95 protein-coding genes, 1 pseudogene and 1 riboswitch (2 of these 97 cut by a window edge) are annotated in these 115,343 nt (G+C 71.1%); of the genes and pseudogenes, 69 read left to right on the top strand and 27 right to left on the bottom strand.

The window, feature by feature from the left end:
- Both ACFVFH_RS15810 and hflX read left to right on the top strand, forming a co-directional pair.
- Positions 1-67, top strand: partial view of a M1 family metallopeptidase gene (locus ACFVFH_RS15810; protein WP_383768155.1) — the 3' portion only. It extends 1,388 nt beyond the left edge of the window; 67 of the gene's 1,455 nt are visible here — the last part of the coding sequence; its start codon lies beyond the left edge, outside the window; it ends in the stop codon at positions 65-67.
- Positions 68-210: 143 nt separating this feature from the next.
- A complete protein-coding gene (gene hflX, locus ACFVFH_RS15815) occupies positions 211-1,731 on the top strand; it encodes a GTPase HflX (protein WP_383768158.1) in 1,521 nt (506 codons plus the stop codon).
- 93 nt (positions 1,732-1,824) lie between these two features.
- Here the strand turns inward: hflX and ACFVFH_RS15820 are convergent, their stop codons facing one another.
- Together ACFVFH_RS15820 and ACFVFH_RS15825 are read right to left on the bottom strand one after the other, a co-directional pair.
- A complete protein-coding gene (locus ACFVFH_RS15820) occupies positions 1,825-2,991 on the bottom strand; it encodes a trypsin-like serine peptidase (protein ID WP_383768161.1) in 1,167 nt (388 codons plus the stop codon).
- A gap of 215 nt (positions 2,992-3,206) precedes the next feature.
- Positions 3,207-4,427, bottom strand: coding sequence for a trypsin-like serine peptidase (locus ACFVFH_RS15825; protein ID WP_383768163.1), 1,221 nt, complete (start codon positions 4,425-4,427; stop codon positions 3,207-3,209).
- Between the two features lie 328 nt (positions 4,428-4,755).
- Here ACFVFH_RS15825 and ACFVFH_RS15830 point away from each other — a divergent pair, with 328 nt between their 5' ends.
- From ACFVFH_RS15830 to ACFVFH_RS15850, 5 genes are read left to right on the top strand one after another with little or no spacing between them, the layout of a single operon-like run.
- Complete coding sequence (locus tag ACFVFH_RS15830) at positions 4,756-6,132, top strand: diaminobutyrate--2-oxoglutarate transaminase family protein (protein ID WP_383768166.1); 1,377 nt, start codon at positions 4,756-4,758, stop codon at positions 6,130-6,132.
- 29 nt (positions 6,133-6,161) lie between these two features.
- Positions 6,162-8,048, top strand: coding sequence for an IucA/IucC family protein (locus ACFVFH_RS15835; protein WP_383768169.1), 1,887 nt, complete (start codon positions 6,162-6,164; stop codon positions 8,046-8,048).
- Positions 8,049-8,091: 43 nt separating this feature from the next.
- Positions 8,092-8,847 (top strand): GNAT family N-acetyltransferase, encoded by a 756-nt coding sequence (locus ACFVFH_RS15840; RefSeq protein WP_383768172.1) that lies wholly within the window; start codon positions 8,092-8,094, stop codon positions 8,845-8,847.
- 60 nt (positions 8,848-8,907) lie between these two features.
- The gene (locus tag ACFVFH_RS15845) at positions 8,908-10,776 is read left to right on the top strand and encodes an IucA/IucC family protein (RefSeq protein WP_383768175.1); all 1,869 of its coding nucleotides are present in this window, start codon (positions 8,908-8,910) and stop codon (positions 10,774-10,776) included.
- A 38-nt stretch (positions 10,777-10,814) separates the two neighbouring features.
- On the top strand, positions 10,815-12,785 hold the full coding sequence (locus ACFVFH_RS15850) for an ATP-dependent DNA helicase (protein ID WP_383768176.1): 1,971 nt from the start codon (positions 10,815-10,817) through the stop codon (positions 12,783-12,785).
- 151 nt (positions 12,786-12,936) lie between these two features.
- Here ACFVFH_RS15850 and lexA read toward each other — a convergent pair whose 3' ends face one another.
- Positions 12,937-13,731, bottom strand: coding sequence for a transcriptional repressor LexA (gene lexA / locus ACFVFH_RS15855; RefSeq protein ID WP_383768179.1), 795 nt, complete (start codon positions 13,729-13,731; stop codon positions 12,937-12,939).
- 522 nt (positions 13,732-14,253) lie between these two features.
- Between lexA and nrdR the strand changes: the two genes are divergently transcribed.
- From nrdR to ACFVFH_RS15880, 5 genes are all read left to right on the top strand, one after another.
- Positions 14,254-14,766, top strand: coding sequence for a transcriptional regulator NrdR (gene nrdR / locus ACFVFH_RS15860; RefSeq protein WP_383768181.1), 513 nt, complete (start codon positions 14,254-14,256; stop codon positions 14,764-14,766).
- A gap of 160 nt (positions 14,767-14,926) precedes the next feature.
- A complete protein-coding gene (locus tag ACFVFH_RS15865; protein ID WP_383768183.1) occupies positions 14,927-17,821 on the top strand; it encodes a vitamin B12-dependent ribonucleotide reductase in 2,895 nt (964 codons plus the stop codon).
- Positions 17,822-17,940: 119 nt separating this feature from the next.
- Positions 17,941-18,384, top strand: a complete 444-nt coding sequence (locus ACFVFH_RS15870) for a helix-turn-helix transcriptional regulator (RefSeq protein ID WP_383768186.1) — start codon at positions 17,941-17,943, stop codon at positions 18,382-18,384.
- A gap of 10 nt (positions 18,385-18,394) precedes the next feature.
- The gene (locus tag ACFVFH_RS15875) at positions 18,395-18,805 is read left to right on the top strand and encodes a VOC family protein (RefSeq protein ID WP_383768190.1); all 411 of its coding nucleotides are present in this window, start codon (positions 18,395-18,397) and stop codon (positions 18,803-18,805) included.
- Positions 18,806-18,983: 178 nt separating this feature from the next.
- A complete protein-coding gene (locus ACFVFH_RS15880) occupies positions 18,984-21,374 on the top strand; it encodes an ATP-binding cassette domain-containing protein (RefSeq protein ID WP_383768193.1) in 2,391 nt (796 codons plus the stop codon).
- A gap of 258 nt (positions 21,375-21,632) precedes the next feature.
- Here the strand turns inward: ACFVFH_RS15880 and ACFVFH_RS15885 are convergent, their stop codons facing one another.
- Positions 21,633-22,169 carry a TerD family protein gene (locus tag ACFVFH_RS15885; RefSeq protein ID WP_383768196.1) on the bottom strand — a complete coding sequence of 179 codons (537 nt, stop codon included), beginning with the start codon at positions 22,167-22,169 and terminating at the stop codon, positions 21,633-21,635.
- A 159-nt stretch (positions 22,170-22,328) separates the two neighbouring features.
- On the bottom strand, positions 22,329-23,285 hold the full coding sequence (locus tag ACFVFH_RS15890) for a DUF1152 domain-containing protein (RefSeq protein ID WP_383768199.1): 957 nt from the start codon (positions 23,283-23,285) through the stop codon (positions 22,329-22,331).
- A 90-nt stretch (positions 23,286-23,375) separates the two neighbouring features.
- Between ACFVFH_RS15890 and ACFVFH_RS15895 the strand changes: the two genes are divergently transcribed.
- The gene (locus ACFVFH_RS15895) at positions 23,376-23,981 is read left to right on the top strand and encodes a YdbC family protein (RefSeq protein WP_383768202.1); all 606 of its coding nucleotides are present in this window, start codon (positions 23,376-23,378) and stop codon (positions 23,979-23,981) included.
- 59 nt (positions 23,982-24,040) lie between these two features.
- Here the strand turns inward: ACFVFH_RS15895 and ACFVFH_RS15900 are convergent, their stop codons facing one another.
- Positions 24,041-24,700, bottom strand: coding sequence for a TetR/AcrR family transcriptional regulator C-terminal ligand-binding domain-containing protein (locus tag ACFVFH_RS15900; RefSeq protein WP_383768205.1), 660 nt, complete (start codon positions 24,698-24,700; stop codon positions 24,041-24,043).
- Between the two features lie 83 nt (positions 24,701-24,783).
- Between ACFVFH_RS15900 and ACFVFH_RS15905 the strand changes: the two genes are divergently transcribed.
- From ACFVFH_RS15905 to ACFVFH_RS15930, 6 genes are all read left to right on the top strand, one after another.
- A complete protein-coding gene (locus tag ACFVFH_RS15905; RefSeq protein WP_383768208.1) occupies positions 24,784-26,394 on the top strand; it encodes an ABC-F family ATP-binding cassette domain-containing protein in 1,611 nt (536 codons plus the stop codon).
- A 17-nt stretch (positions 26,395-26,411) separates the two neighbouring features.
- A complete protein-coding gene (locus tag ACFVFH_RS15910) occupies positions 26,412-27,071 on the top strand; it encodes a histidine phosphatase family protein (RefSeq protein ID WP_383768211.1) in 660 nt (219 codons plus the stop codon).
- 12 nt (positions 27,072-27,083) lie between these two features.
- Complete coding sequence (locus ACFVFH_RS15915; protein WP_383768214.1) at positions 27,084-27,995, top strand: ADP-ribosylglycohydrolase family protein; 912 nt, start codon at positions 27,084-27,086, stop codon at positions 27,993-27,995.
- Positions 27,996-28,228: 233 nt separating this feature from the next.
- The gene (locus ACFVFH_RS15920; RefSeq protein ID WP_383768217.1) at positions 28,229-29,944 is read left to right on the top strand and encodes a DUF4153 domain-containing protein; all 1,716 of its coding nucleotides are present in this window, start codon (positions 28,229-28,231) and stop codon (positions 29,942-29,944) included.
- Positions 29,945-30,054: 110 nt separating this feature from the next.
- Positions 30,055-30,765, top strand: a complete 711-nt coding sequence (locus tag ACFVFH_RS15925; protein WP_383768220.1) for a ribonuclease HII — start codon at positions 30,055-30,057, stop codon at positions 30,763-30,765.
- A 59-nt stretch (positions 30,766-30,824) separates the two neighbouring features.
- A complete protein-coding gene (locus tag ACFVFH_RS15930) occupies positions 30,825-31,439 on the top strand; it encodes a hypothetical protein (protein ID WP_383768223.1) in 615 nt (204 codons plus the stop codon).
- Positions 31,440-31,500: 61 nt separating this feature from the next.
- Here ACFVFH_RS15930 and ACFVFH_RS15935 read toward each other — a convergent pair whose 3' ends face one another.
- Complete coding sequence (locus tag ACFVFH_RS15935) at positions 31,501-32,130, bottom strand: hypothetical protein (protein WP_383768226.1); 630 nt, start codon at positions 32,128-32,130, stop codon at positions 31,501-31,503.
- 380 nt (positions 32,131-32,510) lie between these two features.
- Between ACFVFH_RS15935 and ACFVFH_RS15940 the strand changes: the two genes are divergently transcribed.
- The 7 genes from ACFVFH_RS15940 to ACFVFH_RS15970 all read left to right on the top strand — a co-directional run bounded on the left by ACFVFH_RS15940 (position 32,511) and on the right by ACFVFH_RS15970 (position 43,211).
- Positions 32,511-34,670 (top strand): RecQ family ATP-dependent DNA helicase, encoded by a 2,160-nt coding sequence (locus tag ACFVFH_RS15940; RefSeq protein ID WP_383768229.1) that lies wholly within the window; start codon positions 32,511-32,513, stop codon positions 34,668-34,670.
- A 307-nt stretch (positions 34,671-34,977) separates the two neighbouring features.
- Positions 34,978-36,276 carry a DUF4192 domain-containing protein gene (locus ACFVFH_RS15945; protein ID WP_383768231.1) on the top strand — a complete coding sequence of 433 codons (1,299 nt, stop codon included), beginning with the start codon at positions 34,978-34,980 and terminating at the stop codon, positions 36,274-36,276.
- Between the two features lie 308 nt (positions 36,277-36,584).
- Entirely contained in the window at positions 36,585-37,349 is a 765-nt protein-coding gene (locus ACFVFH_RS15950) for an NUDIX domain-containing protein (RefSeq protein ID WP_383768233.1), read from the top strand.
- 112 nt (positions 37,350-37,461) lie between these two features.
- Positions 37,462-39,363, top strand: coding sequence for an ATP-binding cassette domain-containing protein (locus ACFVFH_RS15955; RefSeq protein WP_383768235.1), 1,902 nt, complete (start codon positions 37,462-37,464; stop codon positions 39,361-39,363).
- 124 nt (positions 39,364-39,487) lie between these two features.
- A complete protein-coding gene (locus tag ACFVFH_RS15960; RefSeq protein ID WP_383768238.1) occupies positions 39,488-40,375 on the top strand; it encodes a FadR/GntR family transcriptional regulator in 888 nt (295 codons plus the stop codon).
- Positions 40,376-40,698: 323 nt separating this feature from the next.
- A complete protein-coding gene (locus ACFVFH_RS15965; RefSeq protein WP_329919233.1) occupies positions 40,699-42,246 on the top strand; it encodes an RNA polymerase sigma factor in 1,548 nt (515 codons plus the stop codon).
- Between the two features lie 134 nt (positions 42,247-42,380).
- Positions 42,381-43,211, top strand: a complete 831-nt coding sequence (locus tag ACFVFH_RS15970; protein ID WP_383768240.1) for a S1 family peptidase — start codon at positions 42,381-42,383, stop codon at positions 43,209-43,211.
- 100 nt (positions 43,212-43,311) lie between these two features.
- On the opposite strand, the gene ACFVFH_RS15975 is transcribed toward ACFVFH_RS15970, so the two are convergent.
- A complete protein-coding gene (locus ACFVFH_RS15975; RefSeq protein WP_024489001.1) occupies positions 43,312-43,545 on the bottom strand; it encodes a hypothetical protein in 234 nt (77 codons plus the stop codon).
- 435 nt (positions 43,546-43,980) lie between these two features.
- On the opposite strand from ACFVFH_RS15975, the gene ACFVFH_RS15980 reads away from it, so the two are divergent.
- From ACFVFH_RS15980 to ACFVFH_RS16005, 6 genes are all read left to right on the top strand, one after another.
- The gene (locus ACFVFH_RS15980; protein ID WP_383768243.1) at positions 43,981-46,101 is read left to right on the top strand and encodes a type IIA DNA topoisomerase subunit B; all 2,121 of its coding nucleotides are present in this window, start codon (positions 43,981-43,983) and stop codon (positions 46,099-46,101) included.
- Positions 46,102-46,275: 174 nt separating this feature from the next.
- A complete protein-coding gene (locus tag ACFVFH_RS15985; protein WP_383768245.1) occupies positions 46,276-46,794 on the top strand; it encodes a DUF1453 domain-containing protein in 519 nt (172 codons plus the stop codon).
- Positions 46,791-47,954: a sensor histidine kinase gene (locus ACFVFH_RS15990; RefSeq protein ID WP_383768248.1), complete on the top strand. Its 1,164-nt coding sequence runs from the start codon at positions 46,791-46,793 to the stop codon at positions 47,952-47,954. The genes ACFVFH_RS15985 and ACFVFH_RS15990 overlap by 4 nt, the downstream gene beginning before the upstream one ends.
- A complete protein-coding gene (locus ACFVFH_RS15995; protein WP_383768251.1) occupies positions 47,951-48,625 on the top strand; it encodes a response regulator in 675 nt (224 codons plus the stop codon). The genes ACFVFH_RS15990 and ACFVFH_RS15995 overlap by 4 nt, the downstream gene beginning before the upstream one ends.
- 131 nt (positions 48,626-48,756) lie before the next feature.
- Positions 48,757-49,200 (top strand): DUF485 domain-containing protein, encoded by a 444-nt coding sequence (locus tag ACFVFH_RS16000; protein WP_383769025.1) that lies wholly within the window; start codon positions 48,757-48,759, stop codon positions 49,198-49,200.
- The gene (locus ACFVFH_RS16005) at positions 49,197-50,789 is read left to right on the top strand and encodes a cation acetate symporter (RefSeq protein WP_383768253.1); all 1,593 of its coding nucleotides are present in this window, start codon (positions 49,197-49,199) and stop codon (positions 50,787-50,789) included. Before ACFVFH_RS16000 ends, ACFVFH_RS16005 begins: the two co-directional genes overlap by 4 nt.
- Before the next feature lie 79 nt (positions 50,790-50,868).
- Here the strand turns inward: ACFVFH_RS16005 and ACFVFH_RS16010 are convergent, their stop codons facing one another.
- The 3 genes from ACFVFH_RS16010 to ACFVFH_RS16020 form a co-directional block, all read right to left on the bottom strand.
- The gene (locus ACFVFH_RS16010; protein ID WP_383768256.1) at positions 50,869-51,552 is read right to left on the bottom strand and encodes a response regulator; all 684 of its coding nucleotides are present in this window, start codon (positions 51,550-51,552) and stop codon (positions 50,869-50,871) included.
- Positions 51,549-53,291 (bottom strand): ATP-binding protein, encoded by a 1,743-nt coding sequence (locus ACFVFH_RS16015; RefSeq protein WP_383768259.1) that lies wholly within the window; start codon positions 53,289-53,291, stop codon positions 51,549-51,551. Before ACFVFH_RS16015 ends, ACFVFH_RS16010 begins: the two co-directional genes overlap by 4 nt.
- A gap of 97 nt (positions 53,292-53,388) precedes the next feature.
- The gene (locus tag ACFVFH_RS16020) at positions 53,389-54,699 is read right to left on the bottom strand and encodes a citrate/2-methylcitrate synthase (RefSeq protein WP_383768262.1); all 1,311 of its coding nucleotides are present in this window, start codon (positions 54,697-54,699) and stop codon (positions 53,389-53,391) included.
- A 118-nt stretch (positions 54,700-54,817) separates the two neighbouring features.
- On the opposite strand from ACFVFH_RS16020, the gene ACFVFH_RS16025 reads away from it, so the two are divergent.
- Both ACFVFH_RS16025 and ACFVFH_RS16030 read left to right on the top strand, forming a co-directional pair.
- A complete protein-coding gene (locus ACFVFH_RS16025) occupies positions 54,818-55,969 on the top strand; it encodes a citrate synthase/methylcitrate synthase (RefSeq protein ID WP_383768265.1) in 1,152 nt (383 codons plus the stop codon).
- Between the two features lie 21 nt (positions 55,970-55,990).
- The gene (locus ACFVFH_RS16030; protein WP_383768268.1) at positions 55,991-57,100 is read left to right on the top strand and encodes a CobW family GTP-binding protein; all 1,110 of its coding nucleotides are present in this window, start codon (positions 55,991-55,993) and stop codon (positions 57,098-57,100) included.
- 30 nt (positions 57,101-57,130) lie between these two features.
- Here the strand turns inward: ACFVFH_RS16030 and ACFVFH_RS16035 are convergent, their stop codons facing one another.
- Complete coding sequence (locus ACFVFH_RS16035; protein ID WP_383768271.1) at positions 57,131-59,581, bottom strand: DNA topoisomerase (ATP-hydrolyzing) subunit A; 2,451 nt, start codon at positions 59,579-59,581, stop codon at positions 57,131-57,133.
- 270 nt (positions 59,582-59,851) lie between these two features.
- Here ACFVFH_RS16035 and ACFVFH_RS16040 point away from each other — a divergent pair, with 270 nt between their 5' ends.
- The 4 genes from ACFVFH_RS16040 to ACFVFH_RS16055 all read left to right on the top strand — a co-directional run bounded on the left by ACFVFH_RS16040 (position 59,852) and on the right by ACFVFH_RS16055 (position 64,978).
- On the top strand, positions 59,852-61,234 hold the full coding sequence (locus ACFVFH_RS16040) for a M16 family metallopeptidase (RefSeq protein WP_383768274.1): 1,383 nt from the start codon (positions 59,852-59,854) through the stop codon (positions 61,232-61,234).
- 26 nt (positions 61,235-61,260) lie between these two features.
- Positions 61,261-62,643 carry a M16 family metallopeptidase gene (locus ACFVFH_RS16045; RefSeq protein WP_383769028.1) on the top strand — a complete coding sequence of 461 codons (1,383 nt, stop codon included), beginning with the start codon at positions 61,261-61,263 and terminating at the stop codon, positions 62,641-62,643.
- A gap of 432 nt (positions 62,644-63,075) precedes the next feature.
- A riboswitch (cyclic di-AMP (ydaO/yuaA leader) is annotated at positions 63,076-63,241 on the top strand.
- 13 nt (positions 63,242-63,254) lie between these two features.
- Positions 63,255-64,058: a M23 family metallopeptidase gene (locus ACFVFH_RS16050; RefSeq protein ID WP_383768277.1), complete on the top strand. Its 804-nt coding sequence runs from the start codon at positions 63,255-63,257 to the stop codon at positions 64,056-64,058.
- A 224-nt stretch (positions 64,059-64,282) separates the two neighbouring features.
- Positions 64,283-64,978, top strand: coding sequence for a GntR family transcriptional regulator (locus ACFVFH_RS16055; RefSeq protein WP_383768280.1), 696 nt, complete (start codon positions 64,283-64,285; stop codon positions 64,976-64,978).
- A gap of 501 nt (positions 64,979-65,479) precedes the next feature.
- On the opposite strand, the gene ACFVFH_RS16060 is transcribed toward ACFVFH_RS16055, so the two are convergent.
- Positions 65,480-65,761, bottom strand: a complete 282-nt coding sequence (locus ACFVFH_RS16060) for an HPr family phosphocarrier protein (protein ID WP_012378711.1) — start codon at positions 65,759-65,761, stop codon at positions 65,480-65,482.
- Positions 65,762-65,934: 173 nt separating this feature from the next.
- Here ACFVFH_RS16060 and ACFVFH_RS16065 point away from each other — a divergent pair, with 173 nt between their 5' ends.
- The 5 genes from ACFVFH_RS16065 (at position 65,935) to ACFVFH_RS16085 (ending at position 72,428) form a co-directional block, all read left to right on the top strand.
- Positions 65,935-68,919 (top strand): GNAT family N-acetyltransferase, encoded by a 2,985-nt coding sequence (locus tag ACFVFH_RS16065; RefSeq protein ID WP_383768284.1) that lies wholly within the window; start codon positions 65,935-65,937, stop codon positions 68,917-68,919.
- A gap of 104 nt (positions 68,920-69,023) precedes the next feature.
- Complete coding sequence (locus ACFVFH_RS16070; RefSeq protein ID WP_353792714.1) at positions 69,024-69,620, top strand: DUF5998 family protein; 597 nt, start codon at positions 69,024-69,026, stop codon at positions 69,618-69,620.
- Positions 69,620-70,807, top strand: coding sequence for an alkaline phosphatase family protein (locus ACFVFH_RS16075; RefSeq protein WP_383768287.1), 1,188 nt, complete (start codon positions 69,620-69,622; stop codon positions 70,805-70,807). Before ACFVFH_RS16070 ends, ACFVFH_RS16075 begins: the two co-directional genes overlap by 1 nt.
- A gap of 54 nt (positions 70,808-70,861) precedes the next feature.
- Positions 70,862-71,512, top strand: coding sequence for a thymidine kinase (locus ACFVFH_RS16080; RefSeq protein ID WP_383768290.1), 651 nt, complete (start codon positions 70,862-70,864; stop codon positions 71,510-71,512).
- Positions 71,513-71,555: 43 nt separating this feature from the next.
- Positions 71,556-72,428, top strand: coding sequence for a PaaX family transcriptional regulator C-terminal domain-containing protein (locus ACFVFH_RS16085; RefSeq protein WP_383768293.1), 873 nt, complete (start codon positions 71,556-71,558; stop codon positions 72,426-72,428).
- 4 nt (positions 72,429-72,432) lie between these two features.
- Here the strand turns inward: ACFVFH_RS16085 and ACFVFH_RS16090 are convergent, their stop codons facing one another.
- Positions 72,433-73,209, bottom strand: coding sequence for a VOC family protein (locus ACFVFH_RS16090; RefSeq protein ID WP_383768296.1), 777 nt, complete (start codon positions 73,207-73,209; stop codon positions 72,433-72,435).
- 233 nt (positions 73,210-73,442) lie between these two features.
- On the opposite strand from ACFVFH_RS16090, the gene ACFVFH_RS16095 reads away from it, so the two are divergent.
- Entirely contained in the window at positions 73,443-74,270 is an 828-nt protein-coding gene (locus tag ACFVFH_RS16095; protein ID WP_383768299.1) for a sulfurtransferase, read from the top strand.
- A gap of 119 nt (positions 74,271-74,389) precedes the next feature.
- On the opposite strand, the gene sepH is transcribed toward ACFVFH_RS16095, so the two are convergent.
- Positions 74,390-75,451, bottom strand: a complete 1,062-nt coding sequence (sepH, locus tag ACFVFH_RS16100; RefSeq protein WP_383768302.1) for a septation protein SepH — start codon at positions 75,449-75,451, stop codon at positions 74,390-74,392.
- A gap of 497 nt (positions 75,452-75,948) precedes the next feature.
- Here sepH and ACFVFH_RS16105 point away from each other — a divergent pair, with 497 nt between their 5' ends.
- Positions 75,949-76,959 (top strand): hypothetical protein, encoded by a 1,011-nt coding sequence (locus ACFVFH_RS16105; protein WP_383768305.1) that lies wholly within the window; start codon positions 75,949-75,951, stop codon positions 76,957-76,959.
- A 173-nt stretch (positions 76,960-77,132) separates the two neighbouring features.
- Here the strand turns inward: ACFVFH_RS16105 and ACFVFH_RS16110 are convergent, their stop codons facing one another.
- Both ACFVFH_RS16110 and ACFVFH_RS16115 read right to left on the bottom strand, forming a co-directional pair.
- A complete protein-coding gene (locus tag ACFVFH_RS16110; RefSeq protein WP_383768309.1) occupies positions 77,133-78,455 on the bottom strand; it encodes a D-arabinono-1,4-lactone oxidase in 1,323 nt (440 codons plus the stop codon).
- Positions 78,412-79,659: an MFS transporter gene (locus tag ACFVFH_RS16115; protein WP_383768312.1), complete on the bottom strand. Its 1,248-nt coding sequence runs from the start codon at positions 79,657-79,659 to the stop codon at positions 78,412-78,414. The genes ACFVFH_RS16110 and ACFVFH_RS16115 overlap by 44 nt, the downstream gene beginning before the upstream one ends.
- 153 nt (positions 79,660-79,812) lie before the next feature.
- Between ACFVFH_RS16115 and ACFVFH_RS16120 the strand changes: the two genes are divergently transcribed.
- Together ACFVFH_RS16120 and ACFVFH_RS16125 are read left to right on the top strand one after the other, a co-directional pair.
- A complete protein-coding gene (locus tag ACFVFH_RS16120) occupies positions 79,813-80,940 on the top strand; it encodes a ferrochelatase (protein WP_383768315.1) in 1,128 nt (375 codons plus the stop codon).
- Between the two features lie 35 nt (positions 80,941-80,975).
- On the top strand, positions 80,976-81,794 hold the full coding sequence (locus tag ACFVFH_RS16125; protein ID WP_383768318.1) for an inositol monophosphatase family protein: 819 nt from the start codon (positions 80,976-80,978) through the stop codon (positions 81,792-81,794).
- A gap of 92 nt (positions 81,795-81,886) precedes the next feature.
- Here ACFVFH_RS16125 and ACFVFH_RS16130 read toward each other — a convergent pair whose 3' ends face one another.
- Entirely contained in the window at positions 81,887-82,060 is a 174-nt protein-coding gene (locus tag ACFVFH_RS16130) for a hypothetical protein (protein WP_176729069.1), read from the bottom strand.
- A 361-nt stretch (positions 82,061-82,421) separates the two neighbouring features.
- Here ACFVFH_RS16130 and ACFVFH_RS16135 point away from each other — a divergent pair, with 361 nt between their 5' ends.
- The 4 genes from ACFVFH_RS16135 (at position 82,422) to ACFVFH_RS16150 (ending at position 85,991) form a co-directional block, all read left to right on the top strand.
- Complete coding sequence (locus tag ACFVFH_RS16135) at positions 82,422-83,075, top strand: response regulator transcription factor (protein WP_093539476.1); 654 nt, start codon at positions 82,422-82,424, stop codon at positions 83,073-83,075.
- A gap of 6 nt (positions 83,076-83,081) precedes the next feature.
- The gene (locus tag ACFVFH_RS16140; protein WP_383768321.1) at positions 83,082-84,311 is read left to right on the top strand and encodes a sensor histidine kinase; all 1,230 of its coding nucleotides are present in this window, start codon (positions 83,082-83,084) and stop codon (positions 84,309-84,311) included.
- 405 nt (positions 84,312-84,716) lie between these two features.
- The gene (locus tag ACFVFH_RS16145) at positions 84,717-85,013 is read left to right on the top strand and encodes a DUF4193 domain-containing protein (RefSeq protein WP_003965732.1); all 297 of its coding nucleotides are present in this window, start codon (positions 84,717-84,719) and stop codon (positions 85,011-85,013) included.
- Positions 85,014-85,025: 12 nt separating this feature from the next.
- Positions 85,026-85,991, top strand: coding sequence for a hypothetical protein (locus ACFVFH_RS16150; RefSeq protein WP_383768324.1), 966 nt, complete (start codon positions 85,026-85,028; stop codon positions 85,989-85,991).
- 71 nt (positions 85,992-86,062) lie between these two features.
- Here ACFVFH_RS16150 and ACFVFH_RS16155 read toward each other — a convergent pair whose 3' ends face one another.
- Positions 86,063-86,518 (bottom strand): DUF3093 domain-containing protein, encoded by a 456-nt coding sequence (locus ACFVFH_RS16155; RefSeq protein WP_383768327.1) that lies wholly within the window; start codon positions 86,516-86,518, stop codon positions 86,063-86,065.
- A 58-nt stretch (positions 86,519-86,576) separates the two neighbouring features.
- Here ACFVFH_RS16155 and ACFVFH_RS16160 point away from each other — a divergent pair, with 58 nt between their 5' ends.
- From ACFVFH_RS16160 to ACFVFH_RS16190, 7 genes are all read left to right on the top strand, one after another.
- Positions 86,577-87,161 carry a PaaI family thioesterase gene (locus ACFVFH_RS16160; protein ID WP_383768330.1) on the top strand — a complete coding sequence of 195 codons (585 nt, stop codon included), beginning with the start codon at positions 86,577-86,579 and terminating at the stop codon, positions 87,159-87,161.
- Entirely contained in the window at positions 87,161-87,694 is a 534-nt protein-coding gene (dut, locus tag ACFVFH_RS16165; protein WP_093539471.1) for a dUTP diphosphatase, read from the top strand. Before ACFVFH_RS16160 ends, dut begins: the two co-directional genes overlap by 1 nt.
- Position 87,695: 1 nt before the next feature.
- Complete coding sequence (locus tag ACFVFH_RS16170; protein ID WP_383768333.1) at positions 87,696-88,469, top strand: DUF3710 domain-containing protein; 774 nt, start codon at positions 87,696-87,698, stop codon at positions 88,467-88,469.
- Between the two features lie 383 nt (positions 88,470-88,852).
- Complete coding sequence (gene kdpF / locus ACFVFH_RS16175; protein WP_078075662.1) at positions 88,853-88,942, top strand: K(+)-transporting ATPase subunit F; 90 nt, start codon at positions 88,853-88,855, stop codon at positions 88,940-88,942.
- Positions 88,943-88,949: 7 nt separating this feature from the next.
- Positions 88,950-90,614: a potassium-transporting ATPase subunit KdpA gene (gene kdpA, locus ACFVFH_RS16180; protein WP_383768336.1), complete on the top strand. Its 1,665-nt coding sequence runs from the start codon at positions 88,950-88,952 to the stop codon at positions 90,612-90,614.
- On the top strand, positions 90,611-92,737 hold the full coding sequence (kdpB, locus tag ACFVFH_RS16185; protein ID WP_383768339.1) for a potassium-transporting ATPase subunit KdpB: 2,127 nt from the start codon (positions 90,611-90,613) through the stop codon (positions 92,735-92,737). Before kdpA ends, kdpB begins: the two co-directional genes overlap by 4 nt.
- Positions 92,738-92,760: 23 nt before the next feature.
- Positions 92,761-93,429, top strand: coding sequence for a potassium-transporting ATPase subunit C (locus ACFVFH_RS16190; protein WP_383768341.1), 669 nt, complete (start codon positions 92,761-92,763; stop codon positions 93,427-93,429).
- 55 nt (positions 93,430-93,484) lie between these two features.
- Here the strand turns inward: ACFVFH_RS16190 and ACFVFH_RS16195 are convergent, their stop codons facing one another.
- Positions 93,485-94,915 carry a M1 family metallopeptidase gene (locus ACFVFH_RS16195; RefSeq protein WP_383768344.1) on the bottom strand — a complete coding sequence of 477 codons (1,431 nt, stop codon included), beginning with the start codon at positions 94,913-94,915 and terminating at the stop codon, positions 93,485-93,487.
- A 22-nt stretch (positions 94,916-94,937) separates the two neighbouring features.
- Positions 94,938-95,837 (bottom strand): M20/M25/M40 family metallo-hydrolase, encoded by a 900-nt coding sequence (locus ACFVFH_RS16200; protein WP_383768346.1) that lies wholly within the window; start codon positions 95,835-95,837, stop codon positions 94,938-94,940.
- Between the two features lie 228 nt (positions 95,838-96,065).
- Between ACFVFH_RS16200 and ACFVFH_RS16205 the strand changes: the two genes are divergently transcribed.
- From ACFVFH_RS16205 to ACFVFH_RS16225, 5 genes are all read left to right on the top strand, one after another.
- On the top strand, positions 96,066-96,815 hold the full coding sequence (locus ACFVFH_RS16205) for an ABC transporter ATP-binding protein (RefSeq protein ID WP_383768349.1): 750 nt from the start codon (positions 96,066-96,068) through the stop codon (positions 96,813-96,815).
- Between the two features lie 206 nt (positions 96,816-97,021).
- A complete protein-coding gene (locus ACFVFH_RS16210; protein ID WP_383768352.1) occupies positions 97,022-99,565 on the top strand; it encodes an ATP-binding protein in 2,544 nt (847 codons plus the stop codon).
- 109 nt (positions 99,566-99,674) lie between these two features.
- Positions 99,675-100,367 carry a response regulator gene (locus tag ACFVFH_RS16215; protein WP_383768355.1) on the top strand — a complete coding sequence of 231 codons (693 nt, stop codon included), beginning with the start codon at positions 99,675-99,677 and terminating at the stop codon, positions 100,365-100,367.
- A gap of 167 nt (positions 100,368-100,534) precedes the next feature.
- Positions 100,535-100,885 carry an OB-fold nucleic acid binding domain-containing protein gene (locus ACFVFH_RS16220; RefSeq protein WP_383769031.1) on the top strand — a complete coding sequence of 117 codons (351 nt, stop codon included), beginning with the start codon at positions 100,535-100,537 and terminating at the stop codon, positions 100,883-100,885.
- A gap of 3 nt (positions 100,886-100,888) precedes the next feature.
- On the top strand, positions 100,889-101,653 hold the full coding sequence (locus ACFVFH_RS16225; protein ID WP_383768357.1) for a DUF3159 domain-containing protein: 765 nt from the start codon (positions 100,889-100,891) through the stop codon (positions 101,651-101,653).
- 184 nt (positions 101,654-101,837) lie between these two features.
- On the opposite strand, the gene ACFVFH_RS16230 is transcribed toward ACFVFH_RS16225, so the two are convergent.
- Positions 101,838-102,515 carry a TrkA family potassium uptake protein gene (locus ACFVFH_RS16230; RefSeq protein WP_072485888.1) on the bottom strand — a complete coding sequence of 226 codons (678 nt, stop codon included), beginning with the start codon at positions 102,513-102,515 and terminating at the stop codon, positions 101,838-101,840.
- Positions 102,515-103,183 carry a TrkA family potassium uptake protein gene (locus tag ACFVFH_RS16235; RefSeq protein ID WP_072485889.1) on the bottom strand — a complete coding sequence of 223 codons (669 nt, stop codon included), beginning with the start codon at positions 103,181-103,183 and terminating at the stop codon, positions 102,515-102,517. The genes ACFVFH_RS16230 and ACFVFH_RS16235 overlap by 1 nt, the downstream gene beginning before the upstream one ends.
- A gap of 297 nt (positions 103,184-103,480) precedes the next feature.
- On the opposite strand from ACFVFH_RS16235, the gene ACFVFH_RS16240 reads away from it, so the two are divergent.
- The 6 genes and pseudogenes from ACFVFH_RS16240 (at position 103,481) to ACFVFH_RS16265 (ending at position 112,021) form a co-directional block, all read left to right on the top strand.
- Positions 103,481-104,347: a GntR family transcriptional regulator gene (locus ACFVFH_RS16240; protein ID WP_383768361.1), complete on the top strand. Its 867-nt coding sequence runs from the start codon at positions 103,481-103,483 to the stop codon at positions 104,345-104,347.
- A gap of 248 nt (positions 104,348-104,595) precedes the next feature.
- Positions 104,596-105,660, top strand: a complete 1,065-nt coding sequence (locus ACFVFH_RS16245) for a 1-aminocyclopropane-1-carboxylate deaminase (protein ID WP_383768364.1) — start codon at positions 104,596-104,598, stop codon at positions 105,658-105,660.
- A 134-nt stretch (positions 105,661-105,794) separates the two neighbouring features.
- Positions 105,795-107,843, top strand: coding sequence for an APC family permease (locus ACFVFH_RS16250; RefSeq protein ID WP_383768366.1), 2,049 nt, complete (start codon positions 105,795-105,797; stop codon positions 107,841-107,843).
- Positions 107,844-107,971: 128 nt separating this feature from the next.
- Positions 107,972-109,300 carry a class I SAM-dependent RNA methyltransferase gene (locus tag ACFVFH_RS16255; RefSeq protein ID WP_383768368.1) on the top strand — a complete coding sequence of 443 codons (1,329 nt, stop codon included), beginning with the start codon at positions 107,972-107,974 and terminating at the stop codon, positions 109,298-109,300.
- Between the two features lie 207 nt (positions 109,301-109,507).
- Positions 109,508-109,726: pseudogene (locus tag ACFVFH_RS16260) on the top strand (BREX system ATP-binding domain-containing protein); the annotation flags it as partial.
- Positions 109,727-109,939: 213 nt separating this feature from the next.
- A complete protein-coding gene (locus ACFVFH_RS16265; RefSeq protein WP_383769033.1) occupies positions 109,940-112,021 on the top strand; it encodes a DUF2075 domain-containing protein in 2,082 nt (693 codons plus the stop codon).
- 56 nt (positions 112,022-112,077) lie between these two features.
- On the opposite strand, the gene ACFVFH_RS16270 is transcribed toward ACFVFH_RS16265, so the two are convergent.
- From ACFVFH_RS16270 to ACFVFH_RS16285, 4 genes are all read right to left on the bottom strand, one after another.
- On the bottom strand, positions 112,078-112,206 hold the full coding sequence (locus tag ACFVFH_RS16270) for a DUF6408 family protein (RefSeq protein WP_274549949.1): 129 nt from the start codon (positions 112,204-112,206) through the stop codon (positions 112,078-112,080).
- Positions 112,207-112,403: 197 nt separating this feature from the next.
- Positions 112,404-114,266, bottom strand: coding sequence for a DNA/RNA helicase domain-containing protein (locus ACFVFH_RS16275; protein ID WP_383768372.1), 1,863 nt, complete (start codon positions 114,264-114,266; stop codon positions 112,404-112,406).
- 216 nt (positions 114,267-114,482) lie between these two features.
- The gene (locus ACFVFH_RS16280; protein WP_383768375.1) at positions 114,483-115,238 is read right to left on the bottom strand and encodes a hypothetical protein; all 756 of its coding nucleotides are present in this window, start codon (positions 115,236-115,238) and stop codon (positions 114,483-114,485) included.
- Positions 115,235-115,343 carry the 3' end of a hypothetical protein gene (locus ACFVFH_RS16285; RefSeq protein ID WP_383768378.1) on the bottom strand. The gene runs 317 nt beyond the window's last position, so only the last 109 of its 426 coding nucleotides appear in the window; the start codon falls outside the window, past its right edge; the stop codon is at positions 115,235-115,237. The genes ACFVFH_RS16280 and ACFVFH_RS16285 overlap by 4 nt, the downstream gene beginning before the upstream one ends.

Below are 115,343 nucleotides of genomic sequence, written 5' to 3' on the forward strand. Positions count from 1 at the left end.
GAAGAAGACCCCGCCGATGCCGGGGCACCCGGACTGGCACAGCGCGGCCCCCGCCGGGGAGCGTTAATCCCGGTGACGGGGAAGGCGGGCCATGCCACTATCGACACGTCGCCACAGCGGCCCGGACCGGAAATTCCCGACGGCGGGAATCATCGGAAGGGGTCACGCGTTGTGACTGACGTAACGGACTTCCATCGACGTAAGGATCCAATGACCTCCTCTTCTTCCCTTTCCCAGGACGCGCGGAATGCGCGGAGCGCTACGGAGAACGTGACCGAAAGCCTCACCGAGAGCCTTCGGGCCGATGCCCTGATGGAAGAGGACGTCGCCTGGAGCCACAAGATCGACGGAGAGCGGGACGGCGAGCAGTTCGACCGCTCCGAGCGCGCCGCGCTGCGGCGTGTCGCCGGACTCTCCACCGAACTCGAAGACGTCACCGAGGTCGAGTACCGGCAGCTGCGTCTGGAACGCGTGGTGCTGGTCGGCGTCTGGACGTCGGGGACCGTGCGTGACGCGGAGAACTCCCTCGCGGAGCTGGCCGCCCTGGCGGAGACGGCGGGCGCCCAGGTGCTCGACGCCGTCTTCCAGCGCCGTGACAAGCCGGACGCGGCCACGTACATCGGTTCGGGCAAGGCGCTGGAGCTGCGCGACATCGTCCTCGAATCCGGGGCCGACACCGTCGTCTGCGACGGTGAGCTCAGCCCCGGCCAGCTGATCCATCTGGAAGACGTCGTCAAGGTCAAGGTGGTCGACCGGACCGCCCTGATCCTCGACATCTTCGCCCAGCACGCCAAGTCCCGCGAGGGCAAGGCGCAGGTCTCGCTGGCACAGATGCAGTACATGCTGCCCCGGCTGCGCGGCTGGGGTCAGTCGCTCTCCCGTCAGATGGGCGGCGGCGGATCCAGCGGTGGCGGCGGCATGGCCACCCGTGGTCCCGGTGAGACCAAGATCGAGACGGACCGGCGCCGGATCCGCGAGAAGATGGCGAAGATGCGCCGGGAGATCGCGGAGATGAAGACGGGCCGCGAGATCAAGCGCCAGGAGCGCAGGCGCAACAAGGTGCCCTCGGTCGCCATCGCCGGATACACCAACGCGGGCAAGTCCTCGCTGCTCAACCGGCTGACCGGGGCCGGCGTCCTGGTGGAGAACGCCCTGTTCGCCACCCTGGACCCGACCGTGCGCCGGGCCGAGACCCCGGGCGGCCGGGTGTACACCCTGGCCGACACCGTCGGGTTCGTACGGCATCTGCCGCACCACCTCGTCGAGGCGTTCCGCTCCACCATGGAGGAGGTCGGCGACTCCGACCTGATCCTGCATGTGGTGGACGGCTCCCATCCGGTGCCGGAGGAGCAGCTCGCCGCGGTGCGCGAGGTGATCCGCGACGTCGGCGCGGTGAACGTGCCCGAGATCGTGGTGATCAACAAGGCGGACGCGGCCGATCCGCTGGTGCTCCAGCGACTGCTGCGCATCGAGAAGCACGCGATCGCCGTCTCGGCGCGCACCGGTGCCGGTATCGACGAGCTGCTCGCGCTCATCGACACCGAGCTGCCGCGGCCGTCGGTGGAGATCGAGGCCCTCGTGCCGTACATCCAGGGCGGAGTCGTCTCCCGGGTGCACGCCGAGGGAGAGGTGATCTCCGAGGAGCACACGTCGGAGGGCACCCTGCTCAAGGCGCGGGTGCACGAGGAACTGGCCGCGGAACTCTCCTCGTTCGTCCCCGTGGCGCACTGACCGCGGCACGACACCGCTCGGCAAGGACCGAAGGCCCGCCCCTTCAGGGGCGGGCCTTCGGCCGTCACCGGGGTGCCGGTGGCCGTCCGTGCCTCAGTGGCCGGCGAACTTCTCGCTCGTCGTGGTGAAGACCTCCTCGGCGCCCCGGCCCAGCTGGGGACCGGCGAGCCAGCCCGAGGTCACCGGGCCGATGGAGGTGTTGGAGACCAGCACGGACTTGCCGTCGTCGCCCTTCCGGAACCAGCCGCCGCCGGACGAGCCGCCGGTCATGGTGCAGCCGATGCGGTACATCGCCGGAGTGTCCGGGCTGATGGAGAGCCGCCCGGGACGGTCGACGCACTTGTGCATGATCAGGCCGTCGTACGGGGGAGCGGCCGGGTACCCCCAGGCGCCCAGGGCGTCGATCCGCGAGATCTCGGGGGCGTCGAAGTCGACCGCCAGGGCGTTGCCCACGGTCTCCTCCAGCGACTTGGTGCCCTGCTCCGGCTTCACGTGCAGCACGGCGTAGTCGTACGGAGCGCCCTCGCCCCCGGTGGGGCCGCCGTCGGCGAGCCACTCCCCGGACGTCGTCGCCCAGTCCGCCCAGTAGGCGCCGTACGGGGCGACCTCCTGCTGCTGCGCGTTCTTCAGCGCGGCGGCGGACTTGCCCTGGTCGTTGTAGGCGGGGACGAAGACGATGTTGCGGTACCAGCCGCCCTTCGACCCGGCGTGCACACAGTGTCCCGCGGTCCACACCAGGTTGGACCTGCCGGGGTTGCCCGGGTCCTTCACGACCGTGCCCGAGCAGACCATCGAGCCCTCGGGGGAGTCGAAGAACACCTTGCCGACCGGGGCCGCGTAGTCGTGGTACGGCGTCTTCTCGGGCTCGGCCCGCACCGGCGCGGGCTCCGGGTCGGTGACGCCCCGGTCGCCGGAGACGTCGCCGGCCGCCATGGTCTTCGCCGGGTCCTTGGCCGACTTCATCCGCTTGGGCTTCCACAGCCCCTCGATGACCGGGTTGACGAAGTCCTTGGCCTCACGCAGCCACTTGTCCTTGTCCCAGTTCTTCCACTCGCCGGTCTTCCACTTCTCCGGGTCGACGCCGTGCTTCTTCAGCGTCTCGGCCAGGCCGCCGGGAAGAGCGCCGGCCTCCTGCCCGGCCGTGGAGCCGGCGGCGGGCTTGCCGGTCGCGTCGTCCTCGCCCGGACCGCAGGCCGTGGCCGTCAGCGCGAGTGCGGCGACGAGTCCGGTCGCGGCGAGCAAGGGACGTATGGATCGCATGGAAAGGTTCCCCCAGAAACTTCCGAAATTGCCATGAACGTGTCATCCAAGGCGGTGGCCGGACGAGCGGCCACCGACGATGCAGGGGCCCACCCTATGACGCCGTGGCGCGTGCTCCCCGCCACGACGGAAGGGGCCCCCGGCGCGACTTCCGCACCGGGGGCCCCTGAGATTCCGTCACCGACCGGGCGAACGCGCCGGATGACGGACCGTCGTCACTGCCCCGCGTACTTCTTGCTGACGGACTCGTAGACGCCCTTGGCCTCCTTGCCGAACCGCGGACCGGCCAGCCAGCCCGCCGTCACCGGACCGATGGAGGTGTTGGAGACCAGCGCGGGCTTGCCGTCCTGGCCGTTCGCGACCCAGCCGCCGCCGGACGAACCACCGGTCATGCTGCAGCCGATGCGGTACATCGTCGGGTCCTGCGCGCTCAGCGAGAGCCGGCCGGGCTTGTCCGCGCACTGGAAGGCCTTCTGGCCGTCGTACGGCGGAGCGGCCGGGAAGCCGGTCGCCGTCATGCCCGCGATCTTCGGCACGGCCGGGGCGTTGAACTCGACCGGCAGCGCGGAACCGACCGTCTCCTCCAGGGACTTGCCCGCCGAACCCTTCTCCGGCGTCACGTGCAGCACCGCGAAGTCGTACGGGGCGCCCAGCCCGCCCGTCGACGAACCCTGCGAGATCCACTGGTCGGACGTCTGCGCCCAGGTGCCCCACCACACGCCGTAGGGAGCGATCTGCTGCTTGGTCGCCTTCTTCAGCTCCGCCAGGGAGAGGCCCTGGTCGTTGTACGACGGCACGAAGGCGATGTTGCGGTACCAGCCGCCCTTCTTGCCCGCGTGCACACAGTGCCCGGCGGTCCACACCAGGTTGGACTTCCCGGGGTGCGCCGGGTCCTTCACCACGGTCGCGGAACAGACCATGGAGCCCTCGGGGGAGTCGAAGAGCAGCTTCCCGGACTCCGCGGCGTTGGCGTGGTACGGCGTCCGGACACCCGTGGCCCGGACCGGCACCGGCGTCGGGTCCGTCACGCCCGCGTCACCCGAGATGTCGTTGTCGACCGGCTTCTCGGGCGACTTGTCCGCGTCCCGCATCCGGTCCGGGTCCCAGAGGTCCTCGATGATCGGGTTGACGAAGTCCTTGGCCTCGCGCAGCCACTTGTCCTTGTCCCAGTTCTTCCACTCGCCCCTCTTCCACTGGTCGAGGTCGATCCCGTGTTCCTTGAGACGGTCCTTCAGATCGTCCGGAATCGTGATCTTGCCGTCCGAGGACTGGCCGGCCGGGACGCTCGCCTTGTCGCTCGCGCCGTCCTCCTCGGGGCCGCAGGCGGTGGCCGTGAGCGCGAGGACCGCGGTGAACGCGGCCACGGCGAGCACCGATCCGGGCCGCCGGCCCGTCCTCCCCTGACGTGTGGCGAGCGCCGGTCGAATGAGTCGCATGTGGTGATCCCCCTGGGACTTCGTAACTCAACACTTCTGTACTGCACCGCGGTACCGCTCCGAGCCACCTGCTCCGAACGTCCGGCGGACCCCCGGACAACCGTCCGATGTCCTGTGCGGCCCCCACTATGCCGGTGCCGATGGGGACGGCGGGCGGCAGGGCCGTGGTTCCGTCCCGCAAGGATCTTCGGATTTACCCGTGATCCACCGCGCCCGACGTCGTTGGTACGTGCGAGGGACCCGGGAGAGCGTTCATCCCCCGGCGTTCCGTCCGTGCGTCGACGTACTGATGTGCAACGCAACCGTTACAGCGGGAGGACCGACAGCCGTGGCCGTGACCGAACCAGCCCCGGTGGCAGCACCGGCGCTGCACGAGGGGATCCTGCGCCGCCAGGCCCTGCGCGAGTCCGCCGCCCGTACCTATGCGCGTTCGCTGCCGATCGTGCCGGTGCGGGCCCGGGGACTCACCATCGAGGGCGCGGACGGGCGGCGGTACCTCGACTGTCTGTCCGGCGCGGGCACCCTGGCGCTCGGACACAACCACCCGGTCGTCCTGGAGGCGATCAAGAAGGTCATCGACTCCGGCGCACCGCTCCATGTGCTCGACCTCGCCACCCCGGTCAAGGACGCCTTCACCACGGAGCTGTTCGCCACCCTGCCGCGGCGGTTCGCCGACAACGCCCGGATCCAGTTCTGCGGCCCGGCGGGCACGGACGCCGTCGAGGCGGCGTTCAAGCTGGTCCGCGGCGCGACCGGCCGCAGCGGCCTGCTCGCCTTCACCGGCGCCTACCACGGGATGACCGCCGGAGCCCTCGCCGCCTCCGGCGGTGCCGAGGACGTACGGGTGACCAGGCTGCCCTTCCCGCGGAACTACCGCTGCCCCTTCGGGATCGGCGGTGAGCGCGGCGCGGAGACCGCCGCCCGGTGGACCGAGAACCTCCTGGACGACCCCAAGGGCGGCACCCCGGCACCGGCCGGGATGATCCTCGAACCGGTCCAGGGGGAGGGCGGGGTGAACCCCGCCCCCGACAGCTGGATGCGCCGGATGCGCGCGATCACCGAGGCCCGCTCCGTCCCGCTGATCGCCGACGAGGTCCAGACGGGCGTCGGCCGCACCGGCACCTTCTGGGCCGTCGAGCACAGCGGGATCGTGCCCGATGTGATGGTGCTCTCCAAGGCGATCGGCGGCTCCCTCCCGCTCGCCGTGATCGTCTACCGCTCCGAACTCGACACCTGGCAGCCGGGCGCCCACGCGGGCACCTTCCGCGGCAACCAGCTCGCGATGGCGGCGGGCACGGCCACCCTCGCCTACGTACGGGAGAACCGCCTCGCCGAGCGCGCCGCGACCCTCGGCGCCCGCATGCTGGCCCGCCTCCAGGCGCTCGCCACCGACCACCCCACCATCGGTGACGTGCGCGGACGCGGTCTGATGATCGGGGTCGAGCTGGTCGATCCGGAAGCCGCCCCGACCGGCGACGGCCCCGAGCCGCCGCCCGCACCCGCCCTCGCCCTGACCGTGCAGCAGGAGTGCCTGCGCCGCGGGCTCATCGTCGAGCTCGGCGGACGCCACTCCACCGTCGTGCGCCTCCTGCCGCCCCTCACCCTCACCGACGAACAGGCGACAGCGGTCGTGGACCGCCTCGCCGACGCCCTGGCAGCCGCCGAACGGCTGCCGCACCGCCGGACCACCGGGTCGATCCGCTGACCCCGGACGCCCTCACGAGAAAGACCGCCGTGAACCCCACCCCCACGCCCCAGGCCGACGGCTCTCCCTCCACCCCGCAGCGCCAGGCCGGGCCCGCCTGCCGACTCGTCGCCGAGCAGTCGACCGTGCCGCGCCAGATGACGGCACCGGCCGACGAGCGGTACATCCCCCGGCCCTTCGCCACCGCCGGAGCACCGGCCGACCCGCTCGACCACCCGGACCCGCTGAGGGCCGCCGACACGGCGGGCACGGAGAACCTGCTGCGCTGCTGGGTCCGTGAGACGGCCCTGCCCGGACCGGACGGACCCACCCTCCGCGTCCCCCTCCCCGCCAGCGGAACGGCCCTGCTCGTCCCCGTCCTCTACTGGTCGCCCACCGGCTCCCACCGCTTCGGGCCGCCCGCCCTGGAAGGCGCGCCCGAAGGAGCGCCGCACGTCGACGCCGTCACCGTCGCCGCGCTCCTGGGCCGCGAGGCGGGCCGCGACGAGGGGGCCGACATGGTGGCCCGGGTGGCCGACTCGGTACGGCGCACCGCGGGCTTCATCGCCGAGCGGCGCCTCTCCCCGCACGCCCCGGCCGAGGCGGACCTCTTCCTCACCGCGGAGCAGTCGCTGTTGCTCGGGCACCCCCTCCACCCCACCCCCAAGAGCCGCGAGGGACTCTCCGACGCCGAATCCCGCATCTACTCGCCCGAGTCGCACGGCTCCTTCCCACTGCACTGGATGGCCGTCGACCGGTCCGTGCTGGCCACCGACTCCGCCTGGACCGACGGCGGACGCCCCGTACCGGCCACCGAGCTGGTCGCCGCCCACACCGGAGGGCTGCGCCTCCCCGAGCACACCGCACCGCTTCCGCTCCACCCCTGGCAGGCCCGCGAGCTCACCCACCGTCCCGAGGCGGCCGCACTGCTCGACGCCGGTCTCCTCCACGACCTCGGACCGCACGGCGAGCACTGGCACCCCACCTCCTCGGTCCGTACCGTGCACCGGCCCGGTGCCCGGGTCATGCTCAAGCTCTCCCTCGGCGTACGCATCACCAACTCCCGCCGGGAGAACCTCCGCAAGGAGCTCCACCGCGGTGTGGAGGTCCACCGGCTGCTCCGCAGCGGGCTCGCCACGCAGTGGCACGCGGTCCACCCCGGCTTCGACATCGTCCGCGACCCCGCCTGGCTCGCCGTCGACGGACCGGACGGCGCCCCCGTCCAGGGCCTCGACGTGATGCTGCGGCACAACCCGTTCAAGCCGCACGACGACGCGGTCTGCATCGCCGCCCTGACCGCTCCGCGCCCGTGGCCGGACCGGGCGGGTGTGCACTCGCGCCTCGCCGAGGTCGTCCTCTCCCTGGCCGCCGTCACCGGACGGACCGTGGGCGCGGTCGCCGCCGAGTGGTTCCTGCGCTATCTGGACCGTGTCGTCCGCCCGGTGCTCTGGCTCGACGGCCAGGCGGGCGTGGCCCTCGAAGCGCACCAGCAGAACACCCTGGTGCTGCTCGACCGGGCGGGATGGCCGGTCGGCGGCCGGTACCGCGACAACCAGGGCTACTACTTCCGGGAGTCCCACCGCGCGGCGCTGGAGCGCAGGCTCCCCGGCATCGGATCGGTCAGCGACACCTTCGTCTCCGACGCGGTCACCGACGAACGCTTCGCCTACTACCTCGGCATCAACCAAGTGTTCGGGCTGATCGGGGCGTTCGGCGCCCAGCACCTCGCCGACGAGCGCGTGCTCATCGCCGCCTTCCGCAGGTTCCTCGGCTCGGCCGCCGCACTCGGCTCGCCGCTTCCGGAACAGCTGCTGGAGATGCCCCAGCTGCGCTGCAAGGCCAACCTGCTGACCCGGATGCACGGCTTGGACGAACTCGTCGGCCCCGTCGACACCCAGTCCGTGTACATCACCATGGCCAACCCCCTGTGTGACTGAGGGAACATGACCACCGCCTGACCGCCGAGAGGAGAGCGCCCCCGTGGCTTCCGCCGATGCGCACACCGATGCCGGTACCGGCCCCGCACCGCCGGCCGACACGGGTGCCGAGGACACCCTGGACCTGGAACTCTCCGAGGAACTCCTCGCCCTGTTCGGGGAGGAGCCCCGGACCGGCGCGGGCGATCAGGCGGGCAGGGGGCCGATGGCGAGCAGGGCGGCCACCTCCGACCTGCTCGACCATCCGGCCGACTGGCGACCGGTCACCACCCCCGCCGGAGTCCTCCAGCTCGTCCCGGTCCGGCTGGAACGCGATCTGTCCGTACTGAGCCGCTGGATGAACGACCCCGCGGTCGCCGCCTTCTGGGAGCTCTCCGGGCCCGAAGCCGTCACGGCCGCCCATCTGCGGGCCCAGCTCGACGGCGACGGACGCAGCGTCCCCTGTCTCGGTGTGCTGGGGGGCGTCCCCATGAGCTACTGGGAGATCTACCGCGCGGACCTCGATCCGCTGGCACGCCACTACCCGGCCCGTCCGCACGACACCGGGATCCATCTGCTGATCGGTGGTGTGAACAACCGCGGACGCGGTGTCGGCACCACCCTGCTGCGGGCCGTCGCCGACCTCGTCCTCGACAACCGCCCCCGGTGCGCGCGCGTGGTCGCCGAACCGGACCTGCGCAACACCCCGTCCGTCTCCGCCTTCCTGAGTGCCGGGTTCCGCTTCTCCGCGGAGCTCGAACTCCCCGACAAACGAGCCGCCCTGATGGTCCGCGACCGAATCCATCGTGCCCAGCTGTGAACGAACTGCTGCCTCACTCAGACCGCTCGAACCCCATCGGTTCCATCCCGAGGAGTCCCCGTGCCGAAATATCCTGCGAGCCGTGATTCAGCGGACTCAGCCGAACTGCTCAGCACGCCAGAACTGAACCGGACGGTCTGGGACGGTGCCGCCGCCCGACTGCTGGCGAAAATGCTCGGCCAATTCGCCTACGAGGAAGTCGTCGAGCCGGCCCGGCAGGCCGGCGGAGAGGATACGTACACCCTCGGCCTCGACGACGGCGGGACCCTGGCCTTCCGTGCCCGGCGGGGGGTGTACGGGAGTTGGCACATCGTTCCCGGCTCCGTCGTGGAAACGCGCGGGAGCGCTCCCGGGGACCCGGACGGCGAGACCACCGGGGCCGTGCCCTTCCGCGATCCCCTCCAGTTCCTGGTCCGCGCCCGCCGGCTCCTCGACATCGACGGCGCCACCCTCGGCCACCTCATCCGTGAGATCACCACCACCCTCACCGCCGACGCCCGGCTCGACCACACCGCGCTCACCGCCGACCGGCTGGCCGACCTCGACTACGCCGAGCTGGAGGGGCACCAGACCGGCCACCCCTGGCTGGTCGCCAACAAGGGCCGCCTCGGCTTCTCCGCCACCGACGCCTCCCGCTACACCCCCGAGGCCCGCAAGCCCCTCACGCTGCCGTGGATCGCGGTCTCCACGAAGATCGCCGCCTACCGCGGAGTGGCCGGACTGGCCGAGCCGGAGCGGCTGTACGCCCAGGAGCTCGACCCGCGGGTCCGCGACTCCTTCGCCGCCGTGCTCCGCGCCCGCGGCCTCGACCCCGCCGGCTACCTCCTCCTCCCGGTCCACCCCTGGCAGTGGGACGAATGGATCGTTCCGGTCTTCGCCCCCGCCATCGCGGCCGGTGACATCGTCCCGCTGCACGCCGACCCGGACCTCCGGCTGGCGCAGCAGTCGATCCGCACCTTCAGCAATGTGGCCCGCGCCGACCGGCACACGGTCAAGCTGCCCCTGTCGATCCTGAACACGCTGGTCTGGCGGGGACTGCCGACCGAACGCACCCTCGCGGCCCCCGCCGTCACCGCCTGGGTCCACGGCCTGCGCGACCAGGACACCTTCCTCCGTGACACCTGCCGGGTCATCCTGCTCGGCGAGGTGGCCTCGGTGGCGGTCGAGCACCCGCTGTACGACCACCTTCCCGAGGCCCCGTACCAGTTCAAGGAGATCCTCGGCGCGATCTGGCGTGAACCCCTGCTGCCCCGGCTCGCCCCCGGCGAGCGCGCCCGGACCCTCGCCTCGCTGCTCCACACCGATCCGCGGGGCCGCGCCTTCACGGCCGAACTCGTCGCCCGCTCCGGGCTGACGCCGACCGCCTGGCTGACCCGTCTCTTCGCCGCCCTGCTGCCGCCGCTGCTGCACTTCCTCTACCGGTACGGCACGGTGTTCTCCCCGCACGGCGAGAACGCCATCGTGGTCTTCGACGACCAGGACGTACCGGTGCGCCTGGCGATCAAGGACTTCGTCGACGACGTGAACGTCAGCGCCCGGTCGCTGCCGGAGCACGACTCGATGCCCGAGGACGTGCGCCGCACCCTGCTGACCGAGGAGCCCTCCTTCCTCACCCAGTTCATCCACTCCGGCCTGTTCATCGGCGTGTTCCGCTTCCTGTCCCCGCTGTGCGAGGAGCAGCTGGGGGTCCCGGAGGCCGATTTCTGGTCACTCGTACGGGCCGAGATCCTGCGCCACCACGCCCGCTTCCCCGAGCTCAAGGAGCGGTTCGAGATGTTCGACCTGCTGACCCCGCGCATCGAACGCCTCTGTCTGAACCGCAATCGTCTGCATGTCGACGGGTACCGGGACCGGCCCCAGCGCCCGCACGCGGCCATCCACAAGACGGTTCCCAACCCGCTCCACCCCTGTGACGGAGTCCGGGAGTGACCGCTGTTGTCAGTGGTGAGCCGTACGCTGGTCGGGCTATGACGAAGCCATCCCTCCCCGAGCTCCTGCACGCCGCCGTGACCGCCGTCGGCGGTACGGAACGACCCGGTCAGGCCGCCATGGCCGAGGCCGTCGCCGAGGCCGTGGACGACAATTCCCATCTGCTCGTCCAGGCCGGCACCGGCACGGGCAAGTCCCTCGGCTACCTGGTGCCCGCGCTGGCGCACGGGGAGCGGGTCGTGGTGGCCACGGCGACGCTCGCGCTCCAGCGCCAGCTGGTGGAGCGCGACCTTCCGCGCACGGTCGACGCGCTGCACCCGCTGCTGCGCCGACGCCCCCAGTTCGCCATGCTGAAGGGCCGGTCGAACTACCTCTGCCTGCACCGGCTCCATGAAGGGGTGCCGCAGGACGAGGAGGAGGGCCTCTTCGACCAGTTCGAGGCCGCCGCCCCGTCGAGCAAGCTCGGCCAGGACCTGCTCCGGCTGCGAGACTGGTCCGACGAGACCGAGTCCGGCGACCGGGACGACCTCACTCCCGGGGTCTCCGACCGTGCCTGGGCCCAGGTCTCCGTCTCCTCCCGCGAATGCCTGGGTGCGAGCAAGTGCGCCTACGGTGCCGAGTGCTTCGCGGAGCTGGCCCGTGAGCGGGCCAAGCTCGCCGAGGTTGTCGTCACCAACCACGCCCTCCTCGCCATCGACGCCATCGAGGGCGCCCCGGTGCTTCCGCAGCACGAGGTGCTGATCGTCGACGAGGCCCATGAGCTGGTCTCCCGGGTCACGGGCGTGGCCACCGGCGAGCTCACCCCCGGCCAGGTCAACCGCGCGGTGCGCCGCGCCGCGAAGCTGGTCAACGAGAAGGCCGCCGACGCGCTGCAGACCGCGTCGGAGGGGTTCGAGCGGGTCATGGAGCTGGCGCTCCCGGGCCGGCTGGAAGAGGTCCCCGAGGACCTCGGTTACGCGCTGCTGGCCCTGCGTGACGCCGCGCGCACGGTGATCTCGGCCCTGGGCGCCACCCGGGACAAGTCCGTCCAGGACGAGGACGCCGTCCGCAAGCAGGCCATGGCGTCGGTGGAGACGATCCACGGCGTCGCGGAGCGCATCACCCAGGGCTCCGAGTACGACGTCGTCTGGTACGAGCGCCACGACCGCTTCGGCGCCTCGGTACGGGTCGCTCCGCTCTCCGTCTCGGGGCTGCTGCGCGAGAAGCTCTTCGCCGAACGGTCCGTCGTCCTGACCTCGGCCACGCTCAAGCTGGGTGGGGATTTCAACGGGGTGGGCGCCTCGCTCGGTCTGGCTCCCGAAGGCACCGCGGGGGACGACGTCCCGCAGTGGAAGGGGCTGGACGTCGGATCGCCGTTCGACTATCCGAAGCAGGGCATCCTGTACGTGGCGAGGCATCTGGCGACGCCGGGCCGCGAGGGTTCCCGCACCGACATGCTGGACGAGCTCGCCGAGCTGGTAGAGGCGGCGGGCGGGCGCACGCTCGGGCTGTTCTCCTCCATGCGGGCGGCCCAGGCCGCCGCGGAGGAGCTGCGGGGGCGGCTGGAGAAGCCGATCCTTCTGCAGGGCGAGGAGACGCTCGGGGAGCTGATCAAGAACTTCGCGGCCGATCCGGAGACCTGTCTCTTCGGCACGCTGTCGCTCTGGCAGGGCGTCGATGTGCCGGGGGCCAGCTGCCAGCTGGTGGTCATGGACCGCATCCCGTTCCCGCGCCCGGACGATCCACTGATGAGCGCGCGCCAGAAAGCGGTGGAGAGTGCGGGAGGCAATGGGTTCATGGCCGTCGCGGCGACGCATGCCGCGCTGCTGATGGCTCAGGGCGCCGGCCGTCTCGTCCGGGCGACGGGCGACAAGGGCGTGGTCGCCGTGCTCGATCCGCGCCTGGCCAATGCCCGGTACGGCAGCTATCTGCGCGCCTCGCTGCCTGACTTCTGGTACACCACCGACCGCAACCAGGCGCGCCGCTCGCTCGCCGCGATCGACGCGGCGGCCAAGGCCGACGGCAAGTAGCACGCATCGGGTGCCTCGGGGGCGGATTCCGGCGCAGGCGCCCAGCCGGATCGGTCGGAAGGGACCCCGGTACGGAAGGGGCCCCAGCGCATGAGCAGGGCCCCGGGATCGGCGCAGTGGATCCCGGGGCCCGGTCGGAAGGCGGCGGGCTTCACACCCGCCGCAGCACCGCCACCACCTTGCCGAGGATCGTCGCCTCGTCACCGGGGATCGGCTGGTACGCGGAGTTGTGCGGGAGCAGCCAGACATGGCCGTCCTCCCGCTTGAAGCGCTTGACCGTGGCCTCGCCCTCCAGCATGGCTGCCACGATGTCGCCGTTCTCGGCGACGGGCTGACGGCGGACGGTGACCCAGTCGCCGTCGCAGATGGCCGCCTCGATCATCGAGTCACCGACGACCTTGAGTACGAACAGCTCGCCGTCACCGACGAGCTGGCGGGGGAGAGGGAAGACGTCCTCGACCGACTCCTCGGCGAGGATGGGACCACCGGCGGCGATCCGGCCGACCAGCGGCACATAGGACGCGGCGGGCTTGCCGGTCGTGTCGGTGGGCTGCGAACTGGGCTGGTCCGAACCACGGACCTCGTACGCCCGCGGGCGGTGGGGGTCCCGGCGCAGGAAGCCCTTCCGCTCCAGGGCCATCAGCTGATGGGCGACGGAGGACGTGCTCGACAGGCCCACCGCCTGGCCGATCTCCCGCATCGAGGGCGGATAGCCGCGCCGCTGCACGGAATCCCGGATCACCTCGATCACTCGCCGCTGCCGGTCCGTGAGCCCCGAGCTGTCCGCCCGGATTCCAGGAGGTCGTCCGGGCAATGAGCGCGCTGGGCGCGCGGGCTCCGGCCCCTCCATGTTCGTGACTGAGTCATTCATGGCATGCACCGGCTCGAATCGGCTCTGGGAGCGGTCCTGGGCAGTGATGGTGGCACTGTCAGCGGTGGTGGTCACGTCGGCCCCTCTCGAATGGTCTCCCTAGCTGGACAACGGTAGTAGCTTTCGAAAGGTTGCGCCAAACACACGTTCGAGTGAAAAACGAATAAAAGTGTGCCGCGCGTTCTCTGCCGGGTGTATGTGCGATGACCGGGGCGTCGCGGGCCCCGCTGCGGGCCGACCGGAATTCGGGTCATTACGCTAACGGCCGCCGGTGCGACGCCGCCACACCGGGCGGCCTCCGGGTCGCCGTCCGGGGCCGGCGGCGCGGGGCCCCGCGATCCCGGCCGCCGCGCGGTTCCCGTAACCTCTTACGCGGCCGTGGACTGCCTGCCGGTCGCTCGTGAGCTGCGACACGCGGTAGGGCCGGATGCGCGGCCAAACCCTAGATCTAGTGGTTGGATTGTTCCGGCCACCCAGAAGTTGTGGTCCCCGGTCCGCCGAGGGTGTGGCCATCGCCTATGCTTGTGACCAGCTTCGAAGGGCCGGACAGGCCCTGGAGAGGCTATTCAGTCGTGCTGTGAAGGAGGGTTGGGAGCCATGCACTGCCCCTTCTGCAGGCACCCCGACAGCCGGGTCGTCGACAGTCGCACCACCGACGACGGCACGTCGATCCGACGCCGCCGCCAGTGCCCCGACTGCTCCCGCCGTTTCACGACGGTGGAGACCTGTTCGCTGATGGTGGTGAAGCGCAGCGGCGTGACCGAGCCCTTCAGCCGCACCAAGGTCATCTCCGGCGTGCGCAAGGCGTGCCAGGGCCGGCCGGTCACCGAGGACGCCCTCGCCAAGCTCGGCCAGCGGGTCGAGGAGGCGGTGCGCGCCACCGGCAGCGCCGAGCTGACCACTCATGACGTGGGCCTGGCCATCCTCGGCCCCCTGCAGGAGCTCGACCTCGTCGCGTACCTGCGCTTCGCGTCCGTCTACCGGGCGTTCGACACGCTCGAAGACTTCGAGGCCGCCATCGCGGAACTGCGTGAACGGCGGCCCCTCGTGGAGGAGTGCGGGAGCGGCGAGACCCTTGAGGTCCCCGTTCCCGCCGTCGCCGCCGACTGATCGGCGCCGGTCGATCGACACGGTTCCGTGGATCGGCCGCAGGGCGACTTCATAGACCTGCTCCGGGCGCTCCGCGTGGTGCCCGAAGCATCAGAGACAGACAGTGCCCCGGGAAGTTCTGGGCACTTCAGGGTGTTTTTGCCCACATATGGGAGGCGGCATGACAGAGACGGCGAGCGGCCCGGCACGAGGTTCCCGAGCCAAGGGAGCCAAGCCGAGCAAGGGTCTGCGTATCGAGCGCATCCACACCACTCCCGGCGTACATCCGTACGACGAGGTGACGTGGGAGCGCCGTGACGTCGTCATGACCAACTGGCGCGACGGCTCGATCAACTTCGAGCAGCGTGGCGTCGAGTTCCCCGACTTCTGGTCGGTGAACGCGGTCAACATCGTCACCAGCAAGTACTTCCGCGGGGCCGTCGGCACCCCGCAGCGCGAGACCGGTCTGCGGCAGCTGATCGACCGGATCGTGAAGACGTACCGCAAGGCCGGTGAGGAGAACGGCTACTTCGCCACTCCCGCGGACGCCGAGGTCTTCGAGCACGAGCTGGCGTACGCCCTCCTGCACCAGATCTTCAGCTTCAACTCGCCGGTCTGGTTCAACGTCGGCACGCCCCAGCCGCAGCAGGTCTCGGCCTGCTTCATCCTGGCCGTCGACGACTCCATGGAGTCGATCCTCGACTGGTACAAGGAAGAGGGCATGATCTTCAAGGGCGGCTCCGGCGCCGGCCTGAACCTCTCCCGCATCCGCTCCTCCAAGGAGCTGCTCTCCTCCGGCGGCAACGCCTCCGGACCGGTCTCCTTCATGCGCGGTGCCGACGCCTCCGCCGGAACGATCAAGTCCGGTGGCGCCACCCGCCGCGCGGCCAAGATGGTCATCCTCGATGTCGACCACCCCGACATCGAGAACTTCATCGAGACCAAGGTGAAGGAGGAGGAGAAGATCCGCGCCCTGCGCGACGCGGGCTTCGACATGGACCTGGGCGGGGACGACATCACGTCCGTCCAGTACCAGAACGCCAACAACTCGGTCCGGGTGAACGACGAGTTCATGAAGGCCGTCGAGTCCGGCGGCAAGTTCGGGCTGCGGGCCCGCATGACCGGCGACGTCATCGAAGAGGTCGAGGCCAAGTCCCTCTTCCGCAAGATGGCCGAGGCCGCCTGGGCGTGTGCCGACCCCGGCATCCAGTACGACGACACCATCAACGCCTGGCACACCTGCCCGGAGTCGGGCCGGATCAACGGCTCGAACCCGTGCTCCGAGTACATGCACCTGGACAACACCTCGTGCAACCTCGCCTCGCTGAACCTGATGAAGTTCCTCAAGGACGACGGCAGGGGCAACCAGTCCTTCGAGTCCGTGCGCTTCGCCAAGGTCGTCGAGCTGGTCATCACCGCGATGGACATCTCGATCTGCTTCGCGGACTTCCCGACCCAGAAGATCGGCGAGAACACCCGCGCCTTCCGCCAGCTCGGCATCGGCTACGCCAACCTCGGCGCCCTGCTGATGGCGACCGGCCACGCCTACGACAGCGACGGCGGCCGCGCCCTCGCGGGTGCCATCACCTCGCTGATGACCGGCACCTCGTACAAGCGCTCCGCCGAGCTCGCCGCGGTCGTCGGACCGTACGACGGCTACGCCCGCAACGCCGAGCCGCACCAGCGCGTCATGAAGCAGCACGCCGACGCCAACGCCGCGGCCGTCCACATGGACGACCTGGACAACCCGATCTGGGCCGCCGCCACGGAGGCCTGGCAGGACGTGATCCGGCTCGGCGCGAAGAACGGTTTCCGCAACGCGCAGGCCTCGGTCATCGCCCCGACCGGCACCATCGGCCTCGCGATGTCCTGCGACACCACCGGCCTGGAGCCCGACCTCGCCCTGGTCAAGTTCAAGAAGCTGGTCGGCGGCGGCTCGATGCAGATCGTCAACGGCACCGTTCCGCAGGCCCTGCGCCGCCTGGGCTACCAGGAGGAGCAGATCGAGGCGATCGTCGCCCACATCGCCGAGCACGGCAACGTGATCGACGCCCCCGGCCTGAAGACCGAGCACTACGAGGTCTTCGACTGCGCCATGGGCGAGCGTTCCATCTCCGCGATGGGTCACGTGCGCATGATGGCCGCGATCCAGCCGTGGATCTCCGGCGCCCTGTCCAAGACGGTGAACCTGCCGGAGACGGCCACCGTCGAGGACGTCGAGGAGGTCTACTTCGAGGCGTGGAAGATGGGCGTCAAGGCGCTCGCGATCTACCGCGACAACTGCAAGGTCGGCCAGCCCCTCTCCGCGAAGACCAAGGAGAAGGAGAAGGAGGCGGTCACCGCCAAGGCCGAGGAGACCATCCGCACCGCGGTCGAGAAGGTCGTCGAGTACCGCCCGGTCCGCAAGCGCCTCCCCAAGGGCCGTCCCGGCATCACCACCTCCTTCACGGTGGGCGGCGCCGAGGGCTACATGACCGCCAACTCCTACCCGGACGACGGTCTCGGCGAGGTCTTCCTGAAGATGTCCAAGCAGGGTTCCACCCTCGCGGGCATGATGGACGCCTTCTCCATCGCCGTCTCGGTCGGTCTGCAGTACGGCGTTCCGCTGGAGACGTATGTCTCGAAGTTCACCAACATGCGCTTCGAGCCGGCCGGCATGACGGACGACCCGGACGTGCGGATGGCGCAGTCGATCGTCGACTACATCTTCCGCCGCCTCGCGCTGGACTTCCTGCCCTTCGAGACCCGCTCCGCTCTCGGCATCCACTCGGCCGAGGAGCGCCAGCGCCACCTCGACACGGGTTCCTACGAGCCCTCCATGGACGACGAGGAGCTGGACGTCGAGACCCTGGCCCAGTCCGCCCCGGTGCGGACGGAGCCGCTGAAGGCGGTGGCCGCGGTGCCGGAGGCGCAGCAGCCGGCCCCGAAGACCGCGCACACCTCGGCGGAGCTCGTCGAGATGCAGCTGGGCATCAGCGCGGACGCGCCGCTCTGCTTCTCGTGCGGTACGAAGATGCAGCGCGCCGGATCCTGCTACATCTGCGAGGGCTGCGGCTCGACCAGCGGTTGCAGCTGACGCGTCCCCGGCCATCCCGTGAGGAGGGCGCCGACCACCGGTCGGCGCCCTCCGGCGTGTCCGGGGCCGGACCCCGGTCCGGCGGGCGACTGTCAGTGCGATGTGGCACGATCTCGCAGATGACAAGCAGACCCGATGAGGCACAGCGGCTGCGCGACCTCGCCCGGCTGCGTCGTGTCCGCGACCGGATCGACCGGGAGTTCGCCCGGCCGCTGGACGTCGAGGCGCTCGCCAGGGGCGTGCACATGTCGGCGGGGCACCTGAGCCGCGCCTTCCGGCAGGCGTACGGGGAGTCGCCGTACGGCTATCTGATGACGCGGCGCATCGAGCGGGCGATGGCGTTGTTGCGGCGGGGCGATCTCAGCGTCACCGAGGTCTGCTTCACGGTCGGCTGCTCCTCGCTGGGCTCCTTCAGTACGCGCTTCACCGAGCTGGTGGGCATGCCGCCCAGCGTCTACCGGCGCGAGGCCTCGCGCTCCACGGCGGGCATCCCGTCGTGCGTGGCGAAGCAGGTGACCAGACCGATCAGGAATCGAGAAGCGCGCCCACGGGGCCGTGATTAGCGTGACGTCCATGGACATCACGATTCATTCGAGTTTCCTCCCGCACGAGGATCCGGAGGCCTCCGTCGCCTTCTACCGCGACATCCTGGGCTTCGAGATCCGCAATGACGTCGGGTTCGGCGGCATGCGCTGGATCACGGTCGGCCCCGCCGGGCAACCCGGTACGTCCATCGTGCTGCACCCGCCGGCCGGGGACCCGGGCATCACCGAGACCGAGCGGCGCACCATCGGCGAGATGATGGCCAAGGGCACGTACGCCCTCATCACCCTGGCCACCGCCGACCTCGACGGCACCTTCGACAAGTTGCAGGCCGGTGGTGCCGAGGTCGTCCAGGAGCCGACCGAGCAGCCGTACGGGATCCGCGACTGCGCCTTCCGCGACCCCGCGGGCAATCTCATCCGCATCAACGAGATCCGCTGACCTCTCGGGAGGCCGGGCCCCGGGCCGTACTGGTACCGGTGGCCCGACCGGGCGGCGGACCGCCGCCGTACCGAAGAAGCGGAGCCGGACGTACCGCCGGCAGCCGGCGACATCGAGCCGGGCGACACAGACGGAGACCGCCAGGCGGCTCCGCCCGACAGACGGAGACACGACGAGCATGGCCAAGAGGACGGACACGCAGCCGACCGCGCCGCACGCAGCCGACAGCCACGATCTGATCCGCGTGCACGGCGCGCGCGTGAACAACCTCAAGGACGTCAGCATCGAGATCCCGAAGCGCCGGCTGACGGTGTTCACCGGGGTCTCCGGTTCGGGCAAGAGCTCCTTGGTCTTCGGCACCATCGCCGCCGAGTCGCAGCGGCTGATCAACGAGACGTACAGCGCCTTCGTACAGGGCTTCATGCCGACCCTGGCGCGGCCCGAGGTCGATGTGCTCGACGGCCTGACGACCGTGATCACCGTCGATCAGCAGCGCCTCGGCGCCGACCCCCGCTCCACGGTCGGCACCGCCACCGACGCCAACGCGATGCTGCGCATCCTCTTCAGCCGGCTGGGCAAGCCGCACATCGGCTCGCCCCAGGCGTTCTCCTTCAACGTGGCCTCGGTCCAGGCCAGCGGCGCGTTCAAGGTCGACCGCGGCGCCGACCGGACCAGGACCGTCAAGCGGACCTTCACCCGCACCGGCGGCATGTGCACCCGCTGCGAGGGCCGCGGCACGGTCTCCGACATCGACCTCACCCAGCTCTACGACGACTCCAAGTCGCTCTCCGAGGGCGCGTTCACCATCCCTGGCTGGAAGTCGGACAGCTTCTGGACCGTGCGGGTCTACGCGGAGTCCGGTCTCCTCGACCCGGACAAGCCGATCCGCAGGTTCACCAAGAAGGAGATGCAGGACTTCCTCTACCGGGAACCGACCAAGGTGAAGGTCGAGGGTGTCAACCTCACCTACGAGGGGCTGATCCCCAAGATCCAGAAGTCCTTCCTGTCCAAGGACAAGGAGGCGTTGCAGCCGCACATCCGGGAGTTCGTGGAGCGGGCGGTCACCTTCACGACCTGTCCCGACTGCGACGGCAGCCGGCTCAGCGCGGAAGCCCGCTCGTCGAAGATCAGGAAGCTGAGCATCGCGGATGTCTGCGCGATGCAGATCAGCGACCTCGCCCAGTGGGTGCGCGGCCTCGACGACGCGTCGGTGGCTCCGCTGCTCGCCGCGCTGCGGCGGACCCTCGACTCGTTCGTCGAGATCGGGCTGGGCTATCTCTCGCTCGACCGGCCGTCGGGCACGCTGTCGGGCGGCGAGGCGCAGCGCGTCAAGATGATCCGGCACCTCGGCTCCTCGCTCACCGATGTCACCTATGTCTTCGACGAGCCCACGATCGGGCTGCACCCGCATGACATCCAGCGGATGAACGACCTGCTGCTACGGCTGCGGGACAAGGGCAACACGGTGCTCGTCGTGGAGCACAAGCCGCAGACGATCGCCATCGCCGACCATGTCGTCGACCTCGGTCCCGGCGCGGGTTCGGCCGGCGGCACCGTCTGCTTCGAGGGCACCGTCGAGGGGCTGCGGGCCGGCGACACCATCACCGGCCGCCATCTCGACGACCGGGCGGCCGTGAAGGAGACCGTGCGCGAGCCCGCCGGGGTGCTGGAGATCCGCGGCGCCACGGCGCACAACCTGCGAAGCGTCGACGTCGACATCCCGCTCGGCGTGCTGACGGTCGTCACCGGCGTCGCGGGCTCCGGAAAGAGCTCGCTCGTCCATGGCTCGATCCCGGCGGGCGTGGACGTCGTCTCGGTCGACCAGGGGGCCATCCGCGGGTCGCGGCGGAGCAACCCGGCGACGTACACCGGACTGCTCGACCCGATCCGCAAGGCCTTCGCGAAGGCCAACGGCGTGAAGCCCGCGCTGTTCAGTCCCAACTCCGAGGGCGCCTGTCCGACGTGCAACGGCGCCGGCGTCGTCTACACCGATCTGGCGATGATGGCGGGCGTCGCCACCCCCTGCGAGGAGTGCGAGGGGAAGCGGTTCCAGGCGTCGGTGCTCGACTACCACTTCGGCGGCCGCGACATCAGCGAGGTGCTCGCGATGTCGGTGACCGAGGCCGAGGAGTTCTTCGGCACGGGCGAGGCGCGTACACCGGCCGCACACAGGATCCTGGAGCGGCTCGCCGACGTCGGGCTCGGCTATCTCAGCCTCGGCCAGCCGCTCACCACGCTGTCCGGCGGTGAGCGCCAGCGGCTCAGGCTGGCGACGCACATGGCCGAGAAGGGCGGTGTGTACGTCCTCGACGAGCCGACCACCGGCCTCCACCTCGCCGATGTCGAGCAACTGCTCGGCCTGCTCGACCGGCTCGTCGACTCCGGCAAGTCGGTCATCGTCGTCGAGCACCACCAGGCGGTCATGGCGCACGCGGACTGGATCATCGACCTGGGGCCGGGGGCCGGTCACGACGGCGGCCGGATCGTCTTCGAGGGGACCCCCGCCGAGCTGGTCGCCGCCCGTTCCACCCTCACCGGCGAGCACCTCGCCGAGTACGTCGGGGCCTGAGCCGGGCCGTGGCCCGCGGAGCCCTGTCGCCCGGCCCGCCGGCCCCGGGCCGGGACCCCACGGTCCCGGCCCGGGGCTCGCGCGCGCGGCCGGGACGACTTGCCGCGCCGGCCCGGGGCCCGCGCGTGCGGGCGCACCCTCGAAGCGCTCGGACGACGGTGCGAGGCCGGGACGGGCGCGTCCCCGCATCCCCGTCCCCGCATTTCTGGGTCCCCGCGTTCCCGCTCCGCCCGGACGCCACCGCGTAGGGTGCCCCGGTCACCTGCCGGGCGGGCGGCTTCCCATCGTCGCGGCGAACGAATCGGGGTCGCCGTCGAAGCCCCGGACCGTGTCGTGGAACTCCCAGACCCCGGCGGAGCTCCGGACGAATTCGGCCACGGTCGCCGCGGTGGCGGCGCCGACCGAGGCGAAGTCGTCCTCCGCCAGGTTCGTATAGCCCTCCCGGATCTGGACACCGGTGTTCGCTATTTCGGCGAAGGTCTTGCGGCCGTCGCGCTGCTGGATGGCGACCCCGACGACGACCCGGGTGTACGCGGTGGACAGCCGGTCCAGTTCGAGGGTCATCACCTCGTCGAACCCGAAGCCCTGGCCGGTCCTGCTGTCGCGGTCGAGGGTGATGGTGCCGTCCGGCGAGCGGCTGTCGAAGTGCACGAGGTACGCGGGGCTGCCGTACGGTGCTTCGGCGAGATAGGTCGCCGCGATGATGTCGAGGTCATGGGCCGGTGCTCCCGTAGGGCTGGGATCCCATTTGAGACGGACCTCGACCTTGTCGAGGTCCTTGTTGGGCGTGCTCATCGGACTTGCCTCCCTGGCTTTCCGCTGGGCCGTCGGGCCGTTGACATCCCCCGATCATGTCGGCAACCGACCGCGGATCCAACCGGTCCGGGATTCGGCGACGGATTCGGGCCACCGGTCCGCCGCGGTCGGCCGGAACGGCCCCGTGGCCGCTTCGGATCAGTGCGGTATGCGGCGCGGCGGTCGTTGGCGGACCTCGTCCCGGAAGAGCTCGATGGCGCTGCTGACCTGACGGATGAGATGGGTGTCCTCGATGCGGTCGAGATAGAGGCAGTTGCGGGCCACGCCCTCCAGCTCGAAGACGAAGCAGAGCGTCATCAGAGGGTTGATGAACAATTCGCTGCCACGGGTGCGCGAGGTGAACTGGACGTCTCCGAAGGACCCTTGGACGGCGGCCGCTATCGACCCGTTCACGATGCTGGGATGATCGGGCGTGTGGTGCTGGGCGTGTGCCACGGCATCGACGAAGAGCGCGCCCTCCCGCGTCGTACGGGACACCGAGAACGCGCCGACACACGAACCGTCGCGTTCGAGCGCGGCGATGTTCTCCAGGACGAGCCCGTGGCTCACGCCGTGATACGCGTCGATGCCGAAACCTATGGAGACGACGAGGCGTTCCGGTACGTCGAGGGCGGCGAGCGCGGCGACGCTGGCCAGATCCTCCTCCGGTGTGCCGAGCCCGGTCTCGTCGCCGCGCATCAGGATGTCCGTGCCGCCGTCGACCAGGACGACCGCATCGATGCCGTACTTCTCGATCAACGCCCGGTAGGCGGCGCGCAGCGGTTGCACGCCCACCCGGGAGAAGGCGTGGACCGTGCTCGGGTAGTCGTGCAGACGGAGCCACTGGGCGAGTGTCCGCTCCGGGAAGTAGGCCTGGTGGAGGGCCGTTTCGGGAGTGATGACGGCGACGTCCGGCGCGAGCCAGGAGTCGGCGGGAAGCCCTTCGAGGGCGCTGAACGACAGATTGGCGAGCTGTACGTGTTTGCCCTGGTGGAAGAGGGAGAGCGCGAGAGGGAGCCCCGCGTAGACGTCGAAGCCGCCGCCGGCGCCCGCGACGAGGATGCGTTCCGCGGATTCGAGCCGGGCGAACAGGGGATTGTTGTGCAGCGAGGTCATGGAGGTCATTCTGCGGTCGGCGGCGGCCACTTCGGGCCGACTCCGTCCCGGGCGTGACCCCCGCCGTGCCCGGCACCGTACGATGGCGCGGTGCTGGTCAAGTGGATTCGTTGCACCGTGGTCGACCGTCGAGGGTTCGAGCGGGGGCAGCGGAAGTGGGCGGGGCTGCTCGGCGAGCCCGGATTCAGGGGACAGGGCGGCGGGTGGAGCCGAGGGCATCCGGACGTGGCGCACGTCTTCGCCTTCTGGGAGAACCGCGTCTTCTACGACTCGTTCATGGCGCGGGCGCACGACGGCCTGGCCGCCGAGCAGTCCGGGACGTACAGCGGCGTCCAGGTCAAGCTCTTCGAGCACCGCTTCGACGTGAAGACCGGCTTCGAACCGCGCTTCACCGACGCGGATGTGGTCCGGGTGGCACACAGCAAGGTGCGTGAGGACCGGGTGGAGCACTTCGCGCTGATGCAGGAGCGGGTGTGGAATCCGGCGATGGCCGGGTCTCCCGGCATGCTGCGCGGGGTGTTCGGGGAGGCGCCGGGACAGGAGTTCCTCGTGCTGTCGATGTGGCAGTCGAGCGCCGAGCGAGGCAAGTACCGCGCGGGGAGCGTCGAGCGGCTGACGCAGCGGGCGCAGACCGAGGAGGACGTGGCGGAGCTGGCGGGGGACGTCGTGCAGCTGGAACCGTCGTGGACGGTGTGACCGGCCCTGTCTGAGCGGCCGGGCCGGGACGGCGGGCCGCGTGAGCTCCTGGCGGCCCATCAGGCGGACTCTGCCCGGGTGGTGAAGACCCCGGCGCGGGCGGCCGCCAGTGCCGCGTCGGCCGACTGGTCGACCAGCGCCCCGTCGACCGGCTCGCGGGTGATGAAGAGTCTGAGGAACAGCGGCGCGACCACGGCCCTGACGAGTGCTCCCGCGTCCGTGCGCCCGTCCAGCTCGTGCCGGGAGACGGCGCGCTCGACGATGGCTCCGCAGCGGGCGAACCGCTCCGCGTAGAAGGCGTTCAGCGCCTCGGCGGCACGCTCGGACTGGAAGGCCGCGGCGATGAACGCGGTCGGTGCGGCGGCGGCTGCGGGGTCCTCGAACGAGGCGGCCGTCGTGTGCGCCAGGGCGCGCAGATCTCCTTCCAGGCTTCCGGTGTCCGGCGGGGCCCAGCTGTCCTCCCCGGCCAGGTCCAGGGCGTCCACGAGGAGTCCTTCGAGGTTTCCCCAGCGGCGGTAGAGGGTCGTCTTGTGGACGCCGGAGTGCTCCGCGACGTATTCGACGGTGAGGTCCGGATAGCCGTGCTCGGCCAGGCCGGTGAGGACGGCGTCACGGACCGCGGCACGGGTCCGCGCGGTCCTGCCGCCCGGACGGCGGGTGCCAGGGGCGAACGCGGGCGTGGGCGGATCGGTCTCCGGGGTGGTTCCCTGTCCATTCAATTGCTACTCCTGTTGCGTTAGGGGATTCCAGTGTGCCATGCTCGACCTAATGCCACAACGATTGCATTAGGTCGGAGGTGCCCTTGTCCACCCAGATCTCGCTGCGCGGTGTGACCGTGTCCCGCGGCGACCGGCTCTTGCTCGACGATGTCTCGCTGACCGTGCGTCCGGGCGAACGGATCGGCGTCGTCGGGGAGAACGGCGCGGGAAAGACGACCCTGCTCCGGCTCCTCGCGGGGCTCGAACGGCCCGATTCCGGCAGCGTGTTCACAGCCGCCGACGGCGGCACCGGCCTGCTGTCCCAGACTCCGGTGCTCCCGCCCGTGAGCACGGTCCAGGACACGATCGACGACGCGCTCGCGGACATACGCGCCACCGAGCGGAAGCTGAGGACGGCGGAGGCGGAGCTCGGCACGGCCGACGACGCCGCCCTGGCCGCCTACGGAGACCTGCTCACGGAGTTCGAGCTGCGCGGGGGATACGAAGCGGACGCACGCGTCGACAAGGCGATGCACGGCCTCGGCCTCGCACACGTGGAGCCCGTCAGGAAACTGGGCAGTCTCTCCGGCGGCGAGCAGGCGAGGCTGGGTCTCGCCTGTCTGATCGCGGCACGCCCCGAGGTGATGCTGCTCGACGAGCCCACCAACCACCTGGACGAGGCCGCGCTCGACTGGCTGGAGAGCGAACTGCGCTCCCATCCCGGCACGGTGATCGCCGTGTCCCACGACCGGATCTTCCTTGAGCGGGTCGCCACCGCGGTCCTGGAGGTCGACACCGACCGGCGCGCCGTCGTGCGCCACGGCGACGGCTACGCGGGGTTCCGCGCCGAGCGGCAGGCCGCCCGGCAGCGCTGGGAGCAGTCCTACGCCCAGTGGTGCGAGGAGACCGGTCGGCTGGAGGAGTGCACCGCGACCACCGCCCATGGCGTCGCCGCCGGCCGCGCCATCAAGGACAACAACAAAATGGCGTACGACCGGGCCGCGGGCCGGGTCCAGGCCTCCGTGTCCGGCCGGGTCCGCAACGCGCGCAAGCGGCTGGAGCGGCTGAGGGCGCGGCCCGTCCTCAGACCGCCCGACCCGCTGCGCTTCACCGCCCTGCCCACGGTCGGCGCGACCGGGGGAGAGCTGGTGTCCCTGACGGACCTCCGGGTCGGCGGCAGACTCACGGTCGGCCGGCTCTCCGTGGCGGCGGCCGACAGGCTGCTGATCCACGGTGGCAACGGGGCGGGCAAGTCCACCCTGCTCCGCGTCATGGCGGGGGTGCTCGAACCGGACGCGGGCCGGGTGGTCCGGCGGGGTGCCATCGGCTACCTCGCGCAGGAGATCCCGGTGCACCGCCCGGTGGAGTCCGTGCTCACGGCCTTCGGTCGTGGACTGCCACTGACCGATGACGAGCAGGCGGAACTGCTGCTCTCCTACGGGCTGTTCCGCACTCCCGACCTCCGGGTGCCGGTCGGCTCGCTCTCGGCCGGACAGCGCAGACGGCTCGCCCTCGCCCGCCTCCTGGCCCGGCCCGCGGATCTGCTGCTGCTCGACGAACCCGCGAACCACCTGGCGCTGGGACTCGTCCAGGATCTGGAGGAAGCACTGGCCCACTGGCCGGGAGCGCTGGTCGTGGTCTCGCACGACCGGTCGCTGCGCCGCCGCTTCACCGGCGACATACGGCGGATGGACGCCGGACATCTGCTCGAATGAGCCCTTAGGGTCGATACATGGCACGACCGCAACGCATTGTCCTCGTCCGGCACGGGGAGTCCGAGGGCAACGCCGACGACACGGTGTACGAACGTGAACCCGACCACGCGCTGAGGCTCACCGCGAAAGGGCTGAGGCAGGCCAGGGAGGCGGGCGGGCGGCTGCGCGAGCTGTTCGACGGCGAGCGGGTCAGCGTGTACGTCTCGCCCTACCGCCGCACCCACGAGACATTCAGGTCCCTCGGCCTGGACCTGGAGCGGGTACGGGTGCGGGAGGAGCCGCGCCTGAGGGAGCAGGACTGGGGAAACTGGCAGGACCGCGACGACGTGCGGCTTCAGAAGGCCTACCGGGACGCGTACGGCCACTTCTTCTACCGCTTCGCGCAGGGGGAGTCCGGAGCCGATGTGTACGACCGGGTCGGAGCCTTCCTGGAGAGCCTGTACCGCAGCTTCGAGTCCCCCGATCACCCGCAGAACGTCCTCCTGGTCACCCATGGCCTGACCATGCGTTTGTTCTGCATGCGCTGGTTCCACTGGTCGGTCGCAGAGTTCGAGTCGCTGTCCAATCCGGGCAACGGGGAGATCCGGACGCTGACCCTGGGGGAGGACGGGCGCTACACCCTTGACCGGCCGTTCGACCGCTGGCGCACACCCGAGCCGTACGGCATCACCGGATAGAGTGGAGGGGCGATGACAACCGCCGACCCGGCCTCCGGCCAACGTTTCGAACGAGCCCTTTCCAGCCTGCGCGGGCTCTCCGTGGGAGACGCGCTGGGCTCCCAGTTCTTCGTGCCCGCCAACTATCCCCTGCTGAAACAGCGAGAACTTCCGCCGGATCCCTGGCAGTGGACGGACGACACCGAGATGGCGTGCTCGGTCCTGGCCGTACTGGCGGAGCACGAGCGGATCGACCAGGACGCGCTCGCCCGGTCCTTCGCCGACCACCACGACTTCGACCGGGGATACGGCCCGGCCGTGAACCGGCTGCTCAGGCTGGTCCGGGAGGGCGCCGACTGGCGGGAGCTGGCATCCGCCCTCTTCAACGGCCAGGGCTCCTGGGGCAACGGCTCGGCAATGCGCATCGCACTGCTCGGCGCCTGGTACGCCGACGACCCGGAGCAGGCCACCCACCAGGCCGAGATCTCCTCGTACACCACGCACCAGCACCGCGAGGCGGTGGTGGGCGCGATGGCCGTCGCGGCGGCCGCCGCACTGGCGGCGGCGCCGACCGGCCCGCCCACCCCGGCGGAACTGCTCGACGGCGTCATCGCGCTCGTGCCGCGCAGCGCCGTCGGCGCCGGACTGCGCCGGGCACGCGACATGCTCGACTACGACGACGCGGGGACGGTCGCGGCGGTCCTCGGCAACGGCCGGCGCACCAGCGCGCACGACACCGTCCCCTTCGCACTCTGGTCGGCCGCGCGCGGCCTCGGCGATTTCGAGCAGGCATTCTGGGCGACCGCCCAGGCGGGCGGGGACGTCGACACGACCTGCGCGATCGTCGGCGGGATCGTCGCGGCGGACAAGGCGGGCGCACCACCGGCCCACTGGACGGCGCGCACGGAGGAACTGCCGGACTGGCTCCCGCGCCAGGGCCGCTGAGCGCTCCGGTATCCGGGGCGACGGCGGGGCGGAGCGCCGACCGGCCGCCCGGACTGTCACGGTACTGCCACAGCTCCTTCCCGCACCGTCCCGAACAGCGCGGGGAGACTACTCTTTCGGCCACGCCGCCGCTGATGATCATCCAGACGGGCGTGCGCCGAAATGAGACGCCGGGGTGCCCGAGCCGCTGCCCAGCGGGCGGTGTGCGCGGACCTCGGTAGGGGAGGGGTCCCATGTCCGATCACACACCAGAATCGCCCCGGCCGGCCGACGCCACCGAGCCGTCGGGAAGAGCCGGAACGTCCGAGCCGGACGCGTTGTCCAAGGCTCCGCAGCCGGAGCCGCACGACACCGCTCCCGAGCCGCCGAGAGTGCCGGTGTACGCGCAGCGGCAGGGGCAACAGCCCGATCCCTGGGGGCGGGTCAGCCCGCAGCCGTCCGCGCTCTCCACGCTCCGCCCGGCCGCGCCCGCCGCCATCGGCGGAGCGACACTCGGCTGCGTCGCCGCCACGGCGGTGCTGAGCGCCTTGCTGCTGGGCGACGGTCTCGGCCTGAACGCGCTGATCGTCGCCGTTCCCGCGACGCTCGGAGCCTTCTTCGCCGCCCGTACGGCCGGTCGCCGCCTCCGCCCGTGGACGGCCTTCTGGGCGGTCGGCGGGCTGGCGCTGCTCGCCGTCCCGGCCCTTCGGGACGCCGGATGGCCCGTCTTCCTGGCCATCGTCTCCGCTGTCGGGCTCGGCTCGCTCGCCCTGCACGGCAACCGCAGCTGGCTCGGGGTGTTCCTGGGCTCGCTGGGCCTCTTCAGCTCCATGGCCGACGGTCTGGCCTGGGGCGGAAGGGGCGTACGCGCACGGATGGAGGGCTCCCGCGGCCGGCTGGGCGTCGTGCTCCGCAGCGTCGCGGTGGCGGTCGTCCTGCTCATCGTGTTCGGCGCGCTGTTCGCGAGCGCCGACGCCGCCTTCGCCGACGTGCTCGGCAGCCTGATGCCCGACGTGTCGGTCGGCGACAGCCCGTGGCGCTTCCTCCTCTTCGCCGTCGGCCTGGTCGGCGCGCTCGCCGCCGCGTACGCCGCGGCCGCCCCCGTGCGCTGGGACGGCATCACCGTCCGCCGGGGGAAGGCGCGCGGGCGGCTGGAGTGGGCCCTGCCGCTCATCGTGCTGAACGCGCTGTTCGCCGTCTTCATCGCCGTCCAGCTCACCGTGCTGCTCGGTGGATACGACAAGGTGATGGCCACGACCGACCTCAGCTACTCCGCGTACGCCCGGCAGGGCTTCTGGCAGCTCCTCTGGGCCACGGTGCTCACCCTGCTGGTGATCGCGCTCGCCCTGCGCTGGGCCCCTCGCGGGCGGGGAAGCGACCGCACCCTCGTACGGGCCGTGCTCGGCGTGCTGTGCCTGCTCACTCTGATCGTCGTGGCCTCCGCGCTGCGGCGGATGGACCTCTACGTCGACGCGTACGGCCTGACCCGGCTGCGGATATCCGTGGCCGCGGTGGAGCTCTGGCTGGGTGTGGTGCTCGTCCTGATCATGGCCGCCGGGGTGTTCGGCGCCCGCATGCTGCCGCGTGCCGTGGCGGCGAGCGCGGCCGTCGGCGTCCTCGCGTTCGGGCTGGTCTCGCCCGACGGGCTCATCGCGGAGCAGAACGTCCAGCGGTACCGGGACCACCACTCGATCGACATCGACTACCTGCGCGGGCTGTCGGCCGACGCCGTCCCCGCCCTGGACACCCTGCCCGAGCCGCTGCGCTCCTGCGCCCTCCGGGACATCGAACGGTCGCTGCGCTCCGACGACGCACCCTGGTACGCCACCAGCTGGGGCGAGTCGAGGGCCCGGGACATACTGCGGAAGCGGACTCCGGACCTCCGGGCAGGGTCCTGCGACGGTTCGCGCACGGGCACCGGCGGCACCGACCGCGACGGTGACGAGAGCGATCCGTACGACCCGTACTGACCGGTCCGCTCGGGTCGCCCGCGGGGCGCGGAGCCTTGGACGGGTCCGGGACGGCCGACCGGCCCCCGGGGTGTTGCCCGCGCCCCCATCGGCGTACCCTGGCAGGCGCCATGCCGTACGAACCACCCACGCACACCGTCGAGCGCTCACTACGCGCCACCACCGGTGCCAAGACCGTCGCCGGTGTCGATGAGGTCGGACGCGGAGCGTGGGCGGGACCGGTCACCGTGTGCGCGGCCGTCACCGGCCTCCGCAGACCTCCCGCCGGGCTCACCGACTCCAAGCTGATCAGCCCCAAGCGCCGTGCGGAGCTGGCGCCGTTGCTGGAGCGCTGGGTCACCGCGTTCGGACTCGGTGACGCCACCCCGCAGGAGATCGACGAGCTCGGGATGACGGCCGCGCTGCGCCTCGCCGCGGTACGCGCCCTCGAAGCCCTGCCGGTGCGACCGGACGCGGTGATCCTCGACGGCAAACACGACTACCTGGGACAGCCGTGGCAGGTCCGCACCGTGATCAAGGGCGACCAGTCCTGTATCGCGGTCGCGGCGGCCTCGGTGATCGCGAAGGTCCGCCGGGACACGATGATGGCCGAACTGGGCGCGGAATCCGGTGAGTACACCGATTTCGCCTTCGGTGCCAACGCGGGTTACCCGTCGCCCGTGCACAGGGCCGCGCTGGAGGAGCGGGGGCCGACGCCCCACCACCGGCTTTCGTGGTCCTATCTCGACGCGCTGCCCAGGTGGCAGCACCTCAAGAAGGTCCGCTTCTCCGCCGAGGCGGCCGCACTGGAAAGCGGGGGCCAGCTCGGCTTCGACTTCTGATCGCGCACATACAGCCACCGCCGACGCCCCGCGCGCCGGCGTTCGATGACCGACCACCCATGCCTCTCATCCCCGAGGAGCCTCAGATTCACGAGAGCGCCCAGGGTCCCCGCGTCACTCCGGCCGCCGGCCGCACCGCGTCGACCCCCCGTCCCGTACCCGGTCCGCGTTCAGCGGCCACGCCGCGTCCCGGTCGTCCCGGGCCCGGCCCCGCGAGGCCCGCGCCCCCGGCGCAGCACCCGCATCCCAGCTCCGACCAGCCCCGGACGGACCGGCCGGAGAATCGTTCCGCACCGCAGATCCAGCTGATCCCCGCCTCGGCGTCCGGCGCACTCGACGCCGCCGACGAAGCGGTGGACCTGCTGCTCGACTCCGGTCGTGCCCCGGGCGAGATCCTGGTGCTCACCACCGGCGAACAGCACCCGTGGGCCACGCACGAACTCTCCTTCGGCGAGGCCGCCTACTGGGCGCACCACGAGGCCGGTGACGATGTCTTCTTCGCCGGTGCCGCCGCCGCGGACCGGTTGAAGCCCCGCCCGGTGGTGATCGTCGCCGTCAACGGCGGTGACTCCGTCGCCGGGGCGCTGACCGGGGCGCGCGAACGCGCCGGAGCACTGCTGATCGTGTGCGGGGACCCGCAGCGGATCAACGCGGTGCTCGGCGCCGGCGTCTGACCCCGGAACGGACCGTGGTGCCCCGGCTGCCCGCAAGGGCGGCCGGGCCCGCGGCCCCGGATCAGCGGGCCGCGGTGCGGCGCAGCGCGTGGGCCGCACCGCCGCCGGTGCGCAGCGGAGCCTGTTCCCGGGCGGGCGAGGTGTCGGCCAGTGCGGGCGGCTGCGACATGGAGTGGGGCCGGCGCCCGCCGCGGCCCTCGCCCAGCACCTGCCAACCGCCCCGGGTCAGCGTGATGTACGCGCCGCACCGCAGGCCGTGCAGGGTGCACGCGTCCCGCAGGCCCCACATCCACGCCCCGTCCTCCTCCGTCCAACGCTCGTCGCCCTCACGGCAGTAGAGGAGCACCGCGGTACGGACGGGTGTGCGGCGGCGGAGGTCGTGCGGAATGACCCGGCGCAGATGCGCCAGCAGCGCGTTGCGGAACTCCCAGCCGTCGGCGGCCGCGGGACGGCGCGCGAACGAGGCGCTGGCCGTGACTCGTTCCTCATGGTCGAGCACGGCGACCACGGCGGTTCCGGGGGCCGGTCCATGGCGGGCGTGCAGACCGCTGACGATCTCGCGGGGGCTGCGCAGCAACGGTATGCCCGCTTCGGCCCACTCGGCCGGTTCGAGCATCCTGGCGAGACGGTTGGCGGAGTCGGCGGACGCCGACATCGAAGTGGCTGCGGACGGAGCGAATCCGAAGGTCACGATCCTCCCTTCGCATACGCGCCCATGGTGCGGGCAGGGTCGAGTGAGGGCACACCGCGGCACAGCCCTTCCGGGCCGCGAAAGGGACTCTGCGGGGAGCGAGTCCAATTCTTCCTGGCGTACCGGCGGGCGGCAACGAGCAATTGGCTCAGGTGACGGGAATCAGCCGGAATGACTCTGATATCCCTGCCCACGCCCTGCCCGGACGACGCCTCTCGTCCCGCCCGAACGGCGAGGACCAGCGGAAACACCCCATCCGCCCCGACCGGCCGCCCTGTCCCCGCCGTCACGGCCGACGCGCGGGCGGTGCCCCGGAGAGGGCCCCGCCGTCGCCCGGGGCGGATTGGCCGATTGTCCTCGCCATCGGGTTGCATGGGGGGATGGACAACCTGGAGCTCCGTGCCGAAGCCGATGCCATCCTCGCCGAGCTCGTCGGCGACCCGGGGGGCCCGGCGCGGCTGCGGGAGGACCAGTGGCAGGCGGTGGCGGCCCTGGTGGAGGAACGCCGACGCGCGCTGGTGGTGCAGCGCACGGGCTGGGGCAAGTCGGCGGTGTACTTCGTCGCCACCGCTCTGCTGCGCCGGCGCGGCTCCGGGCCCACGGTGATCGTCTCGCCGCTGCTGGCGCTGATGCGCAACCAGGTCGAGTCGGCGGCGCGGGCCGGTATCCGGGCGCGCACCATCAACTCGGCCAACCCGGAGGAGTGGGACACCATCTACCAGGAGGTCGAGCGCGGCGACACCGACGTCCTCCTGGTCAGTCCCGAACGCCTCAACTCCGTGGACTTCCGCGACCAGGTGCTGCCCAGGCTCGCGGCCACCACCGGTCTGCTGGTGGTGGACGAGGCGCACTGCATCTCCGACTGGGGACATGACTTCCGGCCCGACTACCGCAGGCTGCGGGCCATGCTCGCCGAGCTCGCCCCCGGCGTGCCGGTGCTGGCCACCACCGCGACGGCGAACGCCCGGGTCACCGCGGATGTCGCCGACCAGCTGGGGACCGGCGCCGGTGAGGCCCTGGTGCTGCGCGGTCCGCTCGAACGGGAGAGCCTGCGCCTGGGGGTCGTCCAGCTGCCGGACGCCCCGCACCGGCTGGCCTGGCTCGCCGAGCACCTGGACGAGCTGCCGGGCTCCGGGATCATCTACACCCTCACCGTCGCCGCGGCCGAGGAGGCCACCGCCTTCCTGCGCCGGCGCGGCTTCCACGTCGCTTCGTACACCGGGCGGACGGAGAACGCCGATCGTCTGCAGGCCGAGGTCGACCTGCAGGAGAACCGGGTCAAGGCGCTGGTCGCGACGTCGGCGCTGGGCATGGGCTTCGACAAGCCGGACCTGGGCTTCGTGGTCCATCTCGGCTCGCCGTCCTCGCCGATCGCGTACTACCAGCAGGTGGGGCGCGCGGGCCGCGGAGTGGCCCACGCCGATGTACTGCTGCTGCCGGGCAAGGAGGACGAGGCCATCTGGCGCTACTTCGCCGATACCGCCTTCCCTCCCGAGGCACAGGTCCGGCAGACCCTCTCGGCCCTCGCCGCGGCGGGACGGCCGCTGTCCGTGCCCGCCCTGGAGGCGGCGGTGGATCTTCGGCGCACCCGTCTGGAGTCGATGCTGAAGGTCCTGGACGTCGACGGCGCGGTCAAGCGGGTGAAGGGCGGCTGGACGGCCACCGGAGCCGAGTGGGTGTACGAGGGCGAGCGCTACGCCTGGGTGGCGCGGCAGCGGGCGGCCGAGCAGCAGGCCATGCGCGACTACGCGAGCACGGCGCAGTGCCGGATGGAGTTCCTGCGCCGACAGCTGGACGACGAGGGGGCGGCCCCGTGCGGCCGTTGTGACAACTGCGCGGGTCCCTGGGCCGACACGGCCGTCTCGGCCGAGACCCTGACGGGCGCGACGAAGGAACTGGACCGCCCCGGAGTGGAGGTCGAGCCGCGCCGCATGTGGCCGACGGGGATGCCCGCGCTGGGCATCGAACTCAAGGGCCGTATCCCGGCCGGGGAACAGTGCTCCACCGGACGTGCCCTGGGGCGGCTCTCGGACATCGGCTGGGGCAACCGACTGCGCCCGCTGCTGGCCGAGAACGCACCGGACGGGCCGGTCCCGGACGACGTCCTGCGGGCCGCGGTGGCCGTGCTCGCCGACTGGGCACGCTCCTCGGGCGGCTGGGCACCGAACGTTCCCGACGCCTCCGCCCGGCCGGTGGGCATCGTCGCCGTACCCTCCCTGACCCGTCCGCAACTGGTCGGCTCCCTCGCCCAGGGGATCGCGACCGTCGGCCGGCTGCCCTTCCTCGGCACGCTGGCGTACACGGGACCGGACGGCGCGCACGCGGCCCGCCGCAGCAATTCCGCCCAGCGCCTCCGGGCGCTCTCCGGCGCGTTCGCCGTCCCCGAGGAGCTGGCCGGCGCCCTGGCCCGCACCCCGGGCCCCGTCCTGCTCGTGGACGACTGCACCGACTCCGGATGGACGCTCGCCGTCGCCGCCCGGCTGCTCCGCCGGGCGGGCGCGGACCAGGTCCTGCCGCTGGTCCTCGCCGCGGCGGGCTGAGCCACTTCGTGGCCCGGCCGGTGGGCGGAAGGCCGGGCCGGAGGGCGGACAAGCGCAAGGCCGGGCCGGAGCGCGGACAAGGCGATCCGAGACATGCTGTCTGTCGCCCCCGATCCGTGTGAGCGCAACGGCCGATTCCTGTGAGCGCACCGAACAGCCCTTGTCCGTGCCCGGTGCTCGCCGGTGACGGTCAGTCATGCCCCATGCAACCCCATGGGTACCGCACATGGCGAACGGTCCCGCGGCCCTGTGGACAAAGTTATCCACAGGGGTCGCGGAATCCGGCCGCGCGCGGGACGGTCATGGCATGAACCAGCACCACGAATCCACCGGTCCGGCCGACGAACAGCAGATCACCCTGCGAGGCCCCGCCGAACTCGCCGACGCCCTTCCCTACCTCATGGGGTTCCACCCGAACGACAGCGTGGTCATGGTCGCCCTGCACGGCGGCAGGGGCCGCTTCGGCGGCCGGCTCAGGCTCGGTATCCCGCAGTCGCCCGAGGAATGGGCACCGGCCGCCGAGCAGCTCGCCGAGTGCTTGGTGAAGGGCAGCGAGCGTCGTGGGGAGCGCCCCGACGCGATCGTCATCTTCCTCTGCCAGGACCCGGCCGAGGGCGAGTCCGGCAGCGGGCTGATGGAACGGCTGCGGCCGCTCGCCCAGCTCCTGCGCACGGCCTGCGGTGCCCTGGACGTGCCCGTGCTCGAAGCGCTCTGCATCTCCGACGGCCGGTACTGGTCGTACTGCTGTCCGGACGCGCGCTGCTGCCCGGCGGAGGGAAACCGGATGGCCATGCCCGGGACCTCGGTGATGGCGGCAGCCGCCGCGTACGCGGGCATCCAAGTGCGCGGATCGCTGCGGGAGATGGAGACGCGGCTCGCACCGCTGAAGACCTCGGCGGCGGCGGAACAGCAACACGCACTCGATTCCGCGGGCGCCGAGCTGATGCCCAGGCTCCTCGACGACGAGGGGCGCGAGGAGGTCGCCCGCGAGACCCTGGACCTGGCCCGGCGGCTCATGAAACGCCTCCGGGAGGCACCGGTGGCGGTGCCCTCCGCCCGCGACATCGACGACGACCGGCTGATCGGCCACGACGAGGCGGCGGCGATGATCCTCGGGCTCCAGGACCGGGAGACCCGCGACAGGGCCGCGGAATGGATGGAAGGCCAGGAGGCCGATTCGGCGTTGCGGCTCTGGCGCGCCCTGTCCCGTCGCTGCGTGGCGCCGTACGAGGAGCATGCCGCGGCGCCGCTGACCCTGGCCGGATGGGTCGCGTGGTCGATGGGCGATGAGCCGAGCGCGCGGGTCGCGCTGGGGCTCGCCCTGCGGACGGACCCGGCATACACCTTCGCCCAACTCCTTCACGAGGCCTGCAACCAGGGCCTCGACCCGGAAACCCTGCGTCGGTGTCTGCGCGGGGAGCGCAGCGCGCGAACAGGGCGGCGCGGGCACCGGACGGACCGGGGCGTGCGCCCCCGTGCGGGGCGGCCGACCGCCCCGCGGAGGAAGAAGGCCCCGTCCGGTCCCGGCCGTCCCGGGTCCCCGGGCGCCCGGCGTCGTTCCGGGCGGGCCGCTCCCAGCCGGCGTGCCTCCGATGGTGAGAGGTGAGCCGCCGTGCTCCGGTCGTTGCGCGACATCCGTCCCGGCCGCCGCACGGCGAGCAGATCTGACCGGCCCCCGCCGTCTCCCGGTGCGCGGAGCGGGACGCGTCCCGACGGGCAGCCGGAGACGACGGTGGCACGGCGGCGAGGAACCCGGTGTTCCGCCAGGGCGAGCCCTGACGGACGGAGGTCGCGACGGGGCGGGGCGCGTCGTGGGCAGGGTGGTGGACCCGGTAGGGAACGGACGTGGAGGAGCGCGGTGATGAGCATGGCGAAGGGAGTGTTTATCGTCAGGCAGACGACTATGATCACCGCATGCCGCCCTACGACCCGTCGACCTTCCCGCCCTTCGCTGTCACCGTCGACCTGGTCGTGCTCACGGTGCGCCGCCATGCGCTCTGCGCGCTGGTGGTACGCCGCGGTGAGACACCGTTCCAGGGGCGATGGGCACTGCCCGGCGGGTTCGTCAGAGCCGATGAGGATCTCGGAGCCGCGGCAGCGCGCGAGCTCGTCGAGGAGACCGGCCTGTGTGCCCAGGACCCGGCGGCCCCGGCGATCGGGAACGGCGCCCACCTCGAACAGCTCGCCACCTACGGCGACCCCGGCCGCGATCCCCGGATGCGCGTCGTCAGCGTCGCCCATCTCGCCCTTGCCCCCGATCTCCCGGCCCCGCGCGCGGGCGGCGACGCGAACAGCGCGCGGTGGTCGCCGGTCGAGGACCTCCTCGGAACGGAGGGCTGCCTCGGCCCCGGGGACGAGAACCAGGCCCCGCTGGCCTTCGATCATGCGCGGATCCTCGCCGACGGAGTCGAACGGGCCCGCTCCAAGATCGAATACTCGTCCCTGGCCACCGCCTTCTGCCCGCCGGAGTTCACGGTCGGCGAGCTCCGGCGGGTGTACGAGGCGGTGTGGGGCGTGGTCCTCGACCCGCGGAACTTCCATCGCAAGGTCACCGGAACCCCCGGCTTCCTGGTGCCCACCGGCGGAACGACCACCCGTCAGGGCGGACGCCCGGCCCAGCTCTTCCGGGCCGGCGCGGCCACCGTGCTCAACCCTCCGATGCTGCGGCCGGAAGTCTGACCTCGCGGAACGCCCACGGGGCCGGAGCTGCACGGAAAGTCGGATATGTCGCGTTATCTTTCAGCGGTACCCGCCCTGCCGCCGAGCGGTTTCACCTTCCGCGAGAGAAGCGATGCTCCAGGCCATCGGACTCACCAGCGCCCCCCGCCGCGGTCTTCCGGCCGTCGTGGACGATCTGACCTTCGAAGCCGGCCCAGGCCGCGTCACCGCACTCCTGGGCGCCCCCGGCTCGGGCAAGACGGCAGCACTCCGCCTCATGCTCGAACTCGACCCGGGGCGGGGGGTCACCTACTTCCGGGGCAGACCGATGCACCGGATCCCGCACCCCGCGCGCGAGGTGGGCGTGCTGCTCGGAGACGTGCCGGGGCACCCCGCCCGTACCGCTCGCGGCCAGCTCCGGATGCTCGGTGCCGCCGCGGGCGTACCTGCCGCGCGCGCCGACGAACTGCTTGAGTTCGTAGGTCTCGCCGGGCTCGGCGAGCAGCGCATCGGAGCCCTCTCGCTCGGCATGGACAGACGCCTCGCTCTCGCTTCGGCGCTGCTCGGCGATCCGCACACGCTCGTCCTCGACGATCCCGCGGAGGGGCTCGATCCGCGCGAGGGCTGCTGGCTGCACGGGCTGCTGCGGGCCCACGCGGACCGGGGCGGGACCGTGCTGTACACCACGGCGGACCCCAAGGAGGCCGCGAGGGCCGCCGACCGTGTGGTCACCATCGACGGCGGCCGCCTCGTCGCCGACCAGGACGCCGACGACTTCTCCCGTACCCGTCTGCGCCCCCGGGTCGCGGTCCGGACGCCGCACGCGGATCGTCTCGCGGCCGTGGTCCGCCGGGAGGCCCGTGCCGCCCGGCGCTCGGTGGAGGTGGTCGCCGAAGCAGGCGGTCGCCTCGCCGTGTACGGCTCCACCTGCGCGGAGATCGGCGACACCGCGTTCCGGCACGGGCTCCCGGTGCACCAGCTGGCGGACGAGGTCGGCGACACCGGTGCCGTTGCCTCCGGGGGTGGCGCGCGCCCCGCGGGCTCCGGGGCCCGCACGGGGCGCGACGGCCCGGCCACCACCGCGGCCGTGCCGGACCCGCCGGGACCCGGCCGCGGCCCGGGGGCGGGCAGCGGTGCGAAGGCGGGTGGCGGCACGGGGGCGCGCGGTGCGCGATCGGCCGCGGAGGTGTCGGGTCCGGAGCCGCCGCCCATCCGTCGCCACCCGGCTCCCGGCCCGCTCCATCCGCTCCGCTACGAGCTGCGCCGCCTGCTGGGTGTCAGAACAACCGCCTTGATCATGGCCGCTGTTCTGGTCGTCTCCGTCGGGCTCTCCGTGCTCCTCGCCCGTACCGGCCACGCTCCGCTGCCGAAGGTGCTGGCGGCCTGGCCGTCGCTGCTGCCGCTGCCGCCCGCGGCGATCGGGGCCGGTCTGCTCGGCGCCCTCGCGTCCGGTGACGAGTTCCGCTATCCCGCGCTCGCCGCGGGCCGGGGCACCGTCCCCCGGCGGCTGGGGCTGCTTCTGGCCAAGCTGGGGGTGTCCGCGGGCGCCGCCGCGGTGCTCGCCCTGGCCGTCGCGCTGGTCTCCGCCGGAGCCCTGCACGTCGTGTACGGCGACGGACTGATCCACGTCCCACCGAATCCGGGTCTCCTGGGGGCGAGTTGGGTGGCGCTGACTGTCGGCTGCGCCTGGGCGGGTCTCCTGGCCGCCGGGATCTTCCGGGTGGCGACGGCCGGTGTCGCCACGGTGCTCGCCGTACCGGTGCTCGTCGTGCCGCTCGTCCAGAAGGTGCTGACGGCGCCGGGAGCCCGCCCGGTCACCGGGCTTCCGACCGGGCTCCGCGAGCTGCTGTGGCCGCGCTGGCCGTACGAGACGGACCGCTGGGTGACGGTCGCGGTGGGGATCGTGGCGCATCCGGTGGGGGCGGCGCTGGCCCTGTCGCTGTCGGTCCTGGTCTGCGCCTACCTGTTCACCAGCCTTCATGGCGGGGCCCGTTGGCGCTCTCGGGGGGTCACCGGATCAGGTCCGACCCCGTAGCCTTCAAAAGAACGCCCGGTTTATACCAGTAAAGCGTCAATTGGGGGGCTGGCGGCGATCACCCTTTCGTGTGCTTTTCACCAAAGACCTCAAGAGCCGAGTGAGCTGCGCCGACAAAGGATGCGTGAGTACCCTTGCGCACACCATGATGACCGCCGCCCGCTCCGCCGATTCCGGCCTCGCCGGCCCGGGTGAACTCGATCGCTACCCGTACGCGGAGGCGCCGGCCGGCGAGCGTGCCGCTCTTCGCTCCTGGGACGGCCCCGAAGCCGACCTCGGCCGGGTGAACCGGCGGGGCTCGGCCAGCCGGGGCCGCGGCCTCCACGGTCAACTCGTTCAGCAGCTGGGTCAGATGATCGTTTCGGGCGACCTCGGCGCCGACCGGCCTCTCGTGCCCGAGGAGATCGGTCAGCGTTTCGAGGTCTCCCGCACCGTCGTACGCGAATCGCTGCGTGTTCTCGAAGCCAAGGGCCTGGTCAGCGCCCGGCCCAATGTGGGGACGCGGGTCCGCCCCGTCAGTGACTGGAACCTGCTGGACCCCGACATCATCGAATGGCGTGCCTTCGGTCCTCAGCGTGAGGACCAGCGCCGCGAGCTCGGGGAGCTGAGGTGGACGATCGAGCCCCTGGCCGCGCGTCTCGCCGCGGGCCACGGCCGCGAGGACATTCAGCAGCGCCTCGGCGACATGGTGGAGATCATGGGCCACGCGGTCACGCAGGGGGACGCGATCACCTGCTCCCGGGCCGATGCGGAATTCCACTCCCTGCTCATCCAGGCGGCGGGCAACCGCATGCTGGAGCACCTCTCCGGCATCGTTTCCGCGGCGCTGCAGGTGTCGGGCGGCCCGGTCACGGGCTGTGACCGCCCCGGCGAGGCGTCCCTCGGTCACCACGCCCGGATCGTCGAGGCCCTCGCCTCCGGAGACGCCGCGGGCGCCGAGGCGGCCATGCGTCAACTGCTCGTCGTCCACCCCGAGGTGGAGCGTGTGGTCCCCGCCCCCCGCGAGCACTGAGCGCAGCACGGCCGGGGTGCGGGAACCGCGTGTCGTCGGGCCGTCGTGGTCCGGCGACACGACTGTGGGGTTTCGCTCCCTTGGTTACGTTCGTCGCAAATGAGGTGTGACTCGGGCCACGCGGATTGGGCGTAACACTCCTCGAGACAGTGCGATGACTTAAGAGGTGACCGCCGCGGAAGGAATACAGCAGCCGTTCAGTGCGCTGTGCAGTTCTGAGGCCAAACCCGCGCCGCCGGTACATTCCCAGCCCGGCGGTCGTCGGCTCAAGCCCTTTTCGGGGCCGGGCCGGAAGCCGTTTCCATCGTTCCGAGAGGTTGTTCGTGTCGGCCAGCACATCCCGTACGCTCCCGCCGGAGATCGCCGAGTCCGAGTCTGTGATGGCGCTCATCGAGCGGGGAAAGGCTGATGGGCAGATCGCCGGCGATGACGTGCGTCGGGCCTTCGAGGCTGACCAGATTCCGCCAACCCAGTGGAAGAATGTTCTGCGCAGCCTCAACCAGATCCTCGAGGAAGAGGGTGTGACGCTGATGGTCAGTGCCGCGGAGCCGTCCAAACGTGCCCGCAAGAGCGTCGCAGCGAAGAGCCCGGTCAAGCGCACCGCCACCAAGACCGTCGCGGCCAAGACGACCGTGACCAGGACGGTCGCGGCCACTGCCGCCCCGTCGGCAGAGACCGTGGACGTGGTGGCTGACGATGCTGCCGCGGCCGGTCCTGCGAAGAAGACGGCAGCCAAGAAGACGGCTGCCAAGAAGACCGCCGTGAAGAAGACGGCGGCCAAGAAGACCGCAACGAAGAAGTCCGGAAAGCAGGACGACGAGCTCCTCGACGGCGACGAGGCGGCCGAGGAAGTAAAGGTCGGCAAGGGCGACGAAGAGGAGGGCGAGGGCGAGAACAAGGGCTTCGTCCTCTCCGACGACGACGAGGACGACGCACCCGCGCAGCAGGTCGCCGTCGCCGGTGCCACCGCCGACCCGGTCAAGGACTACCTCAAGCAGATCGGCAAGGTTCCCCTCCTCAACGCCGAGCAGGAGGTCGAGCTCGCCAAGCGCATCGAGGCCGGTCTCTTCGCCGAGGACAAGCTCGCCAATTCCGACAAGCTCGCTCCCAAGCTCAAGCGCGAGCTGGAGATCATCGCCGAGGACGGCCGCCGGGCCAAGAACCACCTGCTGGAGGCCAACCTCCGTCTCGTGGTGTCGCTGGCCAAGCGCTACACCGGCCGCGGCATGCTCTTCCTGGACCTCATCCAGGAAGGCAACCTCGGTCTGATCCGCGCGGTCGAGAAGTTCGACTACACCAAGGGCTACAAGTTCTCCACGTACGCCACGTGGTGGATCCGGCAGGCGATCACCCGCGCCATGGCCGACCAGGCCCGCACCATCCGTATCCCGGTGCACATGGTCGAGGTCATCAACAAGCTCGCCCGTGTGCAGCGCCAGATGCTCCAGGACCTGGGCCGGGAGCCCACCCCGGAGGAGCTGGCCAAGGAACTCGACATGACCCCCGAGAAGGTCATCGAGGTCCAGAAGTACGGTCGCGAGCCGATCTCCCTCCACACCCCGCTGGGTGAGGACGGGGACAGCGAGTTCGGTGACCTGATCGAGGACTCCGAGGCGGTCGTTCCGGCCGACGCGGTCAGCTTCACGCTTCTCCAGGAGCAGCTCCACTCGGTGCTCGACACGCTCTCCGAGCGTGAGGCCGGCGTGGTCTCGATGCGCTTCGGTCTCACCGACGGCCAGCCGAAGACCCTGGACGAGATCGGCAAGGTCTACGGCGTGACGCGTGAGCGCATCCGTCAGATCGAGTCGAAGACCATGTCGAAGCTGCGCCACCCGTCGCGTTCGCAGGTGCTGCGCGACTACCTCGACTAGGTCGCAGGAGTACACGGACCGAGGGCCCGGATCCCCGAAGCGGGATCCGGGCCCTCGGCCTATCAACGCGTGCGGTCGGCGACCAGCGGGACGACTCTGAGTGGGAATGGTTCACCACAGAGTCAGGAGCACGCATGTCCCGTACCGTCTTCCGAGCCCTGACCGGGGCGTTCGCCCTGGTCGCCGCCACGGCCCTGATACCGCTCGGATCCTCCGCGCGGGCGGCCGAGGGCGGCATCGTCATCGGCGGTCAGTCTGCGCACGTCAAGGACAGTCCCTGGGTCGTGGCGCTGTCCAGCCGTGACCGGTTCGGAGAAGCGCGCGCCGGCCAGTTCTGCGGCGGTGTCGTCGTGGCGCCGAAGAAGGTGCTGACCGCTGCGCACTGCCTGAGTCGGGAGGCGCTCGGGGTCGACGTCTCCGGCGTGCGCGATCTGCGGGTCATCACGGGCCGCGACGCCCTGGTCGGGACCGGGGGCCAGGAGATACCGGTAAGCGCGACCTGGACCAATCCGGGGTTCAACCCCGCCACGAACGCCGGGGACCTGGCCGTGCTCACCCTCGCCGACGCCCTTCCCGCGAAGAGCGCGATCCCGATGGCCGAATCCGGTGACGCGGCGTACGCGCCGGACACCCAGGCCGTCGTCTACGGGTGGGGTGACACCACGGGCAACGGCGACTACGCGTCGTCGCTGCGGGCCGCGAAGGTGAGCGTCCTGTCGGACACCGAGTGCGCCCAGGCCTACCCGGGCGGCAGGAACGGCACGTACGACGCCTCGACGATGCTCTGCGCGGGCGAACCGCTGGGCGGGTACGACGCATGCCAGGGCGACAGCGGCGGGCCGCTGGTGGCCCGTGGGCGGCTCATCGGGCTGGTGTCCTGGGGCAACGGCTGCGCGCGGGCGGGCAGCCCCGGCGTGTACACGCGGATCTCCGCCGCGATCGGTTGGATGCCGAAGACCGGCTGAACGACACCACCGCGGGTACGAGAACGGGCGGCTCCCCCTCTGGGGAGCCGCCCGTCGGCAGGTCCGGGACCTGGCCCTCGCTCGTCGTGGATGTGAGGTGTCAGTGTTGTTCCTCTTCGGCGGCTTGGGCCTGCACGGCCGTGAGCCGGTCCGTCTCATCCTGTATTTCCGCGGCGATCTTCTTGAGTTCCGGCTCGAACTTGCGACCGTGGTGGGCGCAGAAGAGCAGTTCACCGCCGCTGATCAGGACGACGCGCAGATAGGCCTGGGCGCCGCAACGGTCACAGCGGTCTGCTGCGGTCAGCGGGCTCGCGGGGGTCAGAACAGTAGTCACGTCGCCTCTTCTCTAGCTCGACGAGCTGTCGTACCAGGGTCAACATCCAACCAGGCCGAAAACGTTCCCGCTCGTGGCTTTTCTTCGAAACTTCTTCTCAAGATGGCTGTCTGTTGCCGGTTGGCGGCGAATGTGCCGTATTGCGTAGCGCTACGGTTTCGCGTTGCTTGTCTTGGTGGGATCCTCCCGGCCGGCTTGCCGGTTTGTTCATGAGGACGTGCCCGGAGCCTAAATGGTTCATGCGTGGAAGGGAACGTGATGTTCGCGTCACTCCTACGAGGGATCGAACGTGTATGCGAGGCTGGACTAGTGTGAGCGTTGTCGAAGGGTGGCGTGACAACCGCTCTACCAGGCCTCGGTACCCTCTCAGCGGCGACCGAAGCCGAGCCCGTTACCCACTGGGCCCCAAATGAAATTCAGCGAGGAGCGAACCGCGTGACCGCCGATACGTCCGTGCCGTCCACTGCGCTGCTGACCGGAGCAGACCGAGACGGTTCCAACTACACCGCGCGGCATCTGCTCGTACTCGAGGGGCTCGAAGCGGTTCGCAAGCGCCCCGGGATGTACATCGGGTCCACCGACAGCCGCGGCCTCATGCACTGCCTCTGGGAGATCATCGACAACTCCGTCGACGAGGCCCTGGGCGGTTACTGCGACCACATCGAGGTCATCCTCCACGACGACAACTCCGTGGAGGTCCGGGACAACGGGCGGGGCATCCCCGTCGATGTCGAGCCCAAGACGGGCCTGTCCGGTGTCGAGGTCGTGATGACCAAGCTGCACGCCGGCGGAAAGTTCGGCGGCGGCTCGTACGCCGCGTCGGGCGGTCTGCACGGCGTCGGCGCCTCCGTCGTCAACGCGCTCTCCGCCCGGCTCGACGTCGAGGTCGACCGCAACAGCGCGACGCATTCGATCAGCTTCCGGCGCGGGGTCCCCGGAATCTTCACCGAACAGGGGCCGGACAGCCCGTTCGACCCGGCCAACGGCCTGCTCAAGGGCAAGCGCGTGCCGAAGACGCGCACCGGCACCAGGGTGCGTTACTGGGCGGACCGGCAGATCTTCCTGAAGGACGCCAAGCTCAACCTGGAGACGCTCCACCAGCGGGCCCGGCAGACGGCCTTCCTCGTCCCCGGCCTCACGATCCTCGTCCGCGACGAACGAGGACTCGACGGCGAGGGCAAGACCGAGGAGACCTTCCGCTTCGACGGCGGGATCAGCGAATTCTGCGAGTACCTCGCTCAGGACAAGGCCGTCTGCGACGTCCTGCGCCTCACCGGGCAGGGCACCTTCAAGGAGACCGTGCCCGTCCTGGACGAGCGCGGTCACATGACGGCGACCGAGGTCACGCGCGAGCTCGCGGTCGACATCGCGCTGCGCTGGGGCACCGGGTACGACACCAACCTCAAGTCCTTCGTCAACATCATCGCCACCCCCAAGGGCGGCACGCATGTGACCGGATTCGAGCGCTCCGTGACCAAGACGGTCAACGAGGCCCTGCGCTCGGCCAAGCTGCTCCGGGTCGCCGAGGACGACATCGTCAAGGACGACGCTCTGGAGGGCCTCACCGCGGTGGTCACCGTACGGCTGGCCGAGCCGCAGTTCGAGGGCCAGACCAAGGAGGTGCTCGGCACCTCGGCGGCGAACCGCATCGTCGCCAATGTCGTGGCCAAGGAGCTCAAGGCATTCCTGACCTCGACGAAGCGCGACGCGAAGGCGCAGGCCAGGGCGGTCCTCGACAAGGCCGTGGCGGCCGCGCGGACCCGTATCGCGGCCCGTCAGCACAAGGACGCGCAGCGTCGCAAGACGGCGCTGGAGTCCTCCTCGCTGCCCGCGAAGCTCGCCGACTGCCGCAGCGACGACGTGGACCGCAGCGAACTCTTCATCGTCGAGGGCGACTCCGCGCTCGGTACGGCGAAGCTCGCCCGGAACAGCGAGTTCCAGGCACTGCTGCCGATCCGGGGCAAGATCCTCAATGTCCAGAAGGCCTCCGTCTCGGACATGCTGAAGAACGCCGAGTGCGGCGCGATCATCCAGGTCATAGGAGCAGGGTCCGGGCGGACCTTCGACATCGACGCCGCCCGCTACGGGAAGATCGTCCTGCTGGTGGACGCCGATGTCGACGGCGCGCACATCCGGGTCCTGCTGCTGACGCTCTTCCAGCGGTACATGCGCCCCATGGTCGAGGCGGGGCGGGTCTTCGCCGCGGTGCCCCCGCTCCACCGGATCGAGCTGGTCCAGCCGAAGAAGGGCCAGGACAAGTACATCTACACGTACTCGGACAACGAACTGCGCCAGCGGCTGCTGGAGCTCCAGCGGAAGAACGTCCGGTACAAGGACTCGATCCAGCGCTACAAGGGCCTGGGGGAGATGGACGCCGACCAGCTGGCGGAGACCACGATGGATCCGCGCCACCGCACCCTGCGGAGGATCAACATCGGTGACCTGGAGGCGTCCGAGCAGGTCTTCGATCTGCTGATGGGCAACGAGGTGGCGCCGCGCAAGGAGTTCATCACCAGCTCCGCCGCCACCCTGGACCGCTCGCGCATCGACGTCTGAGCCGACGTGCGCGTCGAAGGCTGAGAGAAGCGGTCCGGCGGTCTGAGAGAAGCGGTCTCCACCCGTGGGTGGAGACCGCTTCTCCACCCACGGTCAACCCCTGAGCCGATGTCCTGATACGGCCGTTTCCGTAGCGTCGAAGGCGTCCCACCTTCCCGCACCCCGGAGGCCGCCATGTCAGGGCTCGTCAACATTCTGGTGATCGGCGCGGTGATCGCTGTCGTCGTCGTGCGCCAGTGCTCCGCACGCCGGATCTCGGACGGCCGGCGATGGTGGGTCCTGCCCGGCGTCCTCCTCGTCCTGTCGCTGCGCGAGCCCGGACTGGTGGATCCGCGTCACACCGCGTTGTCCCTGGCGTTCCTGGGCGCGGAGCTGGTGGTGGGGCTCGTGACGGGCGCCGGCTGGGGCTGGACGGCCCGGCTGTGGCGCGAGGCGGACGGCTCGTTGTGGAGCAAGGGCACCAAGGCCACCGTCTTCGTCTGGATCGGGGGGCTGGCGCTGCGGGCGGTTCTCTACGGGGCTGCCGCGCTGATGGGCGTACATCAGGGCTCGTCGGCCCTGCTGTCGGCCCTCGCGGTGACCCTGGCGGTGCGCGGCGGTGCCCTGATGTGGCGGGCGCAGCAGATGGCTCCGGCGTACGGTGGCTCCGCCGGCGGGACGACGCCGCGACCGGCGTGGAAGGACCGTGTGTGACGCGTACGACCTGGACCAGCTGGCCGAGCCGGGAAGCCCTGTCCCGGACGGGCCGCAGCCGTCCGCGCCTGGTGGTCACCTGGGGCGTCCGGGTGGGGCTGCTCACCGCGATGCTCTGGAACACGTTCGCCCGTGGACGGTTCGGGCCCTGGGAGACCGCGCTCGGGCTGGTGGGCGTGCTGGGGTGCGCGTTCGCCGCGTGGGCCTTCTTCCGAACCAGCCTGGAGCACCGGCTGTGGCCGTCGCTCGGGCTGCTGACGCTGGTGATGCTGACGGCGCTGGGTGCGCAACAGGCCGGTGCCGAACTGCTCGCGCTGATCCTGTGGTGCGGCTGCGCGGTCGTCGCACTGGAGCGGTTGCCGCTCGTGGCGGGGCTCCCGGCGACAGCCGCCGCGTTCGGCGCCTACGCGGCCGTCAACACCGACGGCTGGCTCTCCACCGCCATGTCGACGGTGGGGCTCTCGCTGGTGGGCTATGTGCTCCGGCTCGACGCGGAGGCGCGGGGCAACACCCAGAGGCTCCTCGCACAGGAGAGGGCGGCCCGGGAGGCGGAGGCCGAGACGGCCGCGTTGGACGAGCGGGCCAGGATCGCGCGGGAGATCCATGATGTGCTCGCCCACAGCCTCTCCGCCCAGATGGTGCATCTGGAGGCGGCGCGGCTGCTGATCGAGCAGGAGCCCGCGGGGGAGTTCCGGGACCAGGTGCTGGAACGGGTCGTGGCAGCGCGTTCCATGGCGCGTGAGGGGCTCGCGGAGACCCGCCAGGCCCTCTCCGCGCTCAGGGGGGAGGTCTCTCCCGTGGAGGACTTCCTGCGGCAGCTGGTGGCCGTGGAGCCGGCACAGGTCAGTGTGGTGGGTGAGCGGCGGACGCTGACCGCCGAGGCGTCGCAGACGGTGCGGAGGGTGGCGCAGGAGGCCCTGACCAATGTGCGCAAGCACGCGGTGGGGGCCAGGGTGTTCGTACGGCTGGAGTATCTGCCGGACGAAGTGGCCCTGGAGGTCAGGGATTCGGGTGGACACAGCCCCGGGGGCGGCCTGTCCGGCAGTGGCTCCGGATACGGTCTGCTGGGGATGAGGGAACGGGCCGAGCTGATGGGCGGGACGCTGGAGGCCGGCCCCGGCGAGGAGGGTTTCGTGGTGAGTCTGCGGGTGCCCGCGTGAACGCGCGGGTCGTGGTCGCCGACGACCAGTCGGTGGTGCGCGAAGGGATCGTGATGCTGCTGGGGCTGCTGCCCGGGATCGAGGTGGTCGGGGCCGCGAAGGACGGCGAGGAGGCCGTGGCGCTCGTGGCCGAACTGTCCCCCGATGTCGTGCTGATGGATCTCCGGATGCCCCGGTGCGACGGGGCGGAGGCGACCCGGCGGATCCGCCGGGACCACCCGGGGACCCAGGTGGTGGTGCTGACGACCTTCGCGGACGACGACTCGCTCTTCCCCGCGTTGCAGGCCGGAGCCCGCGGCTATCTCACCAAGGACGCCGGGGGCGAGGAGATCGTGCGGGCCGTCCAGGCCGTGCTCTCCGGCGAAGCCGGGCTCTCGCCGAGTGTGCAGCGCCGTCTGCTGGAGCGGGTGACCACCAACCCGCCGCCCCTGCCCGAGCCCGAGACGCAGCTGCCCGACGGCCTGACACGACGTGAAGTGGAAGTCCTGGTCCTGATCGCGGAGGGCCTGTCCAATCCGGAGATCGCCCGCAGACTGCACATCTCGCAGGCGACCGTGAAGAGCCACATCAACAATCTCTTCGCCAAGGCCGGTGTGCGCGACCGGGCACAGGCCGTCCGCTACGCGTACGTTCGGGGCCTCGCACAACCGCCCGGTTCATCCGTCACCTGAAGAGGTGAAGACCGGCAAATGGGGCGCCCGCGATCTTCCCGATCTGCCCATTCTTGGGTACACGGCCGAAGTGGTCCGTGGACAAGGGGAGTTGTTCCGTGGAGAAGGAAGCAGGGCGCGAGGCCGCAGCGATGCGACTCGATGACCCGTGGTACGACACGTCGGCCTCCGAAGGAGGCGAGCCGGACGCTGCGGGGAGTTTCGCTCCGGCCGGACCACCCGGGCCCGCGGACCAGCGGCGTGGCCACAGCGCGGCCGACATCTATCTGGAGGTGCAGCGCAGCGAGGCGTTCCAGGAGGTGCGCCGCAGGTACCGGCGGTTCGTCGTCCCCGCCAGTCTCGCCTTCGTCGTCTGGTACCTCGTCTATGTCGTCGCCGCGGTCACCGCGCCCGGACTGATGGCCCGCCCGGTGGCGGGGGCGGTCAATGTGGCGATGGTCGCGGGGCTCGGCCAGTTCCTCACGACCTTCCTCCTCACCGGGGCGTACGCCCGCCACGCGCGGCTGCGCAGGGACCGCGCCGCGCTCGAACTGCGCTGGGAGACCCAGGAGATGACACGGGGGGTCGGGCGTTGAACGGCAACCACCAGACGCTGGCGCTGCTGCTGTTCAGCGCCTTCATCGCAGTGACGCTCGCCATCACCACCTGGGTGAGCCGCAACCGCCACGGTTCGGCGGAGGAGTTCTACGCGGGAGGCCGTCTGTTCTCCCCCATGGAGAACGGTTTCGCCATCGCCGGTGACTACATGTCGGCCGCGTCGTTCCTCGGTATCTCCGGTCTGATCGCGCTCTTCGGCTACGACGGCATGCTCTACTCCGTCGGATTCCTCGTCGCCTGGCTCGTCGTCCTGCTGCTGGTGGCCGAACTGGTGCGCAACTGCGGCCGGTTCACGCTCGCCGACGTGGTGGCCGCGCGGATGGCCGAGCGACCGGTCCGGATCGCGGCGGGCACCTCGTCCGTCACCGTCTCCGTGCTCTATCTGGTGGCGCAGATGGTGGGCGCCGGGAGTCTCGTCGCCCTGCTGCTCGGCGGAACGAGCGGCGCCGCCCGCTCCTGGACCGTGATCGGCGTCGGCGCGCTCATGGTGGTCTACGTATCGCTCGGTGGGATGCGCGCCACCACCTGGATCCAGATCGTCAAGGCCGTGCTGCTGACGGCGGGCGCGATCGTGCTCACCGTGCTCGTCCTGGTCCGCTTCCACGGCGACTTCAACGCCCTGCTCGACTCCGCCGCCGCACGCAGCGGGCACGGAAGCCGGTTCCTCGCGCCCGGTCTCCGGTACGGAGGCACATGGACGGCGCGCATCGACTTCATCAGTCTGGGGCTGGCCCTGGTGCTCGGCACCGCCGGTCTGCCGCACATCCTGTCGCGGTTCTACACCGTGCCCACGGCCCGTGCGGCCCGTCGCTCGGTCGTCTGGTCGATCGGGCTCATCGGCAGCTTCTACCTGATGACGATCGTGCTCGGCTTCGGGGCGGCCGCACTGGTCGGCTCGGCCGACGTGCGCGCGTCCAACGCCGCGGGCAACACGGCGATCCCGCTGCTGGCCATGGAACTCGGCGGCGGAGAGGGGTCCACCGGAGGCGCCATCCTGTTCGCCGTCGTCGCCGCGGTCGCCTTCGCGACCATCCTCGCGGTCGTCGCGGGGATCACACTCGCCTCGTCCGCCTCCGTGGCCCATGACCTCTACGCCTCCCTCAGGCGTCCGGGCTCCAGGCAGTACAGCGAGGTGGCCGTGGCCAGGGTGGCCGCGGCGGCGATCGGGGTGGCCGCCATCGGACTCGGTCTGATCGCCCAGGACCTGAACGTGGCGTTCCTGGTGGGGCTCGCCTTCGCCGTCGCCGCCTCGGCCAACCTTCCGGTGCTGCTGTACTCCCTGTTCTGGCGGAACTTCACCACCCGGGGAGCGGTCTGGTCGGTCTACGGCGGGCTGATTCCGGCCGTGCTGCTGGTGCTGCTCTCGCCGGTGGTCTCCGGCAGCCCCACGTCGCTCTTCCCCGGCGTCGACTTCCAGCTCTTCCCGCTGGAGAACCCAGGACTGGTCTCCATCCCGCTGGGCTTCCTGGCCGGCTGGGCCGGAACGGTCACCTCGGCCGATCCGCCCGACGAGGCGAAGCACGCCGAGACCGAGGTCCGCGCGCTCACCGGGGCGGGCGCGGTGTAGCTCCACGTACGCCACCGGCACCCCATGTCTCCGCGCCCCGCCCCGTGCGGACGGGGCCGGACGGGGCCGGTCAGGCCGATCAGGCCGGTCCGCCGGTGGACCAGGTGTAGCGGTGTTCCGGGCGGCCCGTCTCGCCGTAGCGCAGCGTCAGCCGCACCCTGCCCGTCCTCTCCAGCAGCTTCAGATAGCGCTGGGCCGTCTGCCTGCTCATGCCTGCGCTCTCCGCGATCTCCTGCGCGGAGAGCGGTCCGTCCGCGGTGCGGAGCGCCTGACGGACCAGTTCCGCCGTGGTCGGTGAGTGCCCCTTGGGCAGATCGGGTTCGCCCGCCGCCCACAGGGCGCCGAAGAGCCGGTCCACCTCACCCTGTTCGGCGTCGCCGCCGCGCTCCAGCGTGTGGCGCAGCGCCGCATACGCCTCCAGTTTGGTGCGCAGTCCCGCGTAGGTGAACGGCTTCACCAGATACTGCAGGGCGCCGTACCGCATGGCCTTCTGGACGGTGGCGACATCGCGCGCCGCCGTCACCATGATCACGTCGGTGTGGTGGCCGAGTCCACGCAGCTCCCGCACCAGGGTGAGGCCGTTGCGGTCGGGCATGTAGTGGTCCAGCAGCACCAGGTCCACGCGCCGGCTCTCGATCGTGGCGAGAGCCTCGGCGGCGGAGTGCGCCTGGGCGGCCACCCGGAATCCGGGCATCCTGGAGACATAGGCCGCATTGACCTTCGCGACCCGGATGTCGTCGTCCACGACCAGGACCTCGATCATTGAACTTCTCCCGCGATGCCGGTGTTCGATTCGGTCATGTCCGGTCCGGCACCCGTCGCCCGGGTGCCGGCCGTCCCGGGGCCCGCCGCTCCGGGTTCCGTCGGCACGGGTTCCGTCGGTACGGGGGCGGCAAGGGCCTCAGGCAGGACGACCGTGAACTCGGCGCCGCCGTCCGCGGCCCCGTCGACGGTGACCCTGCCACCCTGCCGTTCCGCCAGCCGCCGCACCAGGGCGAGGCCCAGACCGCGTCGGCCGTGCGCCGGTACCTCCTTCGTCGACCAGCCCTCCGTGAAGATCGATTCGCGGTGACCGGCCGGAACCCCGGGGCCGCTGTCGCGGACCCGGAGCACCACCGTACGGCCCTCGGCGCGTAGGCCCACCTCGACCAGGGCGCCATCCGCTCCGGCGGCCGCGTCCAGGGCGTTGTCCACGAGGTTGCCGACGATCGTGACCAGCCCGCGCGGGTCCACCAGCCGGTCCGGGAGCAGCGTCGCCGGGTCCATGCGCAGGGCGACACCGCGCTCCGCCGCCACCGTCGCCTTGCCGACCAGGAGCGCGGCCAGCAGGGGATCGCGCACCTTCTCGGTGACCTGCTCGGCGGTCGCCCGGTGCACGCCCACGATCTCGGTGACGTACTCCATGGCGTCCGCGTGCATGTCGAGTTCCAGCAGCCCCAGGAGCGTGTGCATCCGGTTGGCGTGCTCGTGGTCCTGGGCCCGCAGTGCGTCGATCAGGCCGCGCGTCGAGTCGAGTTCGCGGCCCAGGTGTTCGAGTTCGGTGCGGTCGCGGAGGGTGGCGACGGCGCCGCCGTCGTCGGTCGGCATCCTGTTGGCGAGCAGGACCCGGGTGCCCCGCACCGTCAGCAGATCGTCGCCGAGCACCCGGCCCGCCAGTACGTCGGCCGTCCGTCCCGCGCCGAGTACGGCGTCCAGCGGGCGGCCCGCGGCCTCGGGGCCGAGCCCGAGCAGCCGCTGGGCCTCGTCGTTCAGCAACCGGATCCTGCCCGTCCGGTCGAGCGCGACGACTCCCTCCCTGATGCCGTGCAGCATCGCCTCGCGCTCGGCCAGCAGCGCGGAGATGTCGGAGAAAGCGAGGTCGTGGGTCTGCCGCTGGAGGCGCCGGGAGATCAGACAGGCGGCCAGCGCACCGACGGCCAGCGCCCCGCCCGCGTAGGCGAACAGCCCGGGAATCGCGGCGAGGAGCCGGGCGCGGACACTGTCGTACGCGATACCGACGGAGACGGCGCCCACGATGTGCCGCTGCTCGTCGCGCAGCGGCACCTTCCCGCGGGCGGAGCGGCCGAGCGTCCCGCTGTCGATCTCCATGACGTTCCGGCCCGCGAGCGCGTCGCTCGGGTCGGTGGAGACGACCTTGCCGATCTCGTCGGCGTCGGTGTGCGACCAGCGCACCCCGCGCCGGTCCATGACGACGACGTACTCGGCCCCGGTGGCCCGTCTGACCCGCTCGGCCGCGGACTGCACGGGGCCGGTGGCGGACGGCGCCGTGGTGAGCAGCGACTCGGTGAGGTGCGGCTCGGCCGCAGTGCTCTGCGCGATCGCCAGGGCGCGGCGCATCGCCTGGTCGTCGAGCTGGGCGCTGAGCGGGGCCAGGAAGAGACCGGTGGCGAGCACGGTGACGCCGGTGGCGATGGCCAGCTGCATCAGCAGGACCTGGGAGAAGACCCGCCGCGGCCAGCCGAGTCGGCGTGCTCTTCCGGCGGTGGGCGGTGGGGCGCTCATCGTATGAACGGTAAAGGGCATTCCGGCTCTTTCCGAAATTCCCTCGCTCCGCCTCGCGCGGGAGCGGGCCCGGCCGGGTCCTGCCCGTCTCCGCCCGCTACCTCGGCGGCTCGCCCGGGGGAGCGGGGAGCGGTTGCGGGGGACGGGGGCCGCCGTACTGGCCGCTGGGGCGCATCCGTAGCGGCCGCTCCCCGTACTCCTCCAGGGCGTGGGCGATCCACCCGGCCGTGCGGGACACCGCGAAGACGGTCTCACCGGCCTCCGGCCGCATACCGCAGGAGACCGAGAGCACGGCGAGCGCCAGGTCGACATTGGCGTGCAGGGGCGCGTGCCGGGCCGTCGTGGTGACCACGTCGCGTGCCGCGGCGAGCGCCCCGGCCGCCCGGGGCATCCGCGCGAGCAGGGCGAACAGCGTGCGCGCCCGCGGATCCTCCGAGGTGTAGAGACGGTGGCCGAGTCCGGGCACCCTGCGTCCGGTACGGAGATGGTCGGCGACCACCGGGGCCGCGGAGCCCCGCTCCAGGACCTCGGTCAGCATCCGGTGCGCCAGTCCGCTCGCCGCCCCGTGCAGCGGGCCCTCCAGGACCCCGAGCCCGGCGGAGACCACCGCGTACGGATGGGCGCGGGCCGATGCGGCGACCCTGGCGGCCAGGGTCGACGCGGCGAGGTCGTGGTCGATCAGCAGGGCGAGGGCGGTGTCCAGCGCGGCGACGGACGGCTCGTCGGCCGGGCGGGCGGTGAGTTTCGGCCACAGCTGCCGGGCCAGTCCGGCGTCGCTCGCCTCCGGTGCCCCCTCGGCCGCCGACGGTCCGTCCGCGACCACGGGCAGCGCACCGACCAGGGTCGGGACGAGGCTCCGCGCCGCGGCGAGCACCGCCTCGCGCGCGAGGTCGAAGCGGAGCGGATCGGCGGTCGCCGCGGCGACCACCGCCACGCGCAACCGGTCCGTCGAGCCGCTGTGCGCGGGCAGCGCGTCGACCGCCCGGCGCGCCGCGGCGAGCGTCTCGGCCGGTGCCGCGAACCGGACCCCGGCGCGCAGCGTGCCGGTCCAGAGCCACTCGGCGACCTCCTCGTAGGTGTACCGCCGGGCCAGCTTGGTCGCGTCGACACCGCGGAAGTAGCAGTGGTCGTCCTCGATCAGCGTGATGCCGGTGCGGAAGACCAGGTCGCCGGGGGTCGGCGCGGCGGGGGTCCTGCGGCCGGTGCGCCGGGCCAGCGCCTCGATCTCCGCGGCGTCGAAGGTGCTGCCGCGGCCGCCCGGGGCGCGGTTGCTGCTCAGCTGGCCCCGGCTGACGTACGCGTAGACCGTCTCGGGCTTCACGCCGAGGCGTTGGGCCGCCTCCCGGGTGCTGAGCCGTCGTGGAACGTCCGCTTCCGGACCGCCGCCGGTTGCTGCTTGATCCTTCATGGAGCCACCGTATCCATATTGATTCAATCAACATTGACAGGATTGACATCAATCATGGAGGGTCGAAATCAATATGAAGAGCAGGGCCGGGACGCCCACGGAGGAAGAGATGCCGACCATGACCAGCAGCAGCCCGCTCGACGTACCCCGAGGTCTCGCGGGCGTCGTCGTCACCGACACGGCCCTCGGGGACGTCCGGGGCCGCGAGGGCTTCTACCACTACCGGCAGTACTCGGCGATCGAGCTGGCCCGGACCCGCAGCTTCGAGGACGTCTGGTACCTGATGACCGAGGGCGCCCTGCCCGACGCCGCGGCCCGTGCCGAATTCGCCGCCCGCACCGCCGCCCTGCGCCGGCTGCCCGCCGAGGTGCGTGAAGCGCTGCCCGCCATAGCGCGCGCCGGAGCCGCCTCCGGACCGCTGGCCGGTCTGCGCACCGCACTCTCGCTCCTCGGCGCCTCGGCCGGCTTCCGGCCGGTGTACGACCTGGACGCCGGCCGTCGCCGCGCCGACGCACTGGCCGCCTGCGCCGCCGTCCCCACCGTGCTCACCGCCCTTCACCGGCTCGGGCAGGGCCTCGAACCGGTCGAGCCGCGCGACGACCTGCCCCACGCGGCCAACTACCTCTACATGCTCACCGGCTCCGTACCGGACGACGCCCGCGTCAGGGCCGTGGAGCAGTACCTGATCTCCACCGTCGACCACGGGTTCAACGCCTCGACGTTCACCGGCCGCGTCGTCGCCTCCACCGGCGCCGATGTGGCGGCCTGCCTGGTGGCGGCCGTCGGCGCGCTCTCCGGACCGCTGCACGGCGGAGCGCCGAGCCGGGCCCTCGACACCCTGGACGCCATCGGCACCCCCGATCGCATCGACGGCTGGATCCGCGAACGCGTACTCGCGGGCGAGCGGATCATGGGATTCGGACACCCCGTCTACCGCACCGAGGACCCCCGCTCACGGCTGCTGCGCGGCATCGCCCAGGGCTTCGGCGGCCCCCTCGTCGACTTCGCCGTCGAGGTCGAGCGCCAGGTCGAGGCGATCCTCGCCGAGCTCAAGCCGGGCCGGGAGCTGCACACCAACGTGGAGTTCTACGCCGGAGTCGTCATGGAGCTGTGCGGGCTGCCGCGCGAGATGTTCACGCCGACGTTCTGCGCGGCGAGGGTGGTCGGCTGGAGCGCCAATATCCTGGAGCAGGCGGAGGACTCGAAGATCATCCGCCCGGCGGCCCGTTACGTCGGTACGCCCCCGCCGCAGCCGGTCCCCGTGCTCTGAGGTCCCCGAGAGAGGTCTCCGTTGAACCCGTCGTCCCCGCCCCGCAAGCAGCAGATCCCGGTCGTCGTCCTCGCGGGGTTCCTGGGATCGGGCAAGACGACGCTGCTGAACCACCTCCTCCGCAACCGGGCAGGGAACCGGATCGGCGTGATCGTCAATGACTTCGGCTCCATCGAGATCGACGCCATGACGGTCTCGGGGCAGGTCGGCTCCACGGTCTCGCTGGGCAACGGCTGCCTGTGCTGCGCGGTCGACGCGAGCGAACTCGACACCTTCCTGGAGACGCTGACCGGACCCGCCGCCCGCCTCGACGTGATCGTCATCGAGGCGAGCGGTCTGGCCGAACCGCAGGAACTCGTCCGCATGCTCCTGGCCAGCGAGAACCCGCACATCGTCTACGGGGGACTGGTGGAGGTCGTCGACGCCGCCGAGTTCGACGCCACCCGGGAACGCCATCCGGAGATCGACCGCCACCTCGCCGTCGCCGACCTCGTCGTACTGAACAAGACCGACCGGGTCGACGACGCGGAGCGGACCCGTATCCAGGAGGTCGTCGCCGGCACGGGTGCCTCCGGCGGCGGTGCGGCGGCCGTCATCTGCGCCAGCTACGGGCGTATCGACCCCGAGCTGCTCTTCGACCCGGCACTGCGGCCGGACAGCGAGGAGAAGGCGCGTCAGCTCACCTTCGAGGATCTGCTCCGGGCGGAGCGGGACGAGGGCGACTACGGGCACGCGCACCACCTCCACGCCGCGTACGACAGCGTCTCCTTCAGCTCGGACGTGCCCATGGACCCACGGCGGCTGATGGAATTCCTCGACTCCCGGCCGCAGGGCCTCTACCGGATCAAGGGGTTCGTCGACTTCGGCAGGGGCGACCGGGGCAACAAGTACGCCCTGCACGCGGTCGGCAGGTTCCTGCGGTTCGACCCGCAGCCCTGGAAGCGCGGCGAACCGCGCCGTACCCAACTGGTGCTGATCGGCTCGGGCCTCGCCCCGGAGGCCCTGGGCAAGGAGCTGGCCGACTGCCGCGACAGCACCGCACCCGGCCCGGACACGACGCAGGACGCCGCACACGAGCGAAGCATGTGGGGCGTCCTGCGGTACGTACAACGGTCCGGCGACGAGGCGTAGCGCGCGGCCACGCCCCGCCCGGACGACCGGCTACACCGGCCCGGCGACCACCGCGACCGGCTTGGCCAGCGGCGTACCCGAACCGTCGCGCCGCGGGTCGGGCTCGGGCAGCTCGCTCGGCGTGCCGTTCCGCTGCGCGGCGCGGGCGGGCGTCTCACCGGCCCAGCCGAACACCAGGACGTCCTCGCCCTTGAGGAACCGCTGGCAGCGCACCCCACCGGTGGCCCGGCCCTTGCGCGGGTACTGGTCGAAGGGGGTGAGCTTGCACGTCAGCACCGAGTCGTCCAGCGTGCCGTGCGAGCCCGCGACCGTGAACACCACCGCGTCCGCCGCCGGATCCACCACGGTGAACGAGATCACCTCGGCGTCCCCGGCGAGCTTCACCCCGGCCATGCCACCGGCCGGCCGGCCCTGCGGCCGCACCTGCGCCGCCGGATAGCGCAGCAACTGCGCGTCGGAGGTGATGAAGACCAGATCCTCCTCGCCGGTCCGCAGCTCCGCGGCGCCGACGATCCGGTCACCGTCCTTGAGGGCGATGACCTCCAGCTCGTCCTTGTTGGCCGGGTAGTCGGGCACCACCCGCTTGACGACCCCCTGGAGGGTGCCGACCGCCAGACCGGGGGAGGACTCGTCGAGCGTGGTGAGGCAGACGACGGACTCGTCGCCCTCCAGCGTGAGGAACTCGGCGACCATCGCCCCGCCCGACAGATTGGGCGCCGCGTGGGTGTCCGGAAGCTGGGGCAGATCGATCACCGCGAGCCGCAGCAGCCGGCCCGTCGACGTCACCACGCCCACATCGCCGCGGGCCGTCGCAGGCACGGCCGAGACGATCACGTCGTGCTTGGCACGCTTGGCGTCCTCGGCGAACACGATCGGCTCGTCATTGGCCGTGCGGGCCAGCAGACCGGTCGAGGACAGCAGCACCCGGCACGGGTCGTCCGCGACCTCCAGCGGCACCGAGGCGACCTGCGCACCGGCCGACTCCAGCAGCACCGTACGCCGGTCGGTACCGAACTTCTTGGCGACCGCAGCCAGTTCGGAGGAGACGAGCTTGCGCAGCTCGGCGTCCGATTCGAGGATGGCGGTCAGCGCGTCGATCTCGCCGTTGAGCCGGTCCCGCTCGCTCTCCAGCTCGATCCGGTCGAACCGGGTCAGCCGACGCAGCGGGGTGTCCAGGATGTACTGCGTCTGGATCTCGCTCAGCGAGAAGCGCTCGATGAGCCGCTCCTTCGCCTGCGCCGAATTGTCACTGGACCGGATGATCCGGATGACCTCGTCGATGTCGATCAGCGCGACGAGCAGGCCCTCGACCAGATGCAGCCGGTCGCGGCGCTTGCCCCGGCGGAACTCGCTGCGCCGGCGCACCACGTCGAAGCGGTGGTCGAGATAGACCTCCAGGAGCTCCTTGAGCCCCAGCGTGAGCGGCTGCCCGTCGACCAGCGCCACGTTGTTGATGCCGAAGGACTCCTCCATCGGCGTGAGCTTGTAGAGCTGCTCCAGGACGGCCTCCGGCACGAAGCCGTTCTTCACCTCGATGACCAGACGAAGGCCGTGCTCGCGGTCGGTCAGGTCCTTCACGTCCGCGATGCCCTGGAGCTTCTTCGCCGAGACCAGGTCCTTGATCTTGGCGATCACCTTCTCCGGACCGACGGTGAACGGCAGTTCGGTGACGACCAGGCCCTTGCGGCGGGCCGTCACGTTCTCCACCGAGACGGTCGCGCGGATCTTGAACGTGCCACGCCCGCGGGCGTAGGCGTCCTTGATGCCGCCCAGGCCCACGATCCGGCCACCGGTGGGCAGATCGGGACCCGGCACGAACCGCATCAGGGTCTCCAGGTCCGCGCCCGGATGCTTGATCAGATGACGGGCGGCGGCGATGACCTCGCCCAGATTGTGCGGCGGCATGTTCGTCGCCATGCCGACCGCGATCCCGGACGACCCGTTGACCAGGAGGTTCGGGTACGCGGCGGGGAGAACGGTCGGCTCCGTCTCCTGGCCGTCGTAATTCGACTGGAAAGCGACGGTGTCCTCGTCGATCGACTCCGTCATCAGCGACGTCGCGTCGGCCATCCGGCACTCGGTGTACCGCATGGCGGCCGGCGGGTCGTCGTTTCCGAGCGAGCCGAAGTTTCCGTGGCCGTCGACCAGGGGGAGGCGCATGGAGAACGGCTGCGCCAGACGGACCAGCGCGTCGTAGATCGACGCGTCTCCGTGCGGGTGCAGCTTACCCATGACCTCGCCGACCACGCGGGCGCACTTCACGAAGCCGCGGTCGGGGCGCAGGCCCATCTCGTTCATCTGGTAGACGATGCGGCGGTGCACCGGCTTCATGCCGTCGCGGGCGTCGGGCAGGGCCCGCGAGTAGATCACCGAATACGCGTACTCGAGGAAGGAGCCCTGCATTTCGTCGACGACGTCGATGTCGAGGATCTTCTCCTCGAAGTCGTCCGGCGGCGGGGTCTTCGTGCTGCGGCGGGCCATCGCTGCTGCGACTCCTTCACGGATTCTGTTCGGGCAACCTCAGGTTCTGACGCGGACCATTGTGGACCGCCGCGCTGACATCGCCGACCTCGACCCGTCCCAAAGGGCGTTCCCGGCCCCGGTCGGGCCGGTTTCCCGGCCGGTCGCGCGGGGCGTGCGCCCCCCTTTCCCGCGAACTTCCGCCGTACGGGAACTTCGCCAGGTGTCCGTCCGCTTGCTTAAAGTGGCAGGTCTCGCAGGAAATCCAGTATCGCGATCGAAGGGACGTACATGCCCATGGGTCACACGGCCACCGCTCAGGCCGGCTCCGGCGGCTTGACAGCGACCGAGCACCGCCTGGCCAACGGCCTGCGCGTGGTGCTCTCCGAGGACCATCTGACCCCGGTCGCCGCGGTCTGCCTCTGGTACGACGTCGGCTCGCGCCACGAGGTCGAGGGGCGCACCGGCCTGGCTCACCTCTTCGAGCACCTGATGTTCCAGGGCTCCGGCCAGGTCAAGGGGAACGGCCACTTCGAGCTGGTGCAGGGGGCGGGCGGTTCGCTCAACGGCACCACCAGCTTCGAGCGCACCAACTACTTCGAGACCATGCCCACGCACCAGCTGGAGCTGGCGCTGTGGCTCGAAGCCGACCGCATGGGCTCGCTGCTCGCCGCGCTCGACGAAGAGTCCATGGAGAACCAGCGCGACGTCGTCAAGAACGAGCGCCGCCAGCGCTACGACAACGTCCCCTACGGCACGGCGTTCGAGAAGCTGACGGCGCTGGCCTACCCCGAGGGCCACCCGTACCACCACACCCCGATCGGCTCGATGGCCGACCTGGACGCCGCGACCCTGGAGGACGCCCGCACCTTCTTCCGTACGTACTACGCGCCCAACAACGCGGTGCTCTCGGTCGTCGGCGACATCGACCCCGAGCAGACCCTCGCCTGGATCGAGAAGTACTTCGGCTCCATCCCGTCCCACGACGGCAAGCAGCCGCCGCGCGACGGCGCGCTCCCCGAGATCATCGGCGGGCAGCTGCGCGAGGAGGTGCGCGAGGAGGTTCCGGCGCGGGCGCTGATGGCCGCCTACCGGCTGCCGCACGACGGCACCCGCGAGTGCGACGCGGCGGACCTCGCGCTGACCGTGCTCGGCGGCGGCGAGTCCTCGCGGCTGCACAACCGCCTGGTCCGCCGTGACCGTACGGCCGTGGCGGCCGGGTTCGGGCTGCTGCGGCTGGCCGGTGCGCCCTCGCTCGGCTGGCTGGACGTCAAGACGTCCGGCGGCGTGGAGGTGCCGGAGATCGAGGCCGCGGTCGACGAGGAGCTCGCCCGGTTCGCCGCCGAGGGCCCCACGCCCGAGGAAATGGAGCGCGCGCAGGCCCAGTTGGAGCGCGAGTGGCTGGACCGGCTCGGCACGGTCGCCGGTCGCGCCGACGAACTGTGCCGGTTCGCCGTGCTGTTCGGTGACCCGCAGCTCGCGCTGACCGCCGTGCGGCGGGTGCTCGACGTCACCGCGGAGGAGGTCCAGGCCGTCGCCAAGGCCCAGCTGCGCCCCGACAACCGGGCGGTGCTGGTCTACGAGCCGGTCGAACCGGCCGAGCCCGCGGACGCGGCGGACACCGACGAGACCGACGCCGACGAGACCGACGCGCACGAAGGAGCGGGCAAGTGACCGACGCTGCCGCGACTGGAGTTTCGATGCAGTACCACCCGCAGCCCGCCCCCGGCGCCGCCCGGCCCTGGGCCTTCCCCGCGCCGGACCGGGGCGCCCTGCCCAACGGACTCACGGTGCTGCGCTGCCACCGCCCCGGCCAGCAGGTCGTGGCCGTCGAGATCTTCCTCGACGCTCCGCTGGACGCCGAGCCCGAGGGCCTGGACGGTGTGGCCACGATCATGTCGCGGGCGCTGTCCGAGGGCACCGACAAGCACACCGCCGAGGAGTTCGCCGCCGAGCTGGAGCGCTGCGGCGCCACCCTCGACGCGCACGCCGACCACCCGGGCGTCCGGGTCTCCCTGGAGGTCCCCGCCTCCCGGCTGGCCAAGGCGCTCGGTCTGGTCGCCGAGGCGCTGCGGGCGCCCGCCTTCGCCGACAGCGAGATCGAGCGGCTGGTGAGCAACCGGCTCGACGAGATCCCGCACGAGCAGGCCAACCCGGCCCGGCGTGCCGCCAAGCAGCTCTCCAAGGAGCTCTTCCCGGCCACGTCGCGGATGTCACGTCCGCGCCAGGGCACCGAGGAGACGGTGGAGCGCATCGACTCGGCGGCCGTGCGCGCCTTCTTCGACGCCCATGTACGGCCGTCCGCGGCGACCGCCGTCGTCGTGGGCGACCTCACCGGCATCGACCTGGACGCCCTGCTCGCCGACACCCTCGGCGACTGGTCGGGCGAGGCCGCCGAGTCCCGTCCCGCCCCGCCGATCACCGCCGACGACACCGGGCGCGTGGTGATCGTCGACCGGCCGGGCGCGGTGCAGACGCAGCTGCTGATCGGCCGGATCGGTGCCGACCGCCACGACAGCGTGTGGCCGGCCCAGGTGCTCGGCACGTACTGCCTGGGCGGCACGCTCACCTCCCGCCTGGACCGTGTGCTGCGCGAGGAGAAGGGCTACACCTACGGCGTGCGGGCCTTCGCCCAGGTGCTGAGGTCGTCGGCCCCGGACTCCGCCTCGGGTGCGACCGGCGCCGCGATGCTGGCCATCAGCGGTTCGGTGGACACGGAGTCCACCGGACCGGCGCTCAAGGACCTGTGGACGGTCCTGCGGACGCTGGCGGCCGAGGGCCTGACCGACGAGGAGCGCGAGACGGCCGTGCAGAACCTCGTGGGTGTCGCACCCCTGAAGTTCGAGACGGCGGCCTCGGTCGCGGGCACCCTCGCCGACCAGGTCGAGCAGCACCTCCCGGACGACTACCAGGCACAGCTGTACGCCCGGCTCGCGGAGACCGGCACGGTCGAGGCGACCGCCGCGGTGGTCAACGCCTTCCCGGGCGACCGGCTGGTCACGATCCTCGTCGGTGACGCGGCGCGGATCGAGGAGCCGGTCCGGGCCCTGGGCATCGGGGACGTCTCGGTGGTCACGGGCTGACGGTCCGGACGCTGACGGCCGGGACGGCGGACGACCGAGCGGACGGGGGACTGGACGGGGGAGCGGGTGGGCCGAGTGCCGGACCGGCCCAGCACCGGGACGGCGAGCACCGGACCACCGGCCGGCCGTCCCGCCGCCGCCGGTTCCGCCGTCCGGCAGATCAGTGGACCGGCCCTCCTGTCCGGAAGGTCGGTGAACCGGTCCCGTTCCGCTCCGAAGTCCAGACATACCGGTGCAGAGTGGAAGAAAAGGGAAGGTCCTGGCAGGCGAGGCGCCGCCAGGGCCTTCCCTTTTGTCCGTTCTGATGGGGAGGTTGCCTGTCTGCCCTGTGGGATGTACTACAAATCGGCCTGTCCGTTTGGTGAATGAAAGTGGCCCCGCTTAGCGTCGGCTCGGCTGTCCGCCACTCGTATGCCGCATCCGCGACGTACCGGACAGTCATCGCCGAGTCCCCGTCAGGCGCGAGCCTGGGGAGCCGGGGACCCACGCAGTCCCTGGGGTGAATCGGACGCCCGCCCTCGACGGGGCCGGGGCGTCCGTAGGAGACCTTCCTGCTCCGAACCCGTCAGCTAACCCGGTAGGCGAGAAGGAAGGAAAGGATCAGCCACTTCATGGCGTTCACCCGTGCCACCGGGAAGCACCGTGCCGCGAGCCGACTGACGCGCAGGAGCGCGAAGGTCGTGGGCGTCGCGGCTCTGGCCACCACCGGCGTCATCGGCGGCCTGGCCTCTCCGGCCCTCGCCGCGGACTCCGAGGGCGCCACTTTGGGCGACACCGGTCTCGGCCAGGTCATCGCCATCGACGAGACGCTCGCCGAGCGGATCGACGCCCAGGCCGACGCACAGCAGCACCAGGCCGACGCCGCGGCGAAGGCGAAGGCGGAGGCCCGGCACAAGGCGGAGGCCAGGAAGAAGGCCGAGGCGAAGGCCAGGGCCGAGGCGCAGCGAGCGGCCGAGGCCCGAGCCGCGAAGGTGCGCGCCGCACGGTCCGCCGAGCGCGCCCGGCTGGGCTCCTTCCAGCTTCCGGTCGCCGGTTCGTACATCAGCACCGGATACAAGTCCAGCGGCTCGCTCTGGTCCTCCGGCAGCCACTCGGGCGTCGACTTCCACGCCGCGTCCGGCAGCTCCGTCGTCGCGGTCGGCGCCGGTACGGTCGTCGAGGCCGGCTGGGGCGGCGCGTACGGCAACAACATCGTGCTCCGGATGACGGACGGCACGTACACGCAGTACGGCCACCTCTCCTCGATCGGCGTCTCCGTGGGCCAGAGCGTCGGCGCGGGGCAGCAGATCGCCCTCTCCGGCTCGACCGGCAACTCCACCGGCCCGCACCTCCATTTCGAGGCCCGCACGACCCCGTCGTACGGCTCCGACATCGACCCGGTCGCGTATCTGCGCGCCCACGGCGTCAACGTCTGACCGACCCCGCGTCGCAGTACCTCGCCGAAGGCCCCGGATTCATGCCGGGGCCTTCGGCATGTTCGCCACGCGCCCCGGTCCCCGTCCGTCCGCCCAACCGCCCCGTGGCCAGAAGATATTCATGAATTCCCGCCCGGCATCGGAAATGCCGCCCTATTGTCATAGAGTCGCGGAACAGATGTCGGCCGTCCGCGTTCAGCGGGGATCGAGGCGGAGGTTCGGGTATGCGCATTCCGGCGCAATCGGTATGCACGGCAATACGCGATGACATCGTCTCCGGTGTCTTCGAATGCGGCAGCCGTCTCACGGAGGAACTGCTGGCCCGCCGTTACGGGGTCTCCCGCGTCCCGGTGAGGGAAGCGCTGCGCACCCTGGAATCCGAGGGCTTCGTGGTCACCCGCCGGCACGCGGGTGCCTGTGTCGCCGAGCCCACCGAGCGGGAGGCGGCCGATCTCCTGGAGGTCCGGCTGCTGCTGGAGCCGCTGGGCGCCGCGCGCGCCGCACAACGCCGCACCGAGGCACACCTCAAGGTGCTGCGCGGGCTCGTCAGGCTGGGCCGGGACCGGGCCGCGCGGGGCGAGGGCGAGGACCTGCGCTCACTGGGCGGCTGGTTCCACGAGACGCTGGCGCAGGCCTCCGGCAGCCCCGGTCTGATCGCCCTGCTCACCCAGCTGCGCCACAAGACCGCCTGGATGTACGTGGTCGACCGGCCGGTCCGGCCGGTGGAGTCCTGGGCCGAGCGCGGGGCCATCGTGGACGCGGTGGCGCGCGGCGACGCGGAGAAGGCCAGGGCGCTGGCCGCCCATCACGCCGAGCGGGCCGCGGCCGCGCACCGGCTGCGCCGGCCCTCCACCGCTTCCCGGTCCGGCCGGGTGAGGCCCTCGCAACATTCTGTAAACACCGCAGGCGCCCAGCATTAACAATCACGCTTTAGAAATGTGATGTGGCGATCCGCGTGACATCGCGATCCACGCGAGAGGGCATTCAGTACGGCATCGCATTCAGTGGGAAGTCGCACTGAGTGGGATGCCGCATTGAGCGCATTGAGTGTGACGACGTATGGAGTGTGGTGCCGAAATCGTCAATGACGTCGACATCAGCAACGTCGTCATGAGCGACATCGCAATCGAGCGACGCACTCATCGAGCGACGCAGTAATCGAGCGGCGCGGAAATCGACGTGGCATCGCACACGGAGACGGCCGCACGCGGAGACGGCCGTGCGCGGAGACGGCCGCACGCGGAGCCATAGATTTCGTGGGGCGCCGTTCTGCCTGCGCCGGACGGCGCAGGCGCGCCGGCACGCGCGGCGCGGACAAGCGGACAAGGGGGGGCGTGGCGGGGCCGAAGGGCCGCGGTCGCACGAGAGAGCCGCGGCACCGGTTCGGACGGGTGGCCGCGGCTCTCTGCGGGAAGCGTGTTTCAGACGGTCTCCGGAAGCTCCTCAAGCCCCTCGGCGACCAGCTTCGCCAGGCGGTCCAGCGCGGCCTCGGCGTCGTCGGCCTCGGACGCGAGCACGATCTCCTCGCCGCCCTGCGCGCCGAGACCGAGGACCGCGAGCATGGAGGCGGCGTTCACCGGGTTGCCGTCGGCCTTGGCGATCGTCACGGGGACGCCGGAAGCCGTGGCGGCACGGACGAAGATGGAAGCGGGGCGGGCGTGCAGGCCCTCGGCCCAACCGACGTTGACGCGGCGCTCAGCCATGGTTCTGCCCTTCACGAATCAACAGTTGTCTAGACCAGTCTCTCACGCGGTGCGCAGTGCTCCGGCCGACCGGTGAACACCCCGCGAACGCCCGGTGCACCGCCGATCGGCCCTCTCAGACTGCCCCGGCCCCGGGGCCTACGCGACCGCTGACGGAGCCGTAGTCTTTGCCCATGGAGCACGTGCCCGAGCAGAGCCCGCATCATGCTTATCCCGACCACTGGGAAGCGGACGTGGTGCTCCGCGACGGAGGCACCGCGCGCATCCGGCCCATCACCACGGACGATGCCGAACGGCTGGTCAGCTTCTACGAGCAGGTCTCCGACGAGTCGAAGTACTACCGGTTCTTCGCGCCCTACCCCCGGCTCTCCGACCGGGACGTGCACCGCTTCACCCATCACGACTACGTCGACCGGGTGGGACTCGCCGTCACGGTCGGCGGCGAGTTCATCGCGACCGTCCGCTACGACCGGATCGACGAGCGCGGCAGGCCCGCCTCCGCGCCCGCCGACGAGGCCGAGGTCGCCTTCCTCGTCCAGGACGCGCACCAGGGCCGGGGCGTGGCCTCGGCGCTGCTCGAACACATCGCGGCCGTCGCCCGCGAGCGCGGCATCCGGCGCTTCGCCGCCGAGGTGCTGCCCGCCAACAACAAGATGATCAAGGTGTTCCGGGATGCCGGATACACCCAGCAGCGCAGCTTCGAGGACGGCTCCGTCCATCTCACCCTGGACCTCGAACCGACCGCCGAGTCCCTCGCCGTCCAGCGCGGCCGGGAGCAGCGGGCCGAGGCGCGCTCCGTGCAGCGCCTGCTGGCCCCCGGTTCCGTCGCCGTCATCGGCGTCGGCCGGACCCCCGGCGGCGTCGGCCGCACGGTCCTGCGCAACCTCCTCGGCGCAGGCTTCACCGGCCGCGCCTACGCCGTGAACCGCGCGTTCGCCGCCGACCAGGCCACCATCGACGGCGTCCCCGCCCACCGCTCGATCGGCGAGATCGGCGAACCGGTCGACCTCGCGGTCGTCGCCGTCCCCGCCGACCGGGTCCCGGAGGCCGTCGCGGACTGCGGCGAGCAGGGCGTCCAGGGCCTGGTCGTCCTCTCGGCCGGATACGCCGAATGGGGCGCCGAGGGCAGGGAGCGGCAACGTGAACTGGTCCGCCAGGCCCGCTCGTACGGAATGCGGATCATCGGCCCGAACGCCTTCGGTCTCATCAACAACGCGGAAACGGTCCGGCTGAACGCCTCACTGGCCCCCGAGCCGCCCGCCCCCGGGCGCATCGGCCTCTTCACCCAGTCCGGAGCGATCGGCATCGCGCTGCTCTCCGGGCTGTACCGGCGCGGTGCGGGCCTGTCCACCTTCATCTCCGCGGGCAACCGCGCCGACATCTCGGGCAACGACTTCCTCCAGTACTGGTACGAGGACCCCGACACCGATGTCGCCCTGCTGTACCTCGAATCGATCGGCAACCCCCGCAAGTTCACCCGCCTCGCGCGACGCACCGCGGCCGTCAAGCCGGTGGTGGTGGTCAAGGGGGCCCGGCACAGCGGCTCCACCCCGCCCGGCCACGCCGTGCCGGTCAGCCGGATCCCCGACGCGACGGTCTCGGCGCTCATGCGGCAGGCGGGCGTGATCCAGGTCGACACGGTGACGGAGATGGTCGACGCCGGGCTCCTGCTCGCCGACCAGCCGCTGCCGGCCGGCCCCCGGGTCGCGATCCTCGGCAACTCCGAATCGCTCGGCCTCCTCACGTACGACGCCTGCCTCGCCGAGGGGCTGCGCCCGCGCCCGCCCCTCGACCTGACCACGGCCGCCACCCCGCAGGACTTCAGGAACGCCCTGGCCGAGGCGCTCGCCGACGACGGCTGCGACGCGGTGGTCGTGACGGCGATCCCGTGGGTCGGCGAGGACGGCGAGGCGGAAGCGGGTGACGGCGAGGTGCTCGCCGCCGCGCTGCACACGGCCGCCGCCGCGGGTCCGGCCAAGCCGGTGGCCGTCGTGCACGTCGAGATCGGCGGGCTGGCGGAGGCCCTGGCCGCGGCCACCAGCACGGTCGCGCAGCCGCGCCCCCCGGCGCAGCCCTCCCCGGCCGCGGCCGCCACGCGCACCGGAGCCACCACCCCCGACCGGAACCCGGCGACCCCCCGCACCGATGCGGACGGCACCAGCACCACCCCGGCCACCAGCACCACCGACGCCATCACCGCCACCAGCACCGCCACCGACGCCGTCACCACCAGCACCACCAGCACCACCACCGACAACGCCCCCGGCACCGGCACCGGCGCCGGCCGGATCCCCGCCTACCCCGCAGCCGAACGGGCGGTGCGCGCCCTGGCCGAAGCGGTGCGGTACGCGCAGTGGCGACGCCAGGCCGCCGTGCCCGGCAAGGTGCCCGAGTTCCTCGACGACACCATCGACGAGCCGGGAGCCGCCCGCCTCATCGACAGCCTCCTCGGCCCCGACCCCGACCCGCGCGGCCGGCCGCTCGCCCACGAGGAGGCCCGCGAACTCCTCGGCCGCTACGGCATCACCGTACGGCCGACGCTTCCGGCGCCCGATCCGGACGCCGCCGTCGCCGCCGCGGCCCGGCTCGGCTATCCCGTGGCGCTCAAGACCACCGCGCCCCATCTGCGCCACCGGGCCGACCTGGGCGGGGTCCGGCTGGATCTCGCCAACGAGTCCGCGCTGCGTCGGGCGTACGGCGAGCTGACCGAACTGCTCGGCAGGCCCGCCGAACTCCAGCCCGTCGTGCAGGCCATGGCGCCGCGCGGAGTCGACACCGTCGTACGGGCCGCGATCGACCCGGCGGCGGGCGCCGTTCTCTCCTTCGGCCTCGCGGGCGCGCCCTCCGAACTGCTGGGCGACACCGCCCACCGCCTCGTCCCGGCCACCGACCGCGACGCCGCCGAACTGATCAGGTCCATCCGGGCGGCCCCGGTGCTGTTCGGCTGGCGCGGTGCGGCGCCCGTCGACACCACGGCCCTCGAAGAGCTGCTGCTCCGGGTCTCCCGGCTGGTCGACGACCACCCCGAGGTGGTCTCCATCGCCCTGGAACCGGTCGTGGTCGCCCCCCAGGGGCTGACCGTCCTCGGCGCGAGCGTCCGCCTCTCGCCGCCCCCGGCCCGCACCGATCTCGGCCCCCGCCGCCTCCCCAACTACTGACCCCGGCGACACCGGGGCCCCCGCCGCCGTCCCGCCCCGCGGTCACGGTCCGCCCCGCCGCGCGACGTCCCCGGCAGTCATCCGCCCCCCGTAGGATGGTCCTCATGGCTAAGACCGGTACGACGACCCAGGGGCTGCGCGCGGCGATCGAGCGCAGTGGCTACTACCCGGCCCTCGTGGCCGAGGCGGTGGAGGCCGCCGTGGGCGGTGAGCCGGTCGCTTCGTACCTGGTGCACCAGGAGACCACCTTCGACTCCAACGAGGTGCGCCGCCACGTCACGGTCCTGGTCCTGACGGACACGCGCTTCATCGTCAGCCACACCGACGAGCAGAACGCCGACACCAGCTCCCCGACCCCGTACGCCACCACCTCCACGGAGTCGGTCAAGCTCGACCGGATCTCCTCGGTCGTGGTCAGCCGCGTCGTGGCCAACCCCGAGAAGTACGTGCCGGGCACGCTGCCGCGCGAGGTCGTCCTCACCATCGGCTGGGGCGCGGTCTCCCGGATCGACCTGGAGCCCGCCGCCTGCGGCGACCCCAACTGCGAGGCCGACCACGGCTACACCGGCAACTCCACCGCCGACGACCTGAGCCTGCGGGTCAGCGAGGCCGGTGACGGTCCGGACACCGTGCGCCAGACCCTGGCCTTCGCCCAGTCGCTCTCCGAGGCCACGGCCGCGACCGCGGCGACCGGCCGCTGATGGCGCAGCCGGCCTGGCAGGAGCCCGATCCGCTCGCCGTCGAGAGCGCCCCGGTCCCGGAGTACGGCGGCGGATCGCTCGCCGACCTGCTGCCCACGCTCGTCGCCGGGCAGGGCGTGCCCGGCTTCGCCGCGGCGATCCCCGAGCTCACCCCCGCCGACCGGAACTGCGTGTTCCTGATCGACGGCCTGGGCTGGGAGCAGATCAAGGCCCACCCCGACGAGGCACCGTTTCTGCACTCCCTGCTTCCCACCTCGCGCGGCGGCACCGGCCGTCCGATCACGGCGGGCTTCCCGGCCACCACGGCGACCTCCCTGGCCTCCGTGGGCACCGGTCTGCCGCCCGGCGAGCACGGCCTTCCCGGCTACTCCGCACGCAATCCGGAGACCGGCGAGCTGATGAACCAGCTCCGCTGGAAGCCCTGGACCTCCCCGAAGGCCTGGCAGCCGTACCCCACCGTCTTCGCGCGCGCCGACGCCGCGGGCGTGCGTACCGCCCAGGTCTCCGCCCCCGCCTTCGAGGTGACCCCGCTCACCAAGGTCGCGCTCAGCGGCGGCTCGTTCCTGGGCCGGCTCTCCGGCGAGGAGCGGATGGACACCGCCGCCGAACGGCTCGCGGCGGGCGACCGCTCGCTCGTCTACACGTACTACAGCGAGGTCGACGGCAAGGGCCACCGCTTCGGCGTCGACTCCGACGCCTGGCGCGGTCAGCTGATGTACGTGGACGGGCTGGCCCGGCGCCTGGCCGAACAGCTCCCGCCCCGCTCGGCGCTGTACATCACCGCCGACCACGGCATGATCGACATCCCGTTCGACGAGCAGTCCCGGATCGACTTCGACGAGGACTGGGAGCTGCGCGCGGGCGTCGCCCTGCTCGCCGGAGAGGGCCGGGCCCGCCATGTGTACGCGGTCCCGGGAGCCGAGAACGACGTGCTGACCGTCTGGCGCGAGGTGCTCGGCGAGCAGTTCTGGGTGGCGGGCCGGGACGAGGCGATCGCGGCCGGCTGGTTCGGGCCGAAGGTCGACGAACGCGTGTACGGCAGGATCGGTGACGTCGTCGCGGCCGCCCACGACGAGGTGGCGATCACCGCCTCCGTCCAGGAGCCGCACGAGTCCGCGATGGTGGGTCTGCACGGCTCGATGACCCCCGTCGAGCAGCTGGTCCCGCTCCTCGAAGTACGCTCGTGACCGCGTTTTCCCCGTCCGCCACCGCTGCCCCGCCCGAAAGGTCCTCAACCCCTCATGTCCGAGCTTGTGTTCTTCTCCGGAACGATGGACTGCGGAAAGAGCACGCTGGCGCTGCAGATCGGCCACAACCGTTCGGCACGCGGCCTGCAAGGCGTGATCTTCACCCGTGACGACCGGGCGGGGGAGGGCAAGCTCTCCTCGCGTCTGGGCCTGGTCACCGAGGCCGTCGAGGCCGACGAGGGCATGGACCTGTACGCCCACCTCGTCGACCGGATAAGCCGGGGCGGCCGGGCGGACTATGTGATCGTGGACGAGGCGCAGTTCCTGGCCCCCGTCCAGATCGACCAGCTCGCCCGGATCGTCGACGACCTCGACCTCGACGTCTTCGCGTTCGGCATCACCACCGACTTCCGGACCAAGCTGTTCCCCGGCTCCCAGCGGCTGATCGAGCTCGCCGACCGGGTCGAGACGCTCCAGGTCGAGGCGCTCTGCTGGTGCGGCGCACGAGCCACGCACAACGCCCGCACGGTCGGTGGCCAGATGGTCGTCGAAGGCGCCCAGGTGGTCGTCGGCGACGTCAACCAGCAGGCGGGCGAGGTCGGTTACGAGGTGCTGTGCCGACGCCACCACCAGCGCAGGACCACCAGCGCGAGCGCCAGGGCAGCCGCCCTCTCGCCGGACGTACTGCCCGTCTCCTCCCCCTGAGCCACCCCGGCGGCGCCTGCGCGGGGCTGCTTAGGATGACGCTGTGAACACGGTGAGCGGAGCAGAGGACGGCTCGGGACCGGGCCCGCTGGGCAAGGTGCAGCCCCGGCAGCTGATCGTGACCGTCTACGGGCTGTACGCCCGTGACACCGACGGCTGGATGTCGGTCGCCTCGCTGATCCAGCTGCTCGCCGACCTCGACATCGAGGCCCCGACCGTACGCTCCAGCGTCTCCCGGCTGAAGCGGGCCGGGCTGCTGGAGGCCCAGTCGGTCGCCGGCGCGGCCGGGTACCGGATCTCGCCCGAGACGGAGAGGATCCTGCGCGACGGCGATCCGCGCATCTTCTCGGCCCGGCGGGCCACCGTGGACGAGGGCTGGGTGCTGGTCGTCTTCTCGGTGCCCGAGTCCGAGCGGGCCAGACGGCACACCCTGCGCACCCAGCTGACCCGGCTCGGCTTCGGCTCGGTGTCCGCCGGGGTGTGGATCGCCCCGGGACATGTGCACGGCGAGGCGGAGTCCATGCTGGCCAGACACGGGCTGCGGGCGTACGCCGACCTCTTCCGGGCCGGCTATCTCTCGGCCGGCGGAGGCGGCGGCGAGGAACTCGCCGCGAAGGTCCGCTCCTGGTGGGACACCGAACGGCTGGAGCGGCTGTACGCCGAATTCCTCGCCGCGCACGGTCCGGTGGCCGAGCGGATCGCGAACGGCGCCCCGGTGACGGACCGCCAGGCGTTCACCGCGTACATCGGGGTGCTCACCGACTGGCGCAGGCTCGTCTACCTCGATCCCGGCCTCGCGCGTGAGCTGCTCCCCGACGCCTGGAGCGGAACGCACGCCTCCGAGCTCTTCGACGAGATGCACGCCCGGCTGGCCGGACCCGCCCGCAGGCACGTCGCGCGGGTCCGGGCGCGCTGAGGGCTCAGCGGCCGGCCGACCGCACGATGGTGAACGCCGCCCCCTCCGGGTCGGCCACGGTCGCCACCCGGCCGCCCGCCCCCTCGCGGGGCGGTTGCAGGATGTATCCGCCGAGCTCCACCACGCGCCGCGCCGACTCGTCGGTGTCCAAGACCTCGAAGTACGTCATCCAGTGCGGGCCCCGGTCGCGCGGCAGGGCATGGCCGACGCCGTGCAGCGAGGCCACCGGACGGCCCGCCAGATGCAGGGTCTGGTAGTCGAAGTCGGCCGAGACGACCGCCTCCGCCTCGTAGCCGAAGACCGTCTGGTAGAACTTGCAGACCGTCGCGGTCTCACGGGTCACCAGCTCGTTCCAGGCCGGTGTGCCGGGAGCCCCGGCGAGCGCCGTGCCGACATGGGCGGCGGCCTGCCAGATCCCGAAGACCGCACCACTGGGGTCGGAGGCGATGGCGAGCCGCCCCGCCTCGCCCGCGTCGAGCGGGCCCACGGCGACCGTGCCGCCGCAGGACCGGATCGTCTCCGCCGTGAGGTCCGCGTCGTCGGTGGCCATATAGGTCGTCCAGGCGACCGGAAGATGCCGGTCGGGCGGCAGCTGTCCGATGCCCGCCACCACCTTTCCGTCGATCAGCGCCCGGACGTACGGACCCAGTTGGTCAGGACCCGGCACGAATTCCCAGCCGAACAGATCGGCGTAGAAGTCCTGGGTGGTGCTCAGGCCATGCACGATCAGACTCACCCAGCAAGGTGTTCCGGGCGTACGCGGCGTGGCAGCCTCGGTCATCGTCACTCTCTCCTCGGACCATCGGGGTGGCCGTACGGGGGGAACGGGGCCGGCGTGCCGCCATGCGGTACGGGATGTGTACGCCCCGTGCAGATGTTTGCACCACCCGGCGTGCGAAGTGCTCCGGCCGCGCCGCACTTTCCGGGATCTCGACCGAGGGAGGCCGAATCGAGGCGGTACACCCGTTTCGAAGGTGCTACGGGTGGGGCGGCTCCTGCGCGAGGATGGCACCCATGAAGCCCATCATCACCGCATCCGAATACGCGAGCGAGTCGGCGGGGCCACGTCCGCCGGTGCTCCTGGACGTACGTTGGCAACTGGGTGGCCCGCACGGGCGGCCCGACTACGAGGCCGGACACCTCCCCGGCGCGGTCTTCGTCGACCTGGACGCGGAACTCGCCGGTCCGGCGGGCAGCGGTGGCCGCCATCCCCTGCCCGATCCCGAGGAGTTCGGGGCGGTGATGCGCCGGGCCGGGGTTTCCCAGGACACCCCGGTGGTCGTGTACGACGGCGGCCAGGGCTGGGCGGCGGCGCGCGCCTGGTGGCTGCTGCGCTGGACGGGCCACGAGAACGTCCGGGTCCTCGACGGCGGTCTCGCCGCCTGGCCGGGGGAGCTCCAGAAGGAGGTCCCGGCCCCGGCCGAGGGCGACTTCCGGCCCGTCCCCGGCGCACTTCCGCTGCTGGACGCGGACGGGGCGGCGGCGCTGGCCCGCTCGGGTCTGCTGCTCGACGCCCGAGCCGCCGAGCGCTACCGGGGCGATGTGGAGCCGATCGACCGGGTGGGCGGGCACATCCCGGGCGCCGTCTCGGCCCCGACCTCCGGGAACACGGGGGAGGACGGGCGGTTCCTGGACGCGGAGGCGCTGGCGGCCCGCTTCGAGGGGCTCGGCGCGGGCCGGGCGGGGGAGGTCGGTGTCTACTGCGGCTCCGGGGTCTCCGGCGCCCATGAGGTGCTGGCCCTGGCCGTCGCGGGTATCCCGGCGGCGCTGTACGCGGGCTCCTGGTCCGAGTGGTCCGGCGACGCGTCCCGCCCGGTGGCCACGGGGCCCGAGCCCCAGTAATCGCGCGGGCGCCGGATCCGGCAGCGCCCGGCCCCGTAAGCGCGAGGCGCGCCGGACGCGCACGGCACGAGGGCCCGTACGCGGTGGCGTACAGGCCCTCGTCATGCCGCGGTCACCGCTCAGTCCTGCTTCTTGCGGCGGGTACCGAAGACGATCTCGTCCCAGGTCGGTACGGCGGCCCGGCGGCCGGGCCGGACGCCGTCCGCCTCGGCCTGACGGTCCGTCGTACCGGTCAGCCGGTCGCGATGACCGGCCACCGCACGCGGCATCAGCACATCCGCGTAGGCGGAACCCGCGGAGGCCGCCGCGGCCGAGGACTCGTCGGCCTCCGGCTCCTGCGCGGCGGGCTCGATCGCGGGCGGCTCCGGCGGAGCCGGGCGTTCCGGCACCACCATGTCGCCGCGGAAGCTCGGCACCGCTTCCAGCAGGCTGGTCAGCGAATCGCGCTCACCGGCGGAGACGGAGGCGATGTGCTCCTCCGGCTCGGGCGGGGGCGGCGGGGCCGTGGGCCGTTCGATCTGGCGGTCCAGGGCACGGTCCAGCGGCCGGTCGCGCGGCAGCCGGGCGATCCGGGGCACGAACGGGAAGCTCGGCTCGGGCGCGGCGACGTCGTCGGTCTCGCCGATCAGCGAGCGCGCCTCGTCGTCCACGGCCTGGACCAGGCGGCGCGGCGCGTCGTACGTCCAGCTCGCCGAATGGGGCTCGCCCGCGACCCGGTACACCAGGAGGACCTCCCAGGTGCCGTCGTCCCGGCGCCAGGAGTCCCACTGGACGGTCTCCTTGTCGGCGCCGCGCAGCAGCAGGCGTTCCTGCACCGCCTCGCCGAGCTGGGGACCGGTGTTCTCGCCGGGACGGCGCACGGGGGTCTTCCGGGCCCGCTCGGCCATGAAGGCGCGCTCCGCGAGCACGGGGCCCTCGAAGCGGCGGACGCGGTCGACGGGGATCCCAGCGAACTGGGCGACCTCCTCCGCGGAGGCGCCGGCTCGTATCCGAGCCTGGATGTCGCGGGGGCGGAGGTGGCTCTCCACCTCGATCTCGATCTGGCCGAGCCGTGCGCGGTCGTTGCGCACCGCGGCGCGCAGCCGCTCGTCGATGGGAAGCGTGTACTCCGTGCTGTCCGCAGCCTTGAGCACCAGTCGTGTGCCGTCGTTGGAGACGGCCACGACACGCAGTTCGGGCATGGGGACCTCCCGGGTGGTGCCTGCCGACGTCACGTGCGTCGCTGCTTCCGCTAGTCGAGTGTGGCCTGCCCGGGTGCAGCCTGCCACAACATTGCCGTGTTGCCCGGCGTGTCGGGTGTGAGCCCTTGATCGCCGGTATGACACGGTGACCTATTCTGCAACAGAAAGTGACCGCTGGTCACCTCTTGTAGCCAGTCCCCGTGCGATGCCGTGGCGCCGCCGGATCGAGTGCCTCCTTCGGCCCCCTCCCGAAGATCCCGGACACCCGTACGGGAGTCCGGCCCCAGGGCTCGCCACAGTACTCCATTCGGGCCACCAGGGTGGACCGCCGCGCCGTCGAAGTTCTCGTGAGGTGCGGGAGTTGGGTCGCCGGGCCGGGGGTGGTGCGCCCTCCGTGCGTGTCCTGCTTCACAGAATCCCCGGAAGCGGAACTAATCACTTCGCTCATATGTCCCTTCCTGTTGCATGGTGGGAGAGATGTCAATCAAGGGCTGGAAATGGTGCAGAAGCCGGAAAGTGACATAGAACCCAAGGAAAGGCGTATCGATCTGAGCCTGCCCCAGGTGGCGGGCAGCGCCGTGGCAGCCGTCGCGGCAGCGGTGGCGGCCTCCCAGCTGGGTGTGTACGGAACGATCCTCGGCGCCGGAGTGATGAGCGTCGTCGCCACCTGCGGCGGTTCGGTCTTCCAGCACTTCTTCCGCCGCACGGGCGAGCAGATCCGCGAGGTCACGGTCCAGGTGAAGCACCAGGACCGCGAGGTGACGGTGCATACGCGCGAGACGAGCGGCGCGCGTTCGGCGAAGGGAAGCCGCAGGCCGCCGGCCGCCGGCCGGACCGGGAGGACCGACGGAGCGGCGGACGCCACCACCGTGCTGCGCGCGGCGGACGCCGCGCCGCCGCGTCACCCGGCCGGTGATCCGGAGCGCACACGGATGCTGCGTCCCCTGGACGCGACCCAGCTCCTCACCACCGCGCACCCGGAGCCGGACGAGGAGTTCTCCGAAGCCACCACCCACGGCACCCGGCTGCGCGGCTGGAAGCGCTCGGCGCTCGGCGCGGCCGTGGTCTTCGCCCTGACCATGGCCGGAATCACCACGTACGAGGTGCTCTCCGGCAACGACCTGAGCGGTGGCCGGGGCACGACCGTCGGGTCCGTGGTGCGGGGCGGGGACCGGGGCTCCGGTTCGCAGGATCCCGCGCCGTCGACGAGCACCGGCTCCGGCGAGGGCAGCACGCCGGACCGGAAGGACGGCGCGACCCCGGGCACGGACCCGCAGGGTGGACAGAGCCACAGCCCCGGCACCGGCCGGGGCGACTCCTCGGACGACCCGACGACCGGCCCCACACCGTCCGGCGGCACCGGCGACCGCACCAGCCCGTCCCCGCAGGCCACGCCCGCCCCGACCGCGTCCGGCGACGGCACCACCACGGGCACGGCCCCCGCGGGCGGGGGCGAGGCCCCGGCACAGGGCGACGGCCCCACCGCGGGCACGGACACCGGCCAGTGACCGGACACCGAGCGGCGGGGGGGCCCCCCCCCCCCGCCGGCCCCCCCCCCCCCCCCGGGCCGCCCCCCCCCCCGGGGGCCCCCACCCCTTTCCCCCCCCCCCGCGGGGGCCCCCGCCCCGGCCCCGCCCGCCCCCCCCCCCGCGAGCCGGGGCCGTCCGCCGTCCGGGAGGCCCTACTCGCCCAGGACCCGGCGCAGGTAGTCGTTGCCGAAGAGACGGTCCGGGTCCAGCCGGTCGCGTACCGCGGTGAACTCGCCGAACCGCGGGTAGACCCCCGCCAGGTACTCGGCGTCGCGGGTGTTGACCTTGCCCCAGTGCGGGCGCCCCGCGTGGGCGGTCATGATGCGCTCCACCGCGGTGAAGTACGCCTGGTAGGGCGTGCCCTTGTAGAGGTGCACGGCGATGTACGCGCTCTCGCGGCCCGAGGCCGTGGAGAGCGCGATGTCGTCCGCGGGGGCGGTCCGGACCTCCACCGGGAAGCTGATCCGCAGCGGCGAACGGTCGACCATCGCCTTCACCTCGCGCAGCGCCTCCACCGCGGCCTCGCGCGGCAGCGCGTACTCCATCTCCACGAACCGGACCCGGCGCGGGCTGGTGAAGACCTTGTACGGGATGTCGGTGTAGGTGCGGGCCGACAGGGCGCGGCTGGAGATCTTGGCGATCGAGGGAATGGTGGCGGGGACCGCCCGGCCGAGCGAGCAGGCCACCTGGAAGATCCCGTTGGAGAGGAGCTCGTCCTCGATCCAGCCGCTGACCTTCCCGGGCGGCGCGGCGGGGCCCGCGCTGCGGTTGTTGCGCTTGGTGTTGCAGTTGCCGGTGTGCGGGAACCAGTAGAACTCGAAGTGCTCGTTCTCGGCGACCAGCTCGTCGAAGTCGCCCAGGACCCGGTCGAAGGCCATCGGCTCCTCACGGGCGGTCAGCAGGAAGACCGGCTCCACGGCGAAGGTGATCGCCGTGACGACGCCCAGCGCGCCGAGCCCGATCCGGGCGACGGCGAAGACATCGGCGTTCTCCCGCTCCGAACAGGTCAGCACCGTGCCGTCGGCGGTGACCAGTTCGAGGGCGCGGATCTGGGCCGATATGGACGCCGAGTCGCGGCCGGTGCCATGGGTGCCGGTCGAGGTGGCCCCGGCCACCGTCTGCTCCATGATGTCGCCCATGTTGGTGAGCGAGAGGCCCTCGCGGGCCAGGGCGGCGTTCAGCCGCTTCAGCGGGGTGCCGGCCTCGACGGTCACCGTCATCGCCTCGCGGTCGATGCTCCGGATGCCGGTGAGCAGGTCCGGGCGGATCAGCACGCCGTCGGTGGCCGCCGCCGCGGTGAACGAGTGCCCGGTGCCGACCGGCTTCACCCGCAGCCCGTCCTCGGACGCGCGGCGCAGCACCTCGGCGAGCTCCGGCACGGAGGCGGGGGACACGGCCCGTACCGGACGGGCGCTGACGTTTCCCGCCCAGTTACGCCACGCGTTCGTCGTCGTCCGTGCGTCGGTGTCGGTCATCTTCCGCGCGCCCTTTCTCGGGAACCGGCCCGCTGAGCCGGCGATACCCCAGGAACGCCACCGCGGCCGCGAGCGCTCCCGCCACGACGGGTACCACGTACCCCGCATCGGCCCCCGAGGCGTCGACCACCCAGCCGGCGGCCGAGGAGCCGAGCGCCACCCCGACGGCGAGCCCGGTGCTGGTCCAGGTCATGCCCTCGGTCAGTTCGGTGCGCGGTACGTGCTGTTCGACGAGGGCCATGGTGGAGACCATCGTCGGTGCGATGGCGAGACCCGCGACAAAGAGCGCCACGGCCAGGAGCGGCAGGTTCCCGGCCAGTTGGAGGGGGATCATACTCACGGCCATCGCGCACACGCCCACCAGCCACCGGGTGGACGTCCGCCCCCTGAGACGGAGCAGTCCGAAGACCGCCCCGGCGAGGCAGGAGCCCAGCGCGTACACGGCCAGGACGAGGCTCGCCGAGGCCTTGTGGCCCCGCTCCTCGGCGAAGGCCACCGTCACCACGTCGATGGACCCGAAGATGGCGCCGGTGGCCACGAACGTCACCACGAGCACCTGGAGCCCCCGGGAGCGCAGCGCCGAGCCGCGGGAGTGCTGCGCACGCGGATGCGGCACCGGCTCGGTGGCCCGCTGCGCGGTCAGCCAGACGACGCCGACCAGCAGGAACCCGGCCGCCAGGAGCGGCCCCGCCTCCGGGAACCAGGCGGTGGACAGCCCGATCGAGATGATCGGCCCGAAGATGAAGCACACCTCGTCGACGATCGACTCCCACGCGTACGCGGTGTGCAGCTCCCGCGGCGAACCGCGGTAGATCTCCGCCCAGCGGGCCCGGATCATCGACCCCACGCTGGGAACGCAGCCGACGCCCGCCGCGAAGACGAAGAGCGTCCAGTCGGGCATCCGCTGCTGCGCGCAGACCAGGAGTCCGGCCACCGCCGCCAGGGCGGCGAGGGCGGCGGGCCGCAGGACGCGGCGCTGCCCGTGCCGGTCGACGAGCCGGGAGATCAGCGGCCCGAGCACCGCCGCCGACATCGCCAGCGTCGCGGAGAGCGCGCCGGCGAGTCCGTAACGGCCGGTGAGCTGGGAAATCATGGTCACCACACCGATGCCCATCATGGACAGCGGCATCCGGCCGAGGAATCCGGCCGCCGAGAACCCCTTGGTGCCGGGGACGGCGAATATCGCGCGATAGGGACTGGACAAGATGGGCTCCGGAGCGGCGTGATCACACACGCCTGTCATGCGTGAACTCAGCCGACACAGCTTACGGCCGGGGCGCACGGTCCCGCCCGGGGGAGGGCCGGGGAGCCGATGTCGGTGGGAGGGCCGCCGGAGACGGGTGGCAGGATCGGTGCCATGTCCGATCTGCGCGATCCCGCTCCCTACGACGCCCTGCTGCTGCTCTCCTTCGGCGGCCCCGAAGGCCCGGACGACGTGGTCCCGTTCCTGGCGAACGTGACCCGCGGCCGCGGCATCCCCGAGGAGCGGCTGAAGGAGGTCGGCAAGCACTACTTCCTGTTCGGCGGCGTCAGCCCGATCAACGCCCAGAACAGGGCCCTGCTGGACGCCTTGCGCAAGGACTTCGCCGAGCACGGGCTGGACCTGCCGGTGTACTGGGGCAACCGCAACTGGGCGCCGTACCTCACCGACACCCTGCGCGAGATGACCCACGCCGGGCACCGCCGCGTCGCCGTCCTCGCCACCAGCGCCTACGCCTCCTACTCCGGCTGCCGGCAGTACCGGGAGAACCTCGCCGAGTCGCTGGCCGCGCTGGAGGCGGAGGGGCTGGAGGTGCCCCGGGTGGACAAGCTCCGGCACTACTTCAACCACCCCGGATTCGTGACGCCCATGGTGGACGGCGTGCTCGCCGCACTGGCCGACCTCCCCGAGGACGTACGCGCCGGGGCGCACCTGGCCTTCACCACCCACTCCATCCCCACCTCGGCCGCCGACACCTCCGGCCCCGTGGAGGCGCACGGCGACGGCGGCGCCTACGTCGCCGAGCACCTCGACGTCGCCCGGCTGATCGTCGACGCGGTGCGCGAGGAGACCGGCGTCGAGTACCCCTGGCGGCTCGTCTACCAGTCGCGCAGCGGCGCCCCGCACATCCCCTGGCTGGAACCCGACATCTGCGACCACCTGGAGGCACTGCACGCGGACGGCGTGCCCGCCGCGGTGATGGCCCCCATCGGCTTCGTCTCGGACCACATGGAGGTCCTGTACGACCTCGACACGGAGGCCACCGCGAAGGCCGCCGAACTGGGGCTGCCGGTGCGCAGGTCGGCCACGGTCGGCGCCGACCCCCGGTTCGCCGCCGCCGTGCGGGAGCTGGTGCTGGAGCGCGCCGCCACCGAGCGGGGGCAGGGCCGGGAGCGGTGCGCCCTGGGCGCGCTCGGACCGGGCCACGACCTCTGCCCGGTCGGCTGCTGCCCGGCCCGCGCCCCCAAGCCTGCCGCCGCGGGTGCCGACAGTCCGTACGCGTAAGAGTTCGCCGTACGCCCACAGACCCCTGGAGAGCCGTGACCGACCCGACCCTGTCCGAACTGCTCGACCTCGCCCTGGAGGCCGCGGGCCGCGCGGGCGCGCTGCTCCGCGACGGCCGTCCGGCCGATCTGGGCGTGGCCGCGACCAAGTCCAGCCCGATCGACGTCGTCACCGAGATGGACATCGCCGCCGAGAAACTGATCACCGGCTTCCTGAGCGACCGGCGGCCGCAGGACGGCTTCCTCGGCGAGGAAGGGGCCAGTGCCGAGGGCAGCAGCGGTATCCGCTGGGTCATCGACCCGCTCGACGGCACCGTGAACTACCTCTACGGACTCCCCACCTGGGCCGTCTCGATCGCCGCCGAACGGGACGGCGTGCGGGTCGTGGGCGTGGTGGAGGCCCCGATGCGCCGCGAGACCTACCGGGCGGTGCTCGGCGGCGGGGCCCACGCCCGGGGCGGTGCGTACGGTGACGGCGCCGCGCTGCGCTGCCGCCCCGCGCCCCCGCTCGACCAGGCCCTCGTCTCGACCGGTTTCAACTACGTCGGCGAGGTCCGCACGCACCAGGCGGACGTGGCCCGGAAGCTGATCCCGCGACTGCGTGACATCCGGCGCGGCGGCTCCGCGGCCGTGGATCTCTGCGACGTGGCCGCGGGCCGTCTCGACGGCTACTACGAGCGCGGGCTCCACCCCTGGGACCTGGCGGCCGGCGACCTCATCGCCCGCGAGGCGGGCGCCCGCACCGGCGGGCGCCCCGGGCTGCCCGCCGACGGCGGTCTGACCGTCGCCGCGACGCCCGGCGTCTTCGAGCCGCTCCAGGCCCTCCTGGAGGAGTTCGGCGCCTGGCACGACTGAGAGCCTGTCGGGCGGTGGGACACGGGCACGAGCAGGGCCCCCGACGCCGGTCACGGCATCGGGGGCCCTGCTCGTCGATGTGCTCAGACGGCTCAGACGCTGGTGGCGCCGATCTCGACACCGTGCTCGGCGGCGAGGCGGTGCAGGTCCTCCAGCTCGCTCTGCTCGACATCCGCGAGGAAGTCGTCGCCCGTCTCCCGAGCTCGGGTGAGGTCGTACTCGGTGGTCCTGATCCGCTGCAGCAGGCCTGCGGTGAAAGCGTCCATAATGCGCCCCCTCATCGTGGGTCGGTGGCACGGGGGTGTGCCCGGGGTTTCCCTCCGCACGGAGGCGGTAGGGCGGGTGATCACGCGCTCTCCGGGGACGGAGTGGCCTGTGGCACGCCACATTTCGAGGCGTGATCGCGGGTGTGAATTCGTCCTCCCCGGGCCCGGTACCCGAGAAACCTCAACTGGTCGGTAAATCCCGCGAATTCCCTTGCGCCCCAGGTGGGGCAGCGTCGTCTTACCGCCGGTTTATGCGCGTTGCGGGCAGGATGGAGCCGCACAGACCAGTGCCGACGGGTGACCGGATCACGGACCGTGGGCGCTCCGACACGTAATGAAGTCACTAAGGAAGGACAGCGCCGTGCGCGTACTCGTCGTGGAGGACGAGCAGCTGCTCGCCGATGCGGTGGCCACCGGATTGCGCCGGGAGGCCATGGCCGTCGATGTCGTGTACGACGGTGCGGCGGCCCTGGAGCGCGTCGAGGTCAACGACTACGACGTCGTGGTGCTGGACCGGGACCTCCCGCTGGTCCACGGCGACGACGTCTGCCGGCGGATCGTCGAGCTGGGCATCCCGACCCGGGTGCTCATGCTCACCGCGTCCGGGGACGTCAGCGACCGCGTCGAGGGCCTGGAGCTGGGGGCCGACGACTACCTGCCCAAGCCCTTCGCCTTCAGCGAGCTCACCGCCCGGGTGCGGGCGCTCGGCCGGCGGACGACGGTGGCCCTGCCGCCCGTCCTGGAGCGGGCCGGGATCAAGCTCGACCCCAACCGGCGCGAGGTCTTCCGGGGCGAGACGGAGGTGCAGCTCGCGCCGAAGGAGTTCGCCGTGCTGGAGGTCCTGATGCGCAGCGAGGGCGCGGTCGTCTCGGCCGAGCAGCTGCTGGAGAAGGCCTGGGACGAGAACACGGACCCGTTCACCAACGTCGTCCGGGTGACCGTCATGACGTTGCGCCGGAAACTCGGCGAGCCGCCGGTCATCGTCACCGTGCCCGGCTCCGGCTACCGGATCTGACGGCCGGTGCCCCCCGTTCCCGCGCCGCCGACGGCGCCTCCGAAGCCCACCTGGGAGCCCAAACACCAGGAGCCCCCCTACTGGCTGCGTCCGACCATCCGGATACGGCTCACGCTGCTCTACGGCGGCATGTTCCTGATCGCCGGAATCCTGCTGCTGTCGATCATCTACATGCTGGCCGCGCAGGCCCTGCACGTGGGCAGCGAGCTGCCCTTCAAGATCGTCAACGGGCAGGTGACCAGCGATGTCTGCAATCTGCCCGAGAAGGCGTCCCCCGAGGCCTTCAACGCGGCGATGAACTCCTGCGTCAACCACCAGCGCCAGCAGGCGCTCGACACGCTGCTCAACCGCTCGCTGCTGGCCCTGGTGGGCCTGAGCGTCATCGCCTTCGCCTTCGGCTACGCGATGGCCGGGCGCGTGCTCTCGCCGCTGGGCCGGATCACCCGCACCGCCCGCCGGGTGGCCGGAACCGATCTGTCCCGCCGGATCGAGCTGGACGGTCCGGACGACGAGCTGAAGGAGCTCGCCGACACCTTCGACGAGATGCTGGACCGCCTGGAGCGGGCCTTCACCGCCCAGCAGCGGTTCGTGGGCAACGCCTCGCACGAGCTGCGTACGCCGCTCGCGATCAACCGCACGCTGCTGGAGGTCCATCTCTCCGACCCGCAGGCCCCGCCGGAGCTGAAGCAGCTCGGCAAGACCCTGCTGGCCACCAATGAGCGCAGTGAGCAGCTGGTCGAGGGCCTGCTGCTGCTGGCCCGGAGCGACAACCAGATCGTCGAGCGCAAACCGGTCGACCTCGCGGAGGTCGCCTCGCGCGCGATCGACCAGACGCGCGGCGAGGCCGTGGAGCGCGGTGTGGAGATCCGTGGCGAGCGGGCCCCCGCCGTCGTCCAGGGCAACGGGGTGCTGCTGGAGCGGATCGCGCTGAACCTCGTACAGAACGCGGTGCGCTACAACGTCCCGGAGGACGGCTGGGTGGAGGTCACCACCGAGTTGCAGGGCGGTCAGGCCCTGCTGGTGGTCTCGAACACCGGTCCCGTGGTCCCCGCCTACGAGATCGACAACCTCTTCGAGCCCTTCAGACGGCTGCGTACGGAGCGAACGGGCAGCGACAAGGGGGTTGGGCTCGGCCTGTCGATCGCGCGCTCCGTGGCGCGCGCCCACGGGGGCCGTATCATCGCGGAGCCCCGCGAAGGCGGTGGTCTTGTGATGCGCGTCTCACTGCCGGTCTGACGGGCCGGACGGGCCGATCCGCGCACCCATGAGTTTGTTCGCTTTGAGCGGAATTTTCGGGACCTGTGCCCGGATCGTCCGTGTGTGATCGATCACAGGGGCGAATTTCCGGCCGTCAACGCTCCGTGATCAGGGCCGCCACCGGAAAACCCGCAAAAGTCGGGGTTTTCGTGGCCCGATATCACGGGAAGTACACGGGGTGGCGCCCGTGAAGCGCGACACCGGGACCGTGTACGGTCCCCATCGCCACCCAAGCCGACCGCTCCCGAGCGGTCCTATTGGGTGTCGATTGAGTAACAGACCTTGATGTGAGGCAAAATCTCCGCCTCGGGTCGGGCACAAGTCCGGCCTCTCACGCGTTACGTGCGCTGAGACACCGCAGACACCCAGAGGGGGAGAGCGACTATGGCAACGGATTACGACACCCCACGCAAGACCGATGACGACGTCGACCAGGACAGCCTCGAAGAACTCAAGGCTCGCCGGAGCGACAAGACGGCGTCCGCCGTCGACGTCGACGAATTCGACGCGGCCGAAGGACTGGAGCTGCCCGGCGCAGACCTGTCCAACGAGGAGCTGGCCGTCAGGGTCCTGCCCAAGCAGGCCGACGAGTTCACGTGCATGAGCTGCTTCCTCGTGCACCACAGGAGCCAGCTGGCACGCGAGAAGAACGGCCAGCCGATCTGCCGCGACTGCGACTAGGTCGTACCGACCGTGGCAGGCGACACACCGTTCAGGAAGCGGCGCTTGCGGCGCAAGAGGTCGTCGGAGGCGTATCAGGGCGGCACAGGCCCGGCAGAAGGCGTAGCAGCGTCTGCCGAGCGGTCCGCCCTGCCACCCTCCCCGGGCGGGCAGGACGACGAGCGGGGCCGGCCGGCCTCGCTCGAATCGGTGGCCCCGGCCACCGAAGGAGTCGACGCGGCCGATGGGGCCGGACAGGTCGACAGGACGGAGCCCGTGACCGGGGCAGGCCGTCCGAGTGCGGCGAAACGGGGCGTACGCAAGGGCGGGGTGAGCGCCAAGGCAGCGATCGGTCATATCGCCGACCTGATCATCGAGAACGCTCCCCGCGTCCCTGTGCGCGATCTCGCCACCCTGCGCAAGCAGTTCCCCGGGCTCGGTCCGGAGGAGCTCGCCGACAAGCTCATCGCGGGTGCGACCAAGGGCACCGCCGCCGTGGGCGCCGGAATCGGCGCGGCGGCCATGATGCCCGTACCGCCCGCCATGCTCGCCGAGCTGGCGGCGGAGATCACCGGCGTGGCCACGATCGAGATGAAGCTCGTCGCCGAGCTGCACGAGGTCTACGGACAGCGCCCGCCGGGCGGCCTCGGCCGACGCTCCACCGCCTACCTCACGTCATGGACGGAGGAGCGCGGAATCGACGTCGTCCACCCCTCCACCGTCGACGCCGCGCTGAGCGGCCAGATGAAGCGCGAGCTGCGCCGGCAGATCATGAAGCGCACCGCGCGTGACCTGCCGAACCTGGTCCCGTTCATGGTCGGCGCCGCCGTCGGCGCGATGATGAACCGGCGCGACACCAGAAAGCTCGCAGAGCGGGTCAGGAAGGACCTGCGCAAGCGCCAGGTCCCCTGGGACCGGCTTCCCGAGCTGCCCCCGCTGGAGCGCCGACAGGGCCTCCGCAAGGCACTGCCGGGAACACCGGACGCGGAAGGCAACTAGGACCTCTCGTTCGGATCACGCGGGCACACGCGCCACTGATCCGGTGATCCGGCCCGAACCGACGGAAGACCTCAGGCCCGTCCGGCCGTGAGCGCCGCCACCAGGGCCTGCGGCTCGCGGGTCGACAGATAGACGTACGGCGTCGGGTCCTGCGGGTCGGTGATCTCCACCCGGACCGCCGTCGGGATGTAGCTGCGCAGCAGCATGAACGCCCGGGTGTCCGCCTTGTACGAGCGCCACGCGCGCGCCTCCTCCTCGTCCAGCACCTCGGCCTCGCCGAGCGCCGTCACCGGGATCCGGGCGTCTCCGGCGACCAGGGCGCCCGCCACCACCCGGATCCTGGCCGAGCCGTAGGAGCTCACCGCGACCGCCGCGAGGGCGGTGCCGCCCACCAGGCCGGCCAGCAGCGGAAGGGTGCCGAGCGGCAGCAGCATCAGCGCGCAGGCGATGCCGACCAGGAGGGCGATGAGCCACCACGAACGGGGCGCGGTCAGTCGTTCGTCGAAAGGCGGGGTGGAAGGCTGCATGAACCCAAGCTTGGCACGGCGCGACCCGCGGGCGGCCGCGCGGGTAAGGTCTGCGCCTGTGAGTGGAACATCTGCGGCTCTGAAGCCCCCGGCCGACGCGGTGAAACCGGTCCGGCACCCCGACGCCCCGGCCCCCGGCGAACTCCTCGGCGCGCACTACGAGCACTGTTTCGGCTGCGGCGAAGGACAGCAGCACGGGCTGCACCTCCAGGCGCGGGCCGGTGAGGGCGTCGGCGTCACCGCCGAGTTCACCGTGAAGGCCGCCCACCAGGGCGCCCCGGGACTGGCGCACGGCGGCATCCTGACCACCGCGCTGGACGAGACGCTCGGTTCGCTGAACTGGCTCCTGCGGGTCATCGCCGTGACCGGACGGCTGGAGACCGACTTCGTGCGGCCCGTGCCGGTGGACACCGTGCTGTACCTCGACGCCGAGATCACCGCGGTGCACGGCCGGAAGATCTACTCGCGGGCGACCGGCCGGATCGGCGGCCCGGACGGGCCCGTGGCGGTCCGCGCCGAGGCCCTCTTCGTCGAGGTCAAGGTCGACCATTTCATCGAGAACGGCCGCCCGGCCGAGATCCGGGCGGCGATGGCCGACCCGGACCAGGTCCGGCGTGCCCGAGCCTTCGAGGTGAACCCCTGATGCGCCGTCCCGTGGACGTACTGATCCGCCGGGTCGACCCGGACGTGCCGATTCCGGCCTATGGGCACCCGGGCGACGCCGGGGCCGATCTGGTGACCACCGAGGCCGTCGAGCTGGCTCCGGGCGAGCGGGCGGTCCTGCCCACCGGGGTGTCGATCGCGCTGCCCGACGGATACGCGGCGTTCGTGCACCCTCGGTCCGGGCTCGCCGCACGCTGCGGAGTCGCCCTCGTGAATGCCCCGGGGACGGTGGATGCCGGGTACCGTGGAGAGATCAAGGTGATCGTCATCAATCTCGACCCGCGTGAGCCCGTGCGATTCGAGCGGTTCGACCGGATTGCCCAACTGGTCGTCCAGCAGGTCGAGAAGGTGAGCTTCCACGAGGTGGCCGAGCTGCCCGGCTCGGCCCGCGGCGAGGGAGGCTTCGGATCCACCGGAGGCCATGCTTCCGGTGATGTCGACGGCGTCAGGGGCGGGATCACCCAGGGCGGGAACAGCTACGCTTCGGTCGTACCCGACCGGGAAGGACAGTGACGTGTTCGGACGTCGCAAGAAGAGTGGTTCCGCCGAGGACGTGGCGGACGAAGCGCGCGAGGCCGAGCAGGTCGTCGACGAGCTCGATGACGCCGACGGCGCAGACAGCGGCACGCGTCGGGTGAACCTCCCGCCGGCGCCCCGGCCGGACGGGCCGTGGGACGTCTCCGAGGTCTCCCAGCCCGGCGAGGGCCGGGTCGACCTGGGCGGCGTCTTCGTCCCCGGTGTCGAGGGCATGGAGCTGCGCGTCGAGGTGGCCGGTGACGCCATCGTCGCCGCGACCGTGGTGCTGCGCGACAGCGCCATCCAGCTCCAGGCGTTCGCCGCGCCCAGGAAGGAAGGCATCTGGGGCGAGGTCCGCGAGGAGATCGCCTCGGGGATCACCGCACAGGGCGGGGTCATCGACGAGGTCGAGGGGCCGCTGGGCTGGGAGCTGCGCGCCCAGGTCCCCGTACAGCTCCCCGACGGGACGAACGGCGTGCAGCTGGTGCGCTTCGTCGGTGTCGACGGGCCGCGCTGGTTCCTGCGCGGCGTGATCTCCGGCCAGGGTGCCGTGCAGCCGGAGGCCGCCGGTCTGCTGGAGACGATCTTCCGGGACACCGTGGTCGTCCGCGGCGAGGGCCCGATGGCCCCGCGCGACCCGATCGTCCTCAAGCTGCCCAACGACGCCCAGATGGTGCCCGAGGGCGTCCAGCAGGAGAGCCAGGAGGGCTCGAAGTTCTCCGGCGGCATGGGCCAGCTCCAGCGCGGACCCGAGATCACCGAGGTGCGCTGAGCGGGCACGGGCGACCGCCCGGCACAGCTTCGGCCGGTGGGCCGCATCCCCTTGCGAGGGGGTGCGGCCCACCGGCCGTTCCGCGTCCGGAAGCGGGCCCCGGGCGGCTTTTCGGGCCGTGCGCAAGACGGGTTCCGGACAAGCGGGCGATGGGGGCGCGTATGGGGCGCGTACGGGGCACGTATGCGCGCCGTCAAAGGGCCGCCGTTCCCCGTAAGGAAGGCATCAACGCAGGCCAGGACGGCCTTGGTGAGAGGTTTGCTCAAGAGGTCAGAGAATCCGTACCTCATCTAGGAGCACACGATGGCCGATGTGGCCTTCGTCGTCACCACGATCGCGGTCTTCGCGCTGGTGGCTCTCGTCGCCAAGGGGGTGGCGAAGCTGTGACCGCCGAGAACATCGTCGGCCTGGTCGTGGCAGTCGCCCTCCTGGGCTACCTCGTCCTCGCCCTTCTCTACCCGGAGAGGTTCTGAGCGCGATATGAGCCCCGTCCTCGCCGGTGTGCTCCAGGTCCTCGCGCTCGTCGTGGCGCTGGGACTGGCGTACCGCCCGCTCGGTGACTACATGGCCGGCGTCTACTCCTCGGACAAGCACCTGCGCGTCGAGAAGTGGATGTACAAGGCCGTGGGTGCCGACCCCGACACGCAGATGCGCTGGCCCGCCTATCTGCGAGGGGTGCTCGCCTTCTCCGCGGTGAGCGTCCTCTTCCTCTATCTGCTGCAGCGGTTCCAAGGCGCACTGCCCGGCTCGCTCGGCTTCGCCTCGATCGATCCCGACCAGGCGTTCAACACGGCCGCCTCCTTCGTCGCCAACACCAACTGGCAGTCCTACTCCGGCGAACAGGCCATGGGCCACGTCGTGCAGACCGGCGGCCTCGCGGTGCAGAACTTCGTCTCGGCCGCCGTCGGCATGGCCGTCGCCGCGGCCCTCGTCCGGGGCTTCGCCCGCTCGCGCACCGGTGAGCTCGGCAACTTCTGGTCCGATCTGGTGCGTGGCACCGTACGGATCCTGCTGCCGATCTCCGTGGTCGGCGCGCTGGTGCTGGTGGCCTGCGGCGCGATCCAGAACTTCGCCGGCATCCACGAGGTCGGCCAGTTCATGGGCGGCTCCCAGCAGTGGAACGGCGGCGCCGTCGCCTCCCAGGAGGCCATCAAGGAGCTGGGGACGAACGGCGGCGGCTACTTCAACGCCAACTCGGCCCACCCCTTCGAGAACCCCAACGGGCTGTCCAACCTGTTCGAGATCTTCCTGATCCTGGTCATCCCGTTCGCGCTGACGCGGACCTTCGGCCGGATGGTCGGCTCGCTCAAGCAGGGGTACGCGATCCTCGCGGCGATGGGCGTCATCTGGCTGGGCTTCACCACCCTGATGATGTGGACCGAGTTCTCGCACCACGGGCCCGCGTTCGAGATCGCGGGCGGGGCGATGGAGGGCAAGGAGACCCGGTTCGGGATCGCCGGCTCGTCGATCTTCGCCGTGGCCACGACCCTCACCTCCACCGGTGCGGTGAACTCCTTCCACGACTCGTACACGGGCTTCGGCGGCGGCATCGCCATGCTGGGCATGCAGCTCGGCGAGATCGCGCCCGGAGGCGTGGGTTCCGGCCTCTACGGCATGCTGATCATGGCGATCATCGCGGTCTTCATCGCCGGGCTGATGGTCGGCCGTACCCCCGAGTACCTCGGCAAGAAGATCGGCACCCGTGAGATCAAGCTCGCGGCCTGCTACATCCTGATCACCCCGGCACTGGTGCTCTGCTTCACCGCCGCCGCGATGGTGCTGCCCACCCCGCCCCACTCGATGACCAACACCGGCGCCCACGGATTCTCCGAGATCCTCTACGCCTACACCTCGGGCGCCAACAACAACGGTTCGGCGTTCGCCGGGCTCAACGCGGACACCCAGTGGTTCAACACCACGATCGGTCTCGCGATGCTGCTCGGCCGGTTCCTGCCGATGGTGTTCGTCCTGGCGCTGGCCGGCTCGCTCGCCGGGCAGAAGCCCGTACCGGCGACCGTCGGCACCCTGGGCACGCACAAGCCACTCTTCAGCGGACTGCTGGTCGGCACGGTCCTGATCATCACCGGGCTGACCTACTTCCCGGCCCTCGCGCTGGGGCCGCTGGCCGAAGGACTGGCGTCATGACCACTCGTACGGAGCAAGAGGACTCGATGTCCACTGTCACCCCCTCCCGGGCACCCCACCCGGACGCGCCCACGGGCCACCGCGGCGAAGGACGTGTCGGCGCGGGCCTGTTCGACCCCGCCCAGCTGATCCGGTCCCTGCCCGACGCCGTGCGCAAGCTCGACCCCCGGGTGATGGTCAAGTCCCCGGTGATGTTCGTGGTGCTGATCGGTTCGGTGTTCACGACCGTGCTGGCGTGCCTGGACCCGGGCGCGTGGTTCGGCTGGGCCATCGCCGCCTGGCTCTGGCTGACCACGGTCTTCGCCAACCTGGCGGAGGCGGTCGCCGAGGGCCGCGGCAAGGCGCAGGCCGACACCCTGCGCAAGGCCAAGACCGACACCGTCGCCCGGCGGCTGACCGGCGGGAGCGAGGAGCGGGTGCCCGGCACCGGGCTGCGCGTCGGCGATCTGGTGGTCTGCGAGGCCGGTGACATCATCCCCGGCGACGGCGATGTCGTCGAGGGCGTCGCCAGCGTGGACGAGTCCGCGATCACCGGCGAGTCCGCCCCGGTCATCCGGGAGTCCGGCGGGGACCGGAGCGCCGTCACCGGGGGCACGAAGGTGCTCTCGGACCGCATCGTCGTCGAGATCACCACCAAGCCCGGCGAGACCTTCATCGACCGGATGATCTCCCTGGTCGAGGGCGCCGCCCGGCAGAAGACACCCAATGAGATCGCGCTGAACATCCTGCTCGCGTCCCTCACGATCGTCTTCCTGCTCGCCGTGGTCACCCTCCAGCCCTTCGCGATATACGCCGGGCAGCGGCAGTCGATGATCGTGCTGACCGCCCTGCTGGTCTGCCTGATCCCGACGACCATCGGAGCCCTGCTCTCCGCGATCGGCATCGCCGGGATGGACCGCCTGGTCCAGCGCAATGTGCTCGCGATGTCGGGGCGTGCCGTCGAGGCCGCCGGGGACGTGTCGACCCTGCTGCTCGACAAGACCGGCACCATCACCCTGGGCAACCGGCAGGCCGCCGAGTTCGTCCCCGTGCAGGGCACGACCGAGGCCGAACTGGCGGACGCGGCCCAGCTCTCCTCGCTGGCCGACGAGACGCCCGAGGGCCGCTCGGTCGTCGTGCTCGCCAAGGAGAAGTACGGGCTGCGCGAGCGCCACCAGGGCGAACTGTCCGGTGCCGAGTGGGTCGCCTTCACCGCCCAGACGCGCATGTCCGGCGTCGACGTGGACGGACACGCGGTCCGCAAGGGCGCCGCGGGTTCGGTCCTCGCCTGGGTCCGGGAGCGCGGCGGCACCGTCCCGGCGGACGCGCGGTCGCTCACCGAGAGGATCTCCGCCGCGGGCGGCACCCCGCTGCTGGTGGCCAGGGAGGACGAGCACGGTGCCCGGGTCCTCGGTGTCGTCCACCTCAAGGACGTGGTCAAGGAGGGCATGCGGGAGCGGTTCGACGAGCTGCGCCGCATGGGCATCAGGACGGTGATGATCACCGGCGACAACCCGCTGACCGCGAAGGCCATCGCCGAGGAGGCGGGTGTCGACGACTTCCTCGCCGAGGCCACCCCCGAGGACAAGATGGCCCTCATCAAGCGGGAGCAGTCGGGCGGCAAACTCGTCGCGATGACCGGCGACGGCACCAACGACGCCCCCGCGCTCGCCCAGGCGGACGTCGGGGTGGCCATGAACACCGGCACCTCGGCCGCCAAGGAGGCCGGGAACATGGTGGACCTGGACTCCAACCCCACCAAGCTGATCGAGATCGTCGAGATCGGCAAGCAGCTGCTCATCACCCGGGGCGCGCTGACGACGTTCTCGATCGCCAACGACGTCGCGAAGTACTTCGCGATCATCCCCGCCATGTTCGCCGTGGTCTATCCCGGCCTGGACAAGCTCAACATCATGCAGCTGTCCTCGCCCCAGTCCGCGATCCTGTCGGCCGTCGTCTTCAACGCGCTGATCATCATCGCGCTGGTGCCGCTCGCCCTGAAGGGCGTGCGCTACCGGCCCAGCAGCGCCGACTCGATGCTCCGGCGCAACCTCGGGATCTACGGGCTCGGCGGTCTGGTGGCCCCGTTCATCGGCATCAAGATCATCGACATGGTCATCTCCCTCGTACCCGGGCTGAACTGAATCCAGGAAACGGCTGACTTGCCATGAACAACTCCGTAGCGAACTCCGCCCGGTTGCTCTGGGCCGGGCTGCGCGCCCTGCTCGTCCTCACCGTCGTCTGCGGTGTGCTCTACCCGCTCGCCGTCACGGGCGTCGCCCAGGGCGTCTTCCCCCACCAGGCCAACGGCTCAGAGATCACCGCGAACGGAAGGGTCGTCGGCTCCGAACTCATCGGACAGCGCTACGACCTGCCGCTGAAGAAGGGGCAGCAGACCGCCGCCCCCGACCTCAAGTGGTTCCAGCCGCGCCCCTCCAACGGGCTGGGCACCAACAGCGTCAACACCCAGTACAAACTGCTCGTCTCCGGCGCGACCAACCGCTCCGGCGACAACAAGGAACTGATCGACTGGGTGAAGTCCGCCAAGGCCGCGGTGGTCAAGGACAACTCCGTCCCCGGCCACCCCGTCAACCCCTCGGCGGTGCCGCCCGACGCCGTCACCTCCTCCGGCTCCGGCCTCGACCCGGACATCTCACCGGCGTACGCACAGCTCCAGGTGCGCCGGGTGGCGGAGCGGAACCACCTCGCCGTCGGCCGGGTGGAGAAGCTCGTCGCGGAACACACGGACGGCCGGCTCCTCGGCTTCGCCGGAGAGCCCCGGGTCAACGTCCTCCAGCTCAACATCGCCCTCGGGCAGCTGGCGCACGGGCGCTGACGGAGCGCGGACGCGCGCGGCGCGGGGGAGCGGCCCCCGCGCCGCGCGCGCCTGTTCACCGCGCCGGGGTGCCGAGGCTTCCCGGGTAGAGGTACTGCCGCGGCGGGAGCACCGTGCCGTCCACCCAGGCCCCGAAGAAGCCCTTGAGATCCTTGCCCGAGACCTTCGCCGCCAGCGCCTCGAACTGCCGGAACGAAGCGTTGCCGTACGCGTGGTCGCGCGTCCAGGTGCGCAGCGTACGGAAGAACGCCTCGTCGCCCACCGTGCGGCGCAGGGCGTGCAGCATCAGCGAGCCCTTGAAGTACAGGGCCCCGTCCAGTTCCCTGCCCGGTCCCGGGTCGTAGAGCCTGACGGACCAGAACGACGGATCGTCCCGGTTCTGCTCCACCTCGGACCGGTAGAAGTCCTGGTCCAGGTCGGAGCCCTTGTGCTCCTCCCACAACTGCCCCGCGTACTGGGCGAAGCACTCGGCGAGACAGCCGTCGCGCCAGTCCTTGAACGAGACGCTGTCACCGAACCACTGGTGGGCGTTCTCGTGGACCATCGAGGCGTCGAAGAGCATGGAGCCGTAGGTGGGGCGGCTCTGTGTCTCCAGGGCCAGCGGGCCGTCGTTGGGCTCCTTCGACGCCCCGACGACGATGGCCCCCGCCGAGGAGAAGGGGTACGGGCCGAACTTCGTGGCCAGGAAGTCCAGGATCTCGGTCTGTTCGGCCTCCGCCCCGGGGTCGATGACGGCGTCCGGGCTGTACGCCGTGATGACGGGCGTCCCGGCGGCCGTCCGGCCGCGGTGGACGGTGAACCGGTCGATGGCGACCGTGCTGAGGTAGGTGGCCATCGGCCGGTTCTCGGACCAGCGGAAGGTCCTGCGGCCGTCCTTGACGCTCTCGGGGCCGGGCAGGCCGTTGCCGACGACCGTCCAGCCGTCGGGGACCGTCGCGGTGAGGGCGAAGGTGGCCTTGTCGGACGGGTGGTCGTTGGAGGGATACCAGGAGGTCGCGGAGTGGGGCTCGCCCGCCACGTTCGCGCCGCCGGTCTCCAGGGTGTGCCAGCCCTCGGGGTCGGGCCGCCCCGCGTACGTCACCCGGACGGCGAACGTCGCGCCCTTCGCCACCGGGCGGGCCGGGGTGATGACCAGTTCATGGGCGCCGGCCCGGGAGAACGACTTCGCCGGGACGCCGTCCACCTCGACCGAAGCGACGGTGAAGCCCTTGAGGTCCAGGCCGAACCGGTCCAGGCGGGTCAGGGCGCGGGCGGTGACGGTGGTGTCCCCGTCGAGGTGGTCGGTGCGCGCCGGGTCGTAGGAGATGCGGACGTCGTAGTGGGAGACGTCGTAGCCGGAATTGCCGTCGTCGGGGAAGTACGGGTCGCCGAGCCCCGGACCGCCGATGGCGGCGGAGGCGGGGACGGTGGCCAGCACGGAGCCGGTCACGACCGCGGCCACCAGGGCGGCGACGGTCCTGCGGCGTCGGGCGGGGATGCTGCGCATGTCTCGTTCCTCGAGGTCGGGGTCAGTGCCGGGGCGTGGTGGCGGCGAGCTTCCACAGCACACCGACGATGGCGTCGGTACTGGTCTTCTCCGTCTTCGGATCCACGTTCGCGAGGTCGTCGCACGCCTCGTGGATGCAGTCCGAGATGCCGGTGCTGAAGCCGGACGAGGGGATGCCCGCGTTGCCGAACGACTCGTGGTCCGAACCGCCGACACCGATGTCGAACGTGGGGATGTCCCGCTCGGCGAACCACGCCTCGAACGCCTGCTGGGCCTCGGTCTCGTCGTGTTCGTCGTCGTGGACCACGAGCCACTGCCGGGTGTTCTTGCTGCCCGCCTGGTCGAAGTTGAGATAGACGTCGATCCTGCGGCGGTCGGCCCCGGAGAGCTTGCCGACGTAGTCCGCCGAGCCGATCAGCCCCTGCTCCTCCGCGCCCCACCAGGCGAACCGCAGGTGTCGTTGGGGCCTGAGACCGGATTCGGCGACCTGGAGGGCGGCGGCCAGCACCGCGGCCGAACCCGAACCGTTGTCGTTGATCCCCGGGCCCTCCTTCACGCTGTCGAGGTGGGCGCCGGTCATCAGCACGTGGTCCGGGTCGCCGCCCGGCCAGTCGGCGATCAGGTTGTGGCCGGTGGCGCCGTCGTGGGTGAAGGGCACCAGCCTGGTACGGAATCCGGCCCGGTCCAGCGCGTCGCGCACATACGCCACGGACTGCGCGTACCCCTTCGTGCCGTGCGCGCGGTTGCCGCCGTTGCGGTCCGCGATGCGTTGCAGGGCACGCAGATGGGGCATCACCTGCTGCTCGGAGACGGTGGGGGCGGCCGGGGGCCGGGCATCCGCGGCGGCGGGCACCGCGGTCAGGGTCAGGGACAGCCCGATCACCGCGGCCGCCGACCGGGGAAGGCTCCTGCGTGACGTCATGCGCACCCTTTCGAGACGGGGGCGGTTCGCCCCGGTGGACCTCGGTCAGGCTGGTCCGCCGGTGTCAGGAAGTTGTCGGGAAGTTGTCGGGAAGCGGTAGCACCGCGGCGAGGGGGCGCCGCCGCGCCGCGCCCCCCCCGTACGTCCGGGAGCCGCCAGGCATTGTCCGGAGCTGTACGCATTGCACATACTGGCGGCCGACGGGTTCGATCACGTACGGGGAGAGACATGACCGAGAGCACCGGCCGGGCGGGCACCGAGGGGCAGGGCGGCACCGCGATCGCCGAGGAACCGGCGGCCGGGCCCATGGTCCGGGTGGAGGACCTGCGCCGCTCGTACGGCTCCGGCGCGGGAGAGGTGCACGCGCTGCGCGGGGTCTCCTTCGAAGTGCCGCGCGGCGAGATCGTGGCGCTCAAGGGGCGCTCGGGCTCGGGCAAGACCACCCTGCTCAACCTGCTCGGCGGGCTCGACAGCCCGGACGGCGGCCGGATCACCGTCGACGGCACGGACCTGTCCGAGCTCGGCGAGGACGGGCTCCTGGAGCTGCGCCGGGACCGGATCGGCTTCATCTTCCAGTCGTTCGGCCTGATCCCGATCCTGACCGCGGCGGAGAACGTCGGTGTGCCCCTGCGGCTGCGCAAGGCCGACCCGCGCGAACGCGAGGACCGGGTGGCCCTGCTGCTCTCGCTGGTCGGTCTCGCCGACCACGCCGCGCAGCGCCCCGGGGAGCTCTCCGGAGGCCAGCAGCAGCGCGTCGCGATCGCCCGCGCACTCGCCAACCGGCCGGCGCTGCTGATCGCGGACGAGCCGACGGGGCAACTCGACGCGGAGACCGGTCTGGCGGTGATGGAGCTGCTGCGGGCGGTGGTCCGCAGCGAGGGCGTCACCGCGCTGGTGGCGACGCACGACGCGCAGCTGCTGGGGCTGGCGGACCGGGTGCTGGAACTGAGCGACGGGCACATCGTCGAGCACGTGTAGCCGAGCACGCGCCGGGGAGCACGCGGTGGGGGAGCGCCCCCTGTTCTCCCTTGCGGGAGTGGGCCCGGCGCCCCGCCCGGGGCGTCAGAATCCTGTCAATTCGGTCCCCGGAGCCGCCCTCGGTCCTATTTGTCGACAAATCTCGGGGTAGCTTCGAACCGGCTGCCGCATCGGACGCAGCCGGTTCGAGAGAAGACAATGGGGCCATGGCACGCGGCAAGCTTCGGATCTACCTGGGTGCGGCGCCCGGCGTCGGCAAGACGTACGCGATGCTCTCCGAGGCCCATCGACGGGTGGAGCGGGGCACCGACTGCGTCGTCGCCTTCGTGGAGCACCACGACCGGCCGCGCACCGAGGTCATGCTGCACGGCCTGGAGCAGGTCCGGCGCCGTGAGATCGAGTACCGCTCCGCCGTCTTCACCGAGATGGACGTCGACGCGGTCCTGGAGCGCGCCCCCGCCGTGGCCCTGGTGGACGAACTGGCCCACACCAATGTGCCGGGCTCCCGCAACGCCAAACGCTGGCAGGACGTCGAGGAACTCCTCCAGGCGGGCATCGACGTGGTCTCCACCGTCAACATCCAGCACCTGGAGTCGCTCGGCGACGTCGTCGAGGCGATAACCGGGGTGCGACAGCGCGAGACCGTCCCCGACGAGGTCGTCCGCCGGGCCGACCAGCTCGAACTGGTCGACATGTCGCCCCAGGCGCTCCGCCGCCGGATGGCCCACGGCAACATCTACAAGCCGGACCGGATCGACGCCTCGCTGTCCAACTACTTCCGCCCCGGCAACCTGACCGCCCTGCGCGAGCTGGCCCTCCTCTGGGTCGCCGACCGGGTCGACGAATACCTCCAGCAGTACCGCGGCGAGCACAACATCCGCACCACCTGGCAGGCCCGGGAACGCATCGTCGTCGGGCTCACCGGCGGCCCCGAGGGCCGTACGCTCATCCGCCGCGCGTCCCGGATGGCGGCCAAGGGCTCGGGCAGCGAGATCCTCGCCGTCTACATCGCCCGCAGCGACGGACTGACCTCCGCCTCCCCCAAGGAACTCACCGTCCAGCGCACCCTCGTCGAGGACCTGGGCGGCACGTTCCACCACGTCATCGGCGACGACATACCCTCGGCGCTCCTCGAATTCGCCCGTGGGGTGAACGCCACGCAGATCGTCCTCGGCTCCAGCCGCCGCAAGGCCTGGCAGTACATCTACGGGCCCGGCGTGGGCGCCACCGTGGCCCGGGAGTCCGGACCCGACCTCGACGTCCACATCGTCACCCACGAGGAGGTCGCCAAGGGACGCGGCCTGCCCATCGCCCGCGGCGCCCGGCTGGGCCGGGTCCGGATCATCTGGGGCTGGCTGGTCGGGGTCGGCGGACCGGCCCTGCTCACCCTGCTCCTGGCCGGCCTGGACAGCGGCCCCGGACTCGCCAACGACGTCCTGCTCTTCCTCTTCCTGACCGTGGGCGCCGCGCTGCTCGGCGGACTGCTGCCGGCCCTCGCGTCGGCCGCCGTCGGCTCGATGCTGCTGAACTACTGGTTCACCCCGCCCACCCACACCCTGACCGTGCAGGACCCGGAGAACTTCGTCGCCATCGTGATCTTCTTCGCGGTGGCGGTCTCGGTCGCCTCGGTCGTCGACCTGGCGGCCCGCCGCACCCACCAGGCGGCCCGGCTGCGCGCCGAGTCGGAGATCCTCTCCTTCCTGGCCGGCAGCGTGCTGCGCGGCGAGACGACGCTGGACGCGCTCCTGGACCGGGTCCGCGAGACCTTCGGCATGGAGTCCGTCGCGCTGCTGGAGCGCAGCAGCGACGTCGATCCGTGGACCTGCGCCGGGAGCGTCGGCCCCGGGCCGGTGGCCCGGCCCGAGGACGCCGATGTGGACATGCCCGTCGGCGACCACATGGCTCTCGCGCTCTCCGGCCGGGTCCTGCCCGCCGAGGACCGCCGGGTGCTCGGCGCCTTCGCCGCGCAGGCCGCGGTCGTACTGGACCGGCAGCGCCTGGTCGACGAGGCGGAGGAGGCCCGGCGGCTCGCCGAGGGCAACCGGATCAGAACGGCGCTCCTCGCCGCCGTCAGCCACGACCTGCGCACCCCGCTCTCCGCCATCAAGGCCGCCGTCAGCTCCCTGCGCTCCGACGACGTCGCCTGGTCCGACGAGGACCAGGCGGAGCTCCTGGAGGGCATCGAGAACGGTGCCGACCGGCTCGACCACCTCGTGGGCAACCTCCTGGACATGTCCAGGCTCCAGACCGGCACCGTCACCCCGCTCATCCGTGAGATCGACCTCGACGAGGTGGTCCCGATGGCGCTCGGCGGCGTCCCCGAGGACAGCGTCGACCTGGACATCCCCGAGACCCTGCCGATGGTCGAGGTCGACCCGGGGCTCCTGGAACGGGCCGTCGCCAACATCGTCGAGAACGCCGTGAAGTACAGCCGCTACGCGGAACGCGTCACCGTGGCCGCCAGCGCCCTCGGGGAACGGGTCGAGCTACGGGTGGCCGACCGCGGCCCCGGCGTCCCCGACGACGCCAAGGAGCGCATCTTCGAGCCCTTCCAGCGCTACGGCGACGCCCCGCGCGGCGCGGGCGTCGGGCTGGGGCTCGCCGTGGCCCGCGGCTTCGTCGAGTCCATGGGCGGCACCCTGGACGCCGAGGACACCCCCGGCGGCGGCCTCACCATGGTGCTGACGCTCAAGGCGGCATCGGGATACGTCCCGGTCAGCCCCGACCTCCCCGCCCGGGTCACCTCATGACCGGACGGAGACCGCACCACCACGCGGGACACCCCATGACCGCACAGCTCACCTCATGATCTCCGGTACGACCCGGAAGATCGCCGCACAGCAGAAAGGCAGGGCTCCCATGACCCGGGTGCTTGTGGTCGACGACGAGCCGCAGATCGTACGCGCCCTCGTGATCAACCTGAAGGCGCGCAAGTACGAGGTGGACGCCGCGCCCGACGGCGCGACCGCCCTCCAGCTCGCCGCCGCCCGCCACCCCGATGTCGTCGTCCTCGACCTCGGGCTTCCGGACATGGACGGCGTCGAGGTGATCAAGGGGCTGCGCGGCTGGACCCGGGTGCCGATCCTGGTGCTCTCCGCCCGCCACACCTCCGACGAGAAGGTGGAGGCCCTGGACGCCGGCGCCGACGACTACGTCACCAAGCCGTTCGGCATGGACGAGCTGCTGGCCCGGCTGCGCGCCTCGGTCCGCCGCGCGGAACCCGTCGGACAGCAGGGCTCCGACGACATCGTGGTGGTCGAGACCGAGGGGTTCACCGTCGACCTCGCGGCGAAGAAGGTGCACCGCGCGGGGCGCGACGTACGGCTCACCCCCACCGAGTGGCATCTGCTGGAGGTGCTGGTCCGCAACAGCGGCAGGCTGGTCAGCCAGAAGCAGCTGCTCCAGGAGGTCTGGGGGCCCTCGTACGGCACCGAGACCAACTATCTGCGGGTCTACATGGCACAGCTCAGGCGCAAGCTGGAGACCGATCCCTCGCACCCCCGGCACTTCGTCACCGAGCCGGGCATGGGATACCGGTTCGAGCGCGGCTGAGCGGGCGCAGGACCCTCGTCCGGACCGTACCCGGCTCACTCGTCCGGGTGAGACCGGAGACACCCGCTCGGAGCAGCCGGGACCGGTACCCTTCGGGTATGAGTGCTGCTGTACCCCGACCCGACAAACCCGGCAGGGCGGAGAAGCCGTCCGGTCGCCTCCGGCGGATGCTCGACCGGCTGTCCAGCTCCCAGGAGGACCTGGAGTCCGAGGAGCTGCAGGAGGACGCGCAGGCCTCGGGTTGCACGCGGATCTCCGAGTGCACCGACCGCCAGATCGTGAAGGTGACTGGTACCTTGCGGACCGTCACCCTGCGACCGCGCGCCGGAGTGCCGGCCCTGGAGGCCGAGCTCTTCGACGGCACCGCGCCGCTGGACGTTGTCTGGCTGGGCCGGCGCTCCATCGTGGGCATAGAGCCGGGCCGCAAGCTCATCGCCTCGGGCCGGATCGCCATGAGTCACGGCCGCCGGGTGCTGTTCAACCCCAAATACGAACTCCGACCGCTCGGCAAGGAGTAGCCGGTGACGTCTCTCGACAAGCCGACGTCCGACACGGACCGCACCACCCGCACCGATCAGGAGGAGGCCGACGCCAAGGCGGTCACCGAGGCAGCGCTCTTCGAGGCGTTCGGCGGTGTCCGGGGCATGGTGGAGACAGTCCTTCCCGGGCTGCTGTTCGTCACCATCTTCACGATCAACAAGAATCTGCACAGCTCGGCCATCGCGGCCCTGGTGGTGTCCCTGGTCCTCGTCGGCGTGCGGCTGATCCGGCGGGACACCGTGAAGCACGCCTTCAGCGGCGTCTTCGGCGTGGCCTTCGGTGTGGTCTTCGCGATGATGACGGGCAATGCCAAGGACTTCTACCTGCCGGGCATGCTCTACACCCTCGGCCTCGCCCTCGCCTACCTGATCACCACGCTCGCCGGGGCGCCGCTGATCGGGCTGATCCTGGGCCCGGTGTTCAAGGAGAACCTCTCCTGGCGCACCAGGAACCCCGGCCGCAAGAAGGCGTACGCCAAGGCCAGCTACGCCTGGGGGCTGATCCTGCTCGCCAAGTGCGCGATCCTCTTCCCGCTGTACTGGTGGGCCGACACCACGCAGTTCGGCTGGGTCCTGGTCGCCCTGAAGATCCCCCCGTTCCTGCTCGCGGTCTATCTGACCTGGGTCTTCCTGGCCAAGGCGCCGCCGCCCATCGACGTCTTCGCCGAGATGGAGGCCGAGGAACAGGCCGAGAAGGAACGCAAGGCGGCCGCCGCGGCCGCGGCGGTGCGCGACCAGGAGTACTGAGCACCGCGTCGCGTCGTCGCTCCGATGCGGGAGTGAGTGACGCGGGAGTGAGCACTGAGCACCGCGCCGTCGCCCGGTGCACGGAAGGGGCCCGGAACCGTTTCACACGGTTCCGGGCCCCTTCCCGTACATCACGTGGCCGGACCGGACCAGACCCGGCCGGGGTGGACCGGGCCGGGCCGGGTCAGTCGTCCGAGTCGCCCCGGCGTACCGACAGCAGGTCCTCCAGCTGTTCCTCGCGCGCCTGCGCGGCTACGAAGAGCAGCTCGTCACCGGCCTCCAAGGTCTCCTCGGTGCTCGGCGTCAGAACGCGCTGACCGCGGATGATGGTCACCAGCGAGGTGTCCTCGGGCCAGGCCACCTCGCCGACCCGGGTGCCGGCCAGCGCCGACTCCGGGGGAAGCGTCAGCTCGACCAGGTTGGCGTCACCGTGGCTGAAGCGGAGCAGCCGGACCAGATCGCCGACGCTCACCGCCTCCTCGACCAGCGCCGACATCAGCCGCGGCGTCGAGACCGCCACGTCGACGCCCCAGGCCTCGTTGAACAGCCACTCGTTCTTCGGGTTGTTGACCCGGGCGACGACCCTGGGAACGCCGTACTCGGTCTTGGCGAGCAGCGACACGACCAGGTTCACCTTGTCGTCGCCGGTCGCGGCGATCACGACGTTGCAGCGCTGGAGCGCCGCCTCGTCGAGCGAGGTGATCTCGCAGGCGTCCGCCAGCAGCCACTCGGCCATCGGCACCCGCTCCACCGAGATGGCCGTCGGCGCCTTGTCGACAAGCAGCACCTCGTGCCCGTTCTCCAGCAGCTCGCCCGCGATGGAACGGCCCACCGCGCCGGCCCCGGCAATCGCGACACGCATCAGTGACCGCCCTCCTCAGGACCCTCGGCGAAGGCCGCCTCGACCTTCGCGATCTCGTCCGTACGCATCATCACGTGGACCAGGTCGCCCTCCTGCAACACCGTCTGCGAGGTGGGCAGTATGGCTTCGCCCAGCCGGGTGAGGAACGCCACGCGGACGCCCGTCTCCTCCTGGAGCGTGCTGATCTTGTGGCCGATCCAGGACGGCGTCGTGTGCACCTCCGCGAGCTGCACACCACCGCTCGGATCCCGCCACAGCGGCTCGGCGCCGGAAGGCAGCAGCCGCCGCAGCATCTGGTCCGCGGTCCAGCGCACGGTGGCGACCGTGGGAATCCCGAGGCGCTGATAGACCTCCGCCCGGCGGGGGTCGTAGATCCGCGCCGCGACATTCTCGATGCCGAACATCTCGCGGGCCACCCGGGCGGCGATGATGTTCGAGTTGTCGCCGCTGCTCACCGCGGCGAACGCACCGGCCTCCTCGATGCCGGCCTCACGGAGGGTGTCCTGGTCGAAGCCGACACCCGTGACGCGCCGCCCGCCGAACCCGGACCCGAGGCGACGGAACGCCGTGGGGTCCTGATCGATGACGGCGACCGTGTGCCCCTGCTGCTCCAGGGTCTGCGCGAGAGCGGCCCCCACTCGCCCGCAGCCCATGATGACGATGTGCACCTTGCGCCTACCTCGCAGTCCTGGTCGTCCGGCTGACCTGCGAAAACACCCTGCTCACACTTCTTTCTCAGCTTGCCGGGCAAACAACGGGGCAACGGTCCGTCCCGTTGCCCAGGATGAGCTTATGCGGCGAGGAATGCGAAGCCTCATCCGAGTGCGCTTTCGACGCGCCCCGCCCGGCGGAGTGCGGGACACGGCGTTCGCGAGACGGATTGTGCGACAGAAGCCGGAGACGGAGCCTTGAGCCGGGGACGGACCCTTGAGTACGAGGACCACAGACATCTAACATGTCAGTTCATGGAGACCCTGCGCCCCGTCCGACGGACCTTGCTGCGGGACACCGCCTACGAGGCGATCCGCGACGCCATCATCCGCGGCGACCTCCCACCCGGTGCCCCCGTCCGCGACGCCGACCTCGCCGAACGCCTCGGGCTCAGCCGGGCCCCCGTCCGCGACGCGCTGTCCCGGCTCTCCGGGGAGGGCCTCGTCGAATCCAAGCCACAGAGCTACACCCGGGTGACCCGGCTGGTACCGCGCGACGTCCGGGACGCGGCGGCCGTCGTGCGGGCCATGCAGGAACTGGCGGCACGGACCGCCGTGCCCCGGCTCACGGACGCGGACATCGCCGCGATGCGCACGGCCAACGACCGCTTCCGGGAAGCGACCCGCAGCGGCGACGTGGCGGAGGCGCTGCAAGCCGACGACCGGCTCCACGACGTCCTCGTCACCGCCTGCGGCAACCGCGCGGTGGCCGCCACCGTGGAGCGCTACACCCCCCTGATCCGGCGCCTGGAGTGGCAGCACTTCGGCACGGCCGACTCCGCGCACGGCTCCGCGGAACTCCACGACCGGCTGATCGAGGCGTGCGCGGAGCGCGACGCCGAGGCCGTGGCCCGGATCACCGCCGCGATCTGGCGAACGCTCGAAGAGCTGGCCGACGAGACGCCGGAGCGACCGGGCGGAGCGCCCGAGCGTTTCGAGGATCGGCCGGGCGGTGCTGGCGGGCGCCCGGAGCGATCGGGTGGGGCGCCTGGGCGTTTTGAGGGTCGGCTGGGCGGTGTTGCCGGGCGCCCGGAGCGATCGGGTGGGGTGCCTGAGTGTTTCGAGGGTCGGCTGGGCGGTGTTGCCGGGCGCCCGGAGCGATCGGGCGGAGCGCCCGCGTAGGCCACGGCGCCCCGCCCCTCCCCACCACTGCATTCACTCCACCCACCCCGCTCCGGCACCACCCAGCACCACCCGCACTCCAGCCCCACCCGCGCCTCCACCTGAGCCCACGTCCTCCCCACCCCCACCCCCAGCCCCACCCGCACCCCTTACCCAAACCCACCTCAGCCCGCCCCCAGCCCACGTCTGCCCCCACCCCCACCTCACCCATTCCGACCCCAGCCCCACCACCGAGCCAGGGAGACCCCGTGACCACCGCAACGTCAGCCTCCCCTTCCCTCCCCTCCTACGACCTCTCCTCCTACGACCGCTACCCCCTCCTCTTCGGCCCCTCGCCCGTGCACCGGCTCGACCGGCTCACCGAACACCTCGGCGGTGCCGCGGTCTGGGCCAAGCGGGAGGACTGCAACTCCGGCATCGCGTACGGCGGCAACAAGACCCGCAAGCTCGAATACCTCGTCGCCGACGCGCTGGCGAAGGGCTGCGACACCCTCGTGTCCATCGGCGGGGTGCAGTCCAACCACACCCGCCAGGTCGCCGCGGTCGCCGCCCGCGCCGGTCTGAAGTGCGTACTCATCCAGGAGAGCTGGGTCGAGTGGCCCGACGCCGTCTACGACAAGGTCGGCAACATCCTGATCAGCCGACTGGCCGGCGCCGACGTCCGCCTGGTGCGCGCCGGGTTCGGCATCGGGGTCAAGGAGAGCTGGGAGCGGGCGCTGAGCGAGGTGGAGGAGAGCGGTGGCCGGCCGTACGCCATCCCGGCGGGCGCCTCCGACCACCCGCTGGGCGGACTCGGCTTCGCCGGGTGGGCGTACGAGGTCGCCGAGCAGGAACGCGCGCTGGACGTGTTCTTCGACACCGTGGTGGTCTGCTCGGTGACCGGCTCCACCCAGGCCGGGATGGTCGCGGGCTTCGCCGCGCTCGAAGAGGCGGGCGCCCGCCCGCGCCGCGTCCTGGGCATCGACGCCTCCGCCGAGCCCGCGCGCACCCGCGCGCAGATCGCCCGGATCGCGGCCGCCACCGCCCGGCTCATCGGGGTGCGCAGGGAACTCACCGTGGACGACATCGAACTCGACGAGCGATACCACGCGGGCACCTACGGCATCCCCGACGACACGACCCTCGACGCGATGCGGCTCGCCGCCCGTACCGAGGGCATGGTCACCGACCCCGTCTACGAGGGGAAGTCGATGGCCGGAATGATCGACCTCGTGGCGCGCGAAGAGATCACCCGCGATTCCACCGTCCTTTACGCACATCTCGGCGGTCAGCCCGCGCTGAATGGGTACAGCGCCCTTTTCGCGGACGCCTGAGTGCGAGGATCCCGTTCCCCGGCGCAAGGATTTCGTTAAGGATTTCGTGGCCTTTTCGGCCGGGCGCAGGAGATTACGGGGCCACGGGGGCGGTGCGTCCGCGGCTTGCATACGGAACGCTTACGATCCTCTGCGTGTCCAAACTGACCGACGTGCCCAAACGGATTCTGATCGGACGGGCGTTGCGCAGCGACAAGCTGGGAGAAACGCTCCTCCCCAAGCGCATCGCCCTTCCCGTCTTCGCATCCGACCCGCTGTCCTCGGTGGCGTACGCACCAGGAGAAGTCCTCCTGGTGCTCTCCGTCGCGGGCGTGTCGGCGTACCACTTCAGCCCCTGGATCGCGCTGGCCGTCGTGGTCCTGATGTTCACGGTCGTCGCCTCGTACCGGCAGAACGTGCACGCCTACCCGAGCGGTGGTGGCGACTACGAGGTCGCCACCACCAACCTCGGACCCAAGGCGGGCCTGACCGTGGCCAGTGCGCTGCTGGTCGACTACGTACTGACCGTCGCCGTGTCGATCGCCTCCGGAGTGGAGAACCTCGGATCGGCGATCCCGTTCGTCGTCGAGCACAAGACGGCGTGCGCGATCGCCGCCATCGTGCTCCTGACCCTGATGAATCTGCGCGGAGTGAAGGAATCCGGCAAGCTCTTCGCCATTCCCACATACCTTTTCGTGGCCGGCGTCTTCATCATGATCATCTGGGGCGCGTTCCGGGGGCTCGTCCTCGGTGACACCATGCACGCCCCGACCTCCGGTTACCAGATCAAGGCCGAACACCAGGGACTCGCCGGATTCGCACTCGTCTTCCTGCTGTTGCGGGCCTTCTCCTCCGGCTGCGCGGCCCTCACCGGCGTCGAGGCGATCAGCAATGGTGTGCCCGCCTTCCGCAAACCGAAGAGCAAGAACGCCGCGACCACCCTCGCGATGATGGGCCTGCTGGCCGTCACCATGTTCTGCGGCATCATCGGCCTGGCCATGGCCACCGATGTGAAGATGGCCGAGAACCCGGCCAAGGACTTGATCAACCACGGTGTACCGGTCGGCTCCTCCTTCGTCCAGGACCCGGTGATCTCGCAGGTCGCGGCAGCGGTCTTCGGTGACGGCACGTTCTTCTTCGTCGTTCTCGCGGCGGCCACCGCACTCGTCCTCTTCCTGGCCGCCAACACCGCGTACAACGGCTTCCCGCTGCTCGGCTCGATCCTCGCGCAGGACCGCTACCTGCCCCGCCAGCTCCACACCCGCGGCGACCGGCTCGCCTTCTCCAACGGCATCGTGCTGCTGGCCGGTGCGGCGATCCTGCTGGTCTGGATCTACGGGGCCGACTCGACCCGGCTGATCCAGCTCTACATCGTCGGTGTGTTCGTCTCCTTCACTCTGAGCCAGACCGGCATGGTCCGGCACTGGAACCGTCATCTGAAGACGGAGAAGGACGCGACCAAGCGCCGTCACATGGTGCGCTCCCGCGCGATCAACACCTTCGGCGCCTTCTTCACCGGGCTGGTCCTCGTCGTCGTGCTCGCGACCAAGTTCACCCACGGTGCCTGGGTCGCGCTCCTCGGCATGGTGATCTTCTACGGGACGATGACCGCGATCCGTAAGCACTACGACCGGGTCGCCGAGGAGATCGCCGCCGACGAGACCCCGTCCGACGAGACGATCCGGCCCTCCAGGGTCCACTCGATCGTCCTGGTCTCCAAGCTCCACCGGCCCACCCTGCGCGCCCTCGCCTACGCCAAGCTGATCCGCTCCGACCGGCTGGAGGCGCTCTCCATCAGTGTCGACCCGGCCGAGACCAAGGCGCTCAAGGACGACTGGGAGCGGCGCGGCATCGACATCCCGCTGAAGATCCTCGACTCCCCGTACCGCGAGGTGACCCGGCCGGTCATCGACTACGTGAAGGGCCTGCGCCGGGAGAGCCCGCGCGACGTCGTGAGCGTGTACATCCCGGAGTACGTGGTCGGCCACTGGTACGAGCACCTGCTCCACAACCAGAGCGCCCTGCGCCTCAAGGGGCGGCTGCTGTTCACCCCGGGCGTCATGGTGACCTCGGTGCCGTATCAGCTGGAGTCCTCCGAGGCGGCCAAGAAGCGCGCCAGGAAGCGCGCCGAATGGAACGCGCCGGGCTCGGTGCGCCGCGGCCCCGTGGAGCGCCGCCCCAAGGAACCGAGCGGCAAGAACTGACCCCTCCTGCCCGCTCCCGCTCGTGTCCCGCTCGCGCGCTGCTCGTGGTAAGCGGCCGGACGACACCCACGTAGACTCGTGGGTTGTTGTCCGGCCGTTTTCCCCTTGATCTCTGGAGCCACCCCCTCATGCAGAACGAACCCACGTCGTCGCTGGTCGGGGAGGAGTACGAGGTCGAGGTCGGCCCCGTCGCACACGGCGGCCACTGCATCGCGCGTACGTCGGAGGGCCGGGTCCTCTTCGTACGGCACACACTCCCCGGCGAGAAGGTCGTCGCCCGGGTCACCGACGGCGAGAGCGACTCCCGCTTCCTGCGCGCCGACGCGGTACGGATCATCGAGGCGTCCAAGGACCGCGTCGAGGCGCCCTGCCCGTACGCCGGGCCCGGCAAGTGCGGCGGCTGCGACTGGCAGCATGCCAAGCCCGGAGCCCAGCGCCGGCTCAAGGGCGAGGTCATCGCCGAACAGCTCCAGCGCCTCGCGGGCCTCACCCCCGAGGAGGCGGGCTGGGACGGCACGGTCATGCCGGCCGAGGGCGACAAGCTCCCGGCGGGCGAGGTGCCCGCCTGGCGGACCCGCGTCCAGTACGCCATCGACGAGGACGGCACGGTCGGCCTGCGCAAGCACCGGTCGCACGACGTGGAGCCCGTCGAGCGCTGCCTGATCGCGGCGCCCGGCGTCACGGAGCTGGGCATCGAGAAGCGGGACTGGCCCGGCATGGCCACGGTGGAGGCCATCGCCGCCACGGGGTCCCACGACCGCCAGGTCATCCTCACCCCGAGGCCCGGCGGCCGACTGCCCCTGGTCGAGCTGGACAAGCCCGTCTCGGTGATGCGCGTCGACGAACGCGACGGCGGCGTCCACCGCGTGCACGGCCGCGCCTTCGTCCGCGAGCGCGCCGACGACCGCACCTACCGCGTCGGCTCCGGCGGCTTCTGGCAGGTCCACCCGCAGGCCGCCAACACCCTGGTCCGCGCGGTCATGCAGGGCCTCCTGCCCCGCAAGAACGACATGGCCCTCGACCTCTACTGCGGCGTCGGCCTGTTCGCCGGTGCCATCGGCCAGCGCATCGGCGAAAAGGGCGCCGTCCTCGGCATCGAGTCCGGCAAGCGCGCGGTCGAGGACGCCCGCCACAACCTGAAGGACCTGGACCGCGTCCGCATCGAACACGGCAAGGTCGACCAAATCCTCCCGCGCACCGGCATCACCGAATGCGACCTCATCGTCCTCGACCCGCCCCGCGCGGGCGCCGGCAAGCAGGTCGTCAACCACCTGGCAGCCCTGGGCGCCCGCCGCATCGCCTACGTCGCCTGCGACCCGGCAGCCCTGGCGAGGGACCTGGCGTACTTCCGGGAGGGCGGGTACCGGGTGCGGACGCTGCGGGCGTTCGATCTGTTTCCGATGACGCATCATGTGGAGTGCGTGGCGATTCTTGAGCCGGCCGCGAAGGGCTCCTGACCTGCGGTTTTGTGGGTGCGCGGTATGTACCCTGTGGGCGTTACGGGCGATACCTTGACGCTGGGATGACGCATGTGACGCACGTTTGACGCCCCCCGTCGGCGGAGCCTGACGGGGCGTCGGGCGTGGAGGGGTGCCTCCCGCAGCAGGTCGTGATCTTGCCGGGGGAGGTGTCCTTTCGGCTAGCGGGCGACCGAGCGCGTCGGTGTCGCAATTCTCCAGGGACTCATCACCGTGCTGCGTGACTGCGGGCACCCCGTTCTCCTTTTCGTCTTCGTCCTCGACGAATTCGAAACACCGCAACGCGTCCGAGGCGATGTCCGTGAGAAGGCGCTCAACGCGCTGCGGCAACTGCTCGACGAGATCGACGAGCGGGTCGACGACGCGTACATCGGTGATCTCGCCGTGGTCGTCACCGGTGGGCCCGGCGGTAGGGCCGGAGGCGCACTGCACGACTCGTACCGCTTGATCCAGCCACGATCGCGGTAGTTTTTGTCGACAGCCGTGGTGACGTTTCTCGGCAGGGCCAGTCCCTACCTAGGATCACCACAACCGAATCGCGGCCCGACGGGCTTCCTGGACAGGACACGCCCCCACCCGCACGAATCACTCGTGCCCTGGGGGAACCACCTCGTGTCCATGCTCCTGCTGAAACTCTCCGCGCAGGACCTGCTCACTCTGCACTCGCGTCGCCGCATGGTCCCGCACCTTGCCGCCCGGTGGCGCTACTTCCGCGGCGCTGAAGCCTCCGCCGGAGAGCGTTCCGCGTGGGCCGAGAGCTTGATCAGCCTTGCCAACGACCTGGTCGCGGCAGATCGCGGCAACGTGGAAATGATCGTCGAGTGTGCCGCCACGGTCGAGGAAACCGACCATCCGTCGCTGGTGGACGTCGTGCTTGTCGGGCGGCACCCGCAGGAGAACCGTCCGTCCGTGCAACTGGTGGAACTGAAGCGCTGGTCGACCGTCACCAGGATCGAGCGGGCCACCGCGGCTCTGGTGGACGTGCCGGGCATGGGCAAGAAGAAACACCCGGCATTGCAGCTCCGCGAGCACTACCAGGCCTTCACCAGTGGCAAGGGCCCCTTCGGGGGGCTGGACATCGAGTGCGGTGGTTTCGCCTACCTGCACAACGCCACGCAGGACTCGGTACGTCCACTCATTGACGTGGGTGCGCCGACGGGTGCCTATGCGCGGGTGTACACGGGTGATCAGCGTGCTGAACTGCTCGACAGACTCAGGAAGAGCTTCGATGCCCACGGCGGTGCCTCCGAGGCCGAGGCGATGCTGCAGAGCATGGGGCTGCGTAACACCCCGTTGCTCGATGCCATGATCCGGTCCCGTGGCACCGACACAGTCTTCACCCTGCGTGGGCGGCAGAAGACCGCGGCGGACCAGATCCTGGAAACGGCTGCCACGGTTCTTCCGGACCTCTGGGAACCGGCCCTGGTGCCGGACGAAAGGCGTGTGGTCTTCCTGGTGACCGGCGGGGCCGGCACCGGGAAGAGCGCCATCGGTCTGCAGGTCAAGAAGAAACTCGAAGCACAGGGCCGGACGGTCAAATACGCCAGCGGTAGCCGGGCCTTCAACGGGGCTTTGAGAGACCATGTCAGCTACGGGGACGGCAAGTTCAAGAAGACGTTCACCTATTTCAGTAGTTTCGTCGAAACACCGGACCCGCCCCTGGACGTACTGATTTGTGACGAAGCCCACCGTCTGCGCGAGCGCTCCACGAACACCAGGGACGCGAGGAAGTCGGGCACCCGTCCTCAGGTGGATGAACTCCTCGATGCGTCGCGTCTGACGGTCTTCTTCATGGATGAGCGGCAGTCCGTACGTCCAAAGGAGGTGGGCACACCCAATCTGATCAGGGAAGCGGCAGACCGGTACGGCGCCCAGCTCGTTTCCTACGATCTGCGCGAGCAGTTCCGGTGTGGTGGCAGTGATGCCTATATCCGCTGGGTACGCGCTCTGCTAGGGGTGACTGACGGTGAGCCGGAGCTCTGGAGGCCCGACGGCCTCATGCACGTAGAGGTCGCGGACACCCCCGAGGAGCTCGAGCAGGTCATCCGGGCCGAGTCGCATGCGGGCGCTTCCGCACGCATGGTCGCAGGGTACTGCTGGCCTTGGACCAAGCCCTTGGGCAAGGAGAGAAGGCTGGAAGCCGACGTCCGCATCGGCGAGTGGCATCGACCGTGGAACGCGGACAGCACGAGCTTCTGCGAAGGAGGAGCACCGCCATCGAAAATCTGGGCCGTACACGAGGGTGGTCTGGGCCAGGTGGGCTGTGTCTACACGGCGCAGGGCCTGGAGTGGGACTGGTGCGGTGTGATCATGGGTGAGGACATGGTCCGCCGCGGAGACGAGTGGGTCTTCCGGCGTGGGAAGAGGCGTAGGGAGACCTCGAAAATCTGGCGCGTGGCCCAACCTGGTTCGTTCGACCCCGAAGTCAAGGCATCCACTGTCGGTCCCGACGAATTCGCGCTACTCGTACGCCAGGCGTACCACGTGCTCATGACCCGAGGCAGTCGGGCGACGGTGTTGTACTCGACGGACGAGGAGACCCGCGCCTACTTGAAGAAATGGGTGGGCCCGGCGGAGATCCACGGGCTTCGTCCCACCATGCAGAATCGGCACGAGAGGGATCGTGCGCCGCATGAGCCCCGGCCGAATCGCCGCAAGTCCGGCAAGCGGCGGATCCCCGGTCCTGACCGTCTCTTCTGATCAGGAGCGTCCGATCATGTGGTGGCGGGCTCACCGGGCCCGCCACCACACCTGCGTCAGAAGAGCAGGTTCGCCAACGCGGTCAGGGCTGTCACCAGAAGGCTGGAGACGGCTCCGGCAGCGATGTCGATCAGGATTTCGCGAATCCGTTCACGACGCGCGAGCTTGTACTCGACGGGGGTCATACGGCCACTCCAGGTTGTGAGATCGGAATGGCAGGGGGCGCCCTACCGGGCAGCCACGCTCACGTCGTGTGTCATCACACGACGGGCACAACCATTCTTCGATCACAGCCTGTTCGGCCTCGTGCATGAACCTCGGCCTCGTACCCTCCGGGAAGGTGCGCAGCGAGATCATGGTACCGGCAGACGCGCGCCGCGGCTCAGAGAATAAGGGAGCGGAGCTTCTCGCGGGTCTCGGGATCCGTCGAGTAGAGGACCGTTCCGATCATGCCGCGGGTCAGCAGCACCTTGTACGTGTTGCGGACGAGACGGCCGACGTCTCCGTCCGGCGTCGCCTTGGTGAACGAAGGATCCTTCGAAGCCGTGCGGTCGACCACCCATCGGTCGGTCCGCCAGACCAGGTCCGGACCCATGATCACGCCCGACCAGTCGTACTCGAAGCCCTGCGCCGTGTAGACGCACCCGATCTGTCCGAACCCGGCAGGGTCGGTGGCCCAGAGAGGCGCGGGCGGGGCCCCGAGCAAGGCGCGGTCACCGAAGAGGTTCCACGGCCTGGCCCAGTCGCCGATCACCACGTCGGTGGGCAGGGCGTGCATGCTGGGAGTGATCTTGGTCGTCCACTTCCAGCAGTAGCCCGCGGACATGCGAGCGCTGTAGCCCTGGGACCTTTGGGCAGCAAGGAAATCCTCCAGCTCCTGCGGGCTGTCGACAGTCGAGAGCAGCACCTTGCCGTCCGGCTCCCAGGCGACGGGGGAGTTCCCCTCGATTCCCAGGAGGTCGACCACCCACCGCAGGTAGGCATCGCTGCCGCCGCACCGGAACTGGCTGTCGAGCTCCACCACCGTGCTGTCGAGGCCCAATTCGGCCGCGGCATCCTGGATCTGCTCCACGGTTCCCATTTCGCCCGGACGCACCACCTGGTGCTGGTCCAACAGGAAGACCGGGACCCGGGCCGCGTCCATCAGCTCCGCCACCTGGGGGCGGCCGGTCCGTAGAGCTGCCTTGGTGTAGCGGTTGGCGGAGGTCTTGCGCAGCCGGTGCGCCTCGTCGCACACGAGCACGTCGAGGTCGTTCGGCTCGGATTCCATGAAGCTGTTGAAGTAGCGGAAGAGCCTTTGGACCTCGGGTTTGCGGGCACCGGCTACCTTGCGCATCGTCTTGGTGAAGGACTGTGAACCAGTGGCGTGCAGGGCCGGCACACCGCGCCGATAGAGGTCGCCCAACAGGGAGAGGGCAATCACGCTCTTGCCGGAACCCGGCCCGCCGGCCACGATCACGACCTGCTTGCGATTGGACCGACGAGCTTGGCGCACTGCCGACATGACTGTTTCGTAGGCCAGCCGCTGTTCGTCCAACAGTACGAACTGCTCCCGATCGCGTACCTCTTCGGCGGCAACGGCCATCAGCTGCCGTGACGGCCGCACCTTGCCCTGCAGCAGGGCGTCTGCCGCTTCGGCACCCGGCTTCGCCGCAAGCCTCGAGCGGAGGTAGCCGAGGAAGGCTCCACGCTGGTCGCCGGTGAACATCCGGCCGCGCTCGTCTTCCGTGACGGCGCGTAGCCCGGCCACACTGAAGTCCGTTGCGTTGTGGAGGTAGGCGACCCCCGCGACCGAGTCGGGAATCTGTTCCAACGCTCCGTTGAACGAGATGAGGTAATCGCAGTAGCCGCGCACCTGCTCAATCGGGTTGAGGACCGCATCCGGGTAGGCGTCGATGCGGCACAGCAGCGGATCGCCTTCCTCGGGACGGGCCTCGCTCCACTGTTTCAGCTCGACCACTACGTACGAGGGCTCTCCGGTACTCGGATGAACACCGGCGAGTACCACGTCCGCGCGCTTGCTGGTCAGGGGCAGCGCGTACTCCAGCAGCATCTCGACTTCGCCGAGCCCGGCTTCGACGAGCGCGTGGGTGAGCGCCGGGATGCTGCGTTCCCAGGAGCGCACTTCCGAAGGGTGGGGCATGTGGCGGTGCTTGTGCAGGAAGTTCTCGCTCAGGAGGTCGGTCAGCCGTTCTTCAAGACGGGTGCGGTTGGCCAACGACGCCGCGGACTCACGGAACAGCAAGGAAATGCCCCCAGGCAGCACGAAGTAGCTCGTGCGGGTGGGGGCATGTCCTTCGGTTCCACGGAAGTGGAGCGGAAGCCCGTCGGGCCGCTGAGATGGTCCCGCCATCCTAGAACAGGGCGTGAATCATGCGCCTGAGCTGGTCAGGGGCTCAGGGGAACACTCGATTTCGTTGACGACGTCTGGTCCTGGTACGGACCTTGAATACATCCGTGGTCATCGGACGGCGCCCCACACCGTGATGTCGCCGGCGTAATTACCGCTGTCCTCGTCGAACGCTCCTGTGGTGACTGCGGCGATGCGTCCCTTCCTGGACTTTACGCAGTATCGCTTGCCCGTAGTGATCGGTAGGGTCTCCGAGCCCTGTGTGGTGATCAGCTCCGAGCACTGATGCAGAGTGGGCTTCGTGGTGCCGTCCCAGAGGGCAACCGTCGGTTTGGTGGTGAACCATCCTCCGCCGAGTCCGTATATCTCGTCCCCGCCGGCATCGCTGGTCTGGTCGTAGTGGATCCAGAAGCTGGCTCCGGTGTTGCTGGACAGCACGGACGGTGGATCCGAGTCGAGGTTGATGTAGGTCAGTCTCATCCCGCCCGACCACAAAGGAGTGTCTGCCTGTGAACTCGGCGACTTCATGGGATTCGACGCGCTTGCCGGTGGCGCGGCGGCCGCGGGTGGGGATGTGTCGTGGGACCGTGCGGAGTTGCTCGGGGGTGCTGATCGCCGGCCTTCCGTATCACCTGCCGTCGAAGCCCCGGCGAACTCGACCACCAGCACCACGAGGGCGGTGATCAATACGACACCGATGAGGATCATGATCTGATTCACCGGGTAGTGATGGTGATGTTCGGTTCGCTGGTCGATCTGCTGGTCGCGTCCCGCTTGATTGACTTGCCCGTGCCCGGTCGCGCGGCCCTGGCTGCGAGCCGAGCTCGTGGGGTGCTTTCCGCGCTCTTCTGGCTGCGGACGGCTCATCGCTCGGTGATGTGCTGGTCGCGACCTGCCTGGTAGACGCGGCCCTTTCCAGTTGAGCGGGCGGTCATACGAACCTCTCCGACGTCCGCGCTTCTGCCCGAGGGA

This window comes from Streptomyces sp. NPDC057697, from assembly GCF_042799335.1.
In the GTDB taxonomy this organism is placed as follows: domain Bacteria; phylum Actinomycetota; class Actinomycetes; order Streptomycetales; family Streptomycetaceae; genus Streptomyces.

Bases quoted from the DNA above. Each gene is read 5' to 3' on its own strand.
- hflX (WP_383768158.1), top strand. From the start codon at position 211: ATGACCTCCTCTTCTTCCCTTTCCCAGGACGCGCGGAATGCGCGGAGC.
- ACFVFH_RS15820 (WP_383768161.1), bottom strand. From the start codon at position 2,991: ATGCGATCCATACGTCCCTTGCTCGCCGCGACCGGACTCGTCGCCGCA.
- ACFVFH_RS15825 (WP_383768163.1), bottom strand. From the start codon at position 4,427: ATGCGACTCATTCGACCGGCGCTCGCCACACGTCAGGGGAGGACGGGC.
- ACFVFH_RS15850 (WP_383768176.1), top strand. From the start codon at position 10,815: ATGACGAAGCCATCCCTCCCCGAGCTCCTGCACGCCGCCGTGACCGCC.
- nrdR (WP_383768181.1), top strand. From the start codon at position 14,254: ATGCACTGCCCCTTCTGCAGGCACCCCGACAGCCGGGTCGTCGACAGT.
- ACFVFH_RS15865 (WP_383768183.1), top strand. From the start codon at position 14,927: ATGACAGAGACGGCGAGCGGCCCGGCACGAGGTTCCCGAGCCAAGGGA.
- ACFVFH_RS15870 (WP_383768186.1), top strand. From the start codon at position 17,941: ATGACAAGCAGACCCGATGAGGCACAGCGGCTGCGCGACCTCGCCCGG.
- ACFVFH_RS15875 (WP_383768190.1), top strand. From the start codon at position 18,395: ATGGACATCACGATTCATTCGAGTTTCCTCCCGCACGAGGATCCGGAG.
- ACFVFH_RS15880 (WP_383768193.1), top strand. From the start codon at position 18,984: ATGGCCAAGAGGACGGACACGCAGCCGACCGCGCCGCACGCAGCCGAC.
- ACFVFH_RS15885 (WP_383768196.1), bottom strand. From the start codon at position 22,169: ATGAGCACGCCCAACAAGGACCTCGACAAGGTCGAGGTCCGTCTCAAA.
- ACFVFH_RS15890 (WP_383768199.1), bottom strand. From the start codon at position 23,285: ATGACCTCGCTGCACAACAATCCCCTGTTCGCCCGGCTCGAATCCGCG.
- ACFVFH_RS15910 (WP_383768211.1), top strand. From the start codon at position 26,412: ATGGCACGACCGCAACGCATTGTCCTCGTCCGGCACGGGGAGTCCGAG.
- ACFVFH_RS15915 (WP_383768214.1), top strand. From the start codon at position 27,084: ATGACAACCGCCGACCCGGCCTCCGGCCAACGTTTCGAACGAGCCCTT.
- ACFVFH_RS15920 (WP_383768217.1), top strand. From the start codon at position 28,229: ATGTCCGATCACACACCAGAATCGCCCCGGCCGGCCGACGCCACCGAG.
- ACFVFH_RS15925 (WP_383768220.1), top strand. From the start codon at position 30,055: ATGCCGTACGAACCACCCACGCACACCGTCGAGCGCTCACTACGCGCC.
- ACFVFH_RS15930 (WP_383768223.1), top strand. From the start codon at position 30,825: ATGCCTCTCATCCCCGAGGAGCCTCAGATTCACGAGAGCGCCCAGGGT.
- ACFVFH_RS15940 (WP_383768229.1), top strand. From the start codon at position 32,511: ATGGACAACCTGGAGCTCCGTGCCGAAGCCGATGCCATCCTCGCCGAG.
- ACFVFH_RS15945 (WP_383768231.1), top strand. From the start codon at position 34,978: ATGAACCAGCACCACGAATCCACCGGTCCGGCCGACGAACAGCAGATC.
- ACFVFH_RS15950 (WP_383768233.1), top strand. From the start codon at position 36,585: ATGCCGCCCTACGACCCGTCGACCTTCCCGCCCTTCGCTGTCACCGTC.
- ACFVFH_RS15955 (WP_383768235.1), top strand. From the start codon at position 37,462: ATGCTCCAGGCCATCGGACTCACCAGCGCCCCCCGCCGCGGTCTTCCG.
- ACFVFH_RS15970 (WP_383768240.1), top strand. From the start codon at position 42,381: ATGTCCCGTACCGTCTTCCGAGCCCTGACCGGGGCGTTCGCCCTGGTC.
- ACFVFH_RS15985 (WP_383768245.1), top strand. From the start codon at position 46,276: ATGTCAGGGCTCGTCAACATTCTGGTGATCGGCGCGGTGATCGCTGTC.
- ACFVFH_RS16000 (WP_383769025.1), top strand. From the start codon at position 48,757: ATGCGACTCGATGACCCGTGGTACGACACGTCGGCCTCCGAAGGAGGC.
- ACFVFH_RS16010 (WP_383768256.1), bottom strand. From the start codon at position 51,552: ATGATCGAGGTCCTGGTCGTGGACGACGACATCCGGGTCGCGAAGGTC.
- ACFVFH_RS16015 (WP_383768259.1), bottom strand. From the start codon at position 53,291: ATGAGCGCCCCACCGCCCACCGCCGGAAGAGCACGCCGACTCGGCTGG.
- ACFVFH_RS16020 (WP_383768262.1), bottom strand. From the start codon at position 54,699: ATGAAGGATCAAGCAGCAACCGGCGGCGGTCCGGAAGCGGACGTTCCA.
- ACFVFH_RS16025 (WP_383768265.1), top strand. From the start codon at position 54,818: ATGACCAGCAGCAGCCCGCTCGACGTACCCCGAGGTCTCGCGGGCGTC.
- ACFVFH_RS16035 (WP_383768271.1), bottom strand. From the start codon at position 59,581: ATGGCCCGCCGCAGCACGAAGACCCCGCCGCCGGACGACTTCGAGGAG.
- ACFVFH_RS16040 (WP_383768274.1), top strand. From the start codon at position 59,852: ATGCCCATGGGTCACACGGCCACCGCTCAGGCCGGCTCCGGCGGCTTG.
- ACFVFH_RS16045 (WP_383769028.1), top strand. From the start codon at position 61,261: ATGCAGTACCACCCGCAGCCCGCCCCCGGCGCCGCCCGGCCCTGGGCC.
- ACFVFH_RS16050 (WP_383768277.1), top strand. From the start codon at position 63,255: ATGGCGTTCACCCGTGCCACCGGGAAGCACCGTGCCGCGAGCCGACTG.
- ACFVFH_RS16055 (WP_383768280.1), top strand. From the start codon at position 64,283: ATGCGCATTCCGGCGCAATCGGTATGCACGGCAATACGCGATGACATC.
- ACFVFH_RS16060 (WP_012378711.1), bottom strand. From the start codon at position 65,761: ATGGCTGAGCGCCGCGTCAACGTCGGTTGGGCCGAGGGCCTGCACGCC.
- ACFVFH_RS16065 (WP_383768284.1), top strand. From the start codon at position 65,935: ATGGAGCACGTGCCCGAGCAGAGCCCGCATCATGCTTATCCCGACCAC.
- ACFVFH_RS16070 (WP_353792714.1), top strand. From the start codon at position 69,024: ATGGCTAAGACCGGTACGACGACCCAGGGGCTGCGCGCGGCGATCGAG.
- ACFVFH_RS16075 (WP_383768287.1), top strand. From the start codon at position 69,620: ATGGCGCAGCCGGCCTGGCAGGAGCCCGATCCGCTCGCCGTCGAGAGC.
- ACFVFH_RS16080 (WP_383768290.1), top strand. From the start codon at position 70,862: ATGTCCGAGCTTGTGTTCTTCTCCGGAACGATGGACTGCGGAAAGAGC.
- ACFVFH_RS16090 (WP_383768296.1), bottom strand. From the start codon at position 73,209: ATGACCGAGGCTGCCACGCCGCGTACGCCCGGAACACCTTGCTGGGTG.
- ACFVFH_RS16095 (WP_383768299.1), top strand. From the start codon at position 73,443: ATGAAGCCCATCATCACCGCATCCGAATACGCGAGCGAGTCGGCGGGG.
- sepH (WP_383768302.1), bottom strand. From the start codon at position 75,451: ATGCCCGAACTGCGTGTCGTGGCCGTCTCCAACGACGGCACACGACTG.
- ACFVFH_RS16105 (WP_383768305.1), top strand. From the start codon at position 75,949: ATGGTGCAGAAGCCGGAAAGTGACATAGAACCCAAGGAAAGGCGTATC.
- ACFVFH_RS16110 (WP_383768309.1), bottom strand. From the start codon at position 78,455: ATGACCGACACCGACGCACGGACGACGACGAACGCGTGGCGTAACTGG.
- ACFVFH_RS16120 (WP_383768315.1), top strand. From the start codon at position 79,813: ATGTCCGATCTGCGCGATCCCGCTCCCTACGACGCCCTGCTGCTGCTC.
- ACFVFH_RS16130 (WP_176729069.1), bottom strand. From the start codon at position 82,060: ATGGACGCTTTCACCGCAGGCCTGCTGCAGCGGATCAGGACCACCGAG.
- ACFVFH_RS16145 (WP_003965732.1), top strand. From the start codon at position 84,717: ATGGCAACGGATTACGACACCCCACGCAAGACCGATGACGACGTCGAC.
- ACFVFH_RS16155 (WP_383768327.1), bottom strand. From the start codon at position 86,518: ATGCAGCCTTCCACCCCGCCTTTCGACGAACGACTGACCGCGCCCCGT.
- dut (WP_093539471.1), top strand. From the start codon at position 87,161: ATGCGCCGTCCCGTGGACGTACTGATCCGCCGGGTCGACCCGGACGTG.
- kdpA (WP_383768336.1), top strand. From the start codon at position 88,950: ATGAGCCCCGTCCTCGCCGGTGTGCTCCAGGTCCTCGCGCTCGTCGTG.
- kdpB (WP_383768339.1), top strand. From the start codon at position 90,611: ATGACCACTCGTACGGAGCAAGAGGACTCGATGTCCACTGTCACCCCC.
- ACFVFH_RS16190 (WP_383768341.1), top strand. From the start codon at position 92,761: ATGAACAACTCCGTAGCGAACTCCGCCCGGTTGCTCTGGGCCGGGCTG.
- ACFVFH_RS16195 (WP_383768344.1), bottom strand. From the start codon at position 94,915: ATGCGCAGCATCCCCGCCCGACGCCGCAGGACCGTCGCCGCCCTGGTG.
- ACFVFH_RS16200 (WP_383768346.1), bottom strand. From the start codon at position 95,837: ATGACGTCACGCAGGAGCCTTCCCCGGTCGGCGGCCGCGGTGATCGGG.
- ACFVFH_RS16205 (WP_383768349.1), top strand. From the start codon at position 96,066: ATGACCGAGAGCACCGGCCGGGCGGGCACCGAGGGGCAGGGCGGCACC.
- ACFVFH_RS16210 (WP_383768352.1), top strand. From the start codon at position 97,022: ATGGCACGCGGCAAGCTTCGGATCTACCTGGGTGCGGCGCCCGGCGTC.
- ACFVFH_RS16215 (WP_383768355.1), top strand. From the start codon at position 99,675: ATGACCCGGGTGCTTGTGGTCGACGACGAGCCGCAGATCGTACGCGCC.
- ACFVFH_RS16220 (WP_383769031.1), top strand. From the start codon at position 100,535: ATGCTCGACCGGCTGTCCAGCTCCCAGGAGGACCTGGAGTCCGAGGAG.
- ACFVFH_RS16230 (WP_072485888.1), bottom strand. From the start codon at position 102,515: ATGCGTGTCGCGATTGCCGGGGCCGGCGCGGTGGGCCGTTCCATCGCG.
- ACFVFH_RS16240 (WP_383768361.1), top strand. From the start codon at position 103,481: ATGGAGACCCTGCGCCCCGTCCGACGGACCTTGCTGCGGGACACCGCC.
- ACFVFH_RS16255 (WP_383768368.1), top strand. From the start codon at position 107,972: ATGCAGAACGAACCCACGTCGTCGCTGGTCGGGGAGGAGTACGAGGTC.
- ACFVFH_RS16265 (WP_383769033.1), top strand. From the start codon at position 109,940: ATGCTCCTGCTGAAACTCTCCGCGCAGGACCTGCTCACTCTGCACTCG.
- ACFVFH_RS16270 (WP_274549949.1), bottom strand. From the start codon at position 112,206: ATGACCCCCGTCGAGTACAAGCTCGCGCGTCGTGAACGGATTCGCGAA.
- ACFVFH_RS16280 (WP_383768375.1), bottom strand. From the start codon at position 115,238: ATGAGCCGTCCGCAGCCAGAAGAGCGCGGAAAGCACCCCACGAGCTCG.